114 protein-coding genes, 30 tRNA genes, 3 rRNA genes, 2 pseudogenes, 1 riboswitch and 1 other annotated feature (2 of these 151 cut by a window edge) are annotated in these 115,343 nt (G+C 36.2%); of the genes and pseudogenes, 133 read left to right on the top strand and 16 right to left on the bottom strand.

All coding sequences use genetic code 11. From position 1 onward, the window contains the following. The 3 genes in view from phnC to phnE (PY770_RS06020) are tightly spaced (each overlapping or abutting the next) and all read left to right on the top strand, a layout consistent with a single transcriptional unit that may run on beyond the window. Positions 1–96, top strand: the end of a protein-coding gene (gene phnC, locus PY770_RS06030) for a phosphonate ABC transporter ATP-binding protein (protein WP_275045852.1). Its footprint begins 666 nt before the window's first position; the window shows 96 of its 762 coding nt (coding positions 667–762); its start codon lies off the left edge, out of view; the stop codon is at positions 94–96. Further along, positions 96–881 (top strand): phosphonate ABC transporter, permease protein PhnE, encoded by a 786-nt coding sequence (phnE, locus tag PY770_RS06025; RefSeq protein ID WP_103428886.1) that lies wholly within the window; start codon positions 96–98, stop codon positions 879–881. The genes phnC and phnE (PY770_RS06025) overlap by 1 nt, the downstream gene beginning before the upstream one ends. Next, positions 881–1,672 (top strand): phosphonate ABC transporter, permease protein PhnE, encoded by a 792-nt coding sequence (gene phnE, locus PY770_RS06020; RefSeq protein ID WP_041817929.1) that lies wholly within the window; start codon positions 881–883, stop codon positions 1,670–1,672. The genes phnE (PY770_RS06025) and phnE (PY770_RS06020) overlap by 1 nt, the downstream gene beginning before the upstream one ends. A 43-nt stretch (positions 1,673–1,715) precedes the next feature. Here the strand turns inward: phnE (PY770_RS06020) and PY770_RS06015 are convergent, their stop codons facing one another. Beyond that, on the bottom strand, positions 1,716–4,055 hold the full coding sequence (locus PY770_RS06015; RefSeq protein WP_275045851.1) for a Xaa-Pro dipeptidyl-peptidase: 2,340 nt from the start codon (positions 4,053–4,055) through the stop codon (positions 1,716–1,718). Between the two features lie 107 nt (positions 4,056–4,162). Between PY770_RS06015 and PY770_RS06010 the strand changes: the two genes are divergently transcribed. Continuing rightward, complete coding sequence (locus tag PY770_RS06010; RefSeq protein ID WP_275045850.1) at positions 4,163–5,326, top strand: aminotransferase class I/II-fold pyridoxal phosphate-dependent enzyme; 1,164 nt, start codon at positions 4,163–4,165, stop codon at positions 5,324–5,326. Between the two features lie 57 nt (positions 5,327–5,383). Here PY770_RS06010 and PY770_RS06005 read toward each other — a convergent pair whose 3' ends face one another. Further along, the gene (locus PY770_RS06005) at positions 5,384–6,346 is read right to left on the bottom strand and encodes an L-lactate dehydrogenase (protein ID WP_395350418.1); all 963 of its coding nucleotides are present in this window, start codon (positions 6,344–6,346) and stop codon (positions 5,384–5,386) included. A 211-nt stretch (positions 6,347–6,557) separates the two neighbouring features. On the opposite strand from PY770_RS06005, the gene PY770_RS06000 reads away from it, so the two are divergent. The 13 genes from PY770_RS06000 to PY770_RS07170 all read left to right on the top strand — a co-directional run bounded on the left by PY770_RS06000 (position 6,558) and on the right by PY770_RS07170 (position 18,205). Beyond that, a tRNA-Val gene (locus tag PY770_RS06000) sits at positions 6,558–6,630 on the top strand. 2 nt (positions 6,631–6,632) lie between these two features. Then, positions 6,633–6,705, top strand: a tRNA-Lys gene (locus PY770_RS05995). Positions 6,706–6,734: 29 nt separating this feature from the next. Then, a tRNA-Leu gene (locus tag PY770_RS05990) sits at positions 6,735–6,817 on the top strand. A gap of 10 nt (positions 6,818–6,827) precedes the next feature. Then, positions 6,828–6,901 (top strand) — tRNA-Thr (locus tag PY770_RS05985). Between the two features lie 4 nt (positions 6,902–6,905). After that, positions 6,906–6,977 (top strand) — tRNA-Gly (locus PY770_RS05980). A gap of 23 nt (positions 6,978–7,000) precedes the next feature. Further along, a tRNA-Leu gene (locus tag PY770_RS05975) sits at positions 7,001–7,086 on the top strand. 8 nt (positions 7,087–7,094) lie between these two features. Further along, positions 7,095–7,168 (top strand) — tRNA-Arg (locus PY770_RS05970). A 6-nt stretch (positions 7,169–7,174) separates the two neighbouring features. Continuing rightward, positions 7,175–7,248 (top strand) — tRNA-Pro (locus tag PY770_RS05965). A 128-nt stretch (positions 7,249–7,376) separates the two neighbouring features. Then, positions 7,377–7,847, top strand: coding sequence for a CtsR family transcriptional regulator (locus tag PY770_RS05960; RefSeq protein WP_014082389.1), 471 nt, complete (start codon positions 7,377–7,379; stop codon positions 7,845–7,847). An 18-nt stretch (positions 7,848–7,865) separates the two neighbouring features. Further along, positions 7,866–10,325, top strand: coding sequence for an ATP-dependent Clp protease ATP-binding subunit (locus PY770_RS05955; RefSeq protein WP_103428890.1), 2,460 nt, complete (start codon positions 7,866–7,868; stop codon positions 10,323–10,325). 283 nt (positions 10,326–10,608) lie between these two features. Continuing rightward, positions 10,609–14,214: a DNA-directed RNA polymerase subunit beta gene (gene rpoB / locus PY770_RS05950; protein WP_275046101.1), complete on the top strand. Its 3,606-nt coding sequence runs from the start codon at positions 10,609–10,611 to the stop codon at positions 14,212–14,214. Positions 14,215–14,231: 17 nt separating this feature from the next. Next, on the top strand, positions 14,232–17,879 hold the full coding sequence (gene rpoC, locus PY770_RS05945; RefSeq protein WP_103451013.1) for a DNA-directed RNA polymerase subunit beta': 3,648 nt from the start codon (positions 14,232–14,234) through the stop codon (positions 17,877–17,879). A gap of 206 nt (positions 17,880–18,085) precedes the next feature. Further along, positions 18,086–18,205, top strand: a complete 120-nt coding sequence (locus PY770_RS07170) for a DUF3923 family protein (protein WP_163615053.1) — start codon at positions 18,086–18,088, stop codon at positions 18,203–18,205. Positions 18,206–18,243: 38 nt separating this feature from the next. On the opposite strand, the gene PY770_RS05940 is transcribed toward PY770_RS07170, so the two are convergent. Then, positions 18,244–18,816 carry a xanthine phosphoribosyltransferase gene (locus tag PY770_RS05940; RefSeq protein WP_163600951.1) on the bottom strand — a complete coding sequence of 191 codons (573 nt, stop codon included), beginning with the start codon at positions 18,814–18,816 and terminating at the stop codon, positions 18,244–18,246. A 32-nt stretch (positions 18,817–18,848) separates the two neighbouring features. Continuing rightward, positions 18,849–18,944: riboswitch (purine riboswitch) on the bottom strand. Then, positions 18,938–19,606 (bottom strand): prepilin peptidase, encoded by a 669-nt coding sequence (locus PY770_RS07165; protein WP_103428893.1) that lies wholly within the window; start codon positions 19,604–19,606, stop codon positions 18,938–18,940. (Overlaps the previous riboswitch by 7 nt.) A 165-nt stretch (positions 19,607–19,771) precedes the next feature. Between PY770_RS07165 and rpsL the strand changes: the two genes are divergently transcribed. The 42 genes from rpsL to gloA2 all read left to right on the top strand — a co-directional run bounded on the left by rpsL (position 19,772) and on the right by gloA2 (position 45,040). Beyond that, the gene (rpsL, locus tag PY770_RS05935) at positions 19,772–20,191 is read left to right on the top strand and encodes a 30S ribosomal protein S12 (protein WP_014082382.1); all 420 of its coding nucleotides are present in this window, start codon (positions 19,772–19,774) and stop codon (positions 20,189–20,191) included. 30 nt (positions 20,192–20,221) lie between these two features. Further along, positions 20,222–20,692 carry a 30S ribosomal protein S7 gene (gene rpsG, locus PY770_RS05930; RefSeq protein ID WP_014082381.1) on the top strand — a complete coding sequence of 157 codons (471 nt, stop codon included), beginning with the start codon at positions 20,222–20,224 and terminating at the stop codon, positions 20,690–20,692. 85 nt (positions 20,693–20,777) lie between these two features. Continuing rightward, positions 20,778–22,868: an elongation factor G gene (gene fusA, locus PY770_RS05925; RefSeq protein ID WP_014082380.1), complete on the top strand. Its 2,091-nt coding sequence runs from the start codon at positions 20,778–20,780 to the stop codon at positions 22,866–22,868. A 271-nt stretch (positions 22,869–23,139) separates the two neighbouring features. Beyond that, positions 23,140–23,448, top strand: coding sequence for a 30S ribosomal protein S10 (gene rpsJ, locus PY770_RS05920; protein WP_041817923.1), 309 nt, complete (start codon positions 23,140–23,142; stop codon positions 23,446–23,448). A 29-nt stretch (positions 23,449–23,477) separates the two neighbouring features. Beyond that, entirely contained in the window at positions 23,478–24,110 is a 633-nt protein-coding gene (rplC, locus tag PY770_RS05915) for a 50S ribosomal protein L3 (protein ID WP_014082378.1), read from the top strand. 18 nt (positions 24,111–24,128) lie between these two features. Beyond that, entirely contained in the window at positions 24,129–24,752 is a 624-nt protein-coding gene (gene rplD / locus PY770_RS05910) for a 50S ribosomal protein L4 (protein WP_014082377.1), read from the top strand. Next, positions 24,752–25,039 carry a 50S ribosomal protein L23 gene (rplW, locus tag PY770_RS05905; protein ID WP_014082376.1) on the top strand — a complete coding sequence of 96 codons (288 nt, stop codon included), beginning with the start codon at positions 24,752–24,754 and terminating at the stop codon, positions 25,037–25,039. Before rplD ends, rplW begins: the two co-directional genes overlap by 1 nt. Before the next feature lie 25 nt (positions 25,040–25,064). Continuing rightward, positions 25,065–25,910, top strand: coding sequence for a 50S ribosomal protein L2 (gene rplB / locus PY770_RS05900; protein ID WP_014082375.1), 846 nt, complete (start codon positions 25,065–25,067; stop codon positions 25,908–25,910). Between the two features lie 44 nt (positions 25,911–25,954). Then, positions 25,955–26,239, top strand: coding sequence for a 30S ribosomal protein S19 (rpsS, locus tag PY770_RS05895; protein WP_014082374.1), 285 nt, complete (start codon positions 25,955–25,957; stop codon positions 26,237–26,239). A gap of 15 nt (positions 26,240–26,254) precedes the next feature. Continuing rightward, the gene (rplV, locus tag PY770_RS05890; protein ID WP_014082373.1) at positions 26,255–26,611 is read left to right on the top strand and encodes a 50S ribosomal protein L22; all 357 of its coding nucleotides are present in this window, start codon (positions 26,255–26,257) and stop codon (positions 26,609–26,611) included. A 3-nt stretch (positions 26,612–26,614) separates the two neighbouring features. Then, complete coding sequence (rpsC, locus tag PY770_RS05885) at positions 26,615–27,277, top strand: 30S ribosomal protein S3 (RefSeq protein WP_014082372.1); 663 nt, start codon at positions 26,615–26,617, stop codon at positions 27,275–27,277. 2 nt (positions 27,278–27,279) lie between these two features. Then, entirely contained in the window at positions 27,280–27,714 is a 435-nt protein-coding gene (gene rplP, locus PY770_RS05880) for a 50S ribosomal protein L16 (RefSeq protein ID WP_014082371.1), read from the top strand. Continuing rightward, positions 27,704–27,898: a 50S ribosomal protein L29 gene (gene rpmC, locus PY770_RS05875; protein ID WP_014082370.1), complete on the top strand. Its 195-nt coding sequence runs from the start codon at positions 27,704–27,706 to the stop codon at positions 27,896–27,898. The genes rplP and rpmC overlap by 11 nt, the downstream gene beginning before the upstream one ends. A gap of 28 nt (positions 27,899–27,926) precedes the next feature. Next, positions 27,927–28,193 carry a 30S ribosomal protein S17 gene (gene rpsQ, locus PY770_RS05870; protein WP_014082369.1) on the top strand — a complete coding sequence of 89 codons (267 nt, stop codon included), beginning with the start codon at positions 27,927–27,929 and terminating at the stop codon, positions 28,191–28,193. A 54-nt stretch (positions 28,194–28,247) separates the two neighbouring features. Further along, a complete protein-coding gene (rplN, locus tag PY770_RS05865; protein ID WP_014082368.1) occupies positions 28,248–28,616 on the top strand; it encodes a 50S ribosomal protein L14 in 369 nt (122 codons plus the stop codon). A gap of 34 nt (positions 28,617–28,650) precedes the next feature. Then, positions 28,651–28,959, top strand: a complete 309-nt coding sequence (gene rplX, locus PY770_RS05860; RefSeq protein ID WP_014082367.1) for a 50S ribosomal protein L24 — start codon at positions 28,651–28,653, stop codon at positions 28,957–28,959. Between the two features lie 30 nt (positions 28,960–28,989). Beyond that, the gene (rplE, locus tag PY770_RS05855; protein WP_014082366.1) at positions 28,990–29,532 is read left to right on the top strand and encodes a 50S ribosomal protein L5; all 543 of its coding nucleotides are present in this window, start codon (positions 28,990–28,992) and stop codon (positions 29,530–29,532) included. Between the two features lie 11 nt (positions 29,533–29,543). Continuing rightward, a complete protein-coding gene (locus PY770_RS05850; protein WP_014082365.1) occupies positions 29,544–29,729 on the top strand; it encodes a type Z 30S ribosomal protein S14 in 186 nt (61 codons plus the stop codon). A 32-nt stretch (positions 29,730–29,761) separates the two neighbouring features. Beyond that, entirely contained in the window at positions 29,762–30,160 is a 399-nt protein-coding gene (gene rpsH, locus PY770_RS05845) for a 30S ribosomal protein S8 (protein ID WP_014082364.1), read from the top strand. A gap of 31 nt (positions 30,161–30,191) precedes the next feature. Next, complete coding sequence (gene rplF, locus PY770_RS05840) at positions 30,192–30,731, top strand: 50S ribosomal protein L6 (protein WP_014082363.1); 540 nt, start codon at positions 30,192–30,194, stop codon at positions 30,729–30,731. Between the two features lie 37 nt (positions 30,732–30,768). After that, the gene (gene rplR, locus PY770_RS05835) at positions 30,769–31,125 is read left to right on the top strand and encodes a 50S ribosomal protein L18 (protein ID WP_041817919.1); all 357 of its coding nucleotides are present in this window, start codon (positions 30,769–30,771) and stop codon (positions 31,123–31,125) included. 21 nt (positions 31,126–31,146) lie between these two features. Continuing rightward, positions 31,147–31,650 (top strand): 30S ribosomal protein S5, encoded by a 504-nt coding sequence (gene rpsE / locus PY770_RS05830; protein ID WP_014082361.1) that lies wholly within the window; start codon positions 31,147–31,149, stop codon positions 31,648–31,650. A 12-nt stretch (positions 31,651–31,662) separates the two neighbouring features. Beyond that, positions 31,663–31,848, top strand: a complete 186-nt coding sequence (gene rpmD, locus PY770_RS05825) for a 50S ribosomal protein L30 (RefSeq protein WP_014082360.1) — start codon at positions 31,663–31,665, stop codon at positions 31,846–31,848. 30 nt (positions 31,849–31,878) lie between these two features. Beyond that, positions 31,879–32,310, top strand: coding sequence for a 50S ribosomal protein L15 (gene rplO / locus PY770_RS05820; RefSeq protein ID WP_041817918.1), 432 nt, complete (start codon positions 31,879–31,881; stop codon positions 32,308–32,310). Then, a complete protein-coding gene (gene secY, locus PY770_RS05815; RefSeq protein WP_103428894.1) occupies positions 32,310–33,635 on the top strand; it encodes a preprotein translocase subunit SecY in 1,326 nt (441 codons plus the stop codon). Before rplO ends, secY begins: the two co-directional genes overlap by 1 nt. Before the next feature lie 7 nt (positions 33,636–33,642). Further along, entirely contained in the window at positions 33,643–34,296 is a 654-nt protein-coding gene (locus tag PY770_RS05810) for an adenylate kinase (protein ID WP_318530519.1), read from the top strand. A 98-nt stretch (positions 34,297–34,394) separates the two neighbouring features. After that, the gene (gene infA / locus PY770_RS05805) at positions 34,395–34,613 is read left to right on the top strand and encodes a translation initiation factor IF-1 (RefSeq protein WP_014082356.1); all 219 of its coding nucleotides are present in this window, start codon (positions 34,395–34,397) and stop codon (positions 34,611–34,613) included. 27 nt (positions 34,614–34,640) lie between these two features. Continuing rightward, entirely contained in the window at positions 34,641–34,760 is a 120-nt protein-coding gene (rpmJ, locus tag PY770_RS05800; protein ID WP_014082355.1) for a 50S ribosomal protein L36, read from the top strand. Positions 34,761–34,780: 20 nt separating this feature from the next. Beyond that, positions 34,781–35,131, top strand: a complete 351-nt coding sequence (gene rpsM, locus PY770_RS05795; RefSeq protein WP_014082354.1) for a 30S ribosomal protein S13 — start codon at positions 34,781–34,783, stop codon at positions 35,129–35,131. Positions 35,132–35,158: 27 nt separating this feature from the next. Further along, positions 35,159–35,545, top strand: a complete 387-nt coding sequence (gene rpsK, locus PY770_RS05790) for a 30S ribosomal protein S11 (protein ID WP_041817915.1) — start codon at positions 35,159–35,161, stop codon at positions 35,543–35,545. A gap of 62 nt (positions 35,546–35,607) precedes the next feature. Further along, entirely contained in the window at positions 35,608–36,558 is a 951-nt protein-coding gene (locus tag PY770_RS05785; protein ID WP_014082352.1) for a DNA-directed RNA polymerase subunit alpha, read from the top strand. A gap of 21 nt (positions 36,559–36,579) precedes the next feature. Next, on the top strand, positions 36,580–36,960 hold the full coding sequence (gene rplQ / locus PY770_RS05780) for a 50S ribosomal protein L17 (RefSeq protein WP_014082351.1): 381 nt from the start codon (positions 36,580–36,582) through the stop codon (positions 36,958–36,960). 162 nt (positions 36,961–37,122) lie between these two features. Beyond that, positions 37,123–37,947, top strand: a complete 825-nt coding sequence (locus PY770_RS05775; protein ID WP_041817914.1) for an energy-coupling factor transporter ATPase — start codon at positions 37,123–37,125, stop codon at positions 37,945–37,947. Continuing rightward, on the top strand, positions 37,926–38,774 hold the full coding sequence (locus PY770_RS05770; protein WP_103428895.1) for an energy-coupling factor transporter ATPase: 849 nt from the start codon (positions 37,926–37,928) through the stop codon (positions 38,772–38,774). Before PY770_RS05775 ends, PY770_RS05770 begins: the two co-directional genes overlap by 22 nt. 12 nt (positions 38,775–38,786) lie before the next feature. Next, positions 38,787–39,587, top strand: a complete 801-nt coding sequence (locus PY770_RS05765; protein ID WP_103423419.1) for an energy-coupling factor transporter transmembrane component T family protein — start codon at positions 38,787–38,789, stop codon at positions 39,585–39,587. Next, positions 39,587–40,378 (top strand): tRNA pseudouridine(38-40) synthase TruA, encoded by a 792-nt coding sequence (gene truA / locus PY770_RS05760; RefSeq protein ID WP_103428896.1) that lies wholly within the window; start codon positions 39,587–39,589, stop codon positions 40,376–40,378. The genes PY770_RS05765 and truA overlap by 1 nt, the downstream gene beginning before the upstream one ends. Before the next feature lie 133 nt (positions 40,379–40,511). Then, positions 40,512–40,955: a 50S ribosomal protein L13 gene (gene rplM, locus PY770_RS05755; protein ID WP_041817913.1), complete on the top strand. Its 444-nt coding sequence runs from the start codon at positions 40,512–40,514 to the stop codon at positions 40,953–40,955. A gap of 13 nt (positions 40,956–40,968) precedes the next feature. Beyond that, a complete protein-coding gene (gene rpsI / locus PY770_RS05750; protein WP_014082345.1) occupies positions 40,969–41,361 on the top strand; it encodes a 30S ribosomal protein S9 in 393 nt (130 codons plus the stop codon). A gap of 169 nt (positions 41,362–41,530) precedes the next feature. Next, positions 41,531–43,213: a D-lactate dehydrogenase gene (gene dld / locus PY770_RS05745; protein ID WP_103428897.1), complete on the top strand. Its 1,683-nt coding sequence runs from the start codon at positions 41,531–41,533 to the stop codon at positions 43,211–43,213. 265 nt (positions 43,214–43,478) lie between these two features. Continuing rightward, positions 43,479–43,811, top strand: a complete 333-nt coding sequence (locus tag PY770_RS05740) for a hypothetical protein (protein WP_168848104.1) — start codon at positions 43,479–43,481, stop codon at positions 43,809–43,811. Then, a complete protein-coding gene (locus tag PY770_RS05735) occupies positions 43,798–44,646 on the top strand; it encodes an SPFH domain-containing protein (protein ID WP_041817912.1) in 849 nt (282 codons plus the stop codon). The genes PY770_RS05740 and PY770_RS05735 overlap by 14 nt, the downstream gene beginning before the upstream one ends. 10 nt (positions 44,647–44,656) lie before the next feature. Further along, the gene (gloA2, locus tag PY770_RS05730) at positions 44,657–45,040 is read left to right on the top strand and encodes an SMU1112c/YaeR family gloxylase I-like metalloprotein (RefSeq protein WP_103428898.1); all 384 of its coding nucleotides are present in this window, start codon (positions 44,657–44,659) and stop codon (positions 45,038–45,040) included. Between the two features lie 44 nt (positions 45,041–45,084). On the opposite strand, the gene PY770_RS05725 is transcribed toward gloA2, so the two are convergent. Further along, entirely contained in the window at positions 45,085–45,363 is a 279-nt protein-coding gene (locus PY770_RS05725) for a DUF2187 family protein (RefSeq protein ID WP_103428899.1), read from the bottom strand. Between the two features lie 114 nt (positions 45,364–45,477). Here PY770_RS05725 and PY770_RS05720 point away from each other — a divergent pair, with 114 nt between their 5' ends. The 21 genes and pseudogenes from PY770_RS05720 to PY770_RS05620 all read left to right on the top strand — a co-directional run bounded on the left by PY770_RS05720 (position 45,478) and on the right by PY770_RS05620 (position 66,530). Further along, a complete protein-coding gene (locus tag PY770_RS05720; protein WP_041817911.1) occupies positions 45,478–46,116 on the top strand; it encodes a glycoside hydrolase family 73 protein in 639 nt (212 codons plus the stop codon). A gap of 20 nt (positions 46,117–46,136) precedes the next feature. After that, a complete protein-coding gene (locus tag PY770_RS05715; RefSeq protein WP_103428900.1) occupies positions 46,137–47,228 on the top strand; it encodes an ATP-grasp domain-containing protein in 1,092 nt (363 codons plus the stop codon). Between the two features lie 89 nt (positions 47,229–47,317). Beyond that, complete coding sequence (gene pcrA, locus PY770_RS05710) at positions 47,318–49,576, top strand: DNA helicase PcrA (RefSeq protein ID WP_103428901.1); 2,259 nt, start codon at positions 47,318–47,320, stop codon at positions 49,574–49,576. A 23-nt stretch (positions 49,577–49,599) separates the two neighbouring features. Continuing rightward, positions 49,600–51,618, top strand: a complete 2,019-nt coding sequence (gene ligA / locus PY770_RS05705; protein ID WP_103428934.1) for an NAD-dependent DNA ligase LigA — start codon at positions 49,600–49,602, stop codon at positions 51,616–51,618. A gap of 8 nt (positions 51,619–51,626) precedes the next feature. Next, the gene (locus PY770_RS05700; protein WP_225362137.1) at positions 51,627–52,757 is read left to right on the top strand and encodes a CamS family sex pheromone protein; all 1,131 of its coding nucleotides are present in this window, start codon (positions 51,627–51,629) and stop codon (positions 52,755–52,757) included. 20 nt (positions 52,758–52,777) lie between these two features. Next, positions 52,778–53,086 (top strand): Asp-tRNA(Asn)/Glu-tRNA(Gln) amidotransferase subunit GatC, encoded by a 309-nt coding sequence (gatC, locus tag PY770_RS05695; protein ID WP_014082334.1) that lies wholly within the window; start codon positions 52,778–52,780, stop codon positions 53,084–53,086. Then, entirely contained in the window at positions 53,086–54,534 is a 1,449-nt protein-coding gene (gene gatA, locus PY770_RS05690; RefSeq protein ID WP_103428902.1) for an Asp-tRNA(Asn)/Glu-tRNA(Gln) amidotransferase subunit GatA, read from the top strand. Before gatC ends, gatA begins: the two co-directional genes overlap by 1 nt. A gap of 12 nt (positions 54,535–54,546) precedes the next feature. Next, a complete protein-coding gene (gatB, locus tag PY770_RS05685; protein WP_103428903.1) occupies positions 54,547–55,968 on the top strand; it encodes an Asp-tRNA(Asn)/Glu-tRNA(Gln) amidotransferase subunit GatB in 1,422 nt (473 codons plus the stop codon). A 16-nt stretch (positions 55,969–55,984) separates the two neighbouring features. Next, positions 55,985–56,923: a diacylglycerol kinase gene (locus PY770_RS05680; RefSeq protein ID WP_103428904.1), complete on the top strand. Its 939-nt coding sequence runs from the start codon at positions 55,985–55,987 to the stop codon at positions 56,921–56,923. A 56-nt stretch (positions 56,924–56,979) separates the two neighbouring features. Beyond that, a complete protein-coding gene (gene rlmD / locus PY770_RS05675; protein WP_163600946.1) occupies positions 56,980–58,362 on the top strand; it encodes a 23S rRNA (uracil(1939)-C(5))-methyltransferase RlmD in 1,383 nt (460 codons plus the stop codon). Between the two features lie 338 nt (positions 58,363–58,700). After that, positions 58,701–59,258 (top strand): hypothetical protein, encoded by a 558-nt coding sequence (locus PY770_RS05670; protein ID WP_163600945.1) that lies wholly within the window; start codon positions 58,701–58,703, stop codon positions 59,256–59,258. 225 nt (positions 59,259–59,483) lie between these two features. Next, positions 59,484–61,384 (top strand): annotated as a pseudogene (locus PY770_RS05665) (heavy metal translocating P-type ATPase). Between the two features lie 25 nt (positions 61,385–61,409). Further along, positions 61,410–61,640: a heavy-metal-associated domain-containing protein gene (locus PY770_RS05660; protein WP_003671691.1), complete on the top strand. Its 231-nt coding sequence runs from the start codon at positions 61,410–61,412 to the stop codon at positions 61,638–61,640. Next, the gene (locus tag PY770_RS05655) at positions 61,640–62,185 is read left to right on the top strand and encodes a DNA-binding protein (protein WP_103450998.1); all 546 of its coding nucleotides are present in this window, start codon (positions 61,640–61,642) and stop codon (positions 62,183–62,185) included. Before PY770_RS05660 ends, PY770_RS05655 begins: the two co-directional genes overlap by 1 nt. Before the next feature lie 19 nt (positions 62,186–62,204). Then, a complete protein-coding gene (locus PY770_RS05650) occupies positions 62,205–62,840 on the top strand; it encodes a Crp/Fnr family transcriptional regulator (protein WP_103450997.1) in 636 nt (211 codons plus the stop codon). An 81-nt stretch (positions 62,841–62,921) separates the two neighbouring features. Beyond that, the gene (locus tag PY770_RS05645; protein ID WP_139562373.1) at positions 62,922–63,509 is read left to right on the top strand and encodes a uracil-DNA glycosylase family protein; all 588 of its coding nucleotides are present in this window, start codon (positions 62,922–62,924) and stop codon (positions 63,507–63,509) included. Between the two features lie 276 nt (positions 63,510–63,785). Further along, a complete protein-coding gene (locus tag PY770_RS05640) occupies positions 63,786–63,929 on the top strand; it encodes a hypothetical protein (protein WP_163601040.1) in 144 nt (47 codons plus the stop codon). 9 nt (positions 63,930–63,938) lie between these two features. Continuing rightward, the gene (locus PY770_RS05635) at positions 63,939–64,193 is read left to right on the top strand and encodes a GNAT family N-acetyltransferase (protein ID WP_139571259.1); all 255 of its coding nucleotides are present in this window, start codon (positions 63,939–63,941) and stop codon (positions 64,191–64,193) included. A gap of 141 nt (positions 64,194–64,334) precedes the next feature. Then, entirely contained in the window at positions 64,335–65,558 is a 1,224-nt protein-coding gene (locus tag PY770_RS05630; protein WP_103428915.1) for an ArgE/DapE family deacylase, read from the top strand. Positions 65,559–65,674: 116 nt separating this feature from the next. Then, complete coding sequence (locus tag PY770_RS05625; protein ID WP_014082320.1) at positions 65,675–66,109, top strand: ACT domain-containing protein; 435 nt, start codon at positions 65,675–65,677, stop codon at positions 66,107–66,109. A 244-nt stretch (positions 66,110–66,353) separates the two neighbouring features. Continuing rightward, on the top strand, positions 66,354–66,530 hold the full coding sequence (locus tag PY770_RS05620) for an MmcQ/YjbR family DNA-binding protein (protein WP_318530518.1): 177 nt from the start codon (positions 66,354–66,356) through the stop codon (positions 66,528–66,530). Between the two features lie 273 nt (positions 66,531–66,803). On the opposite strand, the gene gntK is transcribed toward PY770_RS05620, so the two are convergent. Continuing rightward, positions 66,804–68,366 carry a gluconokinase gene (gene gntK / locus PY770_RS05615; protein WP_275045848.1) on the bottom strand — a complete coding sequence of 521 codons (1,563 nt, stop codon included), beginning with the start codon at positions 68,364–68,366 and terminating at the stop codon, positions 66,804–66,806. 244 nt (positions 68,367–68,610) lie between these two features. On the opposite strand from gntK, the gene PY770_RS05610 reads away from it, so the two are divergent. From PY770_RS05610 to PY770_RS05595, 4 genes are all read left to right on the top strand, one after another. Further along, complete coding sequence (locus tag PY770_RS05610) at positions 68,611–69,408, top strand: GH25 family lysozyme (protein WP_275045847.1); 798 nt, start codon at positions 68,611–68,613, stop codon at positions 69,406–69,408. Continuing rightward, complete coding sequence (locus PY770_RS05605; protein WP_103428918.1) at positions 69,401–70,402, top strand: Gfo/Idh/MocA family protein; 1,002 nt, start codon at positions 69,401–69,403, stop codon at positions 70,400–70,402. The genes PY770_RS05610 and PY770_RS05605 overlap by 8 nt, the downstream gene beginning before the upstream one ends. A 4-nt stretch (positions 70,403–70,406) precedes the next feature. Continuing rightward, the gene (locus PY770_RS05600) at positions 70,407–71,708 is read left to right on the top strand and encodes a DEAD/DEAH box helicase (RefSeq protein WP_041817902.1); all 1,302 of its coding nucleotides are present in this window, start codon (positions 70,407–70,409) and stop codon (positions 71,706–71,708) included. A gap of 55 nt (positions 71,709–71,763) precedes the next feature. Next, positions 71,764–71,836: transfer RNA gene (locus PY770_RS05595), tRNA-Arg, on the top strand. Between the two features lie 63 nt (positions 71,837–71,899). Here the strand turns inward: PY770_RS05595 and PY770_RS05590 are convergent. From PY770_RS05590 to PY770_RS05575, 4 genes are all read right to left on the bottom strand, one after another. Beyond that, positions 71,900–72,754 carry an IS3 family transposase gene (locus tag PY770_RS05590; RefSeq protein WP_275045846.1) on the bottom strand — a complete coding sequence of 285 codons (855 nt, stop codon included), beginning with the start codon at positions 72,752–72,754 and terminating at the stop codon, positions 71,900–71,902. Continuing rightward, positions 72,754–73,257 (bottom strand): helix-turn-helix domain-containing protein, encoded by a 504-nt coding sequence (locus PY770_RS05585; protein WP_275045845.1) that lies wholly within the window; start codon positions 73,255–73,257, stop codon positions 72,754–72,756. Before PY770_RS05585 ends, PY770_RS05590 begins: the two co-directional genes overlap by 1 nt. Positions 73,258–73,334: 77 nt before the next feature. Further along, a complete protein-coding gene (locus PY770_RS05580) occupies positions 73,335–73,769 on the bottom strand; it encodes a GtrA family protein (RefSeq protein ID WP_014082312.1) in 435 nt (144 codons plus the stop codon). Further along, positions 73,769–74,707, bottom strand: a complete 939-nt coding sequence (locus PY770_RS05575) for a glycosyltransferase family 2 protein (RefSeq protein ID WP_275045844.1) — start codon at positions 74,705–74,707, stop codon at positions 73,769–73,771. Before PY770_RS05575 ends, PY770_RS05580 begins: the two co-directional genes overlap by 1 nt. A 144-nt stretch (positions 74,708–74,851) precedes the next feature. Here PY770_RS05575 and PY770_RS05570 point away from each other — a divergent pair, with 144 nt between their 5' ends. Next, a complete protein-coding gene (locus PY770_RS05570; RefSeq protein WP_238331828.1) occupies positions 74,852–75,715 on the top strand; it encodes a YihY/virulence factor BrkB family protein in 864 nt (287 codons plus the stop codon). 18 nt (positions 75,716–75,733) lie between these two features. On the opposite strand, the gene PY770_RS05565 is transcribed toward PY770_RS05570, so the two are convergent. Beyond that, complete coding sequence (locus tag PY770_RS05565; RefSeq protein WP_103423403.1) at positions 75,734–76,180, bottom strand: flavodoxin; 447 nt, start codon at positions 76,178–76,180, stop codon at positions 75,734–75,736. 78 nt (positions 76,181–76,258) lie between these two features. On the opposite strand from PY770_RS05565, the gene recX reads away from it, so the two are divergent. From recX to argH, 9 genes and pseudogenes are all read left to right on the top strand, one after another. Next, positions 76,259–77,065, top strand: a complete 807-nt coding sequence (gene recX / locus PY770_RS05560; protein ID WP_163601046.1) for a recombination regulator RecX — start codon at positions 76,259–76,261, stop codon at positions 77,063–77,065. 1 nt (position 77,066) lies between these two features. Beyond that, positions 77,067–78,194, top strand: a complete 1,128-nt coding sequence (locus PY770_RS05555; protein WP_103428922.1) for an AI-2E family transporter — start codon at positions 77,067–77,069, stop codon at positions 78,192–78,194. 67 nt (positions 78,195–78,261) lie between these two features. Continuing rightward, complete coding sequence (locus PY770_RS05550; protein WP_014082306.1) at positions 78,262–79,839, top strand: peptide chain release factor 3; 1,578 nt, start codon at positions 78,262–78,264, stop codon at positions 79,837–79,839. 23 nt (positions 79,840–79,862) lie between these two features. Then, the gene (locus PY770_RS05545) at positions 79,863–81,284 is read left to right on the top strand and encodes a C69 family dipeptidase (RefSeq protein WP_139555065.1); all 1,422 of its coding nucleotides are present in this window, start codon (positions 79,863–79,865) and stop codon (positions 81,282–81,284) included. A 162-nt stretch (positions 81,285–81,446) separates the two neighbouring features. Beyond that, complete coding sequence (locus PY770_RS05540; protein WP_225362135.1) at positions 81,447–81,989, top strand: biotin transporter BioY; 543 nt, start codon at positions 81,447–81,449, stop codon at positions 81,987–81,989. Between the two features lie 156 nt (positions 81,990–82,145). Then, positions 82,146–82,373, top strand: a binding site (T-box leader). A gap of 60 nt (positions 82,374–82,433) precedes the next feature. Further along, on the top strand, positions 82,434–83,885 hold the full coding sequence (locus PY770_RS05535; RefSeq protein ID WP_168880892.1) for an ABC transporter substrate-binding protein/permease: 1,452 nt from the start codon (positions 82,434–82,436) through the stop codon (positions 83,883–83,885). After that, positions 83,878–84,621 (top strand): amino acid ABC transporter ATP-binding protein, encoded by a 744-nt coding sequence (locus PY770_RS05530; protein WP_275045843.1) that lies wholly within the window; start codon positions 83,878–83,880, stop codon positions 84,619–84,621. Before PY770_RS05535 ends, PY770_RS05530 begins: the two co-directional genes overlap by 8 nt. Position 84,622: 1 nt before the next feature. Next, positions 84,623–85,833: pseudogene (locus PY770_RS05525) on the top strand (argininosuccinate synthase). Then, positions 85,833–87,206, top strand: a complete 1,374-nt coding sequence (argH, locus tag PY770_RS05520) for an argininosuccinate lyase (protein WP_103428925.1) — start codon at positions 85,833–85,835, stop codon at positions 87,204–87,206. The pseudogene PY770_RS05525 and the gene argH overlap by 1 nt, the downstream one beginning before the upstream one ends. A gap of 27 nt (positions 87,207–87,233) precedes the next feature. On the opposite strand, the gene PY770_RS05515 is transcribed toward argH, so the two are convergent. Beyond that, the gene (locus tag PY770_RS05515; RefSeq protein ID WP_103428926.1) at positions 87,234–88,055 is read right to left on the bottom strand and encodes a MucBP domain-containing protein; all 822 of its coding nucleotides are present in this window, start codon (positions 88,053–88,055) and stop codon (positions 87,234–87,236) included. Positions 88,056–88,141: 86 nt separating this feature from the next. Further along, the gene (locus PY770_RS05510; RefSeq protein WP_168880890.1) at positions 88,142–90,145 is read right to left on the bottom strand and encodes an ATP-dependent Clp protease ATP-binding subunit; all 2,004 of its coding nucleotides are present in this window, start codon (positions 90,143–90,145) and stop codon (positions 88,142–88,144) included. A 155-nt stretch (positions 90,146–90,300) separates the two neighbouring features. Between PY770_RS05510 and PY770_RS05505 the strand changes: the two genes are divergently transcribed. From PY770_RS05505 to PY770_RS05360, 30 genes are all read left to right on the top strand, one after another. Next, the gene (locus PY770_RS05505; protein WP_014082296.1) at positions 90,301–90,495 is read left to right on the top strand and encodes a hypothetical protein; all 195 of its coding nucleotides are present in this window, start codon (positions 90,301–90,303) and stop codon (positions 90,493–90,495) included. A gap of 102 nt (positions 90,496–90,597) precedes the next feature. Continuing rightward, the gene (locus PY770_RS05500) at positions 90,598–90,864 is read left to right on the top strand and encodes a phosphocarrier protein HPr (RefSeq protein WP_014082295.1); all 267 of its coding nucleotides are present in this window, start codon (positions 90,598–90,600) and stop codon (positions 90,862–90,864) included. A 124-nt stretch (positions 90,865–90,988) separates the two neighbouring features. Continuing rightward, positions 90,989–92,164 carry a glycosyltransferase family 4 protein gene (locus PY770_RS05495; RefSeq protein ID WP_275045842.1) on the top strand — a complete coding sequence of 392 codons (1,176 nt, stop codon included), beginning with the start codon at positions 90,989–90,991 and terminating at the stop codon, positions 92,162–92,164. A gap of 3 nt (positions 92,165–92,167) precedes the next feature. Next, on the top strand, positions 92,168–93,223 hold the full coding sequence (locus tag PY770_RS05490) for a glycosyltransferase family 4 protein (protein WP_275045841.1): 1,056 nt from the start codon (positions 92,168–92,170) through the stop codon (positions 93,221–93,223). After that, positions 93,207–94,220 (top strand): lysylphosphatidylglycerol synthase transmembrane domain-containing protein, encoded by a 1,014-nt coding sequence (locus PY770_RS05485; protein WP_014082292.1) that lies wholly within the window; start codon positions 93,207–93,209, stop codon positions 94,218–94,220. The genes PY770_RS05490 and PY770_RS05485 overlap by 17 nt, the downstream gene beginning before the upstream one ends. Before the next feature lie 31 nt (positions 94,221–94,251). Then, positions 94,252–96,315 carry an LTA synthase family protein gene (locus PY770_RS05480; protein ID WP_056958319.1) on the top strand — a complete coding sequence of 688 codons (2,064 nt, stop codon included), beginning with the start codon at positions 94,252–94,254 and terminating at the stop codon, positions 96,313–96,315. A 437-nt stretch (positions 96,316–96,752) separates the two neighbouring features. Then, positions 96,753–98,330 (top strand): 16S ribosomal RNA (locus PY770_RS05475). Positions 98,331–98,425: 95 nt separating this feature from the next. Then, positions 98,426–98,500 (top strand) — tRNA-Ile (locus PY770_RS05470). A 27-nt stretch (positions 98,501–98,527) separates the two neighbouring features. Next, a tRNA-Ala gene (locus tag PY770_RS05465) sits at positions 98,528–98,600 on the top strand. A gap of 170 nt (positions 98,601–98,770) precedes the next feature. Continuing rightward, positions 98,771–101,686 (top strand): 23S ribosomal RNA (locus PY770_RS05460). Positions 101,687–101,768: 82 nt separating this feature from the next. Further along, positions 101,769–101,885, top strand: a 5S ribosomal RNA gene (rrf, locus tag PY770_RS05455). Together the 16S, 23S and 5S rRNA genes with 21 tRNA genes alongside form the textbook arrangement of a ribosomal RNA operon. A 7-nt stretch (positions 101,886–101,892) precedes the next feature. Beyond that, positions 101,893–101,965: transfer RNA gene (locus PY770_RS05450), tRNA-Val, on the top strand. Positions 101,966–101,967: 2 nt separating this feature from the next. Next, a tRNA-Lys gene (locus tag PY770_RS05445) sits at positions 101,968–102,040 on the top strand. Positions 102,041–102,071: 31 nt separating this feature from the next. Continuing rightward, a tRNA-Thr gene (locus tag PY770_RS05440) sits at positions 102,072–102,144 on the top strand. 4 nt (positions 102,145–102,148) lie between these two features. Further along, positions 102,149–102,220: transfer RNA gene (locus tag PY770_RS05435), tRNA-Gly, on the top strand. Between the two features lie 5 nt (positions 102,221–102,225). Further along, positions 102,226–102,311 (top strand) — tRNA-Leu (locus PY770_RS05430). 8 nt (positions 102,312–102,319) lie between these two features. Next, positions 102,320–102,393 (top strand) — tRNA-Arg (locus PY770_RS05425). A gap of 5 nt (positions 102,394–102,398) precedes the next feature. Next, positions 102,399–102,472 (top strand) — tRNA-Pro (locus PY770_RS05420). A gap of 31 nt (positions 102,473–102,503) precedes the next feature. Further along, a tRNA-Met gene (locus PY770_RS05415) sits at positions 102,504–102,577 on the top strand. Positions 102,578–102,587: 10 nt separating this feature from the next. Next, positions 102,588–102,662, top strand: a tRNA-Ile gene (locus PY770_RS05410). Between the two features lie 71 nt (positions 102,663–102,733). Beyond that, positions 102,734–102,823, top strand: a tRNA-Ser gene (locus PY770_RS05405). A gap of 7 nt (positions 102,824–102,830) precedes the next feature. Further along, positions 102,831–102,904: transfer RNA gene (locus PY770_RS05400), tRNA-Met, on the top strand. A 4-nt stretch (positions 102,905–102,908) separates the two neighbouring features. Beyond that, positions 102,909–102,983 (top strand) — tRNA-Asp (locus PY770_RS05395). A 9-nt stretch (positions 102,984–102,992) separates the two neighbouring features. Further along, positions 102,993–103,065 (top strand) — tRNA-Phe (locus PY770_RS05390). Between the two features lie 30 nt (positions 103,066–103,095). After that, positions 103,096–103,166 (top strand) — tRNA-Gly (locus PY770_RS05385). Between the two features lie 7 nt (positions 103,167–103,173). Then, positions 103,174–103,248: transfer RNA gene (locus PY770_RS05380), tRNA-Ile, on the top strand. 6 nt (positions 103,249–103,254) lie between these two features. Next, positions 103,255–103,342: transfer RNA gene (locus tag PY770_RS05375), tRNA-Ser, on the top strand. 25 nt (positions 103,343–103,367) lie between these two features. Beyond that, positions 103,368–103,439: transfer RNA gene (locus tag PY770_RS05370), tRNA-Glu, on the top strand. A gap of 19 nt (positions 103,440–103,458) precedes the next feature. Beyond that, positions 103,459–103,532: transfer RNA gene (locus PY770_RS05365), tRNA-Met, on the top strand. A 4-nt stretch (positions 103,533–103,536) separates the two neighbouring features. Continuing rightward, a tRNA-Asp gene (locus PY770_RS05360) sits at positions 103,537–103,611 on the top strand. A gap of 155 nt (positions 103,612–103,766) precedes the next feature. Here PY770_RS05360 and PY770_RS05355 read toward each other — a convergent pair. Next, a complete protein-coding gene (locus PY770_RS05355; RefSeq protein WP_103428399.1) occupies positions 103,767–104,267 on the bottom strand; it encodes a hypothetical protein in 501 nt (166 codons plus the stop codon). Between the two features lie 87 nt (positions 104,268–104,354). Between PY770_RS05355 and PY770_RS05350 the strand changes: the two genes are divergently transcribed. From PY770_RS05350 to pepF, 4 genes are read left to right on the top strand one after another with little or no spacing between them, the layout of a single operon-like run. Then, positions 104,355–105,098: an MBL fold metallo-hydrolase gene (locus tag PY770_RS05350; protein ID WP_056957560.1), complete on the top strand. Its 744-nt coding sequence runs from the start codon at positions 104,355–104,357 to the stop codon at positions 105,096–105,098. A gap of 11 nt (positions 105,099–105,109) precedes the next feature. Further along, positions 105,110–105,805 (top strand): adaptor protein MecA, encoded by a 696-nt coding sequence (locus PY770_RS05345; protein ID WP_163600964.1) that lies wholly within the window; start codon positions 105,110–105,112, stop codon positions 105,803–105,805. A gap of 48 nt (positions 105,806–105,853) precedes the next feature. Next, complete coding sequence (locus PY770_RS05340; RefSeq protein WP_103428401.1) at positions 105,854–106,921, top strand: competence protein CoiA; 1,068 nt, start codon at positions 105,854–105,856, stop codon at positions 106,919–106,921. Beyond that, the gene (gene pepF / locus PY770_RS05335) at positions 106,911–108,710 is read left to right on the top strand and encodes an oligoendopeptidase F (protein ID WP_163600965.1); all 1,800 of its coding nucleotides are present in this window, start codon (positions 106,911–106,913) and stop codon (positions 108,708–108,710) included. Before PY770_RS05340 ends, pepF begins: the two co-directional genes overlap by 11 nt. 87 nt (positions 108,711–108,797) lie before the next feature. On the opposite strand, the gene PY770_RS05330 is transcribed toward pepF, so the two are convergent. Further along, on the bottom strand, positions 108,798–109,367 hold the full coding sequence (locus PY770_RS05330; RefSeq protein ID WP_103428402.1) for a DsbA family protein: 570 nt from the start codon (positions 109,365–109,367) through the stop codon (positions 108,798–108,800). A 163-nt stretch (positions 109,368–109,530) separates the two neighbouring features. On the opposite strand from PY770_RS05330, the gene PY770_RS05325 reads away from it, so the two are divergent. The 3 genes from PY770_RS05325 to PY770_RS05315 are packed head-to-tail and all read left to right on the top strand — an operon-like array spanning position 109,531 to position 111,842. After that, positions 109,531–110,178 (top strand): GTP pyrophosphokinase, encoded by a 648-nt coding sequence (locus PY770_RS05325; RefSeq protein ID WP_014082282.1) that lies wholly within the window; start codon positions 109,531–109,533, stop codon positions 110,176–110,178. Continuing rightward, on the top strand, positions 110,153–110,962 hold the full coding sequence (locus tag PY770_RS05320; protein ID WP_163600966.1) for an NAD kinase: 810 nt from the start codon (positions 110,153–110,155) through the stop codon (positions 110,960–110,962). The genes PY770_RS05325 and PY770_RS05320 overlap by 26 nt, the downstream gene beginning before the upstream one ends. Beyond that, positions 110,955–111,842, top strand: a complete 888-nt coding sequence (locus tag PY770_RS05315; protein WP_163600967.1) for an RluA family pseudouridine synthase — start codon at positions 110,955–110,957, stop codon at positions 111,840–111,842. Before PY770_RS05320 ends, PY770_RS05315 begins: the two co-directional genes overlap by 8 nt. A gap of 30 nt (positions 111,843–111,872) precedes the next feature. On the opposite strand, the gene PY770_RS05310 is transcribed toward PY770_RS05315, so the two are convergent. Then, a complete protein-coding gene (locus tag PY770_RS05310; RefSeq protein ID WP_049777614.1) occupies positions 111,873–112,454 on the bottom strand; it encodes a copper homeostasis protein CutC in 582 nt (193 codons plus the stop codon). 130 nt (positions 112,455–112,584) lie between these two features. On the opposite strand from PY770_RS05310, the gene trmL reads away from it, so the two are divergent. Together trmL and PY770_RS05300 are read left to right on the top strand one after the other, a co-directional pair. Further along, positions 112,585–113,109, top strand: coding sequence for a tRNA (uridine(34)/cytosine(34)/5-carboxymethylaminomethyluridine(34)-2'-O)-methyltransferase TrmL (gene trmL / locus PY770_RS05305; protein WP_014082279.1), 525 nt, complete (start codon positions 112,585–112,587; stop codon positions 113,107–113,109). Between the two features lie 11 nt (positions 113,110–113,120). Next, a protein-coding gene (locus tag PY770_RS05300) for a DNA translocase FtsK (RefSeq protein WP_103428406.1) crosses the window boundary here: on the top strand, positions 113,121–115,343 show its 5' portion. 87 nt of this gene lie beyond the right edge of the window; the window shows 2,223 of its 2,310 coding nt (coding positions 1–2,223); the start codon lies at positions 113,121–113,123; its stop codon lies off the right edge, out of view.

Here is a 115,343-nt window from a genome sequence, read left to right as displayed (position 1 = left end):
GGATTACGAGATGGTAAATTAGTTTATAACAAGCCAATTACAGAGGCTAATGAAGCTGACTTGAAACAAATTTACGAAAATGGGGTGGAACAATAATGAACGTCCCTAAACAAGATTTCGTGCAGCGATTCCATATCATTGGAATTTCGATTGCCGTAATTATGTTAGTTTTGATTTACTTCTCATCATTGGTTACTGGAGTTGACTTCGATACTTTCATGACTAACATCGATCAATTTGGTGTGATTTTGGGACAAATGAAAGATCCTGACTGGTCATATCTAGCAAAAATGAAAGACCCATTGTTACAAACGGTGCAGATGGCAATTTTGGGAACTACATTTGGGACTGCTTTGGCAATTCCATTCTCTATACTTGCTGCTCGTAATATTGTAAAGAATAGAATTGGTCGAGGAATTATTCGAATTATTCTTTCTTTAATTAGAACATTACCAAATCTGTTGTTAGCCGCTTTATTCGTGGCTATCTTTGGGATTGGACCAATGACTGGTGTGATTACTTTAGCGCTCTTTTCATTCGGGATGGTTTCAAAATTATTCTACGAAGTAATTGAAACAATTGATATGGGACCGGTTCGTGCTATCCGTGCTACTGGTGCCTCAATGGCTCAAACGGTACGAATTGCTGTAATGCCTCAAGTTGCCGGTCAATTTATGAGTGATTTCTTATATACGCTTGAAATTAACGTGCGTTCATCAACCGTACTTGGTTATTTGGGAGCCGGAGGAATTGGACTTTACTTACAACAAACTTTGGATCAATATGACTATCCAAGAACGGCAGTCATTATTATTTCAATTTTCGTTGTAGTACTTGTAATTGACACTATCAGTAATTATCTAAGGAAGCGACTACAATAATGAATTTAAAAAAATCAAAATTTGAACGTGTAAAGTGGATTATTGCAGCAGTTGTGATTATTGCATTGTATGTGTGGTCATTTTCAGGAATACCCCTTACCAAAATTCAAGGTTCTGCCGGGCAAGTTAGTGTTTCGATTTTTAATGGAATAATTCATCCTGACTGGGCATATGTATATAACGGTAGCGGAGAAGATATGGTTTCTGAGTTAGTAATTACTTTAGCAATTGCTTTCTTAGGAACAATTATTTCAGCTGTTTTATCAGTTCCGTTTGCGTTTTTTGCTGCACAAACTAAGAATTCAATGTTTCATCCTCGATCAACCATTGGTAAATTTTTGTTAACTGCAATTCGGGCATTTCCTGAAGTTGTGTTGGCAATTATGTTCATCAAAGCAGTTGGCCCTGGTTCTTTTGCTGGAGTTTTAGCAATTGGTGTTCATTCTGTTGGAATGTTAGGTAAATTGTTTTCTGAAGCAATTGAAGAAATGGACCGGAGTGCGGAAGTCGCAATTGAAGCTGATGGTGGAACAAAGTGGCAAATTTTTAGAATTGCCACGATGCCTCAGATTTTACCTGAACTAGTTTCTTATACTTTATATCGTTTTGAAATTTCAGTTCGTTCTGCATCAATTCTTGGTTTAGTTGGTGCCGGAGGAATTGGTACACCAATGATGTTTGCTTTACAAACACGGGATTGGTCAAAAACGGGAATTATTTTATTAGGAATTGTAGCAATGGTATTAGCAATTGATTCACTTTCAACTTACTTACGTCGTAAATTAATCTAATTTAAATGCAAAATAAAAAGAATCCGCGATTGTGGATTCTTTTTTAGTTGAATGGAATTGCTAAAGTTGCTTCTGAAATGACTCCATAAGAGATTTGTTGATTATTCCGATTAGTCATTTCGTAATCAGTTGAGTAAAGCACCACAGCTAATTTTCGGTCTTTAGGAAGCCGATAAAAAGTAGGTTGGAACTTTAACTCGACGTTATAGAAATGATTTGGTTCAATTGGTTCGTTAATTGCAGGACTAGTTCGATTTTGAAGATTAAGATGAACCTCAGAAATTAGTTTAAATGGGGTTGCTTTCTTATTCAAAGTAAATTCACGTAAGTCATCGGAATACCAACGATAACCTAGAGGAACCCCATGACGAGCTAAAATGGTTGGGTTTTCATTGAGCCGTTTTGCATCACCATAATCTAAAAGAGCTGCACTTAACATTCCTAGATTAGTGTCACTAGCAACTTGAATTTGTAATTTAACTTCACCATTGATGGTAATTTCTTTATCAAATTCGGCAGTGGCAACCACTCGATTATCTTGAAGCATTTTATCTTTGATATTAAAGATTTGATGCCGCCATTCTTGAGGATTTTTACTATATTGTAAAAAGTTTGCTTGAGGAACATCATTTTTGAATATTTCTCGATCAAATTGAACCTTTTTGTGCGTTGTTGAATTATTTGGCCAATTACTTTCCTTGTACCAAGTATCTGGCTGTACGTTATCTTGGACAATTAAGTTAGGTAGGATTGTTTCAGCGTGATTATCAATTTCGTATAATTCATGCGAGAGCCAAAGATTGACGATGTCGGAAAAATCAAAGGAAGGAAAGGCGTTGATGTAAACGTGTTGTCCTTGATGAAAAATTAGTTTTTTCTGGATTGGTAGATCTTGAATTCCCTGCCAAAGTTCATATGGGTTACGAAGCTTAACATTCCAATCATTAAGCCCGTGAACTAACATTACGTCAGCTTTAATGTTTTTCATTTGGTTTCGGTAATTACGATCATTCCAAAATTGATTATAGCTCCCAGTTACACGATCTTGATCAGCTTCCATTTGTTTTAGATATTTATCAAATGTTGGGCGAATTTTGAAATTATCACCAGCACGTAAGCTCCGCGAGAAAGTTTCTCCCGCTAAAACATCTGCATCTTCCCCTTGAAAACCACCAGGGGCAACAACGAGTCCGTTTTCCCTGTAATAATCATACCAAGATGAAATTGCAGCTTCAGCAATGATTGTTTTTAATCCGCTCACACCAGTTGTGGCTGCCGCAATTGCTAAAGTGCCAAGATATGAACGTCCTGTCATAGCGACATTCCCGTTACACCAATCTGCTTTGATTTCAATCCCATCTGTCCGATTGGTAAAGGCAATTCGATCACCATGTAACCACTCAATCACAGCAATTGTACTGGCAGTTTGTTGCGGATCACCACAGGTTTGTAAACCATCAGAATCAATCGTTCCAATCCCTGCTACATAAACACTGGCAAATCCACGAACTAACAGATAGTCGTTTAGTGTATAACCTGGTTTTGGTTGATGAGTTTCAGTGGCTTGACCAGTTGAATCAGTAGTTTTTTGCTTAGTTCCGTGTTTTAAGGGTTGTGGTTCAGTGAGTTTTATTTCACCAGCTACTTTTTCGGTTAAGTCTTGGTTAACATTGTGCGTTAATTGTTCGCCTAAAGTATCATTAACCCCCTGGTCATAAGGAGAGGCTGTATATGCAACGGGAACTTTAACGTCAGTTTTGGGACGTGTAATTTCAACTTTTAGAAGATCATTTTTGCCATCAAAGTCAGAATCAAAATCAGTTTGTACATAAACAGTTTCATATTTAAAATCTTTAGCTAAAAAGGTAGCTTGAGCTTTACCATTAAAAAAGAGTGGTTGATTAGGCACAAACTCAGATTTTGTGAAATAACCCTTCGCAGCGATACTATCAAGTAAAGTTAGGTCATTTTTACCATGGGTGTTCAATAAGTCGTACCAGGCTTCAATTAATTGATTGGTTGCATCAATAGTTTCATGATGAAATAAATTTAATTTGATAACAGATTCAAGTGGTTGATCAATCTTGAAATCAACGGTTGGTTGAAAACCTAAAAGTTGTAAAGCAACTAAATAAAATACTTCAGCTGAAAGAGGTGTTTCAGTTGAAAAAAAGTCGCCTAATCTTTCCTGATTAGTTGCTAAAAGTTGGTTTAGTTTTTCCTGAAAATTGGATGAACTAGTGGGATTGATTTGGATTTGTTTGAGTAGTTCATAAAAGAGTTTTTTTGCATCAGTTTGTTCTGTTTTAAAACCAACCAATTGTAGCTCTTTCTTTATAGTAGATAAATCTGGATGTGATTGGGCAAATTGATTAATTTTCATAAAAAGCTCCTTTTATTTTTAAATTGTCTTTATTTTATACACATTTGTTCACAATCTGGCACTAAGATAATATTATAATGCTATTTTAAATGGAGAAAAGATAAATAATGCATAAAAATTTAAAAGATAAAATTAAACCAGATGTTTTAAGAACCCAGCTTTCAAATATCTATGGATTTAGCGAAAAAATCAGTAAAATTCCTGATTTAGTTAAGCTTACACTAGGTGAACCTGATTTTGCTACTCCAAAGCACGTTAAACAAGCTGCAATTGCTGCAATCGATGATGATGAAAGTCATTATACTGCTACTTGGGGAAGAATTGAAACCCGAAAAGCTGCAGCCGATTTCTTAAAAAACAAATATGATGTCGATTATGATCCAGAAACCCAATTGGTAATTACTAATGGGGTTACGGAAGCGATGTATGATACTTTGGCAACTTTCATTGAAGAAGGCGACGAAGTGTTGGTACCGACACCGACTTTTTCTGTTTACTATTCGTTAATTGATTTAAATGGCGGGAAGCTAATTCAAATTAATACCCAACCGGATGATTTTTTATTAACACCAGAGCGTTTGCAAAAGGCAATTGCTGAACATCCGAATGCTAAAATGATTATTTTAAATTTTCCTTCTAATCCCACGGGTCGCACATATTCAGCAAGTGAAATTCAAATGATTGCAGAAATTTTAGCAAAAACTGATTTAATCGTAGTTAGTGACGAAATTTATTCAGAATTAACTTATGGACAAAAACATACCTCAATTGCTAGATTTATTCCTGATCAAACGATCTTATTTAATGGATTATCAAAATCCCATGCGATGACTGGTTGGCGAATTGGAATTTTTGCAGGGCCAGCTAATCTAGTTGAACAAATTGCTAAAGTGCACGAATTAGTCACAACTTCAGTGATGACAGCGGCTCAGGTTGCTGCTGAAGAAGCGTTTGCTAACGGACAAGATGATGCTTTGCCAATGGTAAAGCAATACATCAAACGACGTGATTATTTACATGAAGGTTTAGAAAAATTAGGATTTAAAAATGAACTCCCAGAAGGAGCATTTTATATTTTTGCCAAAATACCTGCTGATTTAAACCAGAACAGTTATGACTTTTGTATTGAAGTAGCTGAAAAGGCAAAAGTAGGAATGATTCCAGGATCAAGTTTTGGTGCTGGAGGAGAAGGATATGTCCGTTTAAGCTATGCAACTAGTTTAGACAACATAAAAGAAGCCTTAAATCGATTACAAAAATATTTAGACTAAACAAAAAGAACGAATCGAAAGATTCGTTCTTTTTATTATTTAGTTTAGAAGTAATTTTTATTCTAAACCAGTAGCTTTCATACCATTGTGTGCAGTTTCTTGTAATGTCTTAGCTGAAGCAGCCATTTTAGCTTTTTCTTCATCACTAAGTGGGATTTCAATAACATTTGCAATTCCACTGGCATTAACAACAGCAGGTGTACCAATGTAAATATCGTTTAAACCATATTCACCGTTCATTGGGGCACCAACTGGGAGTACTGCGTTTTCGTTACGTAAGATGGCACGAGAGATTCTCATTAAAGCAGTACCAACACCGTAGAAAGTAGCACCTTTCTTGTTGATGATTGTGTATGCTTTGTTACGAGTTTCGTCTTCAAGTTTAAGTAAATCATCTTTAGTAACGTTACGATCTGCAGCGTACTTAAGTAATGGAACATTACCAATTGTAGCTTCATCAAGGTCGGCAAATTCTGAATCACCGTGTTCACCTAAAATGTAAGCATCTACACTAGCTGGGTCAAGGTTGAATTGTTTTGCAATTGCAACACGGAAACGACCAGTATCAAGTGAAGTACCTGAACCAATAACTTTTTCTTTAGGAAAACCAGATAATTTTTGAGTTGCATAAGTTAAAATATCAACTGGGTTAGCAGCAACTAAGAAAATTCCGTTGAATCCTGAGTCAACAACTGGCTTAACAATTGTTGATAAGATTTTAAGGTTTTTGTTAACTAAGTCTAAACGAGTTTCACCTGGTTTTTGAGGTGCACCAGCAGTGATAACGACTAGGTCAGCATCTTTACAATCTGAGTATTCACCAGAGTAAATGTTCTTTGGTGAAGTAAATGGAGTAGCATCTTCAAGATCAAGAGCATCTCCAGTAGTTCTGTTTTTATCAATATCGATGATTACGAATTCTTCGGCAATACCTTGTTGAACCATGGCGAATGCATATGAAGAACCAACGGCACCGTCACCAACTAAAACAACTTTTTGATGTTTTTCAGCCATAATAATCTTCCTTTCAAAATCCTATAGTTAATTATGTTTCAATATTATTGTACCATTTTTTAGAAGCGACTTCCTAATAATAGGAAGCACAAGCAATGGTAAATAAAAAATGAAAAAAGATAATAAAAAGGGTTGACGACCTCCAATTTCGATGATATTATTTAATAGTTGTCAAAACGAGTTTTGACTTATCCAGTAGACAACATTTATTCTTAATGGAAGATTAGCTCAGCTGGGAGAGCATCTGCCTTACAAGCAGGAGGTCACAGGTTCGATCCCTGTATCTTCCATTGAGCCGTTAGCTCAGCCGGTAGAGCATCTGACTTTTAATCAGAGGGTCGGCAGTTCGAACCTGCCACGGCTCATTTGTTTCATATAGTAAAAATAATATCATGCGGGCATGGCGGAATTGGCAGACGCGCTAGATTTAGGTTCTAGTATCTTCGTGATGTGGGGGTTCGAATCCCTTTGCCCGCATATTATTTTTGCCGACTTAGCTCAGTTGGCTAGAGCGCGTCACTAGTAATGATGAGGTCGGAGGTTCGAGTCCTCTAGTCGGCATTATGCGGAAGTAGTTCAGTGGTAGAACGCCAGCTTGCCATGCTGGAGGTCGCGGGTTCGAATCCCGTCTTCCGCTTTTTTCTATATTAATAGGAATTCGCCGGGGTGGCGGAATTGGCAGACGCACAGGACTTAAAATCCTGCGGTCAGTAATGACCGTACCGGTTCGATCCCGGTCCTCGGCATTTATTATGCACCTATAGCGCAATTGGATAGAGTGTCTGACTACGAATCAGAAGGTTGCAGGTTCGACTCCTGCTAGGTGCATTTTTTCGGGAAGTGGCTCAGCTTGGTAGAGCACCTGGTTTGGGACCAGGGGGTCGCAGGTTCGAATCCTGTCTTCCCGATCGAATAAAAAAGTACTGATGATTAATTTCATCAGTACTTTTTTTGTTTTAATAAGTGAATTTGCTTGTCATTTGGGATCGATGTTTATATAATTAAAGTCAACATTAGTCAGAGATGAGATGATAATATGGCAAGTCATAGTATGTCAGATACTATTGGAGAATATTTAAAAAAATTGTTAGCCGAACGCGATGAAGAGGTAGAAATTCGTCGCTCAGATATTGCGGAACACTTTGATGTAGTTCCTTCTCAAATTAACTATGTCATTAAAACTCGGTTTACCATTCAGGACGGTTTTGTTGTCCAAAGTAAACGTGGTGGCGGTGGCTATATTAGAATTGAAAAAATAAACTTAATGGAAGATTCGAATGTTTTTGATCGTTTGATTGACTCAATTGGAGACATGATTAGTCAAAAAGATGAAGAAGATATTTTGAAAACTTTACTAAATAACGGACTATTAAATAAACGTGAAGTACATATGGTTGCATCGATTCTTACTCATGATGCAATCAATGTGTCTAATTATGAGACAGAAGAAAAAGTGCGGGCAAACGTATTATCAGCTTTATTATGTCGGCTGAAATATGAGTGCTAGCTGAAAGAAGGCTATTTAATGGAAGACTCATTAACACCTAGTGCAAAAAAAACACTTATGATTGCGCAAGAACAAGCACGTGGTTTTCAACATCAATCGGTTGGAACTGAGCATTTATTATTGGCATTATCCATTGAAAAAAGTGGAATCGCTTACCAAACCTTAAATCAACTTTCTGTTACTGAACAGGATGTTAAAGAAGAAATTGAACAAATTGCCGGTTATGGTAATTTACAAAACGACGGAACAACTTATTTGCCATATTCTCCTAAGATGCGTGACATTTTAAATTTAGCTGGTCAAATTGCTAAACAATATGGCAGCAAACGGGTTGGAACGGAACATTTGTTATTAGCGCTAACTAGCGAAAACGAAATCGTTTCATCAAGAATTCTTAACAGCTTAGGAATTTCTCCTGAAGATGTTCGTAAGATTACGATTCGGAAAATGGGGGTTCCTGATCAAGGAATACCAACTGAATCTAAGAATGATGATAAAGAAAAAACACCAACGCTTGATTCATTTGCAAAAGATCTTACCAAAGCAGCTCGAGATGGCCAACTAGATCCAATTATTGGGCGTGATCAAGAAGTTCGTCGTGCAATTCAAATTTTAAGTCGGCGGACGAAAAATAATCCAGTTCTAATCGGAGAGCCTGGGGTTGGTAAAACAGCAATTGCAGAAGGACTAGCTCAAAAAATTGTGGAAAAGAAAGTTCCTCAAGATATGACCAATAAACGTGTTATGGCCCTTGATATGGGAAGCCTAGTTGCAGGGACTAAATATCGTGGGGAATTTGAAAACCGACTTAAAAAAATTATTAATGAAATTAAAAGTAACGGACACGTTATTTTATTTGTTGATGAATTGCATACTTTAATTGGAGCTGGAGGAGCAGAAGGTGCCATTGATGCTTCTAATATTTTAAAGCCAACTTTAGCTCGTGGTGAAATTCAGATGATTGGGGCAACGACCTTAAATGAATACCAAAAGCATATTGAAGCTGATGCTGCTTTAGAACGTCGTTTTGCCACGGTACAAATTGAAGAACCTAGTGTCGATGAAGCAAAGAAAATTTTGGCTGGTTTACGACCAAAATACGAAGAACATCATCATGTGAAAATCACCGATGATGCGATTAATGCAGCTGTGGATTTATCAAGTCGTTACATTAGTGGTCGCTTTTTACCTGATAAAGCCATTGACTTGATGGATGAAGCTGCTGCTAAAGTTCGAATTGATGCAATGGGAGATTCTACTGAATTAGTTAAGCAACAACGTGAACTTGATGAAGCAAGGTCGAATAAAGATCGTGCCATTGAAGAACAACGTTTTGACGATGCTGTAACTTTTCGTAGTCAAGAACAACAACTGGAAAAATCGGTTGCTGTTCTAATGGAAAAAGACAAAAAGAAACGTGAACATGAAAATAAGCAACATAACTATAAACTCAAAGAAAACTCAGAGTCAGTTGCGCAAATTGTTGCTGAATGGACAGGCATTCCAGTTACGCACCTTAAGAAAACGGATGCAGATCGATTGGTTAACTTGGAAAATGTATTGCATAAACGGGTGATTGGGCAAGATGAGGCGGTTACTGCAGTTGCTAAAGCAGTAAGAAGAGCTCGAAGTGGATTGAAAGATCCTAATCGTCCAATTGGCTCATTTATTTTCCTTGGACCTACTGGTGTGGGAAAAACGGAATTAGCTAAGGATTTAGCAGAAGAAATGTTTGGCTCAGAAGACGATGTAATTAGAGTCGATATGAGTGAGTACATGGAAAAATATTCTACTAGTCGTTTAGTTGGATCTGCTCCAGGATATGTTGGTTATGAAGAAGGAGGTCAACTAACTGAAAAAGTTAGAAAACATCCTTACTCCGTTGTTTTGCTTGATGAAGTGGAAAAAGCACATCCAGATGTCTTTAACTTGCTCTTACAAGTTCTTGATGACGGATTTCTAACTGATTCTAAAGGTCGTAAAGTTGACTTTAAAAATACAATTATCATTATGACATCTAATTTAGGTGCCACAGCGTTACGTGAACAAAAAACAGTTGGTTTTGATGCCAACCGTTCAGAAAACAACGATGCTGAAGTTAAACGAGTAATTCAAGAAAAGATGAAGCAATTCTTCCGTCCTGAATTCTTAAACCGAGTTGATGAAACAGTTATTTTCCATAGTTTAACCGAATCAGAACTTCATCGAATTGTTAAATTGATGACCAAACGTTTAGTAGATCGGGTTGAAAAACAAGGGTACATTTTAAAAATCACTCCTGCAGCCATTGATGCGGTTGCTAAAAAAGGTTACAACCCAGAATACGGAGCTCGTCCTTTAAGAAGAGCACTTCAAAGTGAAATCGAAGATCCTTTAAGTGATGCATTGTTAGCTGGTAAATTTAAACCAGGTGATAAAATCACAATTGGAGCACAAAAAGGTAAAATTACCCTTACACATAAAACTCCAGTTATATAGAAAAAACGCCATTGAAAAATGGCGTTTTTTGTTGACGTAATGCTTACATCGCGTTAAAATGAATTAGTATATAGTGAATTGAAATGAGTTGTTGCGATCTATTGTCCGGGACAACGATTATAGTTACCCAAAAATAGATTATTCTATTTTTGGCTTTTTTTTGCTTTAAATTAGCTTTTTTAGCAAATTGTAATCAAACTGTAACATTTCTTTTTGAAGGAATTATTTAAGGAGGGTTAACAACTTGGCAGAAAACGTTAAAGGAAAAAACAAAAAAGATGCAATGGCTGGAAACGTTGTTAAGTATGGTAAACACAGAACCCGTAGAAGTTATGCCAGAATCAAAAAGGTTTTGGATCTACCTAACTTAATTGAGGTTCAAACTAACTCATACAACTGGTTTTTAGACGAAGGTCTTCGTGAAATGTTCAGAGACATTATGCCAATTGATGATTTCCAAGGTAAATTATCATTGGACTTCGTTGATTACCAATTGTTAGAACCTAAATACACTGTTGCTGAAGCCAGAGCTCACGAAGTTAACCACTCAGCTCCACTTCACGTTACGCTTAAATTGACTAACCACGAAACTGGTGAAATCAAGACACAAGACGTATTCTTCGGTGATTTACCATTAATGACTGATCAAGGTACTTTTATCATTAATGGAGCAGAACGTGTAATTGTATCTCAATTAGTTCGTTCTCCTGGTGCATACTACCATAAAGAATTAGATAAAAATGGTCGCGAAATGTTTAGTGCTACAGTTATTCCTAACCGTGGTGCATGGATGGAATTCGCTACTGATGCTAAAAATGTATCATACATCCGAATTGATAGAACTAGAAAGTTACCAATTACTGAATTGGTTCGTGCTTTAGGTTTTGGTTCCGATGATGAAATTGCTGAAATTTTAGGTAGAACTAATGACAGTCTTAATTTAACCATCGAAAAAGATGTTCACAAAGATCCTAGTGACACACGTACTGAAGAAGCATTGAAAGATATTTACGATCGTTTGCGTCCCGGTGAACCAAAAACCGCTGAATCTTCACGTAATCTTTTAACCACTAGATTCTTTGATCCACAACGTTATGATATGGCTCCCGTTGGTCGTTACAAAACTAACGAAAAACTTAGCTTAAAGAACCGTTTGATGGGTCTTTACTTAGCTGAAACATTAGCTGACCCTGAAACTGGTGAAATTATTGCTAAAAAGGGTGACTTGATTGATAAAGAAGTTATGAAGACTTTAGCTCCATATTTGGACAACAAAGACTTCAAAGCTTACACATTCAATCCAGCTCCAGAAGCAGTAGTTACTGATCCAGTAACTGTTCAAATTGTTAAAGTATATTCAAACAAAGACCCAGAAAAAGTTGTTCCCGTAGTTGGAAACGACAACATCAGTCTTGACTTCAAACACATTACACCAGCCGATATGTTAACTGAAGTGAACTACTTCTTTGATTTACAAGAAGGAATTGGTTCTGTTGATGATATTGATCACTTGAGTAACCGTCGAGTTCGTTCAGTTGGTGAATTATTACAAAATCAATTCAGAATTGGTTTATCACGGATGGAACGTGTTGTTCGTGAAAGAATGTCAATTCAAGATGCTGCAACTGTAACTCCACAACAATTGATTAACATTCGTCCAGTGGTAGCTTCAGTTAAAGAATTCTTTGGCTCATCACAACTTTCACAATTCATGGATCAAACTAACCCATTGGGTGAATTGACTCATAAACGTCGTCTATCTGCACTTGGACCTGGTGGTATCACTCGGGATCGTGCCGGATATGAAGTTCGTGATGTTAACTACACCCACTATGGTCGTGTTTGTCCAATTGAAACACCTGAAGGTCCTAACATTGGGTTAATTAACTCATTCTCTGGATATGCTCGTGTTAACAAATATGGATTTATCGAATCACCATATCGTCGGGTTGACTGGGGCACTCACAAAGTTACTGATAAGATTGATTATTTAACTGCCAGTGATGAAGATAAATATGTGATTGCTCAAGCTAATACTCCACTTAATGACGATGGTTCATTCCGTGAAACTCACGTAATGGCTCGTGATAAAGCAGAATATGTTGAAGCAAACATTAACGATGTTGATTATATGGATGTTTCTCCTCTTCAAGTTGTTTCAGTTGCCACTGCATGTATTCCTTTCTTGGAAAATGATGATAGTAACCGAGCTTTGATGGGATCAAACATGCAACGTCAAGCGGTTCCTTTGATTAATCCACATGCACCACTTGTTGGTACTGGTATGGAATACAAGACTGCGCATGATTCTGGAGTTGCTAAAATTGCTAAATACTCTGGAACTGTTGAATACGTTGATGCTTCTGTAGTTAAGATTCGTCGAGACAACGGAACTTTAGACACTTATGAATTAACTAAATTTATGCGTTCAAACAATGGTATGAACTATAACCAAACACCAATTGTAAAAACTGGTGACCATGTTGATGCGGACGAAATTATTGCTGATGGTCCAGCCATGGAAAATGGTGAATTAGCATTGGGTCAAAACCCAACTGTTGCCTTTATGACTTGGCAAGGTTATAACTTCGAAGATGCCATTGGAATTAGTGAAAAATTAGTTAAAGAAGATGCTTATACTTCAATTCACATTGAAGAATATGAATCAGAAACTCGTGATACAAAACTTGGACCTGAAGAAATGACTCGTGAAATCCCTAATGTTGGTGAAGATGCTCTTAAAGATCTTGACGAAGACGGGGTTGTACGAATTGGTGCTGAAGTTCATGATGGAGACATTTTAGTTGGTAAAGTAACTCCTAAAGGGGTTACTGAATTATCTTCTGAAGAACGGTTGCTTCACGCCATCTTTGGTGAAAAATCACGTGAAGTTAGAGATACATCACTTCGAGTTCCTCATGGTGCTGATGGTGTTGTCCAAGACGTTAAAGTTTTCTCAAGAGAAAATGGTGACGAATTACAACCTGGTGTAAACAAGATGGTTCGAGTTTACATTGCCCAAAAACGGAAACTTCAAGTCGGTGATAAAATGGCCGGTAAACATGGTAACAAGGGTACTGTTTCAATCGTAATTCCTGAAGAAGATATGCCTTACTTACCAGATGGTACTCCAATCGATATCTTATTGAGTCCCATGGGTGTTCCTTCACGGATGAACATTGGACAAGTATTGGAAATGCATTTAGGAATGGCTGCTAAGAAACTTGGTATCCACGTTGCTACTCCAGTATTTGATGGTGCAACTTCTGATGACGTTTGGGCTGCTGTTAAAGAAGCCGGAATGGCAAAAGATGGTAAGACTGTTGTTTACGATGGTCGTACTGGTGAACCATTTGATAAGAGAATTTCAGTTGGTGTCATGGGTTATCTTAAACTTAACCATATGTCAGAAGATAAGATCCATGCTCGTTCAATTGGACCTTACTCACTTGTTACCCAACAACCACTTGGTGGTAAAGCACAATTTGGGGGACAACGTTTTGGTGAAATGGAAGTTTGGGCCCTTGAAGCATATGGTGCTGCTCATACCCTCCAAGAAATCTTGACTTACAAGTCAGATGATGTGGTTGGTCGTGTTAAGACTTATGAAGCCATCGTTAAAGGTGAACCAATTCCTAAGCCAGGTGTTCCTGAATCATTCCGAGTTTTAGTTAAAGAACTACAAGCTCTTGGTCTCGATATGAAGGTCCTTGGTGCTGATCACCAACCAATCGATTTACGTGACATGGACGATGACGACGATGTTGTTAACGTAAATGCACTTAACAAAATTGCTCAAGAACAAGATGCAAAAAAAGAAGCTGAAAAAAATGCAGCTACTACCAAAGCTGCTGATGATGCTTCAACTGATAAAAAAGACAATAATTAATAAAGGAGGGGACGCCAATGGTTGATGTTAATAAATTCAAAAGTATGCAAGTTGGACTTGCATCTCCTGAAACAATTCGTAGCTGGTCATATGGTGAAGTAACTAAACCAGAAACGATTAACTATCGAACTTTGAAACCAGAAAAAGATGGTTTGTTCGATGAAAGAATCTTTGGACCTACTAAGGATTGGAAATGTGCCTGTGGTAAATACAAAGGTATTCGCTACAAAGGTATTGTTTGTGATCGTTGTGGAGTTGAAGTTACTCGTGCTAAAGTTCGTCGTGAACGAATGGGTCATATCGAATTAGCTGCTCCAGTAACTCACATCTGGTATTACAAGGGAATTCCTAGTCGAATGGGATTAGTTCTAGACATGAGTCCTCGTGCCTTAGAAGAAATCATCTACTTTGCTTCATATGTAGTTGTAGATCCTGGTAATACACCTCTAGAAAAGAAACAACTATTAACTGAACAAGAATACCGTGATAAGAAACGTGAATACGGTAATCGTTTTGATGCACAAATTGGTGCTGAAGGAATTCGTGCTTTACTTGATAGTGTTGATCTTGATAAAGAAGTTACAGAATTAAAAGCTGAACTTAAGAAAGCAACTGGTCAAAAGAGAACTCGTGCAATCCGTCGTTTGGATATTTTGGAAGCCTTCTTAACTTCTGGAAACAATTTATCATGGATGGTAATGGATACAATTCCAGTTATGCCACCTGATTTACGTCCAATGGTTCAACTTGAAGGTGGACGTTTTGCCACTTCAGATTTGAATGATTTATACCGTCGAGTAATTAACCGTAATAACCGTTTGAAACGATTATTAGATTTACACGCTCCTGGTATCATTGTTCAAAACGAAAAGAGAATGTTACAAGAAGCTGTTGATGCTTTGATTGATAATGGTCGTCGTGGCCGTCCTGTTGCAGGTCCTGGTAACCGTCCATTGAAATCACTTTCTCACTTGCTTAAGGGTAAGCAAGGTCGTTTCCGTCAAAACTTACTTGGTAAACGTGTTGATTATTCAGGTCGTTCAGTTATTGATGTTGGTCCATGGTTAAAACTTAGCCAAATGGGTCTTCCTGTATCAATGGCACTTGAATTGTTCAAACCATTTATCATGCATGAATTGGTTAAACGTGGGTTAGCTTCAAACGTTAAGAATGCTAAACGTGAAATTGAACGTAAAGATGATGTCGTATTCGATGTTCTTCCTTACGTAATCAAAGAACACCCAGTTCTATTGAACCGTGCCCCTACTTTGCATAGACTTGGAATTCAAGCCTTTGAACCAGTATTGGTTAGCGGTAAATCAATGCGTTTGCACCCATTAGTTTGTGCTGCTTACAATGCCGATTTTGATGGTGACCAAATGGCCATTCACGTTCCTCTTTCTGATGAAGCTCAAGCTGAATCAAGATTATTAATGGCTGCTGCTGGACATATCTTGGCTCCAAAAGATGGAAAACCCGTTGTGGCTCCATCACAAGATATGGTTATTGGTAACTATTACTTAACTATGGAAGAACCTGGACGTGAAGGTGAAGGAATGATTTTCAATTCACCTGATGAAGTTGAACTTGCTTATCGTGATGGTTTGGTTCACTGGCACAGTAGAATTGGAATTCCAGCTTCTGCTTTCCCAGATAAACCATTTACCGATGATCAAAAAGACAAGATTATGGTTACTTCAGTTGGTAAAGTGATTTTCAACGGAATCTTACCTAAAGACTTCGTATACTTGAATGAACCTACTGCAACTAACCTTAATGGATTTGTTCCAGATAATTACTTCTTGAAACCTGGAGAAAACATTCACGATCACATTGACAATACTGAACCAGTTAGACCATTTAAGAAGAGTTTCTTATCAGATATCATTGCTGAAGTTTACAACCAATACAAGGTTACTGAAACTTCAGAATTACTTGACCAAATCAAGGATCTTGGTAACGACGAATCTACTAAGTCTGGTTTAACTGTCGGAATGTCAGATATTACTGAACTTAAAGAAAAACCAGAAATTGTGGCTGAAGGTCACAAAAAGGTTGAAACGATCACTAAACAATTCCGTCGTGGTTTGATTACTGACCAAGAACGTTATGAAAGAATTGTTAACGTTTGGAATGACGCTCGTGATCAAATTCAAGATGTCTTAATGCAAAACTTTGATCCAGAAAACCCAATCTTTATGATGAGTGATTCTGGAGCTCGTGGAAACATTTCAAACTTTACGCAACTTGCCGGAATGCGTGGATTGATGGCTTCTCCTGATGGTAAAATTATGGAACTTCCAATTACATCTAACTTCCGTGAAGGAATGTCTGTTTTGGAAATGTTCATTTCTACCCATGGTGCTCGTAAAGGGATGACCGATACTGCCTTGAAGACAGCCAACTCTGGTTACTTAACTCGTCGACTTGTTGATGTTGCCCAAGATGTTATCATTCGTGAAAAGGACTGTCATACTGATCGTGGATTAGTAGTCCGTGCGATTAAAGAAGGTAACGAAATGATCGAACCTCTTTATGATCGTATTCTTGGTAGAAACGCTATGAAGACTGTTAAGAATCCAGAAACTGGTGAAGTAATTGTTGGTAAGAATGAAATGATTGATGATAAGAAAGCACAACAAATTGTTGATGCAGGAATTGAATCAGTTGAAATTCGTTCTGCCTTCACTTGTAATACTGCTCACGGAGTTTGTGAAATGTGTTATGGTCAAAACTTAGCTACTGGTGATAACGTTGAAGTTGGTGAAGCAGTTGGTACTGTTGCTGCGCAGTCAATTGGTGAACCTGGTACTCAATTAACCCTTCGTACTTTCCATACTGGTGGGGTTGCAAGTAACACTGATATTACCCAAGGGCTTCCCCGGGTTCAAGAAATTTTTGAAGCTCGTAATCCTAAAGGTAAATCAACCATCTCTGAAGTTACTGGAGTAGTTGAATTAATCGAAGAAGATCCTGCTGAAGGTGTTAAAGAAATTACCATTCAAGGTAAAGCTGACACTAGAAAGTACAAGGTTCCATTGAGTGCTCGTATGCGAGTTGCTGAAGGTGACACAGTTCGCCGTGGTGATGCGCTTAACGAAGGTTCAATTGATCCTAAGGAACTTCTTAAGATTCGGGATACTTTATCAACTGAAACTTACTTATTGACTGCGGTTCAAGAAGTTTACCGTCGTCAAGGGGTTGAAGTTAATGATAAGCATGCTGAAATCATGGTTAGACAAATGCTTCGTAAGGTTCGAATTATGGATCCCGGTGATACAGACATCTTGCCTGGTACATTGATCGATATTGATGACTTTAAAGAACGAAATGCTGATGCAGTTATGACTGGTAAAGTACCAGCTACTGCTCGTCCAGTATTGCTTGGAATTACTAAAGCTGCTCTTGAAACTAATAGTTTCTTATCAGCTGCTTCATTCCAAGAAACTACTCGAGTACTTACTGATGCTGCAATTCGTGGTAAAGTCGATCCATTAATTGGACTTAAAGAAAATGTTATTATTGGTAAGCTTCTTCCTGCTGGTACAGGTGTTCATGAATATGAAGACATTGAACCAGAAGAAGTTGGTAAACCAGCTGGTGAAAGTGTTGTCGCTGGTTCTGATAAAACATCTGATTCAGATACAGATAATGCAACTAAATAATTAAAACGAGATTGGTAAACAATCTTTAGTTTCAAAAACAGCAACGAATTTTAAAAATTCGTTGCTGTTTTTTTTGATATAATTTAATAAAATTTATAACTTTAGAGGAGCTGAAATTATGCGGTTGAGATTTAAAATTTGGAGTGTGGTAACTATTTTGGAGATTATCACTTATGGATTACTTTCGGTAATGATTTTTATGCGGAGTGTCACAAACTCCTCGAATCAAAATGATAACTTGGTATATATTAACTGGTTTTTATGCATTCTTTTTTGTAATCCAGTTAATCTGGTTCATAATTATGAAACTCAGCAAGCAAAAATAAGTAAACAAAAAACAGTCAAAATTTTGACTGCTTTTTAATTAGTTAGCAAATTTAACTTGGTTATTTTCTAATGAGGCAATTTGGGCTAAAGAAAGCACATTATAACCTTGATCACGTAAGTATTGACCACCAGGTTGGAATGTCTTTTCAATTACGATCCCGATCCCAGCGATATCAGCATTGGCAGCATCAGCAATTTTAATTAGTCCTTTGGTTGCTTCACCGTTTGCTAAGAAATCATCAATAATTAGAACCTTGTCGTCACTAGTTAAAAATTGCTTTTCAATATAAATATGATTAGAAAATTTCTTTGTATATGAATAGACTTCTGCTGAGTAAACATCATTTTTTACGACTAATGATTTACTTTTACGAGCAAACACTACTGGCACTTCCATAGTTAAACCAGTCATCACAGCAGGAGCGATTCCGGATGCTTCAACGGTTAAAACTTTAGTAATACCTAAATTTTTGAAATATTCTGCGAATGTTTGTCCGATTCGATACATTAGTTTTGGATCAATTTGATGATTTAAAAATGAATTTACTTTTAAAATGTTACCTGGTAAAACTTTTCCTTGTTCTTTGATGACGGTTTTTAATTCTTCCATTGAAATACCTCCAAAAAAAGATCATCCATATAAGAATGATCTTTCATGCTTATAGTTCAGAATTGCGGTTCTGAGTAGAAACGACTGACCAATTTCAGTCATATATAAGTTATTCACTTTTCTACATTGTAACTAAAATACTTTTAAGAAACAACACGACAATTAAGTTGTTAAACAAAAAAGGAGTGAAAGGAACTACCTTGTTCTTTTTGAACCAACAATATAAAAGTGCACTTGCTGACGCTAATAGTAAAGTGTGTGCGAAAACCATCAGGTTAGTTGAAATTAAGATACAAGCGAGCAAATCCAAATCGCCGTTACCAATCCATTTAAATTTATAATTAATCAATAAAATGATTAAATATAAAATAAGTATGCTGACAATATCATTGTATGGCATGGGAGAATCATAAATTGCTAAAGCAAAGATTAAGGGAAGCCACCATAAACTGAATTGAAAAGTGAATAAATCAAAAAGACTAATAATTTCAAAGCAGATTAATAAACACAAAATTTTGAATGATTGTTCTCCGTATAAAGTGAATAAGAATCCGGTAGAAAATTCATATACTAATAGGTAATAAGGGAGTTTGATTTTACAAACTCGACATTTACCACGAAGGGTAACAAAACTAAAAATTGGAATTAGTTCGAACCAATCCAACTTTCTACAACATACTGTACATTGAGAACGCGACCAAATGAAATTCTTTTTTGCGATGATTCGTTCCACTAACAATGGTAAAAACGATCCGATGATACTTCCATAAATAAATAAAATTATTTTCATACTTTCACCTCACTAAAAAATACGTAAAAGTCTGTTGACGTGATTGCTCTAACATGTTATTCTAGTCAATGTGCTTAAACTGTTAAGCGATTTTTTTATTCCAAAAAATGGTTCACCTGGATGTGTGGACTTAAAAACCAAATTTAAGAAAGGAGGACTTTTTAGATGCCTACAATTAATCAATTAGTTAGAAAAGGTCGTAAATCTAGAAGTTCTAAATCAAAATCCCCAGCTCTTGGCTTTGGATACAACAGTTACAAGAAGAAACAAACTAACAACGCTTCACCTCAAAAACGTGGAGTTGCTACCCGTGTGGGAACTATGACTCCTAAAAAGCCTAACTCTGCCTTACGTAAGTATGCGCGTGTTCGTCTTTCAAACTTGCTTGAAGTTACTGCTTACATTCCTGGAATTGGTCATAACTTACAAGAACATAGTGTTGTTTTAATCCGTGGTGGTCGTGTTAAGGATTTACCTGGGGTTAGATATCATGTTATCCGTGGTGCCTTAGATACTGCCGGTGTTTCAGATCGTCGTCAAAGTCGTTCTAAATACGGTGCTAAGAAACCTAAAGCTAAGAAATAATATAATATTTAATTAAAGGAGGACTTTTAGATGCCTAGAAAAGGAAAAGTTCAAGAACGTGAAATCCTTCCAGATCCAATCTACAACTCAAAGTTGGTTTCAAAATTAATCAACCACTTGATGTTAGATGGTAAGAGAGGTACTGCATCAGAAATTTTATACGATGCATTTGACCAAATTAAAGATACTACTGGTAACGATCCAGTTGAAGTATTCGAAGAAGCAATGAAAAACATCATGCCTGTCCTTGAAGTTAAGGCTCGTCGTGTTGGTGGTTCTAACTACCAAGTTCCTATTGAAGTTCGTCCTGCAAGAAGAACTACTTTAGGTCTACGTTGGTTAGTTAACTATTCACGTCTTCGTGGTGAACATACCATGAGTGACCGTCTTGCTAAAGAAATTATTGATGCATCAAACAATACTGGTGCAGCTGTTAAGAAACGTGAAGATACACACAAAATGGCTGAAGCTAACCGTGCTTTCGCTCATTACCGTTGGTAATCTTCTGATTGCTTAATTGCAATTAAAGGGTGGCTAAGAAATTGGCCACTTTTTTAGAACTATTGAATTTTAAAAGGAGTTAATAATGGCTAACAAACGTGAATTCCCGTTAGACAAAACACGTAATATTGGGATTGTTGCCCATATCGATGCCGGTAAAACAACAACTACTGAACGCGTGCTTTACTATACTGGTAAAGTTCATAAAATTGGTGAAACCCATGATGGTGCATCACAAATGGACTGGATGGATGAAGAAAAAGAACGTGGAATTACCATTACTTCAGCTGCTACTACAGCTGAATGGAAAGGTTACCGTGTTAACATCATCGATACTCCAGGACACGTTGATTTTACTGTTGAAGTAGAACGTTCACTTCGAGTTCTTGATGGAGCAGTTGCTGTTCTTGATGGACAAGCTGGTGTTGAACCTCAAACAGAAACTGTTTGGCGTCAATCATCTGATTTTGATGTTCCTCGGATTGTTTTTATCAACAAAATGGATAAATTAGGTGCTAACTTTGATTTCTCTGTTAAATCAATGCACGACCGTTTAGGTGCTAATGCAGTTCCTGTTCAAATTCCTGTTGGTGCCGAAAATGATTTCATCGGTGTAATCGATCTTATCGAAATGAAAGCTTACATTTATGATGAAGATAAAGAAGGTTCTAACTGGGATACTGTTGATGTTCCTGATGATTACAAAGAAAAAGCACAAGAAGCTCGTGATAATTTAATTGAATCAGTTGCTGATTTGAATGATGGTATCATGGACAAATATCTTAGTGGTGAAGAAATCACTAAAGATGAATTAAAAGCTGCTATTCGTAAAGCAACCATCAACCTTGAAATGTTCCCTGTTTTTGCTGGTTCAGCTTTCAAAAACAAGGGTGTTCAAATGTTGATGGATGGGGTTGTTGATTACCTCCCATCACCACTTGACGTTCGTCCTTACGAAGCAATTGATCCTGAAACTGGAGAACAAGTACCAGTTAAACCTGATGATAAAGCACCATTTGCTGCTTTAGCATTTAAGGTTGCAACTGACCCATTCGTTGGTCGTTTAACATTTATTCGTGTTTACCGTGGTTCACTTGAATCTGGTTCATACATTTTAAATGCTACTAAAGACAAACGTGAACGTGTTGGTCGTTTAGTTCAAATGCACTCAAACACTCGTCAAGAAATCCCTGAAGTATTCTCTGGTGATATTGCTGGTGCAATTGGTTTGAAGAACACCACTACTGGTGATTCTCTTACTGATGTTGATCACCCATTACATCTTGAATCAATGGAATTCCCAGAACCAGTTATTGAAGTTGCCGTTGAACCTAAGACCAAAGCTGACCAAAACAAGATGAATACTGCTCTTCAAAAACTTTCTGAAGAAGATCCTACATTCCGTGCCCAAACTAACCCAGAAACTGGGCAAACTATTATGGCCGGAATGGGTGAACTTCACCTTGATATTTTGATCGAACGTATGAGACGTGAATTTAGTGTTGATGCTACAATTGGTGAACCACAAGTTGCTTACCGTGAAGCATTTACTAAACAAGTTGAAGCTCAAGGTAAATTTGTTCGTCAATCTGGTGGTAAAGGTCAATATGGTGATGTTTGGATTGAATTCACTCCTGGTGAAGAAGGTTCAGGTTTCCAATTTGAAAATGCTATCGTTGGTGGGGTTGTTCCTCGTGAATTTATCCCTTCAGTAGAACAAGGTCTTAAAGAATCAATGGAAAATGGTGTTCTTGCCGGATTCCCATTAATTGATATTAAAGCTAAGTTATATGATGGTAGTTATCATGATGTCGATTCTAGTGAAGCTGCCTTCAAGATTGCTGCATCAATCGCTTTGAAGAATGCTGCTAAGAAAGCTGCTCCAGTTATCTTGGAACCAATCATGAAAGTTGATATTCGTGTTCCAGAAGAATACATGGGAGACGTTATGGGACAAGTTACTGCTCGTCGTGGTAACGTTGAAGGTATGGAAGCACAAGATAATGCACAAAACATCCATGCTATGGTTCCTCTTTCAGAAATGTTTGGTTATGCAACTGACTTACGTTCTGCTACTCAAGGTCGTGGAACATTCGTTATGTCATTTGACCATTACACTGCTGTTCCTAAGAGTATCCAAGAAGATATTATTAAGAAAAATGGTGGAGAAGCTTAATTGCTTTTCTTTAAATAAATAAAAAAGTTTTGTTAATTAAATTTAACAAAACTTTTTTTGTTTTAGAGCTTAAAAACCTTGCAACACAAGCGAATTACATGTATGATATAGTAGTGTCTTATATAAGAAGGGCAAAGTGTGCTCTGAAATTGATACAATAAGCGATGATGTAGAAGATTGCGGCACACCCGGCCGCTTTGCCATGGCAAGGTGTGTCCGGTAACTTTTACGGAGTTAGTCTTACAAGAAAATAGACGAGGGAGGGAAAAACATGGCAAAAGAAAAAATTCGTATTCGCTTGAAAGCTTACGAACACCGTAGCTTAGATCAAGCTGCTGATAAGATTGTTGCAACTGCACAAAGAACTGGTGCCACTATTTCAGGTCCAATTCCATTGCCAACTGAAAGAACTATTTATACAGTTCTTGCATCACCATTCAAGTACAGTAAAGCACAAGAACAATTCGAAATGTTAACACACAAACGTTTAATCGATATTTTGAATCCAACACCTAAAACTGTTGATTCATTAATGAAATTAGACTTACCAAGTGGTGTTGATATCGAAATCAAATTATAATATTACACAATATTGGAGGTGTACTCATGATCAAAAAAGGAATCTTAGGTAAAAAAGTTGGTATGACTCAAGTTTTTACTGAAAACGGTGAATTAGTACCAGTTACTGTTGTCGATGTAACCCCTAACGTTGTTTTACAAGTTAAAAACAACGAAACAGATGGTTACGAAGCAATTCAACTTGGTTTTGATGAAAAACGTGAAGTTTTAAGTAATAAACCTGAACAAGGTCACGCCAAAAAAGCTAACACAACCCCTAAGCGCTTCGTTCGTGAAATCAGCGATGTCGACTTAGAGGAATACAAGGTTGGAGACGAAGTTAAGGCTGACATTTTCCAAACTGGAGACTCTGTCGATGTAACTGGTGTCACTAAAGGTCATGGTTACCAAGGTAACGTTCATAAAGATAATCAAAGTCGTGGACCAGAAACTCATGGTTCTAGATATCACCGTCGTCCAGGTTCACTTGGTGTTATTATCAACCGTGTTGTTAAAGGCATGAAGTTACCTGGTCGTATGGGTAACAAAACTGTTACTATTCAAAACCTTGAAATTGTTAAAGCAGACGTTGAAAACAACGTATTGTTAATTAAAGGTAATGTACCTGGTGCAAATAAAACATTAGTTACTATTCGTACTTCTGTACACAATTCAAGAAAATAGGAAAGGAGGAACCGCAAAATGACAAGCGTATCATTATTTAAACAAGATGGTAGTAAAGATGGTTCAATCGATCTTAACGAAAACATCTTCGGTATTGAACCAAACGAAAACGTAGTATTTGACACTGTTGTTATGCAACGTGCATCTCAACGCCAAGGTACTAATGGAGTTAAGAGCAGAGGCCAAGTTTCCGGTGGTGGTAAAAAACCATGGAGACAAAAAGGTACAGGTCGTGCTCGTCAAGGTTCTATTCGTTCACCACAATGGGTTGGTGGTGGAGTAGTATTTGGACCAACATCTCGTTCATATAGCTACCATCTTCCTAAAAAAGTTACTAGATTAGCTGTTAAATCAGTTCTTTCAGAAAAAGTTTCCGAAGATAATTTTGTTGTTGTTGACTCAATTAACTTTGATGCACCAAAAACAAAAGAATTCGCTAACTTATTGAAAAACCTTGATGCAGCTACTAAGACATTGGTAGTTTTGGAAGATATTAACGATAACGTTGCTCGTTCAGCTAAAAACATTCCGAACGTTCAAGTAATTAGTGCAAAAGGTGTTAACACTCTTGATGTATTAAATGCTAAAAAAGTCGTTATTACCAAAGCTGCTCTTTCTCAAGTAGAGGAGGTGCTCGCATAATGGAAGCACGAGATATCATTTTACGTCCAGTAATCACTGAAGCTTCAACTGATCGTATGGACGACAAAAAATATACATTTGATGTTGATTTACGAGCAAACAAAAACCAAGTTAAAAATGCTGTAGAAGAAGTTTTCGGCGTTAAGGTTGCTAAAGTAAACATCATGAACGTTAAAGGTAAAGAAAAACGCCAAGGTCGTTACGTTGGTTTCACTAAGAAACGTCGTAAGGCAATCGTTACTTTATCAAATGATTCAGACGAAATTAAGTTATTCTCTGAAGAATAATCTATTAAGATAGGAGGAAAACAACGTGGCTTTAAAGAAATACAAACCAACGACTAATGGTCGCCGTAATATGACTAGTATTGATTACAGTAATATTACTACTAATAAGCCAGAAAAAAGCTTAGTGAAAGCTAATGCTAAAAAAGCTGGTCGTAACAACTCAGGTCGTATGACTGTTCGTCATCGTGGTGGTGGAAACAAACACTTATACCGTGTTATTGATTTCAAGCGTAACCATGATGGTATTAAAGCAACAGTTAAAACAATCGAATATGATCCAAACCGTACTGCAAACATCGCATTAGTTGTTTATGCTGACGGAATTAAATCATACATCCTTGCTCCTAAAGGATTAAAAGTTGGAGATGTTGTTGAATCTGGTGCTAATGCTGATATTAAACCAGGTAATACACTTGAACTTAAAGATATTCCCGTTGGATCAACTATTCATAACATCGAATTGAAACCAGGTAAGGGTGGACAACTTGCTCGTTCTGCTGGTAATTCAGCTCAATTGTTGAGTAATGAAGGAAACGGTAAGTACTCACTTGTTAGATTACCTTCTGGTGAAGTAAGAATGGTTCTTTCTGTTTGTCGTGCCACAATCGGTACTGTTGGAAACGAAGAACATTCACTTATTAACTGGGGTAAAGCTGGTCGTACTCGTTACCGTGGGCAAAGACCTCACGTACGTGGATCAGTTATGAACCCTAACGATCACCCTCATGGTGGTGGTGAAGGTAAAGCTCCAGTCGGTTACCCATCTCCTTTGTCACCTTGGCACAAGAAGACTGTTGGTAAGAAGACCCGTTCTAAGACTGCTCGTTCAAACAAATTTATTGTTCGTCGTCGTAAGGGTTCAAAGATGTAATTTAGTTACATCCAGATAATCAGACTTGAAGAGGAGGTTTTATAATGAGTCGTAGTTTGAAAAAGGGACCATTCGCTGATCAATCTTTATTAAAGAAAATCGATGCCCAAAAAGACCAAGAAAAGAAAACTGTTATTAAAACTTGGTCTCGTCGCTCAACTATTTTCCCTAGCTTCATTGGTTACACTATCTCAGTGTACAATGGTAGAACTCATGTCCCAGTTTTCATTCAAGAAGACATGGTAGGACACAAGCTTGGAGAATTCGTTCCAACACGTACATTCCATGGTCATGGTAATGTAGGTGGAAAAGACAAGATTACAGGATAACAAGGAGGATACAAAATGGCTGAACAAGTTACATCAGCAAAAGCTATTGCTAAGACTGTTCGTATTGCCCCCCGTAAGGTCCGTCTTGTTTTAGATCTTATTAGAGGTAAAAACGTTGCAGAAGCTGCTTCAATTCTTGAATTCACCCCTCGTGGTGCATCTCCAGTAGTTGGAAAAGTTTTAAAATCAGCTGTAGCAAATGCAGAAAACAATTTTGATCTTGATGGTCAAGACCTTGTTGTTGCTGAAGCATTCGCCGACGAAGGACCAACTTTAAAACGGTTCCGTCCTCGTGCTAAAGGTTCTGCTTCACCAATCAACAAACGTACAAGTCACATTACAATTGTAGTATCAGAAAAAAAGGAGGGATAGAGCATGGGTCAAAAAATTAACCCTAATGGTTTCCGTATCGGTGTTAACCGTGGTTGGCAAGCTCAATGGTATGCTAACGATGACAAATTTGCTTCATATTTAAATGAAGATTTGAAGATTCGTGACTACCTTGCTAAACGTCTTGCTGATGCTTCAGTTTCAGAAGTTGAAATTGAACGTGCTGCCAAACGTGTAAACATTTCTATCCACACTGCAAAACCTGGTATGGTTATTGGTAAGGGTGGATCAGAAGTTGAAAGTTTACGTAATGAATTAAACAAGTTAACTGGACGTCGTGTTCACATTAACATTATTGAAGTTAAGAAACCTGACTTAGAAGCTGATTTAGTTGGTGAAAACATTGCTAAACAACTTGAAGGTCGTGTTGCTTTCCGTCGTGCTATGCGTCAAGCCATGAAGCAAGTTATGCGTTCAGGCGCTGATGGTGTTAAAACTCAATCAGCCGGTCGTTTAAACGGTGCTGATATGGCTCGTATCGAAAGTTACTCTGAAGGTCGTGTTCCACTTCATACATTGAGAGCTGATATCAACTACTCATGGAATGAAGCACACACTACTTACGGTGCAATCGGTGTTAAAACATGGATTAACCGTGGTGAAGTTTTACCTGGAAAGCCTTTGGATAACCGTAAAGGAGGTAAATAAACATGCTTGTACCTAAACGTGTTAAGCATCGTCGTGAATTCCGTGGTAAACTACGTGGACACTCAAAAGGTGGAAACTCAGTTGCTTTCGGTGAATATGGCTTACAAGCCATTGATTCACATTGGATCACTAACAGACAAATTGAAGCTTGTCGTGTTGCCATCACCCGTTGTATGAAACGTGGTGGAAAAGTTTGGATTAAAATCTTCCCTCAAAAATCATATACTGAAAAAGGTATTGGTGTTCGAATGGGTAAAGGTAAAGGTAGTCCAGCTGGATGGGTAGCAGCCGTAAAACGTGATAAGGTACTTTTCGAAGTTGCCGGCGTTGATGAAGCTACTGCTGTCAAGGCTTTGACTTTAGCTTCAAGTAAGTTGCCTGTTCGTACTAGAATTATTAAACGTGAGGAAGTAGGTGGCGAATCAAATGAAGGCTAAAGAAATTGCTCAATTAACCACTGATGAAATGCGTGCTAAAGAACAAGATTACAAGAAAGAATTGTTTAATCTTCGTTTCCAATTAGCCACTGGTCAATTAGAAAATACTGCAAGATTGAGAACTGTTCGCAAAACAATTGCACGGATCAAAACTGCATTAAGACAAAAAGAATTAAATAAATAAAATACGATAAAAAGGAGGGTTTATTTATATGAGCGTAGAACGTAATGAACGTAAAACATATAGAGGTCGTGTTGTTTCTGACAAGATGGATAAAACTATTACAGTTGCCGTTGAAACTACTAAAACACATCCTACTTATGGCAAGCGTATTAAATATACTAAGAAATACAAGGTTCGTGATGAAGATGGCGTTGCTAAAGTTAACGATATCGTTGAAATCATGGAAACTAGACCATTATCAAAGACTGTTCACTTCCGTCTTCTAGATGTTGTTGAAAAAGCCGTTATTATCTAGCTTGTATCGTTTTTATCGTATTATGATTTTTAAATCGAAGGGAGGACACTTGCGATGATCCAACAAGAAAGTCGTTTAAAAGTTGCCGACAACTCAGGTGCTCGTGAATTATTAACTATTAAAGTTTTAGGTGGTTCAAGAGTTCGTTACGCTGGCGTTGGTGATACTATTGTTGCTACTGTTAAACAAGCAACACCAGGTGGCGTTGTCAAAAAGGGTGACGTTGTTAAGGCTGTTATTGTAAGAACTAGATCAGCTGAACGTAGAACTGACGGTTCATACATTCGTTTCGACGAAAACGCTGCTGTTTTAATTAATGATGATAAGAGTCCTAAAGGTACTCGTATTTTTGGTCCGGTTGCTCGTGAATTACGTAGTAATAATTTCATGAAGATCGTTTCATTAGCACCTGAAGTACTTTAATACTAAGAAGCAAAATCAAGGAGGTGCCAGATTAATGTTCTTAAAGACTGGTGACAAAGTTCGTGTTATTGCTGGTAAAGACAAGGGTAAAGATGGTCAAATCATCAAAACCATTGCTGCTGACAATCGCGTAGTTGTTGAAGGAATCAACAAAGTTAAGAAACACCAAAAGGCTTCTCAAGCAAACCCACAAGGTGGAATTGCTGATGTTGAAGCCCCAATCAATGCATCAAACGTAATGCTAATCGACCCATCTACTAATGAACCTACTAGAGTAAGTTTCGAAGTTAAAGATGGTAAAAAAGTTCGTATTTCAAAGAAATCACATAAAGCAATCGATTAAGATTGTTAGTGAAAGGAGGAAATTACTCGCATGTCTACTCGCTTAGAAGAAAGATATAAGAAAGAAATTCTCCCAGCACTAGTTGAAAAATTCAACTATTCATCAATTATGCAAGGACCAAAACTTGAAAAAATTGTTTTGAATATGGGTGTTGGTGATGCTGTAACAAACTCTAAAAATTTAGACGAGGCTGTTAACGAATTGACCCTAATTTCTGGTCAAAAGCCACTTGTTACAAAAGCTAAAAAATCAATTGCTACTTTCCGTTTACGTGAAGGTATGCCAATTGGTGCCAAAGTCACTCTTAGAGGTGACAAAATGTATGACTTTTTGGATAAATTAATTAACGTTTCATTACCACGTGTTCGTGATTTCCATGGTGTTCCAAGTCGTTCATTCGATGGTCGTGGAAACTACACATTAGGTATCAAGGAACAATTAATTTTCCCAGAAATCAGTTACGATGATGTTAACCGTGTTAGAGGTTTAGATATCGTACTTGTTACAACTGCTAATACTGACGAAGAAGGACACGAATTGTTACGTCAATTTGGTATGCCATTCGCTAAATAGGAGGTTTTACATTGGCTAAAAAATCATTAGTTGCAAAAAGCAAACGTCCAGCTAAGTTCGCTGTACAAGCTTACACTCGTTGCGAACATTGTGGTAGACCTCGTGCGGTTTACCAAAAATTCCACTTATGCCGAATTTGTTTAAGACAACTTGCCCACAAGGGTCAAATTCCTGGTATGAAAAAAGCTAGTTGGTAGAATAAACAAACTTAAAAGGAGGTTGTACGTTCATGGCTATGACAGATCCAATTGCAGATTTTCTAACTAGAATTCGTAATGCGAACATGGTTCGTCACAATTCTGTAGATATTCCTGCATCAAAAATTAAACGCAACATGGCTGAAATCTTAAAACGTGAAGGTTTCGTAAGTCGTGTTGAATATATTGAAGACGATAACCAAGGTGTTATCCGTGTTTACCTTAAATATGGTAAAGACAATCAACGTGTAATCTCAGGTTTGAAGAGAATTTCAAAACCTGGATTACGTTCATACGTTAAATCTGATGATGTTCCTAAGGTACTTAATGGTTTAGGTATTGCGATCATCTCAACTTCAAATGGTGTTATTACTGACAAAGAAGCCCGCGCTCAAAAAGTCGGTGGAGAAGTATTAGCATACGTTTGGTAAAAAATAATTAAGAGATGGAGGTGTCTAACACATGAGTAGAATTGGTTATAAAACAATTGTAATTCCTGAAGGTGTAACTGTTACACGTGATGAAGATGTAATTACTGTTAAAGGTCCTAAAGGTGAATTATCAGAAACTTTCTCACCTGATGTTGCAATGAACGTTAACGGTAACGAAATCAACTTCGAACCAACTGGTAAGTACGACAACAAAATGCGTGCTTTACATGGTACACAACGTGCTAACCTTGCTAACATGATTGAAGGGGTAGAAAAAGGATTCAACAAGACTTTGAAATTAGTCGGTGTTGGTTACCGTACTCAACTTAAAGGATCAGATTTGATTCTTAACGTTGGTTACTCAAATCCTGTTGATGTTAAAGTTCCTGAAGATATCGATGTTAAAGTTCCTGACAACACAACTATCGAAATTGCTGGAATTAACAAGCAACATGTTGGAGATTTCGCTGCAAAAGTACGTGAAATTCGTTCACCAGAACCTTACAAAGGTAAAGGTATTCGTTACGAAAACGAACACATTACTCTTCGTGAAGGTAAGACTGGTAAATAAGCTTATTTAAATAAACAATAATATAGAGGTGACTATTTTGATTACAAAACCAAGCAAAAATAAAACACGTGTCATTCGACACAAACGTGTTCGTAATAAAATTGCTGGTACTGCTGAGTGCCCACGTTTAGACGTATACCGTTCTAACAAAAACATCTACGCTCAAGTTATTGATGACGTAGCGGGTGTAACGCTAGCTAGTGCCTCAACTCTCGATAAAGAAGTTACTGAAGGTAACAAAACTGAACAAGCCCAAGGTGTTGGTAAGTTAGTTGCTGAACGTGCTCTTGCAAAAAACATTAAACATGTCGTTTTTGACCGTGGTGGTTACTTATACCATGGACGTGTAGCTGCTCTTGCAGACGCTGCCCGTGAAAATGGACTTGAATTTTAATAAAAAGGAGGAATAAATCACATGGCTAAGTATATTGATCCAAATAAATTGGATTTAGAAGATAACGTTGTTGCCATTAACCGAATCACTAAGGTTGTTAAAGGTGGACGTAGATTACGTTTCGCTGCTTTAGCAGTTGTTGGTGACAAGAATGGTCACGTTGGTTTCGGTACAGGTAAAGCTCAAGAAGTTCCTGAAGCAATCCGTAAAGCTGTTGAAGCTGCCAAAAAGAACTTGATTGAAGTTCCAATTGTGGGAACTACTATTCCTCACGAAATCGTTGGTGTATACGGCGGTGGAAAAATTATGTTGAAACCAGCCGAAGAAGGTTCTGGAGTTGCAGCCGGTGGTGCCGTTCGTTCCGTTATGGAATTAGCAGGTATTAACGATGTTACTAGTAAACGTCTTGGTTCAGATACTAAGATCAACGTTATCCGTGCAACTTTCGAAGGTCTTAAAGGACTTAAGAACGCTAATGAAGTTTCAGAACTTCGTGGTGTTTCTGTTGATCATTTAGCTGAATAGGAGGATTTACAGATGGCTCAATTAAAAATCACTTTGATTCATAGTGCTGCTCATCGTCTTCCAAAACAACGTAAGATTGTGGAAGCTTTAGGTTTAGGACGTATTAACAGTAGCGTTGTAAGACCTGACACTGCAGCAACTCGTGGAGCATTATTCAAAATTGCTCATTTAATTAAGGTTGAACAAGTTAAAGATTAATTATTTTAAAGTAAGAGGAGGTGCAATTCAATGAAGTTAAACGAATTAAAATACGCTGAAGGTTCTCGTTCAGAAAGAACAAGAAAAGGACGCGGTCGTTCAAGTAAAGGTAAAACTTCTGGTCGTGGGCAAAAAGGTCAAAAAGCTCGTGGAAAGACTCGTTTAGGTTTTGAAGGTGGACAAATGCCATTGTACCGTCGTATTCCTAAGCGTGGATTTACTAATATCAACCGTAAAGATATCGTAATTGTTAACGTTGAAGAACTTAACGTATTCGATAATGGTGTAGAAGTTACACCAGAATTGTTGATTGAAGCTGGCATCATCAAAAATGTTAAAGATGGTGTTAAGGTTCTTGGTGAAGGTAAACTTGAAAAGAAACTTACTGTTTTAGCTAACAGATTTTCTGAAAGTGCAAAAAAAGCTATTGAAGATGCTGGTGGTAAAGCAGAGGTGATTTAATGTTATCAACCTTAAAAAGTGCATTTGGAGATAAAAGCATTCGTAAAAAGATTCTTTTTACGCTGTTGGTATTAGCAATTTTCCGTTTAGGAGCTTATATTACTGTTCCTGGTGTTGATGCTAAAGCTCTTCAAGAAGTAGCTTCTTCTGGGTTAGTTAATGTTTTAAACATCTTTAGTGGTGGTGGCTTAACTAACTATTCAATTTTTGCCATGGGTGTTTCTCCCTATATTACTGCACAAATTGTGGTCCAATTATTGCAAATGGATATTGTTCCAAAGTTTGTTGAATGGGGAAAACAAGGTGAAGTTGGTAGACTTAAGTTAGACAAAGTTACTCGTAGATTAACGATTGTTTTAGCATTCGCTCAATCTGTTGGTATTACCGCTGGTTTTAATGCTTTAAGTAGTTTACACTTAGTTGAAAATCCTGGAATTGCTACATATGCTAGCATTGGATTAATTCTTACTGCAGGAACAATGTTAACCACTTGGATGGGTGACATGATTACTGATAAAGGAATTGGTCAAGGAGTTTCAATGATCATTTTTGCTGGAATTGTTGCTAATATTCCTACCGGATTTGAAGGTCTTTACAGACAATATATCCAAGGAACACCAACTAGTGATTTGTGGCAACCAGCTTTGTTCGTTGTTGGACTAATCATTGCAATGTTAGTAATTGTTACTTTCGTTACATGGGTTCAACAAGCTGAACGTCGAATTCCAATTCAATATACTCGTAGAGCTACCGGTTCTGCTAAAAGCAGTTACCTTCCTTTGAAGGTTAACGTTGCTGGAGTTATCCCAGTCATCTTTGCTAGTGCATTTATTTCAACCCCACAGACTATCTTGATGTTCTTTACTAAGAACGACGGAAGTAAAGGTTGGTTTAAATTCATGTCAGAATTGTTTAATATGCAAACCCCAATGGGAGCTACATTTTATACACTTTTGATTGTTGTCTTTACTTTCTTTTATGCGTTCGTTCAAGTTAACCCTGAAAAGTTATCAGAAAACTTACAAAAACAAGGAAGTTATATTCCTGGAGTATGGCCTGGAAAATCAACACAACTTTTTGTTTCACATCTTTTGATGAGATTAAGTACAGTTGGGGCATTATTCCTGGGAATTGTTTCATTAATTCCTTTGGTTGCACAAAATGTTTGGAATCTTAACAGCTCAATCGGTTTAGGTGGTACTAACCTCCTTATTATCGTTGGGGTTGCAATTGAAACCATGAATCAAATTAAAGGTTTAACTATGAGACAAGAATATGTTGGATTCATTCAAGATGATCCAAAAGATGATAAGGGAGATAAATAGTATGTCAATGAATTTATTATTAATGGGTCTTCCCGGTGCTGGTAAAGGTACTCAGGCTGAAGATATTGTTGAAAAATACAATATTCCTCATATCTCTACTGGTGATATTTTCAGAGCGGCAATGAAGAACAAGACTCCAATGGGTGTCGAAGCTCAAAAATATATTGATAAAGGTGAACTTGTTCCTGACGATGTTACTTGTAAAATTGTTGAAGAACGATTAGAACAAGATGATACCAAGAACGGTTATCTCTTAGATGGTTTTCCAAGAACTTTGGAACAAGCCAAACAATTAGAGAAAATGACTGATAAATTAGGTAAGAAACTTGACGCTGTGATTAACATTGATGTTGATCCTGAAGTATTGGTTGCTCGTTTATCTGGTCGGTTCATTTGTAAAAACTGTGGTGCTACTTATCATAAATTGTACAAAAAACCTAAAGTTGAAGGTACGTGTGATGTTTGTGGTGGACATGTATTTTATCAACGGAGCGATGATGAACCTGAAACTGTTAAAAATCGATTAAAAGTAAACATGAAAATGAATACTCCATTGATTGATTTTTATAAGAAATTAAACTTATTGCATACAGTGAATGGTGATCAAGACATTGCAGATGTTACTAAAGACATTAATAAGATTCTTACCAATTTAAACTAAGGTCTTCTTAATTGTCGATAAGGCAATGATATGCTATATTGAAGATTGATAGTGTTATTGGATATGAATTGAATTAATCATGATTTTGGAGGATTGTTTTGTCTAAAGATAATGTAATTGAAGTAGAAGGAAAGATTACTGAAACCTTACCTAATGCGATGTTTAAAGTAGAACTAGAAAACGGTCATGCTATTTTAGCACATGTTTCTGGTAAAATTAGAATGCATTACATTAAGATACTTCCAGGAGACCGTGTAACTGTTGAAATGTCACCATATGATTTAACTAAGGGTAGAATTACTTATCGGTTTAAGTAATTTCCCTTTATTAGGAGGTTTAATAAGATGAAAGTAAGACCATCAGTAAAAAAAATGTGTGAACAATGTAAAATTATCAAAAGAAAAGGTCGTGTTATGGTAATTTGCTCTGCAAACCCTAAACACAAACAAAGACAAGGTAAGTAATTAAACAGGAGGTGGACTAAATGGCTCGTATCGCCGGAGTGGATTTACCACGTAACAAGCGTGTGATTATTGCTTTAACTTACATCTATGGTGTTGGTGAAGCAACTTCAAAAAAGGTTCTTGAACAAGCTGGTGTTTCAGAAGATGTACGTACTCAAGACTTAACTCCTGATCAACAAGATAAGATTAGAGAAGCCCTTGATAACTTTGTTATCGAAGGAGACTTGCGTCGTAAAGTAAGCATGGACATCAAGAGATTATCAGAAATCGGTTCATACCGTGGAATGAGACATCGTCGTGGATTACCTCTTAGAGGTCAACACACTAAAAACAACGCTCGTACTCGTAAAGGTAAGAGAACCAAGAAATAATAATTAAGAAGGAGGTTACTAGTTCTTATGGTAAAGAAAAATACTCGTAAGCGTAAAGCAAAGAAGCATGTTGAATCTGGTGTAGCTCACATTCATTCAACATTTAACAACACATTGGTTATGATTACTGATGTGCAAGGTAATGCGATTGCCTGGTCATCTGCTGGTGCATTAGGTTTCCGTGGAAGTCGTAAATCTACTCCATTTGCTGCACAAATGGCTGCTGAAGCAGCTGCTAAAACAGCAATGGAACATGGAATGAAGACAGTTGAAGTTGCTGTTAAAGGTCCTGGTTCAGGTCGTGAATCAGCAATTCGTGCATTACAAACAACTGGTTTGGAAGTAGCTGCAATTCGTGACGTTACTCCAGTTCCTCATAATGGTTGTCGTCCTCCAAAACGTCGTCGAGTTTAATTTTTTAATGAGATTTAATTTTGTAAAAGACTCAACGCGGTTTGAAAGGGGTAGAAGTTAGAATGATTGAATTTGAAAAGCCTAACATTCATAAAATTGAAGAAACAAATAACTACGGTGAAGTAGTTGTCGAACCATTAGAACGAGGATATGGTACTACACTTGGTAATTCATTGAGACGTATTTTACTTGCCTCATTACCTGGTGCTGCTGTAACTAGTGTTCAAATCGATGGTGTTTTACATGAATTTTCTACTGTAAAGGGTGTTACTGAAGATGTTACTAAAATCATCTTGAACTTGAAAAAGCTTAAGTTGAAAATTGACTCTGAAGACAATGACACTCATACATTGAGTATTAATGTAACTGGTCCTGCTGATGTAACTGCTGCTGATATTACTACAGATAGTGAAACTACAATTCTTAATCCAGACTTGCATATTGCTACTGTTGCTGAAGGTGCAACTTTGCATATGACAATGACTGCTAACAAGGGTCGCGGTTTCGTATCAGCTGAAGAAAACAAAGCTAGAAACGATGATATGCCAATTGGTGTATTACCAATCGATTCTATTTATACCCCAATCGAACGTGTTAACTACCAAGTTGAAGACACACGTGTAGGACAACGTGATGACTTTGATAAGTTGACATTAGACGTTTGGACAAATGGTTCAATTTCTCCTTCAGATGCAATTTCATTAGCTGCTAAGATTTTAAGTCAACATTTAGACATGTTTGTTGATTTAACTGATCGTGCACAAAAAGCTAATGTTATGGTAGAAAAAGAAGAAACCCATAAAGAAAAAATGCTTGAAATGTCAATTGAAGAACTAGATCTTTCAGTTCGTTCATATAACTGTTTGAAACGTGCTGGAATTAACACTGTTCAAGAATTAACAGACAAGTCAATGGCAGACATGATGGAGGTTAGAAATCTTGGCCGTAAATCACTTGAAGAAATCGAAAACAAAATTGATGCTTTAGGTTTGTCATTTCGTAAAGAAGATTAGTTAAAAGGAGGAAATCCATTTATGAGTTATCGTAAATTTGGTCGTGAAAAAGGCCCACGTCGCGCTATGCTTCGTAACTTGACTACTGAATTAATCGTTAATGGTCGTATCGAAACTACTGAAGCTAAAGCAAAAACTGTTAGATCTTCTGTAGATAAGATGGTTAGTTTAGGTAAACGTGGTGATTTATCAGCACGTCGTCAAGCTGCTGCTTACTTACAAAACATGGTTGCTGACGTTACAGAAACCGACGATAAGATCAAGGTAACTACTGCTTTGCAAAAGTTATTTGATGAAATTGCACCAAAATACAAGGATCGTAACGGTGGTTACACTCGCATCCTTAAAACCATGCCTCGTCGTGGTGATGGTGCACCAATGGTAATCTTAGAATTTGTTTAATCACAAATCTTGAGATAATAGCATAAATAACTGAATCACTAAATATGAGGCATAAAGCGTTATGATGATGGAATTTTCCAAGTCTAGCTTGAATGTGGTTAATAGCCAAGCGCCTCATATTTATGTGATTTTTTTATACATAAAATTAAAGAAGGGACACGAATGCAATCAAAAATTGAATTTAAGACTGTTTCATTTGTTTATCCAAATCAAGTTAAAGCGTTAAATCAACTTTCATTTAAAATTGAAGCAGGTAAGAAGATTGCATTGATTGGGAAAAATGGAAGTGGGAAAAGTACAATTGCTAAATTAATTGATGGATTGCTTAGTGCTACTTCTGGAAAAATTTTAATTGATGAGATTGAGTTAAATGAAACTACTATTGCTGATTTACGTCAAAAAATTGGAATTGTTTTTCAAAATCCGGAAGATCAAATTATTGGTGCAACCGTTGAAGAGGATGTAGCTTTTGGTTTAGAAAATCGAAATTTACAATTTAAGTTGATGAAAAAAAGAGTTAATCAAGCTCTACAAGATGTTGGTATGTTAGAGTATGCAAACATTAATCCAAATCTTCTTTCTGGTGGGCAAAAACAAAAGGTTTCTTTAGCAAGATCCTTGGCATTGCAACCCTCAATTCTAATTTTAGATGAAGCAACAAGTATGTTAGACCCAATCGCAAAATCGGAGATTAAACACATAATTAGTTCTTTACAGAGAAAAAATAAATTAACCGTAATTTACATTACACACGATATGGAAATGTTAGAGAACGTTGATCAAGTATTAGCATTAGATCATGGAGACTTAGTTTTTAATGGTAAACCAGAAAAGCTTTATCATGAGACAGACATTTTAGCTCAGTTAGCAATTAAACCACCTTTTACTGAACAGATTAAGCAACTATTTAAAGAGCATGGCTACAATCCGCCAGTTGAATATTTAGATGATCGGGGATTAAGTGAATGGATAACAAAATTGTTTTAAAAAACGTGAGCTATACCTATGCGCCCGAAAATATAGATGCTAGGCAAGCACTGCAAAATATTAATTTGACGATTAATGCTGGTGAATTTATTACTATTGTGGGAAAAACGGGTAGTGGTAAATCTACGTTGGTTAGGTTGCTGAACGGTTTATTAACGGCAACTTCAGGAGAGGTAATTGTTAAGCAAAGTTTAATTACTAAAAAAATGTCGAAAAAATCATTACTAAAAATTCGCTCAAAAGTCGGAATGATTTTTCAGTCACCGGAAAATCAATTATTCGCTGATACTGTGTTAGATGATGTCAGTTTTGGTCCGCAAAACTTTGGTAAATCAAAGGAAGAGGCAGAGCAATTAGCAAAACAAATTTTAACAGAAGTTGGAATTTCAGCTGATTTATTTAAGCGTTCTCCCTTTGAATTATCCGGTGGACAGATGCGACGAGTTGCCATTGCAGGTGTTTTAGCCATGCAACCATCCATTTTGATTTTGGATGAACCAACTGTTGGTCTCGATGAAATCGGATGTAATGAAATTTTAACGATGATTAAAAAACTAAATGAACAGCAGCATGTGACAATTTTATTGATTACTCACAATATGCAGGTGGTTAGTGAGTTTGCTGAACGTGTCATTATGCTTGACCATGGCCAAATACTGAGCGATACAAATCCGCAAACTTTTTTTATGAAACTAGCTAATGAAGTTAGTTTGCCTGATTCTGTTAAAATATATAAAGAGTTAGCGAAAAATGGAATTAATTTAGAAGAACTTCCATTAAATAAAAAACAATTGGTCGACCAGGTTTTAAAAAAACTAGCAAAATAGGAGGGTGAGTAGTTGAATAAAGCTATTTTTGGTAATTACTTACCAGGGAATTCAAATATTCACCGCATGAATCCGACTGCCAAAATTTTGGCTACTTTATTAGTCATTACTTGGATTTTATTTGCTAATAACATCTGGAATTATGGACTTTTAGTGGCATTTGCCGTTTTTGAGACCTATCTAGCACAACTCAAACTTAAGACGGTCTTAAAGGCCATTAAGCCCTTTATTTGGCTAATTATGTTTACCGTTGTTATTCAAATTATCTTTAGTCCTCATGGAAGCTCATATTTTTCCTGGGGTCCAATTAAAATTACTAATTATGGGATACAGTTGGCCGGTTTAATTTTTATTCGGTTTGTCTTAATTATTATCCAAGCAACCCTCTTAACGATGACAACTTCACCTAATTCAATCGCGAGTGGAGTAGAAAAATTAATCGCTCCTTTACGATATGTTGGAGTTCCAGTCGAAACCATTGGAATCATGATTTCAATTGCGTTACGGTTTGTTCCAACCTTAATGGAAGAATTACAAGTTATTATGGATGCCCAACGTTCGCGTGGAGTAATGTTTAATAGTGGCGGTTTTATCAAGAGGTGTAAGAATATTATTTCTTTAATCATTCCCATTTTGGTATCTTCGTTTCGCCATGCTGATAATTTAGCGGATGCCTTGGGAGCAAGTGGGTACGAAGCTAATCAACCGCGTAGTAGTTATCGACAGTATCATTGGAATTTAACAGATAGCATAACGATTATCGCAGTTATTTTGTTGGGAATTGCAGTAATTTTAATGAGGACTTTAAGTTAATGAGAAGATATAAAATTACATTTGCATATGATGGAACAAGGTTTGCGGGGTTTCAAAAGCAACCCAAACAACGGACTGTGGAGGGTGTTTTAACTAAATTAGTTAATCGAATGGCTAAAAACCCAACTCAAGAAATTGGAGTTTACGGATCAGGAAGAACGGATGCAGGTGTGCATGCTCTAGCTCAAGTTGCTCACTTTGATTTTCCGTTTGATATACCCGCAGAAAACATGCTCAAAGGCTTGAATAGCATGTGCCCATTAGATATCGAAATTTTAAAAGTTAAAATTGCTGAACCAAATTTTCATGCTCGCTATGATGTAACTGGGAAAAAATACCTTTACAAAATTTCATTAGGTCAATTTACAGATCCGTTTAAACGATTTTATACCGCTCATTGGCGTTTTCCTATGGATTTTGAAAAAATGGAGATTGCAATTCAAGACTTTGTCGGTAAACATGATTTTTCATCATTTGTTGCTTCTGGTGCTAAACCAGGAAGTCGGGTAAGAACTGTTTTTTCGGTTAAAGCAATTAATGATCAGGCCAATCATGAAATTCATTTTGAATTTTATGGAGATGGTTTTATGTACAACCAAATTAGAATTATGACGGCTGTTTTAGTTGAAATTGGAATGGGGAAAAGACCAATTCATGATATTCAACGCTTACTAAAAGTAAAAGATCGCCAAGAAGCTCGTTTGACGATGCCTGCTGAAGGATTATATCTAAAGCAAGTTTATTATCCTGGTGATGATCCTGAACATTCTGAAAAAAAGCATCATGACTAGATTAATTCTTGAATTTGATTGACTTTTCACTTTATAGTTTGTAAAATGGTATATGGTATTGTTTGCCCCACATCTAAGCCCCGGAAACTTATATTGGTGTCGAACAAAACAAAGAAACGCGGAGGAAAATATAGTGCGTACAACATACATGGCTAAACCCGGTGAAACTGAACACAAATGGTACATTATCGATGCTGCTGGTATTCCAGTAGGTCGTCTTGCAAGTGTTACTGCTTCAGTTTTACGCGGTAAAAACAAAGTAACTTACACACCAAACGTAGACAATGGTGACAATGTAATTATTATCAATGCATCACAAGTTGCATTAACTGGTCACAAGGCCAAAGATAAGATGCATTTCCACCATACTCAATACATTGGTGGAATTAAACAAGAATCATTTGGTAAATTGCGTGCTGAAAAACCTGAAAAGTTCATTGAACAAGTTGTTAAGGGTATGCTTCCTCACAACTCATTAGGACGTAAGATTGGTTTGAAACTTCACGTATATGCTGGTGAAGATCACAAGCATGATGCACAAAAACCAGAAGTTTTAGATATTACTAACCTAATTTAAGGAGGATATACACATGGCTAAAGTTCAATACAGTGGTACAGGTCGTCGTAAAGACTCAGTTGCTCGTGTACGTTTAGTACCAGGTACTGGTAAAATTATTATCAACGGTAAAGACGTTGAAGAATACATTCCATTCCCTAACTTACGAGAAGTTATTTTACAACCATTCAATGTTACTGAAACATTAGGTAACTACGACACATTAGCAAACGTTAATGGTGGTGGTTTCTCTGGTCAATCAGGTGCAGTTCGTTTAGGAATTGCTCGTGCATTGCTTGATGTAGATCCTGACTTCCGTGAAGCTCTTAAAAGAGCTGGTCTTTTGACTCGTGATCCACGAATGAAAGAACGTAAGAAACCAGGTCTTAAGAAAGCTCGTAAGGCTGGTCAATTCTCAAAACGTTAAGATATATTTTTACGAATATGCTTTTGGAACACTCATACTTGGTATGGGTGTTTTTTGTTTGCAAAAAACATTCCTAATTAGCTCCTTTTATTTTATAAAGGAATATAATAGTGTTGAGATTTGAAGTTTCATATTATAATCCGTTTAAAGAGAAAAGAAGGATGACAAAATGAAAGTTATTGATGAACTTGAAAACGTTGTTGGCAAAAGAAATGTAATTACTTCTAAATCACGTTCTGAACAATATCGTGAAGGATATCGTTCCGGTCATGGTGACAGCTTAGCAGTAATCCGTCCAAAGACCTTAATTGAACTATGGAAAGTTTTACAAATTGTCCATCAAGCTGGTTTGATTGTGATTATGCAAGCTGCCAACACCGGATTAACAGAAGGATCCGTTCCTAACCAAAATGGTTATGATCGTGATGTGGTAGTCATTAATACTTTAAGAATGAAAGGGATTCAATTAATTGACGATAACAAACAAGTAATCGTATTCCCTGGAACAACTTTACATGGGTTAGAAACAAAACTTGATAAAGTTGATCGTAACCCACACTCTGTCATTGGTTCATCAACAATTGGGGCAAGTGTCGTCGGTGGAGTAAACAATAATTCTGGCGGTGCTTTAATTCAACGTGGACCAGCTTACACAGAGTTAGCTCTTTATGCTCAAGTTGATAAAAATAATCAATTACATCTAGTCAATCATTTAGGTGTTGATTTAGGAACCACACCTGAAGAGATTTTAACTAATTTGGAAAATCATAATTATAGTAGTCAAGACGTTCATTATAGTGAAGAACGAGTTGGACACAATCGTAATTATGAAAGCCGTGTTCGTAATGTTGATGCTAGTACGCCAACTCGTTACAATGCTGATCCGCAAGAACTATATGAAGTTTCTGGTTCTGCCGGTAAACTAGTTACGTTTGCAGTCCGTTTAGATACTTATCCTAAGCCTAAAGAAGAAAAGGTCTTTTACATTGGAACTAATGATCCGGATGTTTTAGAAAAATTAAGACGGCATATTTTAACGAAGTTTAAATACCTTCCCGTTTCTGGTGAATACATGCACCGTGAAGCTTATGACTTAGCGAAAAAATATGGTAAAGATAATTTAATGGTAATTGATGATATCGGAACCAAACCATTACCATTCTTATTTAATGCCAGAGCTGCTAGTGAAAGAATCTTACGGCATATTCCTATCTTTAAACCATATTTCGTTGATCGTATGTTACAAAATATGAGTAAGATTTTCCCTGACCAATTGCCTAAACGGATGGAAGAGTTCCGGGACAAATATCAACACTATCTTCAATTAAAAGTTGATGATCAAGGAATTAAAGAAGCACAAGATTATTTACAAGAGTTTTTCAAAGATAACGAAGGTGGCTACTTTGAATGTACCCCTAAAGAAGCTAAAGTTGCTGCAACGCATCGTTACGTAACAGCTGCTGTTCCAATTCGTTATGCAGAAACTCACCAAAAAGATGACATTCAAATTTTACCTTTGGATATTGCTTTACCACGAAATGAAGAAGACTGGTTCGAAATTTTACCTAAAGAAATTGATGATAAAATTAAATACAAACTTTACTATGGACACTTCTTGGATCACGTTATGCATCAAGATTACATCTTGAAAAAGGGTGTTGATCCTCATGAATTGAAACAAGAAATGTTAAAAATTTTTGATAAACGTGGTGCTCGTTATCCTGCTGAACATAATGTAGGACACTTATATCATGCTCCTGAAAGTTTAGTTAAACATTACAAAGAATGTGATCCAACAAATATGTTCAATCCTGGAATTGGATTAACTTCGACGAAGAGGGATTGGAAGTAGGTGAAGGTCTGATTAATTCTAATAAAAACATTCTGTACATTGATCATTATTAAACTCGTACTTAGTATGAGTTATTTTGTTATAATAATAAATATTTTATTTAAGTAGTTTTATATTTATTATGAGGAGAATTAATTGTGATTGAAAGTCTGGAAAATTTATTGACATAGGAGCAAAAGAAGCATTAAGACAAGTCTTTTAAAATCTAGATGAAGAGGAACATTTTAATAGATATTGGCGGCCTGAAGATTAAAAAAGGAAAAATATGGAAAAAATTGCCATCACTCTCAATCCCCAAAATGCCCACACCCTTCAACTATTAGCAAACGCCAAAGGTATCACTGTGGCTGCCGAAATTGAGTCAATCATCGCCCAACATTTTGCAAAACCCGAACTAATCGGGATGCCGGAATTAGTTGGCACCGAAATTAGCGGCAACCAACTCCAAGCGGATGGAATTGTAAAACTTAACGGTGTGTTATACTTTTACCAAATCGTTGGTAGCACATTAAAGTCAAAAGCGACTTATGTAGTAGCTGATGTGACCGACCAAAAAGTTTATTTAGTCGATAAAGGAGAGTACCATGCTCGGAATTAAAATTGTGCAACAAAACAACGTTGGATTAGTAACCTTTTTAGGAAAATATTCTCGTCAATTTGAGAGTGGAATTCATTTTTATATTCCATTTATAGAACACGTCAGTACGGTTAGCCTTCAATCACAACCGTTAGCTTTACCTGTTCAAACTGGGATTACCAAAGATAATGCCAGTATTAGTATTCAAGTTACCTTAAACTACCGAATTACTAATGCTGAACGCTATACCTTTGGAAACAGTAATTCAATTCAATCAATGGCCTACCAAGTTAGTGGAACGCTTCGTGACATTATCGGAAGTATGGATCTTGATGAAGTTTTAAATTCTACTGATAAAATTAACACTAAATTAATGCAAAACATTGGTGATTTAACTAACACTTATGGAGTCATGATTGAACGGGTTCAAATCGGTAACTTAACACCTTCTAAAGGGGTTAGTGAAGCGATGGAAAATCAAATTACTGCATCTAAAAATAAGCAAGCAACCATTTCACAAGCCCAAGGGAATGCTGAACAAATTCGCTTAAATACTGAAGCACAAAATGCCGCTAAAATTGCAACTGCCAAAGCTGATAAACAACAAACTGAAATTCATGCTGATGCACAAGCATATGCCACAAAGATTCAAGCCGATGCCGACAAATATCGAATTGCTGAATTACAAGCTGCCTATGCCGCTGCTGATCCTAAGTATTTCAATGCGCAATCAATTGATGCCATCCGTGCTGCCGGGACAGACGGTAACTTAATTATTGTGCCAAATGAAAGCAATGGTTTATACGGTCAATTAGCTGCTTTTAGTAAGATGCAAAAAACCGACGCAACCAAATAAGTGGGAAAAAATGAACTTTAAGCAAATTTATCACATTGCTATCATCGGGTCTGATTACGCTGAATCACTGCATTTTTACCGTGACGTTTTAGGCTTTGAAGTGATTCGCGAACATCAGCGTCCTGACAAAGATGACGTCAAAATTGATTTAAAAATCAATGAGACAACTGAGTTAGAGTTATTTATTAAACCAGACGCACCCCGACGAGTTAATTATCCTGAAGCACAAGGGTTACGCCATTTAGCTTTTGCTACGAGACAGATTGAAACTGATATAGCAGAACTTAAATCACAAGGTGTTGAGGTTGAAGCCTTGCGTACGGATGACTATACTGGCGAAAAGATGGTCTTTTTCTATGACCCAGATGGTTTACCAATTGAATTACATGAATAAAAAAATGGATTGAGAATTAATTCTCAATCCATTTTTAATTAAAATTATTTTTCTGGTTCGTCTTCTTTAGGTTCTTCTTCAACTTTTTCAGGACGAGGAGCTTGCTTAATCATCGTTAGATCTTTCCAGTTAATCACAGTTTTATCGTGATAACTATCGATAATATCAGGATCATCAGTTTTAAAAGATACTAAGAAGGCATTTTTGTAACCTTTTTCAATGGTTCCTGTGAAATCATCTTTTTTAATTTTGAAACCAACTACATCACCGACTTCGAAGGGTGATTTTTCAGTTTCAGTTAATTCATCATTTTTCTTTGGCAAGATTGTCGCCTCCTTGTTTAATACGCGAACAAAATATTTCAAATTACTATACTAGTTAATTATAACCTATTTTGTAGTACAATTTAAGTATATCGAAAGATGTGGGTGTTTAATTTGGCAAAAAAAAGACGGCGGAAACGCAAGCGTACCAGAAAAACTAAAAAAAATAATGTTTCAGGTTATGGTCTAATTGTACTAATTGTGATTGGAATGTTTTTAGTGGTGGGAATTATGAAATTTGTTAAGTCACCAACTTTTATTTATTACAATCAACCTAACATTAGCCAGCAAGATAAAAAATTTGTAAACAAAGTATTGCCAGAAGCGGTCGTTGTCCAAAAGAAATATCGCATTTTAACTAGCATTACCTTAGCACAGGCTATCTTAGAATCAAATTGGGGCCAAAGTGAATTGGCAGCAAAATATCACAACTTATTTGGTGTGAAGGCAGGCGCTAATCAACCCGGAGTTAATTTAACAACAACCGAATATCGAGATGGGAAACCAGAGACAGTCACAGGGCGGTTTCGCGTTTATGATAGTTGGAAGCAGTCAATTGATGATCATGCGATGCTTTTAGCTCATGGAACGGACTGGAATGCTTTACAATATAAAGAAGTTGTTCAAGCTGATAATTACAAGGATTCTGCAAAAGGTTTAAGCATGGATGGATATGCAACTGATCCCGCTTATGCCCAAAAAATAATTCAAATCATTGAAAAATATCATCTCAATAAATATGATCGAAACTAGGATAGAGGGGTAGTTTAATTATGAATACAAATTTATTAAATCCCGGAGCAACCTTGGGAGTAATTGGTGATAATCTTAATGGCTGTCAAATTGCGAAAGAGGCCAAAAGTTTAGGACTAAACGTTGGCGTATTAACAACTTTGTCTGAAAGTAAAATTAAACAATATGCCGATTTTATAGTTGTCGGCAGTTTTAATGATCGTTCAGTTTTAAAGGATTTTGCCGAACATTGTGATGTAGTAACTTATGCGACTGATTCAATTGATTTTGCTTCACTAAAATACATGGCCCAGTTTACTAAAGTTCCTCAAGGTACTGATTTACTAGAAATTGTTCAAGATCGTGCCCTAGAACATGCCTTCTTTGATCAACTGAACGTGAACAGTGTTCCTTATATGACAGTTGTCGGCATTGATGATTTATACCAAGCTAGCGATTCAATTGGTTATCCAGCTGTTTTAAAACCAATTTTAAAAACTGGAACCCAACAACAAGAGTTCAAAATTGGTACCAAAAACGAAATTGATTTAACCAAACCGCTTTTTGGTCATGGAACTTTTATTCTAGAATCAGATATTAACTATTTGCACAAGTTTTCAGTAATTGCGACTCGAGATCAAAATGGGAAATTAGTTCAGTTCCCAGTACTTGAATATCATGGTGCGGAAAATGGTACGAAAGTGGTTATTAACAGTGAGTTTACCGATATGAAAGATGCTCTTGCTGAAATGAAACGCATTACTAATGAAGTTGCAAAAAACATTAATTATGTTGGAACGTTTGAATTAAGTTTTGGGTTTGATAAGAATGAAACATTATATGTTTGTGGCATTCGACCAACGACCGCTTCTTTCGGGTTTATTTTCAATCTAGGAATGAACATTAACCAATATCGCGAACACTTGCGAGCTTTAAGTAACTTACCGTTACCAGAAGTACAAAAATATACGGATGTGATTTTGAAGTCCTTTATTCCAGAACAACTTCCTGCGATTTTGAAAGCTCGTGCTAGTGAACCGGATTGGCAATTAAACTTTGAACATCAATGTATTTTGATTCCAACTGACACGGTTATTAAGACGGAAGCCAGTTTTAATCAATATAACTTATAAATATCTATAAAAATCATAGAGTCGGCATTTATGCTGGCTCTATTTTTGCTATAATTAAACTAAGAGAAATTTTTGGAGGACGAAGATAAATGGCAATTGCAGACCTGTTAAAGAGTATGAACGATAAGCAAAAAGAGGCAGTTGAACAAACTGAAGGTCCGCTTTTAGTGATGGCAGGTGCCGGAAGTGGTAAAACCCGAGTGCTTACTCACAGAATTGCCTATTTAATTGAAGATAAACATGTGATGCCTTGGAATATCTTGGCGATTACATTTACCAATAAAGCTGCTCGTGAAATGAAAGAACGAGTTAACAAGCTCCTTGAAGTTGGAGGAGATGACGTGTGGGTTTCAACATTCCATGCGTTAGGGGTTCGAATTTTACGGCGAAACATTGAAAAATTAGGCTATAATCAAGCTTTTAATATCGCGGGAACTAGTGAACAAAAAACGTTAATCAAACGAATTCTTAGTGATCAAAATTTAGATCCGAAAAAGAATGATTCACGGGCAATTTTAGGTGCGATTTCAAATGCCAAAAATGACATGGAAACGCCAGCAGAATATGCAGAAAAACACAATGACGGGAATCCTTTCCATCAAGTAGTGGCAGGAGTTTATGAAGAATACCAAAAACGTTTAAAACAAAATGATTCGGTGGATTTTGATGATTTAATTATGTTGACGATTGAATTATTTGAAAAATTTCCTGATGTATTAAGTTACTACCAAAATAAATTCCACTACATCCACGTTGATGAATATCAAGATACGAACGAAGCCCAATATCGCTTAGTTCAATTGTTAGCTGATAAGTACCAAAATATCTGTGTTGTTGGTGATGCCGATCAAAGTATCTATGGTTGGCGTGGTGCCAACATGAGCAATATTTTAAACTTTGAAAAAGATTATCCAACCGCCCACACAGTCATGCTTGAACAAAATTATCGTTCAACCAAAACCATTTTGGATGCCGCCAATGGTGTGATTCAAAATAACGACGAACGTAAAGATAAGAATTTGTGGACGGAAAATGCCCAAGGGGAAAAGATTACCTATTATCGGGCCCAAAGTGAACGTGATGAAGCTCAATACATTGTGGCAAAAATCAAAGAAGAAATTGAAAAAGGTCATTATAGCTATGACGACTTCGCAGTGCTTTATCGAACGAATGCCCAATCTCGTGTAATTGAAGAAACTTTCATGAAATCCAATATTCCGTATAACATCGTCGGAGGACACAAATTCTACGAACGAAAAGAAATTATGGATATTCTTTCATACTTAGGTTTAGTAGCCAACCCCAATGACTCACTCAGTTTCGAACGAGTTATCAATGTGCCTAAACGTGGAATTGGGAATGCTAGTTTTGAAAAACTACGGATGTTTGCCGGGGATGCAGGAATGAATCTTTCGGAAGCAGCCGCAAACGTAATGATGGCAAATGCTATTCCAGCTAGAGCTCGAAATGCGATTGCTAATTTTGGTCAAACAATGAAAGAAATCGGAACTGACGTAAAAATGAAGACGGTAACCGAAATTACCGAAGCCATTTTAGAAAAAACTGGTTACTTGGATGAACTTAAGCAAACTAAATCTTTAGAAAACCAAGCACGAATTGAAAATATCGAAGAATTTATTTCAGTAACGCAAAACTTTGATGATAAATATGAACCAGCTGATAGTGAAACGGGGAATCGATTAGTTGATTTTCTAGCTGATTTAGCCTTAGTTTCTGCACAAGATGATGTCGATGAAAATGCTAAACAAGTGACTTTGATGACTTTACATGCTGCTAAGGGGTTGGAATTTCCAGTGGTCTTTATGCCAGGAATGGAAGAAAAGCTCTTTCCACTTGCTCGTGCTGCGGAAAAACCAAATGAACTTGAAGAAGAACGTCGGTTAGCTTATGTAGGAATTACTCGAGCCCAAAAGAAACTTTATATGACCAATGCCTTTTCGCGGATGCTATATGGACGGATGCAAAATAACCCTGCTTCTCGTTTTATGGAAGAAATTAAGCCAGAATTATTGGCAAATGATGAAGCAATGAGATCTCAAGGACCAAAAACACCGTTTGACAATAGCACCTATAATCGTCGGACAGAACGGGCCTTTAGTACTCCATACAAACGTCCAACACAACGAGTAGAAAAACCACAAGAAACTGGTGCCAATAAGAAGAACTGGACAGTGGGTGACAAAGTTACTCATAAAGCCTGGGGAATTGGAACTGTGGTTAAAGTTAACGGAACTGGGGAAGACATGGAACTTGATATTGCTTTCCCAGAAAAAGGAATTAAACGGCTCTTAGCCGCATTTGCTCCAATTACTAAAGTCGAAAAATAAAGGTGGTGAGCTTCTTGGAAAAGATTCCATTAGATCAAATAACAGAAGACCAAGCTCGTAAAGAGGCAGAAACGATTCGGCCACAACTAATTAAGTGGGGAAAAGAATATTATGAACAAGATTCCCCCTCGGTTCCGGATGCAGAATATGACTTAGTTTATAATCGCTTAACTAAGTTAGAAGCAAAATATCCCGGTATTGTAACAGCTGATTCGCCAACGCAACAAGTTGGGGGAAACGTTGATACTGAACTTAATAAAGTTGCACATCCGATTCCTATGCTTTCGTTAGGCGATGTCTTTTCTAACGAAGAATTAGCTGAATTTATTAATCGACTTCAAACCGAATATCCCGATGATCAAGAATTTAATTGTGAATTAAAGATTGACGGTCTTTCAATTTCTTTGCGGTATGAAGCTGGAAAGCTAGTCCAAGCTTCAACCAGAGGAAATGGTCGAATTGGAGAAGATATCACCAAGAACGCTTTAAAAATACCATCAATTCCGCAAACTTTGAGTCGTCCCATTGACATTGAAGTTCGTGGAGAATGTTATATGGGCAAAGAGGAGTTCTTGAAGCTCAACGAACGGCGCCAAAATGATGGAAAAGCCACCTTTGCTAATCCGCGTAATGCAGCAGCTGGAAGTTTACGTCAATTAGATCCCCAAGTTACTGCCGATCGACACTTGAGTACGTTTATGTACAATGTTGCTGATTATGACGATTTACAAGCAACGACCCAAAGTGGCTTACTCAAAGAATTAAAAGAACTAGGATTTACCGTTAACGAAAATTTTGCGGTCGCTCATAATCAAGCTGAAATTGATCAGTACATTGAGAAATATCAAGCTAAGCGAAATGATTTAACTTATGGAATTGATGGAATTGTCATCAAAACAAATTCACTTCCGTTACAAATGGAAATTGGACATACTGTTAAAGTCCCTAAGTGGGCAATTGCCTACAAGTTTCCCCCTGAAGAAGCTAAGGTGAAAATTTTAGACATTGAATGGACAGTCGGAAGAACTGGAGTCGTTACCCCAACTGCTATTATGAATCCATCTCAATTAGCGGGAACTACAGTTTCAAGAGCTTCTTTGCATAATGCAGATTACATTGAGAAAAAAGATATTCGGATTGGCGATACGGTCATTCTCTATAAAGCAGGGGATATTATTCCAGAAGTAGAACGCTTTATTCCTGAATTACGGCCAGCAGATTCAAAACCTTATCAAATTCCGAGTGATTGTCCTTCTTGTGGCGCTAAACTAGTCCATTTAGATGATGAAGTAGCACTTCGGTGTATCAATCCCAAGTGTCCCGCTCAATTATCTGAACAAGTTACGCATTTTGCCTCACGGAATGCAATGGATATTGACGGTCTAGGACCTAAAATTGTAGCTCAACTTTTTGATCGTCATCTAATTGATGATGTTGCAAGTCTTTACAAATTAACTCGTGAACAATTAATTGAACTAGATAAATTTGGCGAAAAGTCAGCTGATAATTTATTAACGGCTTTAGATAACAGTCGGAATAACTCGTTAGAAAGATTACTTTTTGGATTAGGAATTCGTCACGTGGGTAGTAAAGCAGCGCAACTAATTGCAGCTCATTTTGGAAATATTCAAAACCTTATGAAATCCACTAGCAAAGAAATTGTCGCCATTGATTCGATTGGCGAAATTATTGCTGACAGTGTCGAAACTTATTTTGCTGATTCCAATAGTCAATCATTAATTAATGAGTTAATTGCCATGGGTGTCAACATGGAATACAAGTCCACGAACCCCGTAGTTCAAGGCGAAACCTTTTTCACCGGAAAAAGAGTAGTATTAACAGGTAAGTTAATTGATATAACTCGTGGATCAGCTGCCAAATGGTTAGAAGCACATGGAGCGGAAGTAACTGGCAGTGTATCCAAAAAAACGGATTTAGTGATTGCTGGTGAAGCAGCTGGAAGCAAGTTAACTAAAGCAGAAAAATTAAACGTTCCAGTCTGGAATGAACAGAAATTTAAGGCTGAAATGGAAAAAGAGTAGCATTTATTATGGAAGGTGAAGGAATGAAACGATTAGGAGTAGTACTACTGGTTGCCGCAAGTTCAGTAGTTTTAGTAGCTTGTGGAAGTGGTAAAGGAGTTGGAACCAACAGTGGTTCTAGCAAAACAGAATTAACCGATAATAACTCTGGTAGTAAATATCAAAGTTTAATTAAAGATGGTCATTACCAAGTTAGTAAGTCTTCTGGGGTTGACCAAAGTCAAACTAGTAACACCTTTAATTTGCAAGGTTTCCAACATGGATTACAAAATATTTCTAAGAAAGAATTCTCACCAGATAAATATGTTTTCCAAGAAGGTCAATATATTTCTACTTCAACTATTTATAATTGGTTAGGTAGAAAATCAAAAGATAATCCAGAAGGGTTAAATCCAAGTCAACCAAAGAAAAAAGTGGTTCCTGAATACCTCCAACAAGTTGATGAACAAGACTACCTTGAACCAGAAGGTGGAAAAATGAAACTTAAGGGTATGACAATTGGAATTGGATTGAATTCAGTTTATTATTACACTAAGGAAAAGTATGGGGCTCAATACTCAAAACATTTAGATGATGCTGATATTGAACAAAATGGTAAGGAAATTGCCAACAAAATCCTAGCACGGATGCGAGCAAATAAAGATACCAAGAACATTCCGATTGTGATTGCCTTATACAAGGCAGCACCTGAAGATAGTTTAGTTGGTGGAAACTTCATTGCTTACTCCGTTAATAAGGATGGAGCAAAGGAAGTTAGTTCTTGGAACAAGGTTGATGAAAAGAACTATGTCTTACCTGCTTCGGATGGCGAAAAATTACCAAATGACAATGATGCAGCAGCCTTTAATGAATTTAAGAATAAAGCTCAAAGTTATTTCCCTAACTTAAGTGGTGTTACTGCTCAAGCTCATTACACTGATGGTTCGCTTTCAGGAATGACAATTAATGTAACGACGCAATTCTATAGTTACACTGAGATTAATAGTTTCACCCAATATCTTCAAACTGCGGCACAAAAATACTTGCCAACTGGCGCTCCAATTGAAATTCAAGTTGGATCAACGAACGGAATGCAAAGTTACTTGTATCGGAGTACGAACGATAAGAAATTTAGTTCACACGTCTTTACAAACTATTAATGCATAATTAGGAGGTCATTATGACAGAAAAAGTAAATGAAGCAACTACTCAACACATTGCTGGGTTAGCTAAATTAAAGCTAACTGAAGAACAACTACCGAAGTTCACAGAACAACTAAACGATATGTTGAATATGTTAGATGAGCTTGGAACTGTTGACACTGAAGGAATTGAACCTACTTACTCAGTAACTGATCGGATTAACGTTTTACGTGAAGATGTTGCTGATAACTGGGGTCAAAGAGATACATTATTAGCCAATGCTCCTGAAACGACGGATGGCTTAATTCGCGTTCCAACTATTATTGACGAAAGTGAGGACAAATAATGAACTATTTTGATACCGATTTAGAATCACTTCACAACCAATTAGTTAGTGGAGAACTTACTTCTGAAGAGTTAACAAAGCAAACGATTGAAAAAATTAAGGAACAAAATGAATCTGTCCAAGCTTACTTAACGATTAATGACAAAGCGATTGAACAAGCTAAAGCCATTGATGAAGCTGGAATTGATCCAGACAGTATTTTTTCTGGAATTCCCGTTGCCCTAAAAGACAACTTGGTAACCAAAGAAATGAAAACGACTGCTGCTTCAAAAATGTTGGAAAACTTTACGTCAATTTTTGATGCAACCGTTGTCGAAAAATTAAAAGCTGCTGGAGCTGTGTTTGTCGGAAAAACTAACATGGATGAATTTGCCATGGGTAGTTCAACTGAAAACTCTGCCTTTGCGACAACTCGTAATCCTTGGAACTTAGATACTGTTCCTGGTGGTTCATCAGGTGGATCAGCAGCCACTGTTTCAGCCGGCCAAGTGCTTGCTAGTTTAGGTTCAGATACTGGTGGTTCAATTCGTCAACCAGCTGCCTTTACTGGGGTCGTTGGAATGAAACCAACTTACGGTCGTGTTTCTCGTTGGGGTCTAATCGCCTTTGGTTCAAGTTTTGACCAAATCGGACCTTTTACTCGCAACGTGAAAGACAATGCTCATTTATTAAATGTGATTGCTGGTCATGACGAACATGACGCTACTTCATCCCTTAAAGAAGTTCCTGATTTTGCTGAAGGAATTGATCAAGGTGTGAAAGGTTTGAAGATTGCGTTACCAAAAGAATTCTTAGGTGACGGAGTTAAGCCAGAAATTAAGAAAGCCATTCAAAAGGCTGCTGAAACATACAAATCACTTGGTGCAACCGTTGAAGAAGTTTCATTACCTAACACGAAGTATGGAGTAATGGCCTACTATGTGCTTGCTTCTTCTGAAGCATCATCAAACTTAGAACGATTTGATGGAATTCGTTACGGTTTCCGTGCTCCTGAAGTGAAAAACCTAGAAGACCTCTACGTTAAAACCCGTTCAGAAGGTTTTGGTGACGAAGTTAAACGTCGGATTATGATTGGAACGTTCTCACTTTCAGCTGGTTCATTTGATAAATACTTCAAGCAAGCTGCTAAAGTTAGAACTAAGATTATTAACGATTTCCAAAAAGTATTCAAAGATTATGATTTAATCATGACACCAACGGCAACTAGTACTGCCTTTAAAATTGGGGAAGAATCATCAGACCCAATGGAAATGTATCTCAATGATGCGTTAACCATTCCCGTTAATTTAGCTGGACTTCCTGGAATGTCCCTTCCAGCCGGCTTTAGTAATGGCTTACCAATTGGTTTACAACTAATCGGTCGTCCGTTTGATGAAAAGACTATTTACCGTGCTGGTTATGCCTTTGAACAAAACACTGACTTCCACAAACAAACGCCAGCATTATAGGAGGAAATACTTATGAATTTTGAAACGACTATCGGTCTAGAAGTTCACGTTGAATTAAAAACTAATTCAAAGATTTTTAGTCCTTCTCCCGTTAAATATGGTGTTGAAGCAAATGCCAACACCAACGTGATTGATTGGGGTTATCCCGGAACGTTGCCAACGGTTAACAAACAAGTAATTGCCAACGGAATTACAGCTGCTTTAGCTTTACATGCTGATATTTCTAGACATCCTCACTTTGATCGGAAAAACTACTTCTATCCTGATAATCCAAAGGGTTACCAAGTTACAGAAAATGACATTCCTGCCGCTCGTAATGGTTGGATTGAAGTTAAAACCGCTAATGGTACTAAGAAAATTGGAATTGAAGAAATGCACGTGGAAGAAGATGCTGGAAAGAACACCCACGGAAAGACATATTCTTACGTTGATTTAAACCGTCAAGGAACACCTTTGATTGAAATTGTTTCTAAAGCAGAAATGTCAAGTCCTCAAGAAGCTTACGATTATCTTGAAGGACTTCGTCAACGGATTCAATTTACTGGAATTTCTGATGTTAAAATGGAAGAAGGGTCCATGCGGGTTGATTGTAATATTTCCATTCGTCCCGTTGGTAGTGATAAGTTAGGGCAAAAAGTCGAACTTAAAAACTTGAACTCCTTTAACTACGTGCGTAAAGCTTTAGCATATGAAGAAGTTCGTCAAGCCCAAGTCTTAATGTCTGGTGGTACAATTGGTGCCGAAACTCGTCGTTACGATGAATTAAACGGCAAGACCTACTTGATGCGGGTTAAAGAAGGTAAAGATGATTATCGTTACTTCCCAGAACCTGATCTTCCAAGTCTTGATATTTCTGAAGAATGGATTAACGAACTTAGAGAAGCTCTTCCAGAAATGCCTGAAAGTCGTCGGAAACGTTATGTGGAAGATATGGGACTTACCGAATATGATGCAATGGTTCTTACCCAAACTAAAGAAATGTCAGATTTCTTTGATAAGTTAATTGAACTTGGGAGTGATCCTAAGATGGCTTCTAATTACCTTCAAGGTGATGTGAACGCCTACTTGAATGACAAACAAGTTGATTTAGCTGATACAAAAATTACCCCTGAAGCCTTGACAACTATGATTAAGATGATTATGGATAAAACCATTTCAACTAAGATGGCCAAAAAAGTCTTTAAAGCCATTACAGATGGTAAAGATCCAAAACAATTTGTTGAAGAAAAGGGCTTAGTTCAATTATCTGACCCCGCTAAACTTCAACCAATTATTGACGAAGTCTTAGCAGCTAACCCCCAATCAATTGAAGATTTTAACAATGGTAAAGATCGTGCCATTGGTTTCTTGGTTGGTCAAATTATGAAGAAAACCCAAGGTAAAGCCAATCCATCAGTGGTTAACAAAATTTTGATGGAATCATTAAATAAGTAGAGAAAGTGGTGTAACGATGGTAAAGCGAGCACGTATAATTTATAATCCAAGTTCGGGGAGGGAGACTCTCAAGCCGAAGTTGGTTGATATTTTAAATGTCCTAGAAAATGGAGGTTACGAAACTAGTACTTTTGCGACTACGCCAAAACCACATTCTGCTAGAGACGAAGCGGCTCGTGTTGCTAAAGATGGCTTTGATTTAATCGTTGCAGCTGGAGGAGATGGGACCATTAATGATGTAATTAATGGAATTGCTCCGTTAGAACAACGACCAAAATTAGGGATTATTCCTGCTGGAACTACGAATGATTTTGCTAGAGCATTGGGAATTCCACGTGATGATTTTGTGGAAGCTGCTAAAGTAATGATTGATGGTGAACTAATGCCAATGGACGTTGGTAAAGCATACAACGAACACGAAACGCGTTACTTTGTTAACATTGCAGCTGGTGGACGTTTAACCGAATTAACCTACGACGTACCTTCAGATTTGAAAACAATCTTTGGTTACATGGCATACATGTTAAAGGCCGTTGAAATGTTACCAAGTAGTCATCCTGTTCAAATTGAAGCCCAATATGATGGTGGAGAATACAAAGGAAAAGCCTTAATGTTTTTCCTTGCAATGACGAATTCAGTGGGTGGTTTGGAACAATTAGTTCCCGATGCCTCTTTGAATGACGGAAACTTTACCATGATTATTGTCAAAACGGGAAATGTCTTTGAAGTCTTACAATTGATTACGAAAGCCTTAAATGGCGGACGTCACATCGATGATAATCGAATCGTTTATAAGAAGACCAAGAATTTCTCAATAGTACCAAAAACGGGTCGTAAAATGCCCATTAATTTAGATGGTGAATTTGGGGGGAATGCCCCAATGAAGTTTACTAATTTAAAACAACATATCCAAATTTTTGCCAATCTAAAAAATAAAAAACTAACTGACCAGTAATAAACTTAAAAAGTTTTGTCGGATTATACGGCAAAACTTTTTATTAGGGAGAAAAAATGAGTAAAAAAATTGATGCACCAGTAACCAAAAACGAAGAATTAACGGTTTCCGTTACTGATTTAACATACGAAGGAATGGGTGTTGCAAAAGTTGGGGAACATTTCCCAATTTTTATTGAAGATGCTCTACCTGGTGAAGAAGTAAAAATTAAAGTTTTAAAAGTAAAACGGAACTTTGCGTTTGCTAAACTAGAAAAAATCTTGAAGAAGAGTCCAGATCGAGTAAAAGCCGTGGATAAACGTTATACTCAAGCCGGAATTGCACCATTACAACATTTAAGCTACGACAAACAACTTGAATTCAAACAACACCAAATTGCTGAAATGTTCAAAAAAGATCACATTGACGTTGAAGTTAATCCAACGATTGGGATGGAAAAACCCATGCAATACCGGAATAAAGCTCAAATTCCAGTGCGGATGATTAATAACCGATTAGAAACTGGTTTTTACCGTCGTCACAGTCATGACTTGATTCCAATTGAAGATTTCTATATTCAAAATCCAGAAATTGATAAGGCTATTGTGGTGGTTCGAGATGTATTACGGAAATACAACATTGCCGCATACAACGAAGTTACCCACGAAGGCTTAATTCGGAACATCATGGTCCGTTACGGTTTTTACAGTCATGAAATGATGATTGTCATTGTCGTTAATGGTCGTGATTTACCACATGCCCAAGAAATTACGCATGATATTATGGAAAAAATACCTAACTTAGACAGTTTAATGATGAACATTAATACTGGTAAAGGTAATAAATTAATGGGTGACAAGAACTTCATGTTGGAAGGTAAAAACTACATCATGGATCAATTGATGGGCACGAAGTTTATGATTTCACCATTGTCATTTTACCAAGTCAATCCTTTCCAAACGGAAAAACTCTACAAACTTGCCATTGAAAAAGCTAAATTAACTAAAGATGACATTGTTATTGATGCTTACTGTGGAATTGGAACTATTTCCTTAGCCATGGCACCAAACGTTAAGCATGTTTATGGTGTTGATGTGGTTAAAGAAGCCATTGAAGATGCCAGAACTAACGCTAAGTTAAACCACATTGATAACGCAACTTTTGTGGTTGGTAAAGCCGAAAAGCAAATGAAACAATGGGCTGAAGATGGCATCAAACCGGACGTGATTGTCGTTGATCCTCCTCGTAAGGGAATGGATGAAAGTTTCATCGAAACTGTGTTAAAGATGAAACCAGAACGTTTAGTGTATGTTTCATGTAACCCAGCTACGTTAGTTCGTGACGCTAAGTTACTTGAAGAAGGTGGCTACAAGATTAACCAACCGGTTCAACCAGTTGATCAATTCCCACAAACGCCGCATGTGGAATCCGTAACCGTCCTTGATCGCACAGATAAATAGCCTGTAAACGCTGGTATGCCGGCATTCTTGATAGATGAAAAGTGTACTAATTCCTCTTTTGGTGATTGGAATTAGTACACTTTTTGCTTATTGAGCTAGAGGGTCGAGTGGACAACGTGCTGGATTTTTAGGTTGTGTAGATAAGTGTCCGTTTTGGGGAGGTGAGTTGGTTAAGTTGATGAGAGAAGCAGTAATGGTTGACATGACGATAAGATAATGGATGTTAATTATTAAAGATATTTATAATCAAAGATTTAATTTATTGATTCTAATCAATTTTTGTAAAATGCTTTTATGCTAGATTTATATCGCAATAGTCAAATGGAAGGATGAGAAATATGGTTGATTATATTGCAAAAATTAAACCAATAAATGCGGATAAAATTGAAACACAGGCGAATGGAATAGCAACATTTAGTGAAAATGGTAATAGCCTTCATATTCATGTGGAAATGTTTGATACGCCTGCCAATATTGAACATTGGGAACATTTCCATGGATTTCCAGATGGGAAACAAGCTCATGTTCCGACGCTAATGCAGGACGTGAATCATGATGGTTTTATTGATTTACCTGAAACAGAGGCAGTATCTGGGACAACGATGGTTCCTTTTGATGATGTACCACAAGAAATGAACATTCCCCATGATGGCTATCCGGTTGCAGATAAATACGGTCATTATGAATATGATAAGGATGTCCCATTAAAAGATTTACAAGCAAAATTTAAGCAAGCATTTGGTAGTGAGGATCTTCAATTAGATAAACGAGTAGTTTATGTTCACGGCGTACCAGCGGATCTTAAATTACCATCTAGCGTTGCCGGTAATGTTATGAGTTATGATGCACATACAACTTTGCCAATTGCTGCTGGAGAGATTAAATTGGCACATTAATTTTTATAGAACTGAAATTTGAAAGCTAGAGTCTATGCTTTTTGCATGGTTTCTAGTCTTTTTTTTGTATATTCTCTCTTTTATTAAACGAAATTTACACGATAAAACTGTGATTTTTTGTTTAAAAGATAAATATAAAAAGACACTAGTATCTTGATAACAGTCAAGTCACCTAAATTGTTTTTTACCTATGATATGTAGTGTCAAGAAAGGGAGAGGTGAAAAATGATTAAGTTACAACAATTTTTTATGAGGTACAAAAAGCAGCTTTTGTTTGTTAATACTATTCTGCTGTTGCTTGCTGAAGGATCTAAATGGCTATTGCACATGAATTTACCATACCAGGCTTTAATGCTTATCGTGGGGATTGTCGGAGTGCTTCCAATTGTTTTGACGGCTATTTCATCTTTAAGGGTTAAATTAATTTCTATTGATGTTTTAGTATCGATGGCGGTAATCGGTGCCTTCATTATTGGTGAATTTAATGAAGCAGCCATTGTTACTTGGCTATTCATGTTAGGAGATGTACTGGAAGAATTAACCCTAAAGAAAACGCGGTCAGCCGTCGCTGATTTAACCAAAATGGCACCACAGACTGCGTTAGTTGTTCAAGATGATGGCTCAACTGAGAAAGAAGACGTCGATTTCATTGATCCTGGTGAGAAGATTTTAGTTAAAACTGGTGATCAGGTTCCAGTCGATGGCAAGGTTATTTCAGGTTCTGGTTATCTTAATGAAGCCAGTGTTAACGGTGAATCTAAATTAGTTAATAAAAAAGCCGGTAATGAAGTATATGCAGGAACTATCCTTGAAAACGGTACATTGACTGTCGAAACTACCGCAGTCGGTGAAGATACGACTTTCGGTAAAATTATCGAAATAGTTGAAGAAGCACAAGATACAAAGTCACATACAGAAAAGTTAATTAACCGGTTTTCCAAATATTACACTCCCGCCGTACTTATAATTGCAATCGTTGTAGGTTTAATTACTAAAGACCTTAGGCTGGCTATTACAGTTATGGTGCTGGGTTGCCCAGGTGCTTTAGTTATTGGTGTGCCAGTATCTACAGTTACTGGTATCGGTAATGGTGCTAAAAATGGCATTATGTTTAAAGGGTCGCAAGTGATGGACCAAACTCATCGGATTGATGAAATTGCTTTTGATAAAACCGGCACTTTGACTGTTGGACATCCAGAAGTTAGTGCAATTGAGGTATTAAATGGGCCCAAAGATGAAATTATTAAATTAGCTGCTCAAATTGAGCGTCAAAGTAACCACCCCTTAGCTCAGGCAATTGCCAAATTAAATAAACAAAAGCCAGCTTCAATTAAAGTGGAAACTGTTAAGGGTAAGGGAATCATCGCCACTTTAAATAATCAAAAATATTATTTAGGTAACCAAAAATTAATTGTTGAAAATACTCGTGCCAATGCAAAATTGGGTAAAACAATTGATCATTTGAGTCAATTAGGTAATTCAATTGTCACTTTTGCCAATGAGGACCAAAGTCAATTAGCTGTTTTTGGCATTAAAGACCAATTGCGTCCAGAAGCTAATGATGCTTTAACCCACTTAAAAGAATTAGGGGTTAAGAAGCTAGTGATGCTTTCTGGAGACAATCAAGAAACTGCTGAACGAATTGCGGCGAAGTTGCCAATCGATGAAGTTCATGGTCAAATGTTGCCACAAGACAAGGCTGCTTTTGTTAAAAAAGAAAGAGCTAAGGGACACCATATTGCTTTTATTGGTGATGGGATCAATGATAGTCCGGCCTTAGCTAATGCTAATGTTGCAATTGCCGTTGGTAGTGGAGCGGATGTTGCCATTGAAGTTTCAGACATAGTTTTAGTTAAAAATGACTTGCGAAAGATCGCTTATGCCCTTGGATTATCCAAGAAGACAATTTTGAACATGAATGAAAATATCGTGATGGCTTTACTGACAGTCTTATTGTTGTTCATCGGTTTGTTTGCGGGTTATGTTGAAATGGCAAGTGGGATGTTTATTCATGAATTTAGCATCTTAATTGTTATCTTGAACGGGATGAGATTAATCAAATTTCAACAAAAATTGACGATCATCAAGTTTATAATCAACAAAACAAAGTAGCATTAGATATGTAAATTAATAAGGGAGGGGAATTTAATCATGGAAAAAGTAATGATGAAATTATCTGGCATGACCTGTCCTTCATGCTTAAGCAAAATTGAAAGGGCGGTTGGTAGTTTGGATGGAACCGACCAAATCAAAGTTTTATTCAATGCAGGAAAGCTAAAATTTACGTTGGATCCTGATAAGACTAAAACTGTTGACGTCAAGACAGCTATTGAAAAAATGGGTTATGAAGTACAAGGAATTAAGGAAAAGGAGCTTAACTGATGAATGCAGAAGAAAAATACCAGGCGGAATTGAAGCAAAGCGACCTTGATCACCATCAGCCAACTGCAGCTGCCATGACTGGTCACATTATTTCTAACTTGTTAATCCATTCTTTAAAGATTAACCAAGCTAACTTATTTGCTAAAGGATCTGCTAGTCTTTTTTTAGCCGAAAAAGCTGCTGGTTGGATTGTTTATGAACGTCAGGAATTTGACCAATTGAATCACTTATTGGTTAATAATGGTGAAAGTATTCCAACAATTACAGCTCAATTTAAGGAATATACTATGCTAGAAGAAGATGGCAGTAGTAAATATTTAGCAGATGATAAGCAATTATTTGCCTTGGTAAAAGATTTTGATACGCAAACGCTCTTCATTACTAAGGCAATTGCTTTAGCTAACAATGAAAGTTGGCCAGAATTATCTGCTAATTTAACTAATTTAATGGCTTGGATTAAGGAGCAAATTCGGGTAACTCAGGACTTCTTAGGTCATGAACTAAAAGAAGGATTGTATGTCGAAGACGACGATGATGACTTTTAATTAAAGGACGATGAATTTAATGGCTGATTTATGTGTTAACTTAGTACCACTATTTAATGCTTTACCTCAGGATGAGAAGATGCAAATCGAAAAATTAGTTCAGCATAAAAACTATCAAAAGGGTGAAGTGATAATTGATCCAACGATAAATGATAATTTAGTAATTATCGCTGATGGTAACGCTAAGCAGTACACCTTAGATGAAGACGGCTATGAGAATGTTTTGCAAATCTTGCATACAGGTGATTATATTGGTGAGGATTGGCTTTTTGGTCAAGAAAATATCAATAATTACGTCGAGGCTACGGAACACAGTGAAATTTGTTTATTAAAACGGCGGGATCTACTGAAGCTGATGCATAAACAGCCAGAATTAAGTATTCAATTATTGGAACTAAATATTGTTAAAGTTTCGGAAATGCAAAAACAAATTCACTTGTTGGCTTTACCGAAGGTTGAAGACCGGTTATTAAAGTATTTACAAACATATGCAGATGAAATTGGTAAAAACAATTTTACCTTATCCTTAAAAATGAAGGACTTAGCTTTATACCTTGGAACAACACCTGAGACCCTGTCTCGTAAATTTGCTTTATTAGAAAAGCAAGGTCAACTGAAGCGTCAATTACGTCGAATTGAATTATTCGAAAATTAGTTTAATTAGGCAATTATTGCTTAGTTGATAATATACACGTTATATCAGTTTAGAAAATAAGAGAAAGGCGGGTCATATTATATGCAAAGTGAATTTCAAAAAATTTTTCAAGAAATTCAAGCAGATCCTGATAATGAATCTTTTACAAAGCAAGGGATCAAGCCACTTTACTATGCTTCTTCATCTGCCAGAATAAATATCATTGGTCAAGCACCAGGACGAATTGCCCAAGAAAAAATGAAATTCTGGGATGATCCTAGTGGTGATCGTCTTCGGACCTGGTTAGGGGTTTCGAGAGACGTTTTCTATAATTCTGGAATGATTGCAATTTTACCAATGGATTTTTATTATCCCGGGAAAGGCAAGTCTGGAGATCTTCCACCGCGCAAGGACTTTGCTAAAAAATGGCATCCACAACTATTAAAGTTAATGCATGACAGTCAACTAACCATTTTAGTGGGTGCTTATGCAACGAGGAGGTACCTTCATCTAAGGTACAAAGATCGGTTGACTGATATTGTCAGGAACTATCAGCAATACCTGCCAGACTATTTTCCAATCGTTCATCCGTCACCACGAAATAAAATTTGGGAGGCAAAAAATCCATGGTTCGAGGAGCAGGTAATTCCAGACCTGCAAAGAAGAATTCAAATAATTCTAAATAATTAGGGGATGATCCAGATGCAGAAACCAGGCATTATCGGTGGTATAGGCCCAGAAGCAACAATGAATTATTATTTGCTCCTATGTCAATAAATGGCACAAATTTAGTTAGACAGCTATTCTAATTCTTTCCGTGTTGTACCGGTGAATATAATTTTCTGTTTTTAATACCACATCTTCAAAACAAGTAATGTCACCTGGAAACGATTGACATCGCTTGTTTTTTTGTATAGTTTAATAAAAATCGAACTTTATTGGCATTATTGAAAGGTCATAAATTAAATGGATACCGAAATTAAAAAGATTACTAATACACCTAAAAATGTCCAAAAGTTACACAAAATGATTGTCGATACTTTTTGGGATACTTATCGTGGTTCTAGTGCTGACCAAAATATCGCTGATTATTTAAAGGATTCATATTAACCAGCCCAAATTGTAACTCAATTAGAGCAGTCAAATTGTGCTTTTTACTTTATAATGAAAGATGGAAATACAGCTGGTTATATGAAACTTAATTTTGCTGAAGCTCAAACGGAAACTTACGATGGAGAATCAGTTGAAATTGAAAAATTATATGTTTTACCCGCTTTTAAACGCCAAGGGCTCGGTCGAAAATTATTAGAGTTTGCGGAAGAAACTGCTAAACAAGACTATGCAGAGTATCTTTGGCTTGGGGGTCTGGAGTGATAATGATAAAGCATTAGCCTTTTATCACGAGATTGGTTTTAAACAAACAACTACTCATACCTTTAATTTAGGTGATGATCCTCAAACTGATTTCGTAATGGTCAAAAAATTACAAAAATAATCATTAGTTAGGTGAGATGAATGAATAAAGAAGAAAAATTAGTGATATTAGAAAAATTAGTTAGTTTTAACACCTCAGAAGGTAACGAACTTGCCGAGGCTCAATATTTACAAGACTTGTTGTTAGAACACGGAATCGAAAGTGAAATTGAAAATTTAGGCAATCATGAAGCTAATTTAATTGCAGAAATTGGAAACGGACAAAAACCGGTTTTCACGATTAGTGGACATTTAGATACAGTGGCGGTCGATGTCGATAAATGGGATACTGATCCATTTACTTTAGTTCGTAAAGACGGCCAAATGTATGGAAGTGGTGTGACTGACATGAAAGGTGGCACTGCTGCATTAGTGATTGCCATGATTACTCTAAAAGATGCTGAGTTTCCATTGAATGGAACGTTACGTTTAGTTTTAACGGCCGGCGAAGAATCAAATATGCACGGTTCTCACCAATTATATGCTGACGGAGCCATGAATGATTCAGACACGCTTTTAATTGCTGAACCAACTGGCTACCGGACAGTTTACGCCAACAAGGGTGAAGTCGACTTTAAGATTACCGCACAAGGAAAAGCCGCACATAGTTCACGGCCTAACTTTGGGATTAATGCGATTCAAAATTTAATGGATGTTTTAGAATTAATCAAAACGAAAGTTGAAGCTCGAGCTGAACAAAATCAAGATGATGTTTTAGGGAAAACAACCTTTACAGTCGATATCTTCAAAGGTGGAATTCAAATTAATGCAATTCCCGCAAATGCTGAAGCTGAAATTAACACGCGGATTGTGCCTGAATATTCTAATGATGAAGTTATGGCAGATGTGAAAGCCGTTGTTGATGAGTTTAACCAAACTCATGCTGGTGAAATTGAAATTGAAATTTTAATGAACATTCCTCCAGTTATCGGAAATCCAGAATCAAAATTAATTAAAGACATTATTAAAATTGCTACTCCTTACATGAAAAACACCGAATACACTCCTTCAGAAAAACAACAGGGGAAAGAAATGCAAGCTAAGCAGGGATTCAATCCTTTTTCAAATGATAAGTTTGATGTATTGAGTGGTGCTGGCGGAACGGATGCTTCTGAGTTACTTAAAGATAAATTAATGGGAACTAACTACGCCGTCTTTGGTCCAGGAAACCCATTGAAAATGCACCAAACCAATGAATATGCTTCAGAACAAATGTGGTTTGATTTTATTGATATTTATGAAAAATTGTTTAAAGAATATTTGTGATAAAATAAATAATAAGATTTACATAAAAAAGTCAGAAATTAATGAACATCTTTCAGTTTGGCGAGCTAAATTCGTTTCACTGGAAAAACAAGATGTGAAAATCGAGGTGTTTTAAAATAGATAAATATTATATTGTTGATCAATCATTGTTACCAGATACGTTTAGTAAAGTGATTGAGGCACGCCAATTATTAGATAGTGGCAAAATCAAAAATATTAGTGAAGCGGTTAAAAAAGTTGGAATTAGTCGGGGAAGTTTTTATAAATACAAAGACTCGGTTTATGAAACTGACGAAGCCAACTGGAATCGTAAGGCCGTCATTTCTTTAATGTTAGATGATCAACGTGGGATTCTTTCGGCTGTTTTGAAGAAGTTTGCCGATAGTAAAGCCAGTATTTTAACGATTAACCAAAACATTCCGATTCATAAAGTTGCGAGTGTAGTAATTTCTTTGGATTTGAGCACGATGGAAATTACGATTGACGAATTATTACAATCAATCAAAGATGTAGATGGAACTAGTAAAGTTAATTTAGTTTCAATTGAATAAGCAAAAAAACAACTGTGAATTAATTTCACGGTTGTTTTTGTAATTTGCAGAGGAGTTTAAAATGAATATGTTAGATCAAACAATCGATTATATAAAGGAAAAATATGCGGTAATTGGTGAACGGACTTTTAAATAATTTCCGCACTATTTAACGTTTAGACACAAACAAGATAACAAGTGGTTTGCATTGATAATGAATGTTCCAATGAATAAATTAGGATTAGAAGGAACCCAAGAAGTGTAGATAATTGATTTAAAATTAAATCCAGAATTAATTGGATTGTTACAGCAGAAAAGGGGCTATTTTTCTGCTTATCATATGAATAAAGAACATTGGAGTAGTGTGATTTTGAATGATGAGACTGATTTTGCTGAACTGAAAAATTTGATTGATGATAGTTATCAAATAACTAATAGTTAGCAAAAGAGGTATAAATAATGAATGAAAAATATTTAAAAGTACCAACGGTCGGTGAAATTATCAGAGAAGAATTTTTAAAGCCCTTAAATTTATCTGGTTAATTAAGTTGGCAAGCTTCCAGAATAAATCAAGTTGTTCATCATATTCAAAAATCTTTTTCATGCCAGCTAAGTTATCATTTACAATGTGACGATTATATCCATCTTCATCGTAACCGCATTAATGTTTAGATACAACGAAAAAGGATTCCAGCAGTACTGGAATCCTTTTGTTTTAGTCTTTTTTAGTATCTTGAGAAACGTCATTGGCATGCTTACGTTGGTAAGTAGCAATGTTTTTGTATTCTGGTTTGAGGTAACGACTTAAGCGAATGTAAATTGGAATTAATTCACGGTAGGCTTCGTAGTTCTTAGGGTTAGGCTTGTGAGTATTGGTAACACCAACAAACTTGCTAACATCGTATAAACTACTAATCATACCAAGACTGTACATTCCAAGAGTAGCAGCACCTAAAGCGGTTCCTTCAAAACTTTCAGGAATGTTAACGTCTTGTTCAAAAATATCAGCTAACATTTGACGCCAAAGTTTAGAACGGGCAAATCCACCAGTTGCTTGAATCTTCTTGGGTTCACCAACAACTTCTTCAAGGGCAAGCATAACTGTGTATAAGTTATAAACAATTCCTTCAAGGGCAGCCCGAATCATGTTAGCACGGGTGTGTTTACGAGTTAAAACAAAGAAGGTTCCGCGAGCATCTGCATCCCAGATAGGAGCACGTTCACCACCTAAGAATGGAAGGAAGATTAAACCATCTGAACCAGCGGGAACGGCAGCAGCAATTTGGGTCAATAAATCATAAGCATCGAGATGCATTTGTTCAGCCGTAACTTTTTCTGGTAAACAAAGTTGATCACGAACCCAACGGAAGACGATTCCACCGTTGTTAACTGGTCCACCAACGACCCACATGTTTTCAGAAAGGTAGTAACAGAACACACGACCTTTAGGATCAATCGTTGGTTTATCAGTAACGACCCGGACAGCACCAGAGGTACCAATGGTAACGGCAACTACACCAGGTTGAATAGCATTAACTCCTAAGTTAGCTAATGGACCATCAGAAGCTCCGATGACGAATTGAGTTTCTTTGTTAATTCCAATCATATTAGCGTAGTGGTCAACCATTCTTTTGAATTGGTAAGTTGTATCAACTAATTCGGGAAGTTGATCACGGGTTACGCCAGCTACTTCTAAGGCTTGGTCATCCCAATCCATAGTAAAGATGTTAAATAAACCAGTGGCATTGGCAATTGAGTAGTCTTCTTTTAATTCACCAAAGAGTTTGTAGTTAATGTATTCTTTGATTCCAACAAAGTAACGAGTTTTTTTGTAAATATCTGGTTTTTCATTACGTAACCACATGATTTTAGTTAATGGGGTCATTGGATGAGTAGGAACTCCAGTTTTTTTGTAAAGTTCCATACCAATTCCGTTTTCTTTTAACTCGTCAGCATATTTAACGGCCCGGTTATCAGCCCACGTAATTGCACGAGTAAGTGGTTTGTAATTTTCGTCTAAACAAATCACACTGTGCATAGCACATGAATATGAGACACCTTTTAAGCTACCATGTTCTAAATCAGCTTTTTCTAAAACATGATTTAGTCCTTCAATCATGGCACTAAAAATTTCTTCTGGATCTTCTTCAGCCATATCAGCTGTATCTTGATATAAAGGATAGAGGTCGTTTGAATAACCTTTAACGTTTCCATCTTCATCATACAAAACCGTTTTGACACTGGTAGTACCAATATCAACACCAATTACGTATTCCATAATAGTGTTCCCCTTAATAAGTTAGTAAATTCATTTAAAAAGCTTTAATTTAAAGTTTTTGTAGCGCTTACATTATATTGGAGTGAGGGATACAATTCAATCAAGCACATCTTAAGTTTCGGTTACTTTTCAGAAAAGAAAGCTAGTTTTTATTCACTTATGACTAACATAACTGATAATGTTAAAATAAATATTAATTGTTTATTAAATTTAAAAGATGCTATTTATTGGCAGTGGAGTTGAAATGAGTAAACTTAGTCGAAAGGCTTATCAACAGCAGCAACGAGTTAGTCGTCGTCAGAAATGGATGATAATCATGGGACTGTTGTTATGTCTATGTGTGATTGGATTATTAATCTTTCAACATATTGCGGGACAAAGGCAGCAACAAAAGCAATTTCTAACGAAACATCCAGTTCGGGGGTTAATCATTAATCAAGATGATTCTTATGTTGATTTTACTCAAGTAAATCAAGATGGAATGAAATACGCTTATCTTCGGGCTTCTCAAGGAGCAAGTTTTACAGATGATAATTTTAATGATAATTATTCACGCAGCATTGGATCAGGTTTGAAAATTGGAGTTTACCATCAGTTTGGGTTTGGAAGTTCCATTAAAGGACAAGAAAAAAACTTTGTTGAATCAGTGGGTAACAATATTGGAGATCTCCCAATTGAAATTAGAATTAGCTACTATGGTAATTATAATTCGCATAACGTTAAACCCAAGAAATTATTTAATGATGTTAATGAAATGACAGCTTATTTATATCATAAATATCATCGACCAGTTTTGCTTAAAACCAATCAGCGAAATTATGAAATTTTGAAAAAGATTCCACATGCTCAATTTGCAATCACGGGAAAACAGCATGCGAAAAACTCTAAATTTATTGGTCTAAGTAACGCCAACCAAATTTATGATAATGGTAAAATCAGTGAGTATGAGATGTCGGCTTTCAATGGAAATAAGGTAAAATGGGAAGAGTACTTAAAACAACTCAAAAGTGATGATTTAGAAAAGAGTAACGCAAATGATTAAAATTGGAACGATTGGTACAAATTGGATTACACAACGGATGGTGGAAGCTGCTACAGCGACTGGTGAATATGAATTAGCAGCAGTTTATTCACGACATGAAGATACTGGCAAAGCCTTTGCAGAGAAAAATCATTGTCAGCAGGTATATTGCTCATTAAATGATTTTATGTCATCAGATCAATTTGACACGGTTTACATTGCCTCGCCAAATGTATTTCACTTTGCCCAAGTCTTAGAAGCCATCCAACATGATAAAAATGTGATTGTGGAAAAACCAGCTTTTATGAATCCAAGACAAATGCAACGAGTTTTAGATGAATTAACCCTTCATCCCCAGGTTCGTTTATTTGAAGCAGCACGAAACGTGCATATGCCAGCATTTAAAGCAGTGCAAAAAACACTAGCTAAAGTTCACCAACTTGCTGGTGCTGATTTTGTGTTCAGTCAATATTCATCACGTTATGATTTAGTGTTGGCTGGCGAAACTCCCAACGTTTTTAATTTTAAATTCGCGGGTGGAGCTTTAGCCGACTTAGGGATTTATCCGCTTTATGATGCGATTGGATTATTTGGACTTCCAATCAAACAAATTTATTATCCAACGATGATTGCAACTGGGGCAGATGGTAAAGGAACCGCCATTTTACATTATGCCGATTATGATATTACGTTGAACTTTAGCAAGATTTCGAGTTCGAAACATGAATCTGAAATTTATGCTGGTCGTGATATTATTGCAATTGATAATGGGGGAGAATTTACTGAAGTAAAATTAATTACTCCAGATGAAACCAAAGTGATTAGCCCCAAATATGTTAAGAATCCGATGATTCCAGAAATGACTGATTTTGCAAACGTCCTTAATCATCATGATAATCCAGAAATTCAAAGACAATACCAAGCTTGGTTGCAATTAATGCAACAAGTTAACGAAACTTTAAATAATCTAGCAGTTTCTGCTGGAATTCACTATCCCAATCAATTTAAGGAGTAACGCTGTGTTAGAAGAATTTGTAAAACGTTTTGAAAAATTAGGTTATAAAGAACAAACAGAAATCCAAAAGGCTGTTTATCAACCCATGATTGATGGGGGAGAAGACATTGTTGGTCTATCCCCAACCGGATCAGGTAAAACGGTCGCCTTTTTAATGCCAATCTTAGCCAATATTATGGCAGGTGAGGGAACGCAAGCTTTAATTGTGGAACCTTCCCAAGAATTAGCCATGCAAGTTACGAGTATTATTCGCGACTGGGCTGGTCCTTTTAAGGTGAAAATTTTACCTTTAATTGGAGGAGCTAACGTTAAACGACAACAAGAACAATTAAAGAAACGACCAGAAATTGTCGTTGGAACACCTGGTCGAATTTTAAGTTTATTAGATGAACGGAAATTAAAAGTTAATCATGTCGATACAGTTGTGATTGATGAAGCAGATGACTTGTTACAAGACGATTCATTAGAAAAAGCCCGTCAAATTGTTGCTGCTGTCCCCCGTGATGCCCAAGTTGCTTATTTTTCAGCAACTGATAATGAAGTACTCTATAACTTAGAAGAAGTGATGGGTAAACCTGCCCGCATTATTGACGTTCGTGACTTAGATAAGAGTCGTGGTGTGGTTAAACACGGCCAATTTCAGGTTTCTCGTGGGAAACGGAACGATGTGTTAAATCGTTTAACCAAATTGACTAATTTTAAAGCATTGGTGTTCTTTAACCAACAAACTGAATTGAACCGTGCCTTTAATTACTTTAAGCATCAAGGTTATGCACCTGTCGAAAAATTAAGTGGCGAAGAAAACAAAATGCAACGAGAGAAAGCATTACGCAACTTTAGAAAAGGACAAACCAAGTTACTTTTAACAACTGATGTGGCTGCTCGGGGATTAGATATTCCTAAGTTACCAGCTGTCGTTAACTATGATTTGCCTAAAGAAGCTAATACTTATATTCATCGAGTGGGTCGAACTGGTCGAATGGGAGAACCAGGCTTAGTAATTAACTTTGGTGATGATCATGATTTACGTGATTTGAAGAAATTATTACGGGATGAAGAATATGATTTACAACCCCTATACTATTTCCGCGGTAAATTAGTTGATCACGTTGACCAAGCAGATATTGATCAAGCAAAAGCAGACGAACTAGCCAAACAAAAGGTCGTGCCAGAAGTTAAGGGAACTAAGCCTTCTGTTAAAAAAGCACGAATTAGAAAAGTTCAAGCAGTTGTGGAAACTCCAAAAAAACCTCGTAAAAAGAATCGAAAGCGGAACCAAAAGAACAAAGGATATCATAAGAAATAAGCTTGCCATTCTTTACGGATGACAATAATCGTGAGAAAATAAGGAGATTGATGTTGGCCCCATAGCACAATTGGATAGGGCAGTCGCCTCCTAAGCGATCGATCTCAGTTCGAACCTGAGTGGGGTCATAAAAAGTAATTCACAAATGTGATGATGTGAACCCATAAAGTTGGACACATTATTTAGTTTTTCTAGGAGACAAGTTTTCGATATTGAATCGGAGACTTGCCTCCTAGTTTTGTTTTAATACGAAAATTATTGTAATAATAAATCCAATTCCTAACGGAATTTATTAATTCTTCTTTCGTACTAAAATTGTTTCCTATTTTAATTTTTAAAAGGTGAAAAAATGATTCAATAACCGCATTATCTAAACAGGTTGCTTTACGCGACATGCTTTGGGTAATGTGGTTTTTCTTTAGAAATTTATTTAATCGCTTATTTTGATAATGAACTCCTTGATCAGAATGGAAGAATCTTTTGAAGTTTGTCTTAGGTAGCTTCAAAATAGCTTCTTTAATTGGTGAAAAGACGGAATTAAAATCAGGATGGTTACTAATACTATATGAAATTATCTCTCCAGAAAATAAATCTAGTACTGGATTTAAATATATACGTTCATTTATACTTTGTTTTCCATACCTTAACTCTGTAGTATCTGATACTAACTTTTGAAATGGAATTGGCGTATTGAATCGACGATTCAATCTATTTTTAAATCTTTTACCAACATTACCTTTATATGAACTATATTTTCTTTTCTTCTTTCCAAAAGCTGATGATAAAAGATTATATTTTTTCATAATATGAATAACACGTTTGTGATTAACGTTATATCCATCATTATTGAGTGCCATCGTAACTTTTCTATAACCATAGTTAGGGTTGATTTCTTTAATACTATTTATTAACTTAATTATATTTTTATCTTTGTCTATTGATTGTGACGAAGTCGCATAGTAATAGTTACTTCTAGGTAATTTAACATCTTTTAAAATGAAGCTAAGACTGACTTTGAATTTATGCCTTAGATCATCAATTACCATTACTTTTTCTTTGTTTGTTTTTGATCTAGGACTTTCAGTTTTTTTAAATATTCATTTTGAATTCTAAGCATTAAGTTTTCTTCTTTAAGCTGCTTAAGTTCATCATCTTTTGATAATTTAGGTTGTTCTGTTACTTTATTTTTATTCATTTTTGGATTACCTCGTTTTCTTGATAATCCGATTATACCTAATTCATCAAACTGACGCTGCCAAAAATAGATGGTACTTTCTGAATGTATTTTAAATTTGTTACATAATTCTGATAAAGTACAATTATGCGAATTTTTATAGCTTAATACTTTGATTTTAAATTCGATAGAATACTCTATCCGATGACGGTTTTCACTAGTAACCATTCCAAAATTTTCATTTTTAATTCTATTAATCCATCTTAAAATAACTGAATTTGAAACTTTATATTTTTTGGCCAACGTAGTTGACCCAGTACCATTAAAATATTCTTTTATAATTTGCTGTTTTAACTCGTAATTTATTTTTGGCATAACAAAAACCCCATAAGTTAGATTTTTGTCCAACTTATGGGGTTCATATCAGAAATTTAATTTCAACGGAACTTTTTTTATTTTGCTTCTTTTTCTTTAAATGAAATGAAAATTGCCCAAAAATAATTTAAAATTACCACTACAATATTTTGAATGATATTCCAGATGTTTTTTCCTAATTTGTTATTAAATCCTAAGATACTGACACCAAAAATTAAAATACCCAAACCGAGAATTCCAGTTACTAATCTTCCAGTAAAAAATGTTGTAATTTGATACCAGAATTCTTTTGCCGAATAATGTTTAGTATGAAAAACATAGTATTTATTAGTATAGAAAGCGAAGAGGACTGAGATAAACCACGCAATTCCATAAGTGATTGAATAATTAATGTTAGTAAATTGCGTCAATATGGTAAAAATAACCATATTGACGACGGTTGTTGCAACACCCCAAAAAGCATAAGGAATTAAATCACGGTGCTTTTGATACAATTCAATTAAGGACTTCATTATTTTTGCTCCTTAATGATGTATTGGGGGCGGTGCTTAGTTTCTAGGTATATTTTACCAATGTATTTACCTAAAATTCCTAAACAGAAAAGCTGAATTCCACCAATTAATAACATGATAGAAACTAGTGAAGGCCAGCCAGCAACTGAGCCACCAAAACAAATTGTTCTAATTACAGTAAAAATGATACCTAAAACAGCAAAGAAACAAGATAATCCACCGACCCAAGTTGCTACTTTTAAAGGAGTATCAGAAAAATCAATAATTCCCTCAATTGAATATTCAAGTAATTGAATCATTGACCAGTGGGTTTCCCCAGCTGCTCTTTCACGTCCGGCGTATTTAATGTACTTCGTGTTAAAACCTACCCAACTGAAAATTCCTTTAGAAAAGCGATTATATTCAGTTAAATCATTTACGGCATCAACATATTGACGTGTCATTAAACGATAATCACGTACGTTTGGTTTGATTTTAACATCTGATAAACGATCAATTACATGATAAAAAGTGGATGATAAGAACGCCCGAATTGGGTTTTGTTTTCGACTAGTTTGAATACAACCAACGCAATCGTAGTCTTCAGTTGTAATAATTTTTAACATTTTCGGTAATAATTCAGGCGGATCTTGAAGATCGACATCCATTAAAGCAATGTAATCTCCATTAGCTGATCTTAATCCAGCAGTAATGGCAGATTCTTTTCCAAAATTACGAGAAAAAGAAATAAAGTGGACTGTTTCAGGATGTTGATTATGCAATTCGTTTAAAATTTTTAAAGTATTATCTGATGATCCATCGTTGATGAAAATATAATCAGGAACGTACTTTTTTGAATCTTTATTCATTCCCGCAAAAACTTTTTCGACGGTATCATAAAATAAAGTAATTGATTCCTGTTCGTTATAACAAGGGACAACTAAACTAATAGTTTCCAAATTGAATCCTCCTTATAGTTGAAAAAATATTTTCAACTTTTAAAGCTAGTAAACTAACCCTAATTTTATCATTATTTAGATTGAATAGTAACTAGAATTCAATCTGTTATAATTGAATTAAATAAAGCTTAAGGATTACTAAAATTGAAGAAAAAGACAAAAATTTTTAAAAATAAAATCATTCCTTTTACTAAAATATTGGTAAAGCATTTTTCAATGGGTAACGTTTCAGATTCTGCCATTGTATTTGCTTACTATTCTTTGCTATCTTTATTTCCCATTTTAATCTCAATTGGGGGAGTAATTAGGTTAGCAAATGCTAATCCAACACGTGTGATTGACTCAATGAAACTGTTGATGCCAAGTTCAATTTACAAGATGCTGCAACCAATTGTGGAGTCAGCATTTAGTTCAGGACACAGCGGAAGTAATTTATCAGTTGGATTAATAATCACCATTTGGTCAGCAAGTAGTGCGATGGCAGCTTTTCAAAGAGCAGTAAATCGAAGTTACGGAGTGCTTGATCAAAGCGCTTTTATGAATCGGGTGATTTCCTTTTTATGGATGCTATTGCTAGTCGTTTTCTTATTTGTATTGATGATTTTACTTGGTTTTGGACAAGCACTCATTGACTTGCTTAACAAAATGATTAATATGCCATCTGAAGTTTTGCACTTGGTAGAGGCTTTTCGAATACCATTCATCGTTATCTTATTGGTCATTATCTTGAGTATGATTTACTTCTTTGTTCCGAGTCTCAAAACAAAGTGGAAATACACCCTTGGAGGGACATTATTTGCGTTGTTAGGATTATCAATTTTGTCACAACTATTTTCGCAAATTATTGGTGAATTTTTCCGTAACATTTCGGCTTATAAGACTTTAGGAACCTTTATTGTTGTTATGATTTGGCTTTATTTAACGGGCATGGTTTTGTTGATTGGCTCAGTTATTAATGCCAGTGTCCATGATTATTTTATTAAGCAGTTCACAAAAAAAGGTAAATAAAAAAGACCACTCAGGGTCTTATTTATTTACTGCATCAAACAGTTTTTGAGAAAATTGGTCAAGCGTTTTAATGTCATTTTCATCGGGGTCAAGGTTAATTTTAACGTTTTCTGCACCTTGAGTAGCACCAGTTGCTAAAAGTTTTTTGGCAAATTTATCAACTGCTAAATTATAGAATTCTTCATAAAAGACATCCCCAGAACCAGCAACACCAAAAACTTTTCCCGTTAAGTCCAAATCCCCAAGATCTTCAAAAAAGTCCATTCCTTCTTCAGGAAGGTTACCTTCATCGTAAGTATAAGGACAAATAACAATTAAATCAGTATCAGTAAGTTCTTCGGCTTCAGTTTGAGAAATTTCGGTTTCTTCAACATCCATCCCAAGATCTTCTAATCCTTCAGTTACAATATCAGCAATATCTTCATTGTTACCAGTAATAGTTGCGTATACGACGTGTGCTTTCATTTTCGGACTTCCTTTGCTTATTTATCAAGTAAGTATAGCAGAAGTTAGACTAATTGTGAATTTAGAGAGGTAAATTTAATGAGTAAGACTTACAAGGTAACCAAGGTTGAATCCCAGAAACGACCGGGACGCTACAATATTTATTTAAATGATGAGTATGCTTTTCCAATTGGCGAAGAAGTTTTAATTAAATTTGCGATTTTTAAAGGAACCGAGTTAACTAGCGTTTTAGTTGAACAAATTAAAGCTGCTGATAGCGTTTCAAAGTTATATGGTAAGGCAGTTGATTTCATTTCTTATCGTCAGCGGACCGAATATGAAGTAAGAACTAAGTTACAGACATTATCAGAAAATGAAGAAGCAATTGAATCTACCATTGAAAAGTTAAAGCAAATTAAACTACTTGATGACGAAAACTATGCCAATAGCTATGTTCGACAAATTGCTGATGGACAAGCAAAGGGACCACAAGCTGGAATCAGATATCTCAAACAAAAGGGAATTGCAGAAGTATTAATAACAAATGCTTTAGATGAATTTTATCCTGAGACAACGGTACGAGAGAATGCTACTGTTTTGGCTCAGAAGCTATTTGACCATCAGAATCGATACCCATATAATAAAAGAATTGAGAAAGCAAAGTTAGCATTGATGAGAAAGGGCTTTGGCTTTGACGTAATTGATCAAGCAATCAGTCAAATCGATGCTGAAATTGATGAAGATGAACAAAGTCAATTGTTAAAACAAGCCGGAATGAAACTTTGGAAAAAATACCGTGCAGAAGAACCATATCAAAGAAGACAAAAGTTAAAACAATCATTATATCGAAAGGGCTTTGATTTTGATGCGATTGATGATTTTGTCGACGAAGTAGAGAGGAATTAATTTGAAAAATCTTAAAGAAACAAAGTTAGTATTTTGGACATTTGAACTACTCTTGGTAGTTGGAATTGTGTTTTTATGTACCAAAGTTAGTTTTATTTTTTCACCAATTGGAATTTTCATTTCGACAATTTTTGCACCATTATTAATTGCGGGATTTTTATATTATATGTTAAATCCAATTTTGGAAATATTAATGAAAGTCAAAATCACTAAAACTAAGCGAATTAATCGAACTTGGGGAACAACCATTATTTTCGTTGCCTTGATTTTAATCATTGTCTATTTAATTGCATCGTTAATTCCACACTTGATTTCTCAAGTAGCTAATTTAGCAAATAACATGCCTAAATTTGCCGCTCATCAAGAAGAATCATTGACTAAAATGACTAGACACGGTTGGCTAAAAAATATTGATTGGGATCCAATTGTTTCTAAAATGCAGAAATCTTATGCTTCATACTTAAAAGTGATGCTCAGCAACATTAGTAATAGTGCTGGTAATATTATTTCAATAGCAACAAACGTTATCATTACCTTGATTACAGCTCCCATTATTTTATTCTACATGCTTAAAGATGGGGATAAATTTTTGCCAAGTGTAGAAAAATTATTTCCTGCTTTATCAGAATCACATCGCCGCCAGTCAGAAACATTATTGAAAAAGATGAACAAAACACTTTCTCATTACATCGGTGGTCAAGTAATTGAATGTCTATTCGTTGGAACATTCACTTCCATTGGTTATTTGTTAATTGGACAGCGGTATGCTTTATTATTGGGTGTTTTTGCCGGATTTTGTAATTTAGTTCCTTACGTTGGTCCTTACATTGGAATTATTCCTGCTTTATTAGTGGCTATCATCGTTAGCCCAGAACAGGCCTTTTGGACTATAATTGTAGTAATAGTTGTCCAACAGATTGATGGTAACTTTGTATATCCAAATGTAATTGGAAAATCTTTAAATATTCATCCACTTACAATTATCATTATTTTACTTGCTGCAGGCCACATTGCTGGATTAATTGGAATGATTTTAGCGATTCCAATCTATGCCATTTTGAAAGTAATTATCGAATATATCTACAGTATCTGGCTTGTTCAACATGATCAAAAGTCAGAAATTAATTAGTAAATCAATCCGGATTGATCCGGATTTTTTGCCTTAATTTTCACCAAAACCCATTAGGAGGATTTAAATGAGTGACAAAAAATTAAACGAAGATGTAAGTAAACGACGTACGTTTGCGATTATTTCCCATCCTGATGCTGGGAAAACTACCATTACGGAACAATTACTTTTATTTGGGGGAATTGTGCGAGAAGCTGGAACAGTTAAAGCTCGTAAAAGTGGTAATTTCGCTAAGTCTGATTGGATGGAAATTGAACAAAAACGTGGAATTTCCGTTACAAGTTCTGTGATGCAATTTGATTACGAGGGTAAACGAATTAACATTTTGGATACTCCAGGACATGAGGATTTCTCAGAAGATACTTATCGGACTTTGATGGCTGTTGATTCAGCGGTCATGGTCATCGATGCCGCAAAAGGGATTGAGCCACAAACGAAAAAGCTTTTCCAAATTTGTAAAATGCGGGGAATTCCAATTTTTACTTTTATGAATAAGTTAGATCGTGATGGCCGTGAACCAATGGAATTAGTTAGTCAATTAGAGGATGTCCTTGGAATTGAAGCGTATCCAATGAATTGGCCAATTGGTTCTGGTCGAATTTTAAAGGGTCTTTATGATCGACATAATCATCGGGTTGAACTATTTGAACCAGGTGTGGAAGGTCGACATTTTTTACCACTTGATGATGAAGGAAATATCAAGGGCGATAATCAACTAGAAGGCGATAGTATTTATGATGATGCCAAAGAGGAAATGGATTTAATTTCTGAGGCTGGAAATGAATTTGATCCAGATAAAATTGCTAATGGTGATCAAACTCCAGTTTTCTTTGGTTCAGCGCTAGCTAATTTTGGAGTCCAGACTTTTCTAGATGCATACCTTGAAATGGCACCAGCTCCTGGTCAACATCAAACCTTACAGGATAAAGAAATTCAACCAATTGATGAAAAATTCTCTGGATTTGTGTTTAAGATTCAAGCGAACATGAATCCACATCATCGTGATCGAATTGCCTTTGTGAGAATTTGTTCCGGTCGATTTGAAAAGGGAATGGATGTTACTTTAGATCGAACTAAGCGTGATATTCGTTTATCTAACGTGACGGAGTTTATGGCTAATACTCGAGAAAACGTTAAGACCGCTGTTGCGGGTGATATTATCGGTCTTTATGATACCGGTAATTTCCAAATTGGTGATACGATTTATACAGGGAAAGATGAAGTTACCTTTGAAAAACTTCCTCAATTTACTCCAGAACTATTTATGCGGGTTTCTGCGAAAAATGTTATGAAACAAAAATCATTCCATAAAGGGATTAAGCAATTAGTTCAAGAAGGGGCCATTCAGCTCTATACGACTTATTCAACGGGTCAATATATTTTAGGAGCCGTTGGTCAACTTCAATTTGAAGTTTTCAAATTCAGAATGCAAAATGAATACAATTCTGACGTTTTAATGGAACCAATGGGATCTAAGATTGCCCGGTGGATTGATCCAGAACAACTTGATGAAAAGATGTCATCATCACGGAATATTTTAGTTCGTGATACGAATGATGATCCGTTATTCTTATTTGAAAATCAATTTGCTGAACGTTGGTTCAAAGGTAAGTATCCTGATGTTAAATTAACTGCTAAGCTATAAAATTTTCGATAGGAGTGCTAAATATGAAACATTTATCAGCTTGTACCAGTGTTATGGTCGGAAAAAACGCTAGTATTGATGGTTCAACGATGATTGCTAGAAATGACGATACTTTTTTGCCATTAACGCCACAACGCTTTATTGTTCAGCCAGCTTATGAAAATGAAACTAAGGTTTGGAAATCAAACCAAAATGGATTTACGGCGCCAATGCCTAAAAATGGTTACCGGATGTTGTTAACTCCAAATGCGGATGTTGCTAAAGAAGGGGTTTATGCCGAAAGTGGTTTTAACCAAAAACACGTTGCCATGAGTGCTACAGAAAGTGTTTATGGTAACTTGAGCACACTTGCTCATGATCCTTTGGTAGCAAATGGCCTTGCCGAAGATTCCTTACAATCAATGGTATTACCATACATTAATTCTGCCCGTGATGGAGTACAATATCTCGGTCAATTAATTAAAGAATATGGTTCACCAGAAGGTAATGGGGTAATGTTTAGCGATAATAATGAAGTTTGGTACATGGAAATTGTTACTGGACATCATTGGGTTGCTCAAAGAATTCCAGATGATTCTTATGCCGTGGTTGCCAATCAAGTTGCTATTCAAGATGTTGATTTTGATGATGCTGATAATTTTATGTATTCAGATGGAATCCAAGAATTTGTGGAAAAATATCATTTAAATCCTGATGAAAACGAATTTAACTTTAGACATATCTTTGGAACTAGTAACGAAAAAGATCGTCATTATAATACTCCTCGAGTTTGGTATGGCCAACGCTATTTGACTCCAGAAATGGTTCAATCACCAACTTCTGCAGACATGCCTTTTATTTGTAAGGCTAATCGGAAGATTAAAGTTACAGATGTCGAATTTATTTTAGGTTCTCACTATAATGAAACCGACTATGATCCATTGGGCAAAGGTCCTGAAGACTTGAAGACTAAATTCCGTCCGATTGCGATGAACCGGACACAAAATTCACATGTTTTACAAATTAGAAATGATGTTAAACCAGAAATTTCAACAATCATGTGGTTAAACTTTGGGGTACCAGCCTTTAGTCCTTATGTTCCTTTCTTTGCGAATGTGAATGCTACTGATCCAACTTATGAAACGACGCCATTGAAAATGGATGACACCAGTGCTTACTGGATGTATCGGAAATTATCAATGATTGTCGAATCACATTACAGTCATTTCATTCAACAAGATCGTGACTTTAAGACGGATAATGATCAAATGTTTTTAACCCACGTTGAAAATACTATTAACCAAGCACAAAATTTAAAGCCAGAATCAGTTTCAGCTTTCTTGCAAAAACAAAATCAAAGCTTGGTTGCTGAAATGGAAACGCGTGTGCATAAATTTATGAATGAATTAATGAGTAAGGGCTTAACGCTTTCAAAATTAACTTATGATATGGATAAAAATTTATAGAATTTAAAAAGTTGACTACTCAGTGGTCAACTTTTTTAGTTACAGATTAATTATTTTGTAAGCTCGCTAAGCTTAACTTAATAGACCTATTTAATTTTCGTCTAGGTTTAATGATTTAATTTCGAGATAATTAAATCATTAACTTAAGAGGAGAAAATTATTTTGAAAATTAAAGAAATTACTTATTGTGGGGTAATGATTGCAATTATCGTAGCTTTTAGTTTAGTCCCACCAATTGCAGTTCCAGTGATTCCAGTTCCAATTTCCTTTCAAACAATGGCCGTTATGTTAGCAGGGTCATTACTAGGCAAAAAATTAGGAACCATCAGTGTTTTAATTTTTTTATTGTTAGTAGCTGTTGGTATGCCACTTTTAATTGGCGGAAGAGGTGGTTTTAGTATTTTCCTAGGACCAACTGCTGGATATTTACTAAGTTGGCCTATCAGTGCTTTTTCGATTGGATGGTTATTGGAAAAAGTTGGTAAATTAAACTTTTGGAAGTATTTAATTGCTAATTTAATTGGAGGAGTGTTAGTCATGAATTTAATTGGTGCAATTGGATTATCATTTATAATTCATATGCCAATTTTGAAAGCAATAATTTCAACGACGATGTTTTTTCCCGGAGATATTATAAAAACGGTGATTGTTGCTTTTATTGCCACTAAATTACAACAAACTCACATTATTAAACTAGCTAATTAAAGTATAAACTAACAATACTTGATTGATTACGTTGATTATTCGACAAAATAAGAACGTTTGGTTAATGCTAAACAGCACAAATGACTAGATTACGAATTGTTTTGTAAAAAAAGGTTGTTTTTTAATTTTTTCATGCTATGATAATTACAAATTAAAAACAAAACGTTAACTAGGAAGTAGTAATCCAAAAGAGTGATTCAGTGAGATATTGGTTGGTGCGAAATATCATAAGCTCTTTTAAATGAACGTCACCTAGAAGTTGTATGCGATCAAAACCATACTGGGTGCTCCCATTACAGAGCCAACGATTCGAAGCTGGATTGTGAGAGATGTTATCTTTTTGATAGCATAAATAAGGTGGTACCGCGCATAAGCGTCCTTTAGTCAATTGACTAAAGGACGTTTTTTTGTTGGAAATTTTTATTAATTAAAGGAGATGGGAAAATGAATAAATTTTTGAAAGCTTTATTTTTATGTATTGGGTTATTTTTAGGAGGAATTGGATTATCGGGAACAGTACATGCTGATAGTTCAGTTCAGAGTATTAAAGATCGTGGAGTACTAAAAGTTGTTACTTCACCAGATTATCCTCCTTTTGAATTTCAAATTAACAAACATGGTAAATCAGAGGATGTAGGAATTGATATTGAAATCGCCAAAAAGATTGCCAAAGATCTGGGTGTTAAATTAGAAGTTAAAAACATGGATTTCGCAGCACTTTTGGTTGCAGTCCAAACTGGAAAAGCTGATATGGCCATCGGAGGAATTAATCCAACACCAGAAAGACAACAAAATGCTGATTTCTCCAAAATCTATTACTATGGTGGACAAGAATTTTTGGTTAACAAAGCTGATGCCGAAAAATTTAAAAACCAAAATGCTTTAAAAGGCCAAAAAGTTGGAACCCAAACGGGAACGTTACAACAACAACTTGCTAAAAAAGATTTAAAAGACTCTAAGAACGTTGGAATGGACAAAGCCACCGACTTAATTTTAGCTTTGAAAACTAATAAAGTTGCAGCAGTTGGAGTTGAAAAACCAGTTGGTCAAGCATATGTAGATAATGATTCTGATTTAAAGATGATTCCAGCTGATTATAAAATTGACAAAAAAGATACTGGTTCCGCAATTGGAATGGCAAAGGGTAACGACTCTTTGAAAGATGCTGCTAACCAATCAATTGATCAAATCAACAAAGAAAATTTAATGCCTAAATATTTAGCAACTGCCGGTAAATACATGAAAGTTAATACCACGGACACTTCAATGTTGCATTACTGGAAATACTTTTACGATGGGTTAACTCATACCTTACTAATCTCAGTTCTTGCTGTAATTGGTGGAATTATTTTAGGTGTAATCCTTGCACTAATGAAAATTAGCAAGTATAAAATTTTAAGTTGGCCAGCAATCAGTTACGTAGAAGTTGTTAGAGGAACTCCAATGATGGTTCAAGTCTTGTTAATCTACTTTGGATTAGGAGTAATCATCAACATTCCTTCACTAATTGCCGGAATCATTGCAGTTACGTTAAACAGTGCAGCATACGTCTGTGAAATTATCAGAGGGGGAATTGCCTCAGTTGATAAAGGACAGACTGAAGCAACTAAGAGTTTGGGATTAAGTAACGGTGATTCATTAAGATTTGTAATCCTACCACAAGCCTTTAAGAACATTTGGCCAGCCTTAGGAAACGAATTTATTTCTGTAATTAAGGAAAGTTCAATTGTTTCAATTATTGGAGTGACTGACTTAGTTTACGAATTAAATGTCGTTAGAGCTGATACTTATCGGGGAGTTGCCCCAATTGTCGTGGTAATGGTAATTTACTTTGTAATTACGTTTACCTTAACTAGAGGATTAAATTATTTGGAAGGGAAGATGAATCATGACTAAATCAATTATTGAATTAAACAACGTGAAAAAAAGTTACGCGGAAAACCATGTTTTAAAAGGAATTAACGGAGAGGTGCACGAAGGTGAAGTGATTTGCATCATCGGTCCTTCTGGATCAGGAAAGAGTACCTTATTAAGATGCATTAACCAATTAGAAAAACCGACAGATGGCGAAGTTTTCTTTAACGATGAAGATTTGGCTAAAATGTCAGAAAAGGAACTTAGCAAGTTAGGTGAAGAAATTGGAATGGTTTTTCAAAGTTTTAATTTATTCCCGAACATGACCGTGATTGAAAACCTAAAGTTAGCTCCGATGAGAGTTAAGCATTTAGATGATGCTGAAGCTGAAAAAATTGGAATGAAATATTTAAAGAGAGTTGGATTAGCTGATAAGGCAAATGCATATCCTGCTAGTTTATCTGGAGGACAAAAACAAAGAGTAGCGATTGCCAGAGCTTTGGCGATGAACCCCAAAGTTATGTTCTTTGATGAACCGACGAGTGCCCTTGATCCTGAAATGGTAGGGGAAGTGCTAGCTGTAATGAAAGAACTAGCAGATGAAAACATGACGATGTTAGTGGTAACTCACAAAATGGGCTTCGCAAAGAAAGTCGCCGACCAAGTTTGGTTTATGGCGGATGGCTACATTCAAGAAAAAAATACGCCACAAGCAATTTTTGATAATCCACAAGCAGACAGAACGAAAGAATTTATTGGAAAGATAATCGGTGATTAAAATGGAAAAACAAAAAGTAGTTTTAGCCTATTCAGGTGGTTTAGATACTTCAGTTGCAATTGCATGGTTAAAGGATAAAGGTTACGACGTCGTAGCTTGTTGTATTAACGTTGGGGAAGCCAAAGATCCCGAATACGTGAAAAATAAAGCGCTTAAAACCGGAGCCGTGGCTGCCTACGTGTTAGATTGTAAAGAAGAATACGCTGATCAATATCTCTCCTTAGCACTTCAAGCAAACGTTATGTACGAAGGCGTTTACCCATTATCTTCTGCTTTATCAAGACCCTTAATTGTGAAAAAAATAATGGAAGTTGCTAAAAAAAAGGAGCAACAGCTATTGCCCATGGTTGTACTGGAAAAGGCAATGATCAAGTTCGGTTTGAAGTGGCAATTTATGCGTTAGCTCCTAATATTGAAGTGCTTAGTCCAGTTCGGGACTGGCACTGGGCAAGAGAAGAAGAAATTGATTACGCTAAAGACCATGGCATTGAAATTCCCATCGATTTAGATTCACCATATTCGATTGACTCCAATATTTGGGGTAGAGCAAACGAAGCTGGAATCTTGGAAGATCCATGGGTATCAGCACCAGAAGATGCCTATGCGCTTACCAAAGCAATTACTGAAACTCCAGATCAACCAACTGAAATTGAATTAGAATTTAAAAATGGAATTCCAGTTAAATTAAATGGTGAAGTAATGTCCTTTGCAGCTTTAATTGAAAAATTAGATAAAATTGCTGGCGAAAATGGCATTGGGAGAATTGACCACATCGAAAATCGGTTAGTGGGAATTAAATCAAGAGAAATATATGAAGCTCCTGCAGCTACTGTTTTAATTAAAGCTCATAAATAATTAGAAGACATTGTGTTAGAACGAGATTTAGCGCACTTTAAACCTTTAATTGATAAGGAAATTTGTGAAGTGATTTATAACGGATTATGGTTCTCACCTTTAATGGCTTCTTTGAAAGCTTTTGTCGAACAATCACAAAAAGTGGTGAATGGAATCATTAAACTAGAATTATTTAAAGGAAACATTATTATTTTAGGTCGGAAAGCAAACGACAGTTTATACGATAAAGATTTAGCTACTTACACATCTTCAGATTCATTTGATCAAGAAGCTGCGAAAGGATTCATTAAATTATGGGGTCTTCCTACTGAGGTTGCAAACCAATTTGCCATGAAAAACAAGGGCGGTGAAGCGTAATGAGCGACAAATTGTGGGGCGGCCGGTTTCAAACAGAAACTAATGCCTTAGTCGATCAATTTGGAGCTTCAATTAACTTTGACCAATTGATGGCAGCGGAAGACCTAGAAGGTTCATTAGCGCACGTTAAAATGTTAGGCAAAACTGGAATTTTATCAGCAGATGACGTTGCGAAGATTGTAGCGGGACTAGAATCAATTCAAACCGATTTAGCGGCGGGAAAAATTGAATTTTCCGTCGAAAATGAAGACGTTCATATGAACATCGAAAGTATTTTAACAGATCGAATTGGACCGGTTGCAGGAAAATTGCACACAGCTCGTTCGAGAAATGATCAGGTTGCCACTGATTTTCATTTATACGTTAAAAACCGAATTCCAGTTGTGATTAAAGAAATTACGAATTTGCAAAAAGCCTTACTAAAATTAGTCGAAGCCAACGTGACCACGATTATGCCAGGTTATACGCATTTACAACATGCTCAACCAATTTCGTATGCACATTATCTAATGGCCTATTTTCAAATGTTGCAACGTGACAAAGAACGATTTGAATTTAATTTAAAGCACACTGATATTTCACCATTAGGAGCAGCTGCCCTAGCCGGAACCACGTTTCCCATTGACCGGGAGTTTACTGCACAAGAATTAGGCTTTAATCAAATTTATGCTAATTTTTTAGATGCTGTTTCTGATCGGGACTTTGCGATTGAATTTTTGAGTAATAGTTCAATTTTAATGATGCATTTATCTCGTTTTTCTGAAGAAATTAGTATGTGGGTGAGTCAAGAATTCCAATATTTAGAATTAAGTGACGGATATACCACCGGAAGTTCCATTATGCCGCAAAAGAAAAATCCAGATATGGTCGAATTAATTAGAGAAAAGACCGGTCGAATTTATGGGAACTTAATGGGATTGTTGACGACTTTAAAGGGAATTCCGTTAGCTTATAATAAAGACTTACAAGAAGATAAAGAAGGGGTCTTTGATACCTTAAAGACAATTGTGGCTGCTTTGAAAATCTTTACCGGAATGATTAAAACTTTGAAAGTTAACGAGCAAAAAATGAAAACCAGTACGGAAAATGATTATTCTAATGCCACTGAGTTAGCCGATTATTTAGCAGTGAAAGGGTTACCTTTTCGACAAGCACATGCTGTGGTTGGTAAGTTAGTCTTACATGGTATTCAAACGCACCAAAACTTACAAGATATGCCATTGGCTGAATTAAAAAATGGTAGTGAATTGATTGAAGCTGATGTTTATCCAGAACTTCAATCAGAAACTGCTGTGGCAAGACGTAATTCATTTGGGGAAACTGGGTTTGACCAAGTTAAACTCCAAATTGAAAATGCCAAAAAAATAATCTAACAAAAAAACATCCAGACGGATGTTTTTTTAGTTAATTTTTTTGGTTTCATCATTAATTTTGGTAACGTATTCTTGTTTAATCCATTCCGCACCACCAAGTGAAAGCCATGTTTGTTCATTGGTATGGACTTCTTTGAAAACTTTCCAAACAGATCCAACGGGTAATTTAAAATCATAATTAGATTTTTCTAAAGCGTGGCTGTAAACAACAGCAGGGAGCTTTATTTTAACCAGATAATTAACTGGTTGAACTAATTTCCAATTGTCATGGCGATAATATAAGATGACATTTTGTGGTTCATTATTAAAGATACCATCTAAGTCACCAATTGAAATATGTAGTTGGTATCCAAGGATAGCAGGAATTTTAACTTGATAATGTTCATTTATCTCGCCAGTCATAAATTCTGGAACTTTCAGCAAGGTATTATTATCGTAATCAAAACAATATACCATGACAGGTTTTCCTAATTTTTTTTTATAATGAATAATAATGGTTTGTTGAGTGGCGACCACGATGGATGTCATTCCTTCAATTTTTTTAAAGATATAGTTTTTAAATTGAGGAATTGTTAATCTTAATGGTTCTCCTAAATAAGATTTAAAAATTAACTGAGATCTTAGTTCGTCTTGATTGGCATTTAAAAATTTTACTAATATTGTTGCGGGATTCTTTGTGGATAAGGCATTCTGTTTTGAGGTAATCGTTAATTTATCTGAATTTTCAATAGTTTTGGGTTTGAAATTTTTGGCATTCCTTGTCATTGAAACTGAGTTTTTTGCTAGATGTTTCGGACGTGGTTTGTTCTTTTGCTTAGGCATAAATAATTTTTTGATAAAATTAAACAAATTAGTAACCTCCAAATGTAATAGTTTAATTTTAACATTAAATAAAAAATGCTACTTACTAATTCAATAGTAAGTAGCATTTTTGCTTATTTGGCACTAATTTTAATGTCTTTATTTTTATCTAGAGTAGCTTTTAATGCTTTAACATTAGGATTATCCAACAAATATCCAGCTACCTGATCTTCAAGTTGTTCTTGAATTACTCGACGTAATGGACGAGCACCCATTGCCGGATTGTAACCTAGTTCAACTAATTGCTCTTTAACGTCATCAGAGACGTCAACAGTTAAATCATTTTGCGCTAATGTTTCATTCATATCACTCAAAAGAAGGTTTACAATTTGACGTAATTCTTTTTTATTTAATGAATTAAATTCGATGATATCATCAAATCGATTTAAAAATTCAGGCTTGAAGTAGGCACTTAATTTATCTAAAACAGAGTGAGTACTGCCACTCGTTTCGGCACCAAAACCGACGTTAGCACCCGTGTTTGCCCCAGCATTACTGGTCATGATGATGACAGTATCCTTAAATGATACCGTGCGCCCCTGTGAATCGGTTAAACGACCATCATCTAGAACTTGTAAGAATGCGTGAAGCACATCTGAGTGAGCTTTTTCAACTTCATCTAACAAAATCAAACTGTATGGATGACGACGAACCTTTTCAGTTAATTGACCAGCTTCATCATATCCAACGTATCCGGGAGCGGCTCCAATTAGTTTGGCAATTGATTGAGGTTCACGGTATTCAGACATATCAAAACGAATAATTGATTCTTTTGAACCAAAGAGTTGTTCAGCTAATTGCTTTGCAAGTTCTGTTTTACCAACTCCAGTAGGTCCGACAAAGAGAAATGAACCAATTGGACGACCAGACTTGTTAAAGCCAACCCGATTTCTTTGAATTGCTTTAGCCACTTTATTAACAGCGTTGCCTTGACCAATTACGTGTTTTTCAAGGTTAACATTTAAATTTTTAAGTTGTGCTTTTTCTTGATCTTCTAAATCAGCAACGGGAATGCTAGTAATTTCTTCTACAACTTGTTGCATATCTTTTTCAGTAACCGTATTGTTCTTTGCTTTTTCTTGGGCAAGGTTATCTTTTTGACGATTGAGTTGTTTTTCCCGATCACGATAAAATGCAGCAGTTTCATAATCTTCTTTATCTAATGCAGTTTCTTTTTGCTTTTCAGCTTCTGAAATTTCTTTGTCAATTGCTTTTGGATCAATAATATTAAGCGTTAGATTCTTTCTTGAACCAGTTTCATCCATTAAGTCAATGGCTTTATCTGGTAAGAAACGATCATTGATATAACGGTTAGATAGTTTTACGGCAGCATTAATTGCGTCTTCGGTATAATGAACCATGTGATAATCTTCGTAATTTTTTTGAAGTCCTTTTAAAATTTTGATTGCTTGTTCAGTCGTTGGTTCTTCTACCATAATTGGTTGGAAACGACGCGCTAAAGCAGAATCTTTTTCAATATCGCGATATTCTTTGAGAGTGGTAGAACCGATTAGTTGGAAATCTCCACGAGCCAAGGCTGGTTTAAGCACATTTCCAGCATCAAGACCACCTTCAGAATTTCCAGCGCCTACAATTTCATGAATTTCATCAATGAAAAGAATCAGATTTTTGTCAGCTTTAACTTCTTTGATAAGAGCCTGCATCTTCTTTTCGAATTGTCCACGAATTCCAGTTCCTTGAATCATTGAAACCATATCGATTTGAATAATTTTCTTATTGCGAAGTTTTTGAGGAACAGTTCCATCAGCAATCTTTTGCGCTAAACCTTCTACGATTGCTGTCTTACCAACTCCTGCTTCACCGATTAAAACAGGGTTGTTTTTAGAGCGACGATTTAAGACTTCGATTGCTCGAGCAGTTTGTTTTTCTCGGCCAATCATTGGATCAAGTTTACCTTGACGAGCTAATTTAGTTAAATCAGTTCCGTATTGAGCAATGATACCGTTATTTTTTCCACCATTACCAGGTGTTTTGGCACCATTCATATTTCCAGTTTGCATTGAGCGTAGTAAATCATCTAAATTACTGAAACCATAAGCTCCTTGTTGTCCTTCCATATTCAAAACCTCCTTCATAGTTTTGACCTTTGTTGACTATTTAAAATTAATTATACTCACAAGCAAAGTTGATTCAAGTAAAGTGACTGTTAATTATTATTTAACTTTTTATGGTAGAATATAATAAGAAAACGTTTTCAAATGGGAGGTCTTTTTTGGATAAGACAAAATCAGATTATACAGAATTATTGGATCAGCTTCGTGATGGTAAAATCAAAGAACTTACAATCACGCCAGATGAATTTCTCGTTTTTCAACAAGCATTTATGGATTATGAAACTCGTAAACGAATAATTGGAAATGCTGGCGATCAGGGAATTGTTGTTTATCATTACGATAATGATAATTAATTCTTAAATTAACAGAATACAGGTTTGAAAAACTTGTATTTTAAATTAGTTATTGGTAACCTTAAAGTATAAAAAAGGTAAATTAAAAGGAGTGCGTTTATTATGGAAAAACGTCAATTCAAAATTACAGCAGAAACCGGTATTCACGCTCGTCCTGCTACTTTCTTAGTTCAAACTGCAAGTAAATTTAACGCAAACATTACATTAGAATACGAAGACAAAACAGTTAACCTTAAGTCAATCATGGGAGTTATGTCACTCGGTGTTGGTCAAAACGCAGTAATTACAATTACTGCTGAAGGCGACGATGCAAAAGAAGCACTTGATGCGATTGCTAAAACCATGAAAGATGAAGGTTTAATCGACTAATTTTTTAATGATTAAAGAGAGTTGCTGAGGCAACTCTTTTTATTTATTTTCATAATTTGCAAAGTGTTTTTTAAACCCATATAATTACATTTGTTTAGCTCAAATTGAAAGGATGAAGATTAACTTGAATATTGGACTATTTACAGATACATATTTTCCCCAAGTTAGCGGGGTAGCCACCTCAATCAAGACCCTTAAAGATGAGTTAGAACGTCGTGGAAATAATGTTTATATTTTTACGACAACTGATCCAAATGCAAAAGAAGTAAAAGATGATCATATCTATCGTTTCTCAAGTATTCCCTTTATTTCTTTTACTGAGCGACGGATTGCAGTCCGTGGTTTATTTCAAGCAACACAAATTGCAAAAAAACTACATTTAGATATTGTTCATACTCAAACTGAATTTTCGATGGGAATGATTGGAAAATTTGTAGCCAAAAACCTAAGTATTCCATGTATTCATACTTATCATACGATGTATGAAGATTATCTTCATTATGTTGCTAATGGTCATTTATTAAAACCGATTCACGTTAAAGAGGGAACTTTGTATTTTTGTCATCATTTAGATGGGATTGTTTCTCCAAGTAAACGCGTGCTAGATAAGTTGACTGGTTATGGTGTTAAAAGTCCAATTAGGATTATTCCAACTGGGATTAATGTTGAGCATTATGAAGAACCAAGTACGATCGATATTCGTAAGGAATTGGGAATTTCAGAAGAAACTCCGGTTATGTTGTCAGTTAGTCGCTTGGCTTACGAAAAAAACATTTCTGAATTAATTGACGCACTTCCTAAAATTTTAAAACAAGTTCCAGAAGCTAAGCTTGTAATTGTAGGACAAGGTCCAGCCGAAAATGATTTGCATCAACAAGTGAAAAAATTAAAACTCGAAGATTCAGTGATTTTTACAGGTGAAATTGATAATGATGATGTTTACCGTTACTATCGAATGGCGAATGTATTTGTGTCAACGTCTGAATCAGAATCTCAGGGACTAACTTACATTGAAGCAATGGCTGCTGGTACTAAAGTAGTAGTTGCGACCAGTCCTTACACTGATGGATTAATCAATAATAAATCATTAGGAATGACTTTTAATTCAGAAGTCGAATTTATTGATGACGTGGTCACGTATTTACAAAACCCACAGCAGTATCCTAATAATTTAGAATTGCGAAAACAAAAATTACATGATATTTCTGCCGTTTACTTTGTTGATCGAATTATCGATTTTTATGATGCGGCTTTGAACAATTATGACAATTCATATGATGATGTGACTGACGAGGAGTAGTTGATGTTAAAAATTGATATGTTTTCCACTGCCACAAAAATTAAAGGACAGGGAGTGGGAAGTGCTTATACTGAGTTGGTGCGGATGTTAACGGAAAAGTTTCCCCAACAATTTGAAATTGAAATTAATAAATACAATCGAACTGATCTTAGCCACTATCATACAATCGACCCAATGTTCTATTTATCAACTTTTTCTAAAAAAAGGGGTCGAAAAATCGGATACGTGCATTTTTTGCCGGAAACGTTAGATGAGAGTTTAACAATTCCCGGCCCGTTTCGTAAGTTGTTTTATAAATACGTAATTGCATTTTATAAAAGAATGGATGAAATTGTTGTGGTTAATCCGACCTTTATTCCAAAGTTGGAAAACTATGGAATTAAACGCGATAAAATTACATATATTCCAAATTTTGTAAGTAAAAATGAATTTCATTCGGTAAATAATGTCGAAAAAAAGGACTTACGCAAACAGTACCACTTTGATGAACAAAAATTTACTGTAATTTGTACTGGACAAGTCCAAACACGTAAAGGGGTACTAGATTTTGCTAAGTTGGCTCGCCAAAACCCTGATTTTCAATTTATTTGGGTTGGTGGTTTTTCGTTTGGTGCAATGACAGCAGGGTACGAAGAACTTAAGCAATTGGTTAATCATCCACCAGTTAATTTAGTTTTTCCTGGAATTGTTGATCGCGATAAATTAGTTGATTATTACGATATGGCGGATGTTTTTTTATTGCCGTCATTCAATGAATTATTTCCTATGTCAGTATTGGAAGCTTTTTCATGCGGATTACCGGTTGTTTTACGTAATTTGGACCTTTATAAAAAAATCATTGGTGGATACTATATTTCAGCTGATGATGAAACTCAAATGAATAGTGATTTGAAAAAGTTAGCAAGTAGTCCTGATTTGATACAAAAGTTTGTAAAAAAATCACAAGAAGCTTCAACTTATTACTCAGAAAATCATTTAGCTGAAATTTGGTATAAATTTTATACAGAACAAGCTGAGATTGGACGAGTGAAAGGACAGATTAATGTCAAAAAGAAATAAGCTATCACTTTTATTTGTGATTGCGATTGGGTTACTTATCGCTTGGTATGCACTTCGTGATATTAAATTTACAGTTTTAATTCATGATTTAACTAAGCTTAATCCTGCATGGCTTTTATTAGCAGTTTGTTGTATTTTGGCCTATTTGTTTTTTGAAACAGTGATTACTTACCTACTTGTTCATAGCAGTAATCCAAAATTCACTTTTCATGATGCAATCCGAGTTCCATTAGTTGAACAATTATTTAATGGAATTACGCCTTTTTCATCTGGAGGACAGCCTGCTCAGTTGGTCATACTGATGCAGTCAGGGGTTGATGCGGGAAAAGCAACGTCTGCCTTAATGATGAAATTCGTGGTCTATCAGATTATGATTGTATTTAATTTTATAATTAGTTTGATAATTGGTTTCGAATTTTTAATTGATAAGGTTCATGCATTAGCATGGTTCGTATTATTTGGTTTTTTAATCCATTTAGTTGTGATTGTTGTATTATTAATGATTATGTATTGGTACCAATTTACTAAAAAAATAATTAATTTAATAATTAAACCTTTAAGGTGGTTTGTTGGCGAAGGACGTTATCAGAATTGGGTTATAATAGTTAACGAAAAAATTGATTCCTTTTATACCGAAAGTGTTAAAATTGGACATCAATGGAAATTATTGGGAAAAGTTTTTATTTTGACTTTTTTTCAATTGCTTTTTTATTACATGATTCCTTATTTTGTGATGCGTTCATTAGGCTGTAACAATGCAAACATTATTATGGTTACTAGTTTAAATATTTTGATTTTCTTAGTGATATCGATGTTTCCAATTCCTGGAGGAGCCGGTGGAGCGGAATATAGTTTCGAGATGCTATTTAAAAGTTACATTTATAGTAGTAGCAAACTAGCAGTTGCAATGATCTTATGGCGAATCCTAACTTATTATGTAGGACTTGTTTTAGGATTGTTCGCCTTGCTAGTAAAGCCCAGCAAGAATAAAAAATAGGTTATATTGTATTATTTTGGAGGAAAAAGGAATGGTTAACGTCTTAAAGCGCATTCGAAATTTTTTTAATACAACTTTTGGTTTCTTTACATTAGTTGTAGTTTTGTTTTGCCTAAAAACTTACATTGCATATCGGACGGATTTTACCCTTGGAGTTACAGGTGGAATCCAAAACTTTTTACTTGTAGTAAATCCAATTCCATCAGCATTATTGCTTTTTGGAATTGCATTGTACTTTAGAGGGAAGCTCTCATATTGGTTAATGTTAATCATTGATTTTTTGCAGTCAACTTGGTTGTTTGCAAATATTTTATATTACCGTGAGTTTTCTGACTTTTTATCAATGGGAATCATCAAAGGAACAGGAGATGTTCAAAACAACTTAGGAAAGAGTTTTGTCCAAATTTTGCGTCCAGGTGATTTTATTGCTTATGTTGATATTGTTATTTTGATTTTACTATTACTTTTTAAAGTAATTAAAATTGATAAAAAACCATTTAAGAAGCGTTTTGCTTTCTTAATTACGATTCTTTCATTTGTCTTAATGTTTGCGGAATATAATGTTGCTAACGCAGATCGTTCTGGTCTATTAACGAGAACTTTTGATAACAACTACATTGTTAAGTATTTGGGATTAAACGAGTATGCAGCATTTAATATCTATCAAAATCATCAAGAAAGTCAGACTCGAGCAAATGCAAAAGTATCTGATTTAAAAGGTGTACAAAAATTTATCAACCAGAATCAAGTTAGTCCTAACGTGCAATACTTTGGTAAAGAAAAAGGAAAGAATGTCTTTATCATTCATTTGGAAAGTTTCCAACAATTTTTAATTGATTACAAAGTCGATGGAAAAGAAGTTACACCAAATATTAATAAGTTCTACCATAATCAACATACAATTGCTTTTGATGATTTCTATCACCAAGTAGCTCAAGGAAAGACTTCTGATGCTGAAATGATGCTAGAAAATTCATTGTACGGATTGCCACAAGGCTCAGCAATGGTTAGCTATGGTGCACAAAATACGTATCAAGCTGCTCCTTCAATTCTTGATGAAGAAGCTGGATACACCAGTGCTGCCTTTCATGGAGATGTTCCAACTTTTTGGAATCGAAATAATGCCTACAAATCATGGGGATATGATTATTTCTTTAGTGATTCGTACTATAAAACAAAACCTCAATACAATATTGGTTATGGTATGAAGGATAAGATTTTCTTCAAACAAGCGATTCCTTATATTCAACAATTACCACAACCATTTTATGCTAAATTAATTACATTAACTAACCATTATCCATATGAACTAGATAAGCGAAACACTTCATCCCCTGCAACTAAGACAGGTGATAATACGGTTGACCCTTATGTGCAAACTGCTCATTATCTTGATCAATCATTTGGTGAATTTGAGGCCTACCTTCAAAAGAGTGGATTAGCGAAAAATAGTGTTGTTGTTTTATATGGTGATCATTATGGTATTTCTAATAATCACCGTCCCGCCATTGCTAAATTACTAGGTAAGAAGAGCGTCAATAAATATGATTTGGCTCAGTTCCAAAAAGTTCCATTTATGATTAATGGAGGCAATTTGGATGGACATATAGATCATACCTATGGGGGAGAAATCGATGTGTTGCCAACCTTACTTCACTTACTAGGAATTAAAAATAATCATATGATTCAATTTGGTCATGATTTATTAAGTAATCAAAACCAACAAATCGTTCCATTCCGTAATGGCGACTTTGTTTCTAAACAGTACACTAAAGTTGGTGGAACCATTTATGACACAGCAACAGGGCAAGAAATTCATCCTACAAGCTCACAGAAGAAGACAATCAATAATATTCAAAAGTATGTTGATGATTCTTTAGAAAACTCCGACAAGGTCGTTTATGGAGATTTATTACGGTTCCATAAACTTAAAAACTATAAAGATGTCAATAAGAAAACTATTGATTATAATAAAAAAGCTACCTTAAAGAAATTAAAAGAAGAAGATAAAAAGAAAAAGACAGATTTGATCGATCAAAATGGTGGTAAATCCACGATTAATGATTTTAAAACTGATGCTCCAGAACTTAAATAAATTAAAAAGATGCCGATGAGGCATCTTTTTTTATTTTATTGAAAAAGATATTGACGAAACTTCATCTACTTGGTAAGATAGTATTTGTCGTTGAGATGACTTATTATTTTTAAAAAATTATTTCTAAGTTTTTATTGAAAAAGATATTGACGAAACTTCATCTACTTGGTAAGATAGTATTTGTCGTTGAGATGACTTATTTTTTAAAAAATTATTTCTAAGTTTTTATTGACAATAATTTCCAGTCGTTATACAATGATTAAGTCGGCAAATAGTTGATATAAGTTCGTTTGCTACGAGTAGATCTTTGAAAACTGAACAAGATTTTGATTACAATAAGTGTAAGGATAATCTTTAAACTTAGTTTAAAGATTAAACAAATATGCAATGTCAATTTGTGAAAACAAATAAATAAGAGCTAGTAAAGTTCTCATTTTTAAAATGAGAGTTTGATCCTGGCTCAGGACGAACGTTGGCGGCGTGCCTAATACATGCAAGTCGAACGAAGTCGCCCAATTAATTCTTAGTGCTTGCACTAAGATGATTTTGGATCCGACTGAGTGGCGAACTGGTGAGTAACACGTGGGTAACCTGCCCAGAAGAAGGGGATAACACCTGGAAACAGATGCTAATACCGTATAACAACAAGAACCACATGGTTCTTGTTTGAAAGCTGGCCTTTGTGCTAGTGCTTCTGGATGGACCCGCGGCGTATTAGCTAGTTGGTGAGATAATAGCTCACCAAGGCGATGATACGTAGCAGACCTGAGAGGGTAATCTGCCACAATGGGACTGAGACACGGCCCATACTCCTACGGGAGGCAGCAGTAGGGAATCTTCCACAATGGACGAAAGTCTGATGGAGCAACGCCGCGTGAGTGAAGAAGGGTTTCGGCTCGTAAAACTCTGTTGTTAGAGAAGAACAGCCGTGAGAGCAACTGCTCACGGTATGACGGTATCTAACCAGAAAGTCACGGCTAACTACGTGCCAGCAGCCGCGGTAATACGTAGGTGGCAAACGTTGTCCGGATTTATTGGGCGTAAAGGGAGCGCAGGCGGTTTATTAAGTCTGATGTGAAAGCCTTCGGCTTAACCGGAGAAGTGCATCGGAAACTGATAAACTTGAGTGCAGAAAAGGATAGTGGAACTTCATGTGTAGCGGTGAAATGCGTAGATATATGAAGGAACACCAGTGGCGAAGGCGGCTATCTGGTCTGTAACTGACGCTGAGGCTCGAAAGCATGGGTAGCAAACAGGATTAGATACCCTGGTAGTCCATGCCGTAAACGATGAATGCTAGGTGTTGGAAGGTTTCCGCCTTTCAGTGCCGCAGCTAACGCATTAAGCATTCCGCCTGGGGAGTACGACCGCAAGGTTGAAACTCAAAGGAATTGACGGGGACCCGCACAAGCGGTGGAGCATGTGGTTTAATTCGATGCTACGCGAAGAACCTTACCAGGACTTGACATCTTCTGCCAATCTAAGAGATTAGACGTTCCCTTCGGGGACAGAATGACAGGTGGTGCATGGTTGTCGTCAGCTCGTGTCGTGAGATGTTGGGTTAAGTCCCGCAACGAGCGCAACCCTTGTCTTTAGTTGCCAGCATTAAGTTGGGCACTCTAGAGAGACTGCCGGTGATAAACCGGAGGAAGGTGGGGATGACGTCAAATCATCATGCCCCTTATGTCCTGGGCTACACACGTGCTACAATGGGCGATACAACGAGTTGCGAAACCGCGAGGTCAAGCTAATCTCTTAAAGTCGTTCTCAGTTCGGATTGCAGTCTGCAACTCGACTGCATGAAGTTGGAATCGCTAGTAATCGTGGATCAGCATGCCACGGTGAATACGTTCCCGGGTCTTGTACACACCGCCCGTCACACCATGAGAGTTTGTAACACCCAAAGTCGGTTGGATAACCTTTTTAGGAGTCCGCCGCCTAAGGTGGGACAGATGATTAGGGTGAAGTCGTAACAAGGTAGCCGTAGGAGAACCTGCGGCTGGATCACCTCCTTTCTAAGGAATAATTCGGAACCTTACATTAATCAAAATCTTGGTCAGTTTTGAGAGTATTTACTCTTAAAATTTTATATTCATAGTATTCGCTTTTTGGGCCTATAGCTCAGCTGGTTTAGAGCGCACGCCTGATAAGCGTGAGGTCGGTGGTTCGAGTCCACTTAGGCCCATACCGAAAAGTCGGTTTTGAATATTATGGGGAATTAGCTCAGCTGGGAGAGCACCTGCTTTGCAAGCAGGGGGTCAGCGGTTCGATCCCGCTATTCTCCATTGACACGTGAGTGTCATTCTTGTTCTTTGAAAACTAGATAATATTATTTTCTGTAATAATTATATTTTTATATATAATTGAACCGAGAAATAACCATTGTGTTATTTTTGAGTTTTTTAATTAGTTTTAATCGCTAAAACTCAAATAATTTATAATCCGTAGGGTTATAGGTTAAGTTAATAAGGGCGCATGGTGAATGCCTTGGTACTAGGAGCCGATGAAGGACGCAACTAACTGCGATAAGCTTCGGGGAGCTGTACGTAAGCTTTGATCCGGAGATTTCCGAATGAGGAAACTCGACCAGTGTTATGACTGGTCACTGCATAGTGAATACATAGCTATGCAGAGGCAGACGTGGGGAACTGAAACATCTAAGTACCCACAGGAATATAAAGAAATTTCGATTCCCTAAGTAGCGGCGAGCGAACGGGGAACAGCCCAAACCGAACCCTTGTGGTTCGGGGTTGTAGGACTGAACATTTGAGTTACAAAAGTATTTGATAGTTGAAGTAGTTGGGAAGCTACACCAAAGAGAGTGATAGTCTCGTAAACGAAATCGAATACCCTCAGTTCAGGATCCTGAGTACGGCGACACACGTGAAACGTCGTCGGAATCTGGGAGGACCATCTCCCAAGGCTAAATACTCCCTAGTGACCGATAGTGAACCAGTACCGTGAGGGAAAGGTGAAAAGCACCCCGGAAGGGGAGTGAAATAGTTCCTGAAACCATGTGCCTACAAGCAGTCAGAGCCCGTTAATGGGTGATGGCGTGCCTCTTGTAGAATGAACCGGCGAGTTACAGTTGCATGCAAGGTTAAGCCGAAAAAGCGGAGCCGTAGCGAAAGCGAGTCTTAATAGGGCGCCATAGTATGTTGCCGTAGACCCGAAACCAGGTGATCTACCCATGTCCAGGATGAAAGTGCGGTAATACGCACCGGAGGTCCGAACCCGTGTACGTTGAAAAGTGCTGGGATGAGGTGTGGGTAGCGGTGAAATTCCAAACGAACTTGGAGATAGCTGGTTCTCTCCGAAATAGCTTTAGGGCTAGCCTCGGAATTAGAATCATGGAGGTAGAGCCACTGTTTGAGCAAGGGGTCCATCTAGGATTACTGAGTTCAGATAAACTCCGAATACCATTGATTTATGTCCGGGAGTCAGACGATGAGTGATAAGATCCATCGTCGAAAGGGGAACAGCCCAGACCGCCAGTTAAGGTCCCTAAATATATGCTAAGTGGAAAAGGAAGTGGAGTTGCATAGACAACTAGGATGTTGGCTCAGAAGCAGCCACCATTTAAAGAGTGCGTAATAGCTCACTAGTCGAGTGATTCTGCGCCGAAAATTTACCGGGGCTAAGCATATTACCGAGACTGCGGACGCAACTATGTTGCGTGATAGGAGAGCGTTCTAAGGGCAATGAAGGTAGACCGTAAGGACTACTGGAGCGCTTAGAAGTGAGAATGCCGGTATGAGTAGCGAAAGATCAGTGAGAATCTGATCCACCGAATGACTAAGGTTTCCTGGGGAAGGCTCGTCCACCCAGGGTTAGTCGGGACCTAAGCCGAGGCTGAGAAGCGTAGGCGATGGATAACAGGTTGAGATTCCTGTACTAGTTAATTATGTTTGAACGATGGAGGGACGCAGTAGGCTAAGATATGCACACGATTGGAAATGTGTGTTCAAATCGTAAGTCAGTTTAAGAGTCAAATGCTTTTAAGCGGGTTGACAAGCGATGATGAGGATCGAAATTTAAGTAGAGAAGTATCTGACGTCACACTGCCGAGAAAAGCTTCTAGTTAGTAATTAATTACCCGTACCGCAAACCGACACAGGTAGTCGAGGAGAGTATCCTCAGGTGAGCGAGAGAACTATCGTTAAGGAACTCGGCAAAATGACCCCGTAACTTCGGAAGAAGGGGTGCTGGCCTCACGGCCAGCCGCAGTGAAAAGACTCAAACGACTGTTTATCAAAAACACAGGTTTATGCAAAATCGTAAGATGAAGTATATGGGCTGACGCCTGCCCGGTGCTGGAAGGTTAAGTGGAAGTGTTAGCTTCGGCGAAGCACCGAAATGAAGCCCCAGTAAACGGCGGCCGTAACTATAACGGTCCTAAGGTAGCGAAATTCCTTGTCGGGTAAGTTCCGACCCGCACGAAAGGCGTAACGATTTGAGTACTGTCTCAACGATAGACTCGGTGAAATTAAGATACCTGTGAAGAAGCAGGTTACCCGCGACAGGACGGAAAGACCCCATGGAGCTTTACTGTAGCTTGATATTGGGTGTTTACATAACTTGTACAGGATAGGTAGGAGCCATAGAAGCCGGGACGCTAGTCTCGGTGGAGGCGTCAGTGGGATACTACCCTTGTTATGTGAACACTCTAACCCTGCGCACTGATCGTGCGCGGAGACAGTGTCTGGTTGGCAGTTTGACTGGGGCGGTCGCCTCCTAAACAGTAACGGAGGCGCTCAAAGGTTTGCTTAGAATGGTTGGAAATCATTCCTAAAGTGTAAAGGCAAAAGCAAGCTTGACTGCGAGACAAACAGGTCGAGCAGGGACGAAAGTCGGACTTAGTGATCCGGTGGTACCATATGGAAGGGCCATCGCTCAACGGATAAAAGCTACCCTGGGGATAACAGGCTTATCTCCCCCAAGAGTTCACATCGACGGGGAGGTTTGGCACCTCGATGTCGGCTCATCGCATCCTGGGGCTGTAGTTGGTCCCAAGGGTTGGGCTGTTCGCCCATTAAAGCGGTACGCGAGCTGGGTTCAGAACGTCGTGAGACAGTTCGGTCCCTATCCGTCGCGGGCGCAGGAAATTTGAGAGGAGCTGTCCCTAGTACGAGAGGACCGGGATGGACATACCGCTGGTGTATCAGTTGCGCCGCCAGGCGCATTGCTGAGTAGCTATGTATGGATGAGATAAACGCTGAAAGCATCTAAGTGTGAAACTCGCCTCAAGATGAGATTTCCCATTCCTATATGGAAGTAAGACTCCTGAAAGATGATCAGGTAGATAGGTTAGAAGTGGAAGCGTAGTGATACGTGAAGCGGACTAATACTAATCAGTCGAGGACTTAACCAAGTAGAATGAAAATACAATGGACATAATCGGAAAGATATGATATTATCTAGTTTTGAGAGAACAATTTTTTCTCAGAAATTAGTGTAGTGACGATAGCCTGAAGGATACACCTGTTCCCATGCCGAACACAGAAGTTAAGCTTCAGCACGCCAAAAGTAGTTGGGGGATCGCCCCCTGCGAGGATAGGACGTTGCTACGCTATCAATGGAAGATTAGCTCAGCTGGGAGAGCATCTGCCTTACAAGCAGGAGGTCACAGGTTCGATCCCTGTATCTTCCATTGAGCCGTTAGCTCAGCCGGTAGAGCATCTGACTTTTAATCAGAGGGTCGGCAGTTCGAACCTGCCACGGCTCATTAAAACTAAATATTTTTAGGCATATAACATGCCGACTTAGCTCAGTTGGCAGAGCACCTGTCTTGTAAACAGGGGGTCGGAGGTTCGAATCCTCTAGTCGGCATTATGCGGAAGTAGTTCAGTGGTAGAACGCCAGCTTGCCATGCTGGAGGTCGCGGGTTCGAATCCCGTCTTCCGCTTTAATGCCGGGGTGGCGGAATTGGCAGACGCACAGGACTTAAAATCCTGCGGTCAGTAATGACCGTACCGGTTCGATCCCGGTCCTCGGCATTTAATATGCACCTATAGCGCAATTGGATAGAGTGTCTGACTACGAATCAGAAGGTTGCAGGTTCGACTCCTGCTAGGTGCATTTTTCGGGAAGTGGCTCAGCTTGGTAGAGCACCTGGTTTGGGACCAGGGGGTCGCAGGTTCGAATCCTGTCTTCCCGATTAGATAATTGTTTATCTTTTGTCTATAGATCGCGGTGTAGCTCAGCTGGCTAGAGCGTCCGGTTCATACCCGGGAGGTCGGGGGTTCGATCCCCTCTGCCGCGATTAGGTCCATGGATCTTTAGCTCAGTTGGTTTAGAGCTGACGGCTCATAACCGTCCGGTCGTAGGTTCGAGTCCTACAAGATCCATAAATTAAACCTTTTGGTTTAATACCTATTGCAATAAATTTTTCATCATGATATAATAGTTTTCGTGTTATGGAGGATTACCCAAGTCTGGCTGAAGGGAACGGTCTTGAAAACCGTCAGGCGAGTCAAATCGCGCGAGAGTTCGAATCTCTCATCCTCCTTTATTATCGCGGGGTAGAGCAGTCTGGCAGCTCGTCGGGCTCATAACCCGGAGGTCGTTGGTTCAAATCCAGCCCCCGCAATTTTGGTCCGTTGGTCCAGTCGGTTTAAGACGCCTGCCTGTCACGCAGGAGATCACGAGTTCGAGTCTCGTACGGACCGCTTTAAATTGGCTCTGTAGCTCAGTTGGTAGAGCAACGGATTGAAGCTCCGTGTGTCGGCAGTTCGATTCTGTCCAGCGCCATTGTTTCAAGTTTATATAGCATATTATTATGCGGGTGTAGTTTAGTGGTAAAACCATAGCCTTCCAAGCTATTGTCGCGAGTTCGATTCTCGTCACCCGCTTTTTTATGGGCCTATAGCTCAGCTGGTTTAGAGCGCACGCCTGATAAGCGTGAGGTCGGTGGTTCGAGTCCACTTAGGCCCACTTCTTGGAGAAGTACTCAAGTGGCTGAAGAGGCGCCCCTGCTAAGGGTGTAGGTCGCGCAAGCGGCGCGAGAGTTCGAATCTCTCCTTCTCCGTTAATTATGGTTCATTATTTTATATGACCCGCTGGTCAAGTGGTTAAGACACTGCCCTTTCACGGCAGTAACATGGGTTCGAATCCCGTGCGGGTCATTTTTAATATTTTTATTATCGCGGGGTAGAGCAGTCTGGCAGCTCGTCGGGCTCATAACCCGGAGGTCGTTGGTTCAAATCCAGCCCCCGCAATTTTGGTCCGTTGGTCCAGTCGGTTTAAGACGCCTGCCTGTCACGCAGGAGATCACGAGTTCGAGTCTCGTACGGACCGTACGAATTAAATATTATCGTAATTTTATCTATTTTAGTTAAATTGCGTTTGTCTCGTCATTTATGATGAGACTTTTTTTATTTATGAATTTATTTTATTCAAATTAAAAAGTGGTATTAACTTTAAAATCGCTAATACCGCTTTAAATTGAATAATTATTTTTCAACTCTTTCATAACCTGAATTATGATAGTTAATACTAAAATCATCCTTGAAATTATTAAATGCCATAAAGTTATTAATTTTATTATCTTTCCATTGAAGAAATGAATATTTATCCTTCCAAAGGGTTAAAAAGATTCTTTTATCAGCATTATCATTGGAAGTCATGTAATAGGCACTGTACATTCCTTCAGGATGATTGATGTCGGTCATAAAATTACTAGCAGTAGCATCAAGAACTTTACGACGTTGAGCATCTGGAGTTACTTCAACGTAATCTATGTAATGATTCCAATCGTCATTTCCAGTATGTGAAACGACATTATAGATAACTGGAGCTGAGAAAACTGATTCTTTTCCAGAGTAGTCAACTAGTTGCAAACTAGTGGCATTAATTGATGGCGAAAATAAGGCTAATTCACGGTCTGGATGATCATTTAAAATTTTATCTAAAACGCTCTGAGAACCGAATGTTACAGAAATTTGTTTAATCATAATTGTTACCCCACTCATTTTATTTACATTAAGTTTAAAATAAAGTACGCTAAGTTAAAAGAAATAAGTATTAGAAGGTGAATATTAATGAAATTAACAGTGTTAGGTTATTATGGTGGGTATCCTTTTCAAAATAAAGGTACCAGTGGTTATTTAATTCAATCTGATGGATTTAATTTACTACTTGATTGTGGGAGTGGTGTATTAATGTCACTTGAAAATCAAATTGATCCATTAAAATTAAATGCTGTTGTTTTATCACACTATCACGCTGATCATATCGCAGATGTGGGTGTTTTGCAATATTATTGGCAATTACACGATGAACGTTATAAAACGTCCATATTGCCAATATATGGGCATACATTAGACAAATTCAACTTTGATAGGTTAGATTGGCCAAACTCAACTAAAAAAGTAGGGTTTGAAGAAAACCAAAGCAAAAAAGTTGGGCCATTCGAATTGTCTTTTATAAAGACTGTTCATCCAGTTCCTGCATTTGCGATTAGAATTAAAGAAATTAGTACCGGTAAGACCATTGTTTATACTGCTGATACCCGTTATTTTGCTGGATTAATCAATTTTACAAAGGATGCTGATCTATTGATTGCAGATACAAACTTTTTCAGTGATAAAACTGGTCCGATTTGGCATATGACCTCGACTGAAGTTGGTCAATTAGCTAAAAATGCAGATGTAAATGAATTAATGATTAGTCATTTGCCCCAATCAAATAAGTTGGATGAGCTAAAAAAACAAACTGAACAAGCTGCTGGGGATAAAATTAAAGTTATTTTACCAACTGTAGGAGAAAGAATTGAAATAAGTTAAGAGGGATAAAATTGAAATACGAAAGATCTAATGAAAATACGATTAAAGTTTGGATTACATCAGGTGATTTAAAAAAGAGAGAAGTTAATATTTTAGATCTTATGAATGATAAAAATAAAGTAGAAAACTTCTTTTATTCAATCCTTGAAGAGGTAGATGATAATCACGATTTTCAAAATAATGATTTAGTATCATTTCAAATCTTACCAGAATCAGATGGTTTTCAAATGATTATTAGCAAGGATAATAATGTCGTTTCCAAATTAGCTGAAAAGAACGTCAAATTTATGTCAGAACAAACAAAAGAAAGATTTGACGAAATCAAAGAAAAAAATCGACCAATTGATGAGTTTGATGAAAAAACAATGACTCGAACTGTTCCAATTTATTTTGAAGATTTTGAAAAAGTGGTTGATGCTACTAATGAATTGCAAAGTAGCCTTGATTTACCTGGAATGCGAAATACGAGCGATTTGTATAAAGATCAAAATAGATATTACTTAGTCCTTAAATTTGTTTTGCTTCCAGATGGAATAAACGTTGGGTATGAAGAGGTTAAAAATCGTTTAGACCTAATTGATAATCATTTGTCATTGTTTTATGAATATGGTCATTTGAGTGAATTTTATGCAGATCAAATTAAAAAGCAAGCTAAGTTGATAACTAAAGATTCAGCAATTACTACAATTAAAAATTATTTTAACTAAAGACTAATTTAGGTTAGTCTTTTTTCGTACCTTTGATAGGGTGATGAAATGTTAATTGCACATTACAAAGAAAAATTAATCAATGCTGAGTTTGCCCAAAAGCAAAAAAAGTATACCTGTCCCATTTGTCATGAGTTAGTAATTCTAAAAAAAGGGCATAAGATGGTTTCTCATTTTGCACATTATGTTTCATCTGACTGTGTTGGTAATGAGGGGGAAACCCAGTTACATCTGAAAGGTAAACAACATTTATTAAAGGATTTAATAAAAGAATATCCTAAAATTAAATTAGAAATTTATTTGAATGATTTGAAACAAAGACCTGATTTATTGACTGGAAACTTGGCTTTTGAATATCAATGTAGCCCAATTAGTAATCGGAGGCTAAAGGAACGAGTTATTGGTTATCAATCTCGAAAAATTAATTCAATTTGGATTTTAGGGATGGATTATTTTAAGAAGAATTTGCATGCTTATTCAGTTTTAAGATTTATCCGCTATCAAAAATGCGTTGGATTTTATTTATTATTTTTAGATGCTTCTCAACATCAATATTGTTTGAAATATCAAATTTATCAAATTGGTAATCAAATACAATGCAAATTGAAAATATTTGATAACTATCAAATGTTAATAAAATTTATGAAAACTCCACAGCAAAACACCTATTTGCAGCCTAATTTAATTAAACTTACGCAGTCTATTGAGACTAAAGTTCGGTGGCAGGATACTACAATGACAAAATTGCAAAAAAGATGCTATGAAAATGGTCACTTATTGACTGGGTGTCCATTAATTGTTTATTATCCGATTCAAAATTCACCGATTTTAAATCGAAATTGGTTAGAGTGGAAAATTGAAATTATTTTATATTTAGAAAATAAACAAGAGTGCAAATTGTCAGATTTATATCAACTAGTTAATCATGAGAAATTTTTATTTATTAAGATTAAAAATCCAACGTTAAGCTTTTTAAAATTATTAGCAAAACAACAATATGTGAAAATTGAGGGAGAAAACATAAAATTGAGTCAAAATTTCATTTGGTATCGAGATACTTATGATAAAATTGGTGCAATCAAAAAATTGGAAAAGAGGCATTATTATGACAGTTAAAAGTATCCCCAATCGTGATCAGGTTCCTGAAAACTTAACCTGGGATTTAACCCCTATTTTTTCAGATAATCAAGCATTCCTTGCTGAGTTAGATTCTGTTAAAGAAGTGACTAAAACAATTAATCAATTATCTGGTATTATGAGCAATAGTGCAGATGATTTATTAAATGTAGTTAAAAAAGTTTTGAATTTAAATCGTCGTTACGAAAACGTATATGTATATTCACATCTTAGCAATGACGTGGATACTTCCAATAACGATGCTCAGGCTAGAATGGAACAAGTTGAAGCCCTAGGAACAAAATTAAGTGAAGCAACAGCTTGGTTTGATCCGGAAATTATTAATCTTGGCAAAGCCAAAATAGATAATTTCATTTCCAAGCAACCTAAATTAAGCGAATATGATCGTCTATTTAAGATGATTTTGAAAGATGAAGGTCATGTTCTAAGTGTTGAAGCTGAAAAATTATTGTCAGGTGCTTCTAATATTTTTAACGCGCCTGAAAAAATATTCAGTATGATGGATAGTGCTGATTTTGTTTTTCCAGAAGTAAAAGATGATCAAGGAAACTTAGTACGCTTATCAAACGGATTATATAGTCTCTTACTTCAATCAACCAACCAAAATACCAGAAAAGAAGCCTTTCAAAAGTTCTATACAGTGTTTAATCAGTTTAAACATACTTTAGCAGCAACTTTGTCATCTGAAGTTGCAGTAAATAATTATCAAGCCCAAGCACATCACTTTAGTAGTGCACGGGAACAAGCTATGCATGAAAATGAAATTCCAGAAAGCGTTTTTGATACTTTAGTTAAAACGGTAAATGACAATTTACCTTTATTGCATCGATATGTATCTTTGCGTAAAAAGATTCTAAATTTATCTGAAATGCATATGTATGATATGTATGTGCCTCTCGCAAAAGACCCAGATGTTAAATATACGTTTGCTGAATCAAAAAAGATTATGTTACAAGCACTTCAAATTATGGGACCAGACTATGTAAAACATGTTCAAGAAGAACTAGACAATCGCTGGATTGATGTAGTTGAAAATAAAGGCAAACGGACTGGTGCATATTCATCTGGAGTTTATGATACCAATCCATACATTTTGTTGAACTGGCAAGATAATCTTGATAATTTATATACTTTAATTCATGAAACTGGACATAGTATGCACAGTTTTTATTCTAGTCATAATCAACCATATCAATATGGAAATTATTCAATTTTTGTTGCTGAAATTGCCTCGACAACTAACGAAAATATTCTTACCGACTATTTATTAGCTAACACGAATGATTCAGAAATGAAGAAATACATTCTTAGTCAATATTTAGAAGGTTTCAAGGGAACTATTTTCCGTCAAACACAATTTGCTGAATTTGAGAATTGGATTCACGAACAGGGAAGATTAGGAAAATCATTAACTGCGGATGTAATGAGTAAAAAGTACAAAGAAATTAATGAAAAATATTATGGTGATGAGATTGTTTCGGATCCAGAAATTGCAATTGAATGGTCAAGAATTCCACATTTCTATTATGATTTTTATGTATATCAGTACGCAACTGGGTTTGGTGCAGCTTCAACTTTAGCTGAAAAAATCAGTTCTGGTAATCAGAATTCAATTGATGCTTACTTAAATTATTTAAAATCTGGGAGTTCAGATACACCAATTAATATTATGAAGCGTGCAGGGGTAGATATGACTAATAGTCAATATTTAGAAGCTGCATTTGCCAAATTTTCACAACGCATGGATGAATTAGAAAGCTTAATTTAAAAATTATTTTTGAATTACAAAAATCCCGGTAATAATCACTTAATTGTGATTATTACCGGGATTTTGTTTTTTATGTAATTACTGTTTTTATAAAACTCGCAAATTTGGTAATGTTTTTAAATTATAAAATGAGTTACGATTTACAACATCACTGAATAATTCTTTTAATTGAGAATTATTGATTTTTTCAACTAGTACTCCATGCTCACTAGAATTACAATCAAACATTACTAAACTATCATGATTAGTAATGCCCATTTCTTGCACTAATCTTTGATCAGAACTTACATTTTCTTTAACCATTGAAGAGAGCCGATCTTCTTTAAACATATCTAAGTCTAAATTAACAGCTAAAGCGGCATGGTAAGCTAATTCGTCGTTATAATTTCTTTTTTTAACTAAGGTTAATTCTTGAATTAATTGTAAAAACTGACGACCCTTTTTGCACCCTTGGTAAAGTGCAGCTTTATAATCAATCGTCATTTGATAAGAGTCAATATGAAGTAGATTGGCTTCATTGATAGAGCCGAGACTGATAAAGGGAATAAATCTAAGACAAACCTTACAATTAAGTTTTTCAGTAACCTTCGTTACTTCTCGTTCAGAATCCAAACATTTTAAACAAGCTGGGTGAACGAATAAGTAAACTTCAAACATCAATTATTCCTCCTTATCATAAGTATTATAAGTTTCATGCATAATATAGATTAACAAATTATTAGATAATTTCAAAGAATTAGCATGCATTTTCTTAAAATAACGTATTATTATATATGATATGATTAATATTATATAATATTAGCCGAAATGAGGTGTGTTTATGATTAAAGATTGGAATCTGTTTTTATTTCCATATAATCAAGCCGCGAAAGAATGGAAAATAAAATTAAGAGGAATTCGCGAAGAGTTTCAATTAATGGATGAACATTCACCAATTGAATTTGTAACCAGTCGAATTAAAGCAATTGATAGTATTAAAGAGAAAATGGTGCGTCGTAACATTGAGCCAGAACGCCTAACAGAGGATATGGAAGATATCTGTGGACTCCGAATTATGTGTCCATTTCTGGATGATATTTATACCGTGGTCGATATTTTAAGAAAACGAAATGATATTGATATCTTAGAAGAACGAGATTACGTTAATAATGAAAAGAAAAGTGGTTATCGTTCTTATCATATTGTTTTTAAATATCCGATTGAATTATTAGATGGACAACATAATATTTTAGTTGAAATTCAAATTAGAACATTAGCAATGAATTTTTGGGCAACACTTGAACATTCATTAAATTACAAACATCCTGATGTATTTCCAGAAAATGTGCATAAACGACTTCAAGAAGCATCTGAAACAGCATTCGAACTTGATGAAGAAATGTCAGAGATTAGAAAAGAATTAATAAAGGATGCTAAACGGCATCAACAAGAGGGTAAAAAGAATGAGAATTGCAATTTACGGAAATGATAAACCAACATCAAGTAAAGTAGCATCTGAGTTATCAAAACTCGTGAATGATTCTAAAATTTTAGAATTGGATGAACTCAACCCAGAAGTGGTTATTTCAGTTGGTGGAGATGGGACTTTACTATCTGCTTTTCACCATTATGATGATATGACGGAAAAAGTTCGATTTGTTGGAATCCATACTGGACACCTTGGATTTTATACTGATTGGCGCGATAATGAAGTCCAACAATTAGTTGAAAGTCTTGAACACGATAACGGTCAGAGTGTCAGTTATCCTTTGTTAGATATTGAGGTTAATTATTCAGACGAAGGCAAACCAGACTATATGGTAGCCTTAAACGAATCAACGATTAAAAAAATGTTTGGTACGATGGTTGCTAAGGTCTATATCAAGGACTATTTATTTGAAAGTTTTCGTGGTGATGGTCTTTGTATTTCAACGCCTACTGGGTCAACTGCCTACAACAAATCAGTTGGTGGTGCAATTATTTCACCAAAATTTAATGCGGTTCAAATGGCTGAGATGGCTTCAATTAATAATCGGGTTTTTCGAACAATTGGATCACCAATTATTATTCCCCCCACTGAATCAATTACGATTGTCCCACAAGTTTCACTTCACAATGTTCTGACTTGTGATCAACTTTTGGTTATGGATCGACCAATTAAATCAATTACTTACAAGATTTCCAAACGGCGAATTTACTTTGCTAAATATCGGCATACACATTTCTGGGAAAGAGTAAATAATTCATTTATTGGTGATAATTTAAATGATTAGTTTTAAATGGACTAATGAGAATATTAATCGCTTAAAGTTGCGGACTTTTTTGCTAAACAAAGGAGTTACCCGGACCTTATTAAAACGAATTAAATTTCATGGTGGGCAAACTTTAGTTAATGGTGAAAATGTATACACTAATCACATGTTGGAAGATGGTGATCAGATAGAAATTATTTTACCTCCAGAACCACAAAATGAGATTCTCAATGTTTCTAATTTGCCAATCGATATTTTATTTGAAAATGATAATTATTTAATTGTTAATAAACCAGTGAATGTGGCTACTGTTCCATCACATCTTTATCCAAATGACACAATGGTAAATCGAGTTTTAGGATATTATTTGCGTAAAGATTATCCAAGTCGAAAAATTCACGTAGTCAATCGATTAGATCGAGGAACTAGTGGGCCGGTTATTTTTGCTAAAAATAGTTTGGCCCACTCCATTCTAGACAAAGAATTCAAAAATCATCGAATTAAAAAGAGCTACATTGCAGGCTTGGTTGGAAGAATTCCTTATCAACATGCCAGCATTAAATTACCAATTGGGCGCAAGCCAGATTCATTTTTAGAACGAATGGTTATTGATGGCGGAAAAGTTTCTGATACGGAATTTTGGAAGTATAAAACTAATGATCAATATTCCTTAGTTAAAATAAGACTCCATACGGGAAGAACTCATCAAATTCGCGTCCATTTTGCTACCATTGGTTATCCGTTAATTGGGGATTGGCTATATGGAAAGGAAACTGATGTGTTAGATCATCAAGCCCTACACAGCTACCAATTAGAATTTTGGGATGCTTTAGATGGAATCGAGATTAAAGTCAAAGCTCCAATCCCAAGCTATTTTAATGATCTAATAAAAAATGAGTGATTAGAAATTAATTTCTAATCACTCATTTTTTTATTTTTGGTTAATGCAAATAAATGGTTTAAATTCTGCTTCAACTTCGGCTAAATCTTTGGCCCCTTTAGTTAAAGGTATTAAGCGAAGAGAATTTTCTTTTAGCAAGTGCTGGTTTAGTGCACTTAAATTTTGATTAGCTACAATTCCAGTGAAATTATGGTCAATCAACCACGCAATGCTTTTATCCCAATCTTTTTCGTCAATGTCAGCGAAAGCAGGAGAAAAGAACATTTCCATTCCGTCTGATGCGCCAATTAAAATATCCATGGCTTCTTCATCAATTTTGTGGTCAGCGGTTGTTGCACCAATAATCACACCGTCTACACCAAGTTCCTGGCATTGAAATAAATCATCTTCCATTAATTTTATTTCAGAATCGTTAAATATGCTACTTGTGCAGTTAGCATTTACAAAAACATCTAAACTTACTTGGTGTTCATGAGTGTAAGTGACTGAAGCGGCAATTAAACCCCGACTAGGTGTCATTTTTTTATTTGCTAAAGCAATTCGTACTTTAGTTTGTTTTGTAGCAGTTGGAACATCACGAAAACAATCTACTAATGGTTCAATATAAGTCATTTGAATCCCTCCAATAAGTTCATTATACTGATTTTTGTACTATAATTCAGAGATTGTAAAATTTAAATTTAAGCAACATGGTATAATTAAGTGTTAAAGTTTACCAAAACAAAAGAATTGGAGAAACAAGATGACAAATCATATCGCTTTATTTGAACCCCTTATGCCCGCTAATACAGGTAATATTGCTAGAACGTGTGCGGGGACTGATACTGTTTTAGATTTAATTAAGCCCTTAGGGTTTACCATTGATGACAAACATTTAAAACGTGCTGGTCTAGATTATTGGGATAAAGTAGAAATTAATTATCATGAGAGCTTACCAGAATTTTTAGAGACCGTTGAAAATAAGCAAAACTTATTTTTAGTTTCAAAATTTGGAAAATTTAATTATACAGATCATGATTATTCTGATGTTAAAGAAGATAGATATTTCTTATTTGGTAAAGAAACTACTGGTCTTCCAGAGAAATTTGAACAAAAATATGCTCAACAAGCAATTCGAATTCCACAAGACGATTCACATATCCGAGCACTCAATCTTTCTAATAGTGCAGCAATTGTGATTTATGAAGCATTACGTCAACAAAATTTTGCGGGGCTCAATAAAGTTCATAATTATGAACACGATAAACTATCTGAATTTAAAAAGTAAGGAGAATTTTTTTGGCGACTAGAAGAAAAACAAAGAGAAAACCAAGAAGTAGAAAAAAGAAAAAAGAAGGTTTTTTTCATCGCTCATTTAAATTTTTATTAGAAAATAAAGTCAATTTTATTGGATTAATTTTGGGTTTAATTGGTGCATTAGCGTTCTTTAATTTCGGCTTAATTGGGAATTTGTTTGCTAATTTAATTAGAATTCCATTTGGGAATGCGTATCGGTTAATTTGGGTTTTATTAGCGATTGTTGGTGGGTTTCTATTTGTTGAGCGTCCTTTGCCTAAAATTAAAGATCATTTTATTTGGGGTGTCCTTGTTGGATTAGTGGGTTATCTTTTGTTTGCATCAGCTATGATGTTTAATATTTTAGGACAAAAGTATCAGTTCATTAATATCACTTGGCAAACCATTATGGACGATTTTTCTCGTAGTACAACGATTACCAATGTTGGTGGGGGTATGATTGGTGCAGGATTATTACAGCTTTTTGATACTTTAATCTCGTTTCCTGGTGCTGTTGGTTTATCGATTTTATTAATGTTAACTGGTACGATTGTATTCTTTAAAATTCCGGTTGGAACTTGGGCAAAATCAATTATTAATATCTCAAAAAAATGGATTGCTGCAATTAATGCTAAAAACCAACGTCGAAAACTACAAAAGCAAGTTACTAATCAAAGTAAATCTACTAACAAAATTGGTAAAACAATTCAACCAACTTTTAATGATGAAAAAGATTCTGAAAAAATTCAATCTGATGAAGAAAATAGGAGCGAAATTAAGCCGCATCCTAACAAAGTGGAAAAAAGTAAACCAAGTATCAACATGGCTAGCGAAAATCAAACTAATACAAAAGGTTTTCAAAGACAGATTCAAGCAAGTGATGGTGATTATGAGTTACCTTCAACTGATTTATTAGCACAAATTCCACAAACTGATCAAACTAAAGAAATCAAAGCAATTGATAAAAATATGGAAATTTTGCAAAAAACTTTGAAGAGTTTTGGTGTTGATGCTGAAGTTAAAAATGTAAGCTTAGGTCCGTCAGTTACAGAATACGAATTACACCCAGCAATTGGGGTAAAAGTTAGTAAAATTGTTAATTTGAGCGATGATTTAGCCCTTGCATTAGCAGCTAAAGATATTCGAATTGAAGCTCCCATTCCAGGAAAATCGTTAATTGGAATTGAAGTTCCTAATCGTGAAATATCAATGGTTTCTTTCCGTGATACGTTTGAATCACAAGATAAAAAAGGCATGGAAAAAGTTTTAAGTGTTCCACTAGGAAAAGATGTTAATGGAAATGTTATTTCTTGTGATATTACTAAAATGCCTCATTTATTAATTGCTGGTTCAACTGGAAGTGGTAAATCAGTTGCAATAAATGGAATTTTAACGAGTATTTTGCTTAAAGCAACCCCTAATCAAGTTAAATTAATGTTGATTGACCCTAAAAAGGTAGAACTAGGAGTTTATAACGGGATTCCACACTTACTTTCACCAGTTGTTTCGGAACCAAAGAAGGCAGCTCGTGCGTTAAACAAAGTTGTGGAAGAAATGGAAAAACGTTATGAATTATTTGCTAAAACTGGTCAACGAAAAATTGATACTTATAATGAATTTGTAAAAGAAGAAAATGCAAAAAATGGAACAGATATTCCTACATTACCCTATATAGTTGTTGTAGTTGATGAATTAGCTGATTTAATGATGACAGTTTCTAATGAAGTTGAAACAGCTATTATTCGTTTGGCACAAATGGGACGAGCAGCTGGTGTTCACATGATTTTAGCAACACAACGTCCGTCAGTTGATGTTATTACTGGTTTAATTAAAGCTAATGTTCCATCTAGAATTGCCTTTGCTGTTTCGAGCGGGACAGATTCAAGAACTATTCTTGATTCAAATGGTGCTGAAAAATTACTTGGTCGGGGTGATATGCTTTTTGAACCAATTGATCAAAATAAACCAACCAGAATTCAAGGATCTTTTATTTCAGATCAAGATGTCGAAAATGTAGTCGATTTTGTTAAGTCAGAAGGTGAACCAGACTACGACGATAATATGGTAGTAACAGATGCTGAAATGAAACAAGAAGAAAATGACGAAGAAAAAGATGAACTTTTTGATGAGGCGCTGGATTTTGTGATTGATGAACATAAGGCCAGCACGTCTATGTTACAAAGACGTTTTAGAATTGGTTATAATCGTGCGGCACGGATTATTGAT

The organism is Fructilactobacillus sanfranciscensis (genome assembly GCF_029023685.1).
Classification (GTDB): Bacteria; Bacillota; Bacilli; order Lactobacillales; family Lactobacillaceae; genus Fructilactobacillus; species Fructilactobacillus sanfranciscensis.
The sequence above is the reverse complement of the archived record's forward strand: the minus strand, read 5'-3'. Positions and strand labels throughout refer to the sequence as shown.

Coding starts and splice junctions, on each gene's coding strand:
- phnE (WP_103428886.1), top strand. CDS start 96: ATGAACGTCCCTAAACAAGATTTCGTGCAGCGATTCCATATCATTGGA.
- phnE (WP_041817929.1), top strand. CDS start 881: ATGAATTTAAAAAAATCAAAATTTGAACGTGTAAAGTGGATTATTGCA.
- PY770_RS06015 (WP_275045851.1), bottom strand. CDS start 4,055: ATGAAAATTAATCAATTTGCCCAATCACATCCAGATTTATCTACTATA.
- PY770_RS06010 (WP_275045850.1), top strand. CDS start 4,163: ATGCATAAAAATTTAAAAGATAAAATTAAACCAGATGTTTTAAGAACC.
- PY770_RS05960 (WP_014082389.1), top strand. CDS start 7,377: ATGGCAAGTCATAGTATGTCAGATACTATTGGAGAATATTTAAAAAAA.
- PY770_RS05955 (WP_103428890.1), top strand. CDS start 7,866: ATGGAAGACTCATTAACACCTAGTGCAAAAAAAACACTTATGATTGCG.
- rpoB (WP_275046101.1), top strand. CDS start 10,609: ATGGCTGGAAACGTTGTTAAGTATGGTAAACACAGAACCCGTAGAAGT.
- rpoC (WP_103451013.1), top strand. CDS start 14,232: ATGGTTGATGTTAATAAATTCAAAAGTATGCAAGTTGGACTTGCATCT.
- PY770_RS05940 (WP_163600951.1), bottom strand. CDS start 18,816: ATGGAAGAATTAAAAACCGTCATCAAAGAACAAGGAAAAGTTTTACCA.
- PY770_RS07165 (WP_103428893.1), bottom strand. CDS start 19,606: ATGAAAATAATTTTATTTATTTATGGAAGTATCATCGGATCGTTTTTA.
- rpsL (WP_014082382.1), top strand. CDS start 19,772: ATGCCTACAATTAATCAATTAGTTAGAAAAGGTCGTAAATCTAGAAGT.
- rpsG (WP_014082381.1), top strand. CDS start 20,222: ATGCCTAGAAAAGGAAAAGTTCAAGAACGTGAAATCCTTCCAGATCCA.
- fusA (WP_014082380.1), top strand. CDS start 20,778: ATGGCTAACAAACGTGAATTCCCGTTAGACAAAACACGTAATATTGGG.
- rpsJ (WP_041817923.1), top strand. CDS start 23,140: ATGGCAAAAGAAAAAATTCGTATTCGCTTGAAAGCTTACGAACACCGT.
- rplD (WP_014082377.1), top strand. CDS start 24,129: ATGACAAGCGTATCATTATTTAAACAAGATGGTAGTAAAGATGGTTCA.
- rplW (WP_014082376.1), top strand. CDS start 24,752: ATGGAAGCACGAGATATCATTTTACGTCCAGTAATCACTGAAGCTTCA.
- rpsS (WP_014082374.1), top strand. CDS start 25,955: ATGAGTCGTAGTTTGAAAAAGGGACCATTCGCTGATCAATCTTTATTA.
- rplV (WP_014082373.1), top strand. CDS start 26,255: ATGGCTGAACAAGTTACATCAGCAAAAGCTATTGCTAAGACTGTTCGT.
- rpsC (WP_014082372.1), top strand. CDS start 26,615: ATGGGTCAAAAAATTAACCCTAATGGTTTCCGTATCGGTGTTAACCGT.
- rplP (WP_014082371.1), top strand. CDS start 27,280: ATGCTTGTACCTAAACGTGTTAAGCATCGTCGTGAATTCCGTGGTAAA.
- rpmC (WP_014082370.1), top strand. CDS start 27,704: ATGAAGGCTAAAGAAATTGCTCAATTAACCACTGATGAAATGCGTGCT.
- rpsQ (WP_014082369.1), top strand. CDS start 27,927: ATGAGCGTAGAACGTAATGAACGTAAAACATATAGAGGTCGTGTTGTT.
- rplN (WP_014082368.1), top strand. CDS start 28,248: ATGATCCAACAAGAAAGTCGTTTAAAAGTTGCCGACAACTCAGGTGCT.
- rplX (WP_014082367.1), top strand. CDS start 28,651: ATGTTCTTAAAGACTGGTGACAAAGTTCGTGTTATTGCTGGTAAAGAC.
- rplE (WP_014082366.1), top strand. CDS start 28,990: ATGTCTACTCGCTTAGAAGAAAGATATAAGAAAGAAATTCTCCCAGCA.
- rpsH (WP_014082364.1), top strand. CDS start 29,762: ATGGCTATGACAGATCCAATTGCAGATTTTCTAACTAGAATTCGTAAT.
- rplF (WP_014082363.1), top strand. CDS start 30,192: ATGAGTAGAATTGGTTATAAAACAATTGTAATTCCTGAAGGTGTAACT.
- rpsE (WP_014082361.1), top strand. CDS start 31,147: ATGGCTAAGTATATTGATCCAAATAAATTGGATTTAGAAGATAACGTT.
- rpmD (WP_014082360.1), top strand. CDS start 31,663: ATGGCTCAATTAAAAATCACTTTGATTCATAGTGCTGCTCATCGTCTT.
- rplO (WP_041817918.1), top strand. CDS start 31,879: ATGAAGTTAAACGAATTAAAATACGCTGAAGGTTCTCGTTCAGAAAGA.
- secY (WP_103428894.1), top strand. CDS start 32,310: ATGTTATCAACCTTAAAAAGTGCATTTGGAGATAAAAGCATTCGTAAA.
- PY770_RS05810 (WP_318530519.1), top strand. CDS start 33,643: ATGAATTTATTATTAATGGGTCTTCCCGGTGCTGGTAAAGGTACTCAG.
- rpmJ (WP_014082355.1), top strand. CDS start 34,641: ATGAAAGTAAGACCATCAGTAAAAAAAATGTGTGAACAATGTAAAATT.
- rpsM (WP_014082354.1), top strand. CDS start 34,781: ATGGCTCGTATCGCCGGAGTGGATTTACCACGTAACAAGCGTGTGATT.
- rpsK (WP_041817915.1), top strand. CDS start 35,159: ATGGTAAAGAAAAATACTCGTAAGCGTAAAGCAAAGAAGCATGTTGAA.
- PY770_RS05785 (WP_014082352.1), top strand. CDS start 35,608: ATGATTGAATTTGAAAAGCCTAACATTCATAAAATTGAAGAAACAAAT.
- rplQ (WP_014082351.1), top strand. CDS start 36,580: ATGAGTTATCGTAAATTTGGTCGTGAAAAAGGCCCACGTCGCGCTATG.
- PY770_RS05775 (WP_041817914.1), top strand. CDS start 37,123: ATGCAATCAAAAATTGAATTTAAGACTGTTTCATTTGTTTATCCAAAT.
- PY770_RS05770 (WP_103428895.1), top strand. CDS start 37,926: ATGGATAACAAAATTGTTTTAAAAAACGTGAGCTATACCTATGCGCCC.
- truA (WP_103428896.1), top strand. CDS start 39,587: ATGAGAAGATATAAAATTACATTTGCATATGATGGAACAAGGTTTGCG.
- rpsI (WP_014082345.1), top strand. CDS start 40,969: ATGGCTAAAGTTCAATACAGTGGTACAGGTCGTCGTAAAGACTCAGTT.
- dld (WP_103428897.1), top strand. CDS start 41,531: ATGAAAGTTATTGATGAACTTGAAAACGTTGTTGGCAAAAGAAATGTA.
- PY770_RS05740 (WP_168848104.1), top strand. CDS start 43,479: ATGGAAAAAATTGCCATCACTCTCAATCCCCAAAATGCCCACACCCTT.
- PY770_RS05735 (WP_041817912.1), top strand. CDS start 43,798: ATGCTCGGAATTAAAATTGTGCAACAAAACAACGTTGGATTAGTAACC.
- gloA2 (WP_103428898.1), top strand. CDS start 44,657: ATGAACTTTAAGCAAATTTATCACATTGCTATCATCGGGTCTGATTAC.
- PY770_RS05715 (WP_103428900.1), top strand. CDS start 46,137: ATGAATACAAATTTATTAAATCCCGGAGCAACCTTGGGAGTAATTGGT.
- pcrA (WP_103428901.1), top strand. CDS start 47,318: ATGGCAATTGCAGACCTGTTAAAGAGTATGAACGATAAGCAAAAAGAG.
- PY770_RS05700 (WP_225362137.1), top strand. CDS start 51,627: ATGGAAGGTGAAGGAATGAAACGATTAGGAGTAGTACTACTGGTTGCC.
- gatC (WP_014082334.1), top strand. CDS start 52,778: ATGACAGAAAAAGTAAATGAAGCAACTACTCAACACATTGCTGGGTTA.
- gatA (WP_103428902.1), top strand. CDS start 53,086: ATGAACTATTTTGATACCGATTTAGAATCACTTCACAACCAATTAGTT.
- gatB (WP_103428903.1), top strand. CDS start 54,547: ATGAATTTTGAAACGACTATCGGTCTAGAAGTTCACGTTGAATTAAAA.
- PY770_RS05680 (WP_103428904.1), top strand. CDS start 55,985: ATGGTAAAGCGAGCACGTATAATTTATAATCCAAGTTCGGGGAGGGAG.
- rlmD (WP_163600946.1), top strand. CDS start 56,980: ATGAGTAAAAAAATTGATGCACCAGTAACCAAAAACGAAGAATTAACG.
- PY770_RS05670 (WP_163600945.1), top strand. CDS start 58,701: ATGGTTGATTATATTGCAAAAATTAAACCAATAAATGCGGATAAAATT.
- PY770_RS05660 (WP_003671691.1), top strand. CDS start 61,410: ATGGAAAAAGTAATGATGAAATTATCTGGCATGACCTGTCCTTCATGC.
- PY770_RS05655 (WP_103450998.1), top strand. CDS start 61,640: ATGAATGCAGAAGAAAAATACCAGGCGGAATTGAAGCAAAGCGACCTT.
- PY770_RS05650 (WP_103450997.1), top strand. CDS start 62,205: ATGGCTGATTTATGTGTTAACTTAGTACCACTATTTAATGCTTTACCT.
- PY770_RS05645 (WP_139562373.1), top strand. CDS start 62,922: ATGCAAAGTGAATTTCAAAAAATTTTTCAAGAAATTCAAGCAGATCCT.
- PY770_RS05640 (WP_163601040.1), top strand. CDS start 63,786: ATGGATACCGAAATTAAAAAGATTACTAATACACCTAAAAATGTCCAA.
- PY770_RS05630 (WP_103428915.1), top strand. CDS start 64,335: ATGAATAAAGAAGAAAAATTAGTGATATTAGAAAAATTAGTTAGTTTT.
- gntK (WP_275045848.1), bottom strand. CDS start 68,366: ATGGAATACGTAATTGGTGTTGATATTGGTACTACCAGTGTCAAAACG.
- PY770_RS05610 (WP_275045847.1), top strand. CDS start 68,611: ATGAGTAAACTTAGTCGAAAGGCTTATCAACAGCAGCAACGAGTTAGT.
- PY770_RS05605 (WP_103428918.1), top strand. CDS start 69,401: ATGATTAAAATTGGAACGATTGGTACAAATTGGATTACACAACGGATG.
- PY770_RS05590 (WP_275045846.1), bottom strand. CDS start 72,754: ATGGTAATTGATGATCTAAGGCATAAATTCAAAGTCAGTCTTAGCTTC.
- PY770_RS05585 (WP_275045845.1), bottom strand. CDS start 73,257: ATGCCAAAAATAAATTACGAGTTAAAACAGCAAATTATAAAAGAATAT.
- PY770_RS05580 (WP_014082312.1), bottom strand. CDS start 73,769: ATGAAGTCCTTAATTGAATTGTATCAAAAGCACCGTGATTTAATTCCT.
- PY770_RS05565 (WP_103423403.1), bottom strand. CDS start 76,180: ATGAAAGCACACGTCGTATACGCAACTATTACTGGTAACAATGAAGAT.
- recX (WP_163601046.1), top strand. CDS start 76,259: ATGAGTAAGACTTACAAGGTAACCAAGGTTGAATCCCAGAAACGACCG.
- PY770_RS05550 (WP_014082306.1), top strand. CDS start 78,262: ATGAGTGACAAAAAATTAAACGAAGATGTAAGTAAACGACGTACGTTT.
- PY770_RS05545 (WP_139555065.1), top strand. CDS start 79,863: ATGAAACATTTATCAGCTTGTACCAGTGTTATGGTCGGAAAAAACGCT.
- PY770_RS05535 (WP_168880892.1), top strand. CDS start 82,434: ATGAATAAATTTTTGAAAGCTTTATTTTTATGTATTGGGTTATTTTTA.
- PY770_RS05530 (WP_275045843.1), top strand. CDS start 83,878: ATGACTAAATCAATTATTGAATTAAACAACGTGAAAAAAAGTTACGCG.
- argH (WP_103428925.1), top strand. CDS start 85,833: ATGAGCGACAAATTGTGGGGCGGCCGGTTTCAAACAGAAACTAATGCC.
- PY770_RS05510 (WP_168880890.1), bottom strand. CDS start 90,145: ATGGAAGGACAACAAGGAGCTTATGGTTTCAGTAATTTAGATGATTTA.
- PY770_RS05500 (WP_014082295.1), top strand. CDS start 90,598: ATGGAAAAACGTCAATTCAAAATTACAGCAGAAACCGGTATTCACGCT.
- PY770_RS05490 (WP_275045841.1), top strand. CDS start 92,168: ATGTTAAAAATTGATATGTTTTCCACTGCCACAAAAATTAAAGGACAG.
- PY770_RS05485 (WP_014082292.1), top strand. CDS start 93,207: ATGTCAAAAAGAAATAAGCTATCACTTTTATTTGTGATTGCGATTGGG.
- PY770_RS05480 (WP_056958319.1), top strand. CDS start 94,252: ATGGTTAACGTCTTAAAGCGCATTCGAAATTTTTTTAATACAACTTTT.
- PY770_RS05355 (WP_103428399.1), bottom strand. CDS start 104,267: ATGATTAAACAAATTTCTGTAACATTCGGTTCTCAGAGCGTTTTAGAT.
- PY770_RS05350 (WP_056957560.1), top strand. CDS start 104,355: ATGAAATTAACAGTGTTAGGTTATTATGGTGGGTATCCTTTTCAAAAT.
- PY770_RS05340 (WP_103428401.1), top strand. CDS start 105,854: ATGTTAATTGCACATTACAAAGAAAAATTAATCAATGCTGAGTTTGCC.
- pepF (WP_163600965.1), top strand. CDS start 106,911: ATGACAGTTAAAAGTATCCCCAATCGTGATCAGGTTCCTGAAAACTTA.
- PY770_RS05330 (WP_103428402.1), bottom strand. CDS start 109,367: ATGTTTGAAGTTTACTTATTCGTTCACCCAGCTTGTTTAAAATGTTTG.
- PY770_RS05325 (WP_014082282.1), top strand. CDS start 109,531: ATGATTAAAGATTGGAATCTGTTTTTATTTCCATATAATCAAGCCGCG.
- PY770_RS05320 (WP_163600966.1), top strand. CDS start 110,153: ATGAGAATTGCAATTTACGGAAATGATAAACCAACATCAAGTAAAGTA.
- PY770_RS05315 (WP_163600967.1), top strand. CDS start 110,955: ATGATTAGTTTTAAATGGACTAATGAGAATATTAATCGCTTAAAGTTG.
- PY770_RS05310 (WP_049777614.1), bottom strand. CDS start 112,454: ATGACTTATATTGAACCATTAGTAGATTGTTTTCGTGATGTTCCAACT.
- trmL (WP_014082279.1), top strand. CDS start 112,585: ATGACAAATCATATCGCTTTATTTGAACCCCTTATGCCCGCTAATACA.